This is a genomic window from Microbacterium sp. F01 (genome assembly GCF_056156365.1).
Genome location: NZ_CM149592.1, coordinates 2,796,767 through 2,910,254, shown reverse-complemented (window position 1 = coordinate 2,910,254; position 113,488 = coordinate 2,796,767). Strand labels below are relative to the sequence as shown.

Sequence of the window (113,488 nt, the reverse complement as noted above, 5' to 3'; positions counted from 1 at the left end):
CTACAATCGACCTAAAGAGGGAATACTCGACCCTGTTGGTGTACTTATCTGCACCGGTACGATGGCCCTAACGGGACCCCCAGAGAGGTACTCCATGTCATCGCGCATCAGTACTTCGGCCGAGTCTACCTCCGTACCGCGCCAGCGCGAAACGTAGGAGCAAAATGATGGCGAGCTCGCTTGCAGAGACCGTGACGAGGGATGCATGTCCGCTCAGGCGGTCGTTTGTGGAACGGGATGAAGGCGTCGCGGTACCCACCCCGCTGGCCGCGCTGCTGCGTACCCGCGATTCCGTAGGAGGAAAGGGCGGCGGGCTCAGGATCTCCCTTCTGATGACGTTGATTTGGGTGAATGCTCGACCCCCCTACTCGACCAGCCGAGTAGCTGCCTATTGGGCAGAGCTACTGGGTCGGGACGATCCGCGAGGTGAAGGTGCAAGGGCGATCAGGGACGCCTTACACGAACTGGCTGATCGTGGACTCGTGCAGCTGCACAGCAGTGGATCACGGACGGAGATAATTCTCCGAAACGAATCCACGCCGGTTGCGCCCAATGGCCGACCCGCTCCTTACGTTCCGCCATATGGACTTGAGCCATACCTGCCGGTACCACGGTCGTTCTGGACGGGGGGGCTCGCTGGCAAGTTGTCGGGAGCGGGCGTCGCCATGTACCTCTGCGCATTGGCGATGACCCGCAGCGATGATCCAGAATTCTTCATCTCAACGAGCTTCTTCGATGACCGCTACGGAATCTCCCGATCGAGCCGTAAGAGAGGCCTCGCCGAACTAACTGAACACGGTGTGCTGACGACGCGCGTGGAAGAGGCGCTTGACGAAAACACATTCCGAAAAGTTCGACGGAACGTTTACCGACTATCAAAGGCCTACCGCCAGCCCACTGCTTGGACTGCGCCCGCGGAAGAGAACAAAGCATCGGCGATCGTGTTGCTCGACGCGATCATGAAGAAGTCAGCAGCGAAAAAGTAGGCGCTAGCGGCACCTCCGATTGGTGCACCGCAAGGTGCACGGGAAAGCGGGAGCCGTGCCGTCTTTGCAGCATCAGACTACGACCCGGCCAGACGAGCGGGCGGCCCGCTGCGCCGCCCAACTTCCGACCCGCCTCGAGTTGTCGTGGCCAAGCATGCGACACCAACGGCGGAGGAGACGTTGACGAGAACTGCCATGGACGTCGCGGACAGCTCGAGCTGTACGCCGGCTCTCGTCATCTCGTTTCCAGACGCTGGCGCGAGGGTAGGCCACGGGGCGAGTGAAATCGGGCTGGCGACCGTCGACTCCGGTCCAACCACTGAATCGGTGTGGCGCCGGAACGACGCGGGAAGATTACGAATGTCCACCAGGAACAAGGAAAGGGCCAGGCGCCCGAGGCTTGGAATCCCCGAGCGCCTGACCGCCGTTCCCACTCGGTGAGCCCGAGGATGCGCATCAAATGAGTTGCAACGGGCTTGGTCACCAGGCCTTTCGTCCACCCGGGGGTGGAGGCCGAGCTGAAAGACCCGGGAACGACACGGACATGCCGCCTGCTGAGAGCGTAGCAGATGGGCTACAATCGACCTAAAGAGGGAATACTCGACCCTGTTGGTGTACTTATCTGCACCGGTACGATGGCCCTAACGGGACCCCCAGAGAGGTACTCCATGTCATCGCGCATCAGTACTTCGGCCGAGTCTACCTCCGTACCGCGCCAGCGCGAAACGTAGGAGCAAAATGATGGCGAGCTCGCTTGCAGAGACCGTGACGAGGGTGATTAGCGGTTAGGGGTCGCCGCCGGCCGCGCCGTCGATTCGGTCCCTGACGTAGTGGAGCGAGAGCCAGAGAAGCAGCCTGCCGCCCAGCGACGGGGGACCCTTCGTCGCGGTAGGTGGCTTTACATACCGATCCCGCGTCCCGCACTCGGCGAGTCAACCACCGGCCCCGTAGCCATCGCCGTCTCCCGACTCCTCGCCGCACGTCGCACCTCAGCCTGGGCCGCGCGCACAGCATCCTGCATCGTCAACTCCGGAGTGCCGCGCTGCATAGACTCGGCGAGGCACTCGCGAGCCGCGGCATCCGTCCGCGCGACGACGATCGCGAGGTTGTGCAACCGCCCGCGCGTGAGACCCACGTAGAGCCCCGCGGCATCGACATCGGGCCCGACGACCGACGCATCGGCGGTGTCGCCCTGCACGCCGTGCACGGTGGACGCGTAGGCGAGCTGCAGGTGGTCGCGCGCGTACTCGGTGGACACACGCGCCACCTCGCCGCTGTCGCTCACGGAGACGAGAGACAGGTACTCGTCGCGGATGCCGCGCACGATCCACTGCGCGCGATTCTCGACGCCGGTGAGCCGGTCGTTGCGACGGGTCTGGACGGTGTCGCCGACGAGGAGGCGCTGCTGCCCCATTCCCCACGCGGCGACGCGGACGTCGAGCTCGCCCTGATCGACTCGCCGCTGCTGGATGGCGTCGTTGATCGCATCCGCCTCGGCATTCGTGCCGGATACCAGCGCCACCCGCTTGCCGCGTGCGTGCCAGTCGAAGTAGGCGTCGATCATTCGCTCACGCGCCGCGTCGTGATGTTCGACCCGGTCGACGTGACCGCGTTCGGCAAGCTCGCCCGCGACCACCAGCGCACCCTCGCGATCACCCGCATCCCGGAGCCGCAGTGTGAGCGCCGCGTAGTCGGGATCGCGAAACCGGTGCACTGTGTCGAGCTCGATCGCGGCGTTCGCGTGACGTATCGCGGAGCCCATCGCACCCGCATGTCCGACCGGCAACGCCTGATGCGTGTCGCCCACGAACGCCAGTGCGACACGCTGCTCGATCGCGAGCTCGACGAGGACGTTCGCCGTCTGCAGGTCGACCATGCCAGCTTCGTCGACGACGATCCGATCGCGAGAACGCAATACGTACTGTGTTGGTCCGCCGTATGCGGCGCCCGTGCTGGGCTCGACTTCTCCTACTCGAAGCCTGGTCCACACCTTCGCGCCGGCCTCGTCGGTGCACCATCGGTAGCCGTGATCCGAAAGCAGGGCATGAATACTGGATGCCGCGGCCCCGACCTCGCGAGACGCCACCGACGCCGCCTTCCGCGTGGGGGCAACGACGAGCATCCGCCGCCGTTGTGACGTGAGCGCCGCGAACGCTGCGCGCAGCATCGTCGTCTTGCCCGCCCCGGCGGGGCCGGTCACCGTCACGAGCCCGTCCGTGCCGGCGATGGCGCACGCAGCAACGCCTTGCGACGCATCCAGCGCCGCCAGATCCTCGTTCGGTGCGAAGCGGTGCAACTCGCCCGGCAGCAGGGAGCGCCCGGGTCGGGCGAGCACGTCCAAGCGGCCGGCGAGACGCACCTTGGCACGTACGGTCTCGGTGGCCATGAACGCCTTCGCGTGTGCTGGCGGCTCTGCAACGAGCCGATAGACGGACCGCGTGGCGCGCTCGGTGATCTCGGCGATCACGCCATCGAGCCGGTCGCGCTCCGCAACGACGCCCGTGCGCGAGAGCGCGCGTATTGCTCCTGCGCGGATGTCGAAGCTGCTGAACCTCCCGCCGCATGAGGTGGACCGTTCGTCCGCGTCGACGACCGCCTGTGCCGCGAGCAAATCCAGGTCGACGGCATTGAGGTCTGTTGCAGCGACGGGCACGGGTGTGCGCAGGGTGGTCAGACTCGGATCGATCGCTGCGATCTCGTCGCGGACGCGCGCCTCCCAAGAAGCCTCATCGAGATCGGCCGGCTTGTTCGGACGCGACACCGCCCACGCGCGGCGATCTATCTGCTGCAGCACCTCAACGCTCGGCGCAGATCCTCCATGCGCCGCCGACCACTCCGCGATCAGACGCGCGCGGTTGCCTTCGATTTGCGCCGACCGACGCGAGACGGGTCGGACGGCGCCGGCGAGTTCGGCGATCTCGCCAGTGTTATCGAGCGTGTATCCGTGCCGGGCGAGCGCGGCGATCCAGGCGGGATCGGTGCGGGCGGCGAGCTCGCCCTCGGCGTTGACGACGGTGTGGAGTTTCATTGCAACGCGCGAGTCGAGGTTCGACCACTTGCCGTCCGCGCCGAGCACCTTGATGTTCAGCCAGAGGTGACGGTGGATGTGCGGGTCGAGCGCGCGCGAGCGCCGATGCTGCAGCTCGACGACCTCGATGCGGGTGATCTCTTCGCGAATGAGCCCTCCGTGCCCGCGCCGCGCGTTGAGCTCCGTCTGCCACGTGAGCAAGATGCGTTCGCGTAGCCGGTCCTGGAGTGCTTCGAACTCGGTGGCGAGTTCGGGATGCAGCAGCGCGGCGATGCTGTACGACTTGGGGTGGTTGAGGGTCCCGTCGAGCAGCAGGTCGGCGTCAGGGCTCAGCCGCTGATGGCCGCGCTCTTCCCCGGTGACTGGGTCGTGTCCGGTGAGCCAGACGCGAAGGCCGCCGGCGGTGAGTTCGTCGGAGGTGATGGCGCCGTTCTTGACGATGAATCGCGAGACGGTCGAGTCGGAGGCGGCACTGTACGCTTCGAGCGCATCAACGCCGGGGGAGTGGCGGACGTGCGCGTCGCAGGTGCCCTCGAGCGCGTAGGCGATCGCCTGTCGAACCCCTCGGGATTCGACACCTCGCTTCCATCGCTCGAGGCCTCCACGCATGCCGTCAGAATAGGGTGCATTTTGCTGACTATCCAGGGATTTTTCTGGCTTGCAGGTGCGTGTAGGTGCGTGCTTCTAAACGGTCTCGCTCACCGACGGTGCCTGCGTGCATTGCTGTAGGTCAACTGTCTTCCGGGTTGAGCGCTGTACTCGTGGCAGGCATCACTTAGCGTCGCGTTCGGTCGCTTTGACCGGGCGAGAGTGCGGCCGGCCGAGTTGCTGGCGCGTTGATGTGGTGTGCGCCGCGATCGCCGCATGGCCAACTGACCCGGAGCTAGATCGACGGGTGTTCGACATCCGCTCGGCGGCCGACACCGAGGAACAATGTCAGTCATCGGGTCGCGCGCCGAAGGCGGAGGACACCGATCGACCGCTGGTAGACCTGACCGCCCTGCCCTACGAGCCGAGAGATGGGCCCCCCACTAGGCTTGTGCGGTGCAGTTCGTTGGCGGTGAGCGGGTCCGGATCTCTTCGATGGGAATCGACGAGTGGGTCGATGTCGTCGGGGCGATTGCCACAAGTGGTGGATGGCGACTGTTCCTCGCGGATGCGTCTGGGGCGCTGTTGCCTCGCGCAGTTTTCGTCGACGAAGGTGGGGAAGACGTAGAGGTCATCGAACGGGATGGCGGCGGCACCTCGGCCAGGGTCATTGCCGGTCTTTGGGCTTTGTGGATGTCCGCCGCAGGTAGCGCCGACTCATCTTCCACGTTGCTCGCTTCTACTCCCCTCACTCCCTATGCTCATCAATCCAACGCCGTTTACGGCGCGATGCTGCCGCAGCCGCAGCTTCGCTTTCTCTTGGCCGACGAACCGGGCACCGGAAAGACGATCATGGCGGGCCTATATCTCCGCGAGGCACAGAAGCTCGGCCTGGTCCGCCGTGCACTGGTTGTCGCTCCTGCCGGGCTGGTTTCTAAATGGCAGTACGACTTCGAGCGCTTCTTCGGGGGCGAGCTACGGAGAGTCACTTCTGAATCCGTCCAGCAGCACGCGCTCGACGTGAATCACGACGCGTGGGTTGTGTCGCTTGAACTCGCGGCGTCCAACGCGAATGTCCAGCACGCTATCCGGCCGGATCGCGCCGGCTGGGACCTGGTGATCTTTGACGAGGCACACAGGCTTTCGCCGCTTGCGACTACGTTCTACTCGCTCGGCCGTCTTCTTGCGTTGAATACACCCCGGGCATTGCTCATGACTGCGACGCCACACCGAGGGTCGGAGTGGTTGTTTCGGCATCTACTTCATCTGGTTGACCCTGAGATATACCCCGACCCGGGCGACGACGAACGTGCCGATTTTGCGCCGCTCAAACCTGGTTCGATCCACTTCTTGCGTCGCATGAAGGAGGACCTGTTCGACCGCGATGGCGTCACCCCCCTCTTTCGCGGGCGCACGGCAACTAACGTTCGGGCTGAGTTGTCCAGCGTCGAGGACGCGGTCTATCGCCGATCGATTGACATCGTCGATGAGTTTCTCCCACTTAGCGCGCGGCCGCTGGCCCGCATGGTCTACGGGAAACGGGCCGCCTCGTCGCTCTATGCACTTGTCGAGACGTTGAAGCGCAGAAAAGCGCACATGGGCGACTTGTCGGTCGCTGAGGCGGAGTTCAATGCCGATCCGCAGGGCGAGGACGAATCAGTTCGACAAGAAGCGCAGGTCGTGTACGTGGAGTCGCTCTCCGCTCGGAAGGAACGTTCGGCGCTCGCGAACCTTATCGGCGAAATCGAATCGGTGCTCAGTAGCGGATACTCCGCCTCGAAATGGACTGCACTGGTCGATCGCTGCCTCCTGCCAAACGAAATCCAACCCGGTACTAGCCAGCAGGCTGTCATCTTCACCGAGTATGCCGACTCCGCAGACTGGGTGGTGCGGGAGCTGCGCCGATCCGGCTTCTCCGCCGAGATGTACTCCGGGCGCCAGGCACATGCCGAGCGAGACGCGGTGCGGGCGGCGTTCATGCGGGGAGCCTTCCAAATTATTGTGTCGACTGACGCCGGCAACGAGGGGATCGATCTGCAGTCGGCACACGTCCTGATCAATTACGACATCCCATGGTCGCTGGTCCGTCTTGAGCAACGCATGGGCCGCATCCATCGGATCGGCCAGCAGCGGTCAGTCTTCCTCTATAACCTCGTGGCAATCGGGACGCGCGAGGGTGAAACTCTTCACAAGCTCCTAGAGCGGTTCGTGGCTGCTGCTAATGATCTTGATGGCCAGATGTTCGACAGCTTGAGCCTCGTTGCCGACATGGTGGGTGTCACATACAACGAATGGCTCGCAGCGTTCTTTGCCGACGATCCAGCTCGCCGTGCCGAAGCGATTGCGGCCGTGGATAAGGTGAGGGCGGAGGACCTCAAGCGTGCTGCCGAGAGTGCCAGAGCCGAGGAAGTTGCCCTCGCGACGAAGGTCGACTCGTTGGCGGCGCTCCAGCAATTGCAGCGAGATCTGTTGGAGCGCATTAACCCGGCCATCGTAGAAGCGTTCCTCTACCGAGCGGCCGACGCCGGTCTACTCGCTGTCGAAAAGACTGCCACCGGGGAAGGCATCTTCCGGCTTTCAGGCGCCCATGATCTGCCACATGAGCTCCAAGCTAACGGCGGTCTAGTTGCCACATCGGGGGAGGCTCTCTGGCGAGCATCACTTGAGGCAGACGCATCGCGGGTCCTAGCGCTCGGCCCCGGCGAGCCAGTCTTCCAAGAACTGATCGATCAGACCGTTCGAGATCTCGCCGTCGACATGTACCGCGGGGGCCGGGCGCTCGACCCCACCAGCGCGGGTGACTATTCGCTTTACGTGTTCGAAGGCAAACTAACCGAGGGGGTTAGTGAGTCGAGCAAACGATGGCTAACCCTCATTCGGGTCGACGCATCCGGCAGTGCGCGGCCGGTGCGATGGGAAACTCTCGCGAACTTGACGGAAGCAAACACTATTGCGCAGGCCATTCATCCGGCGAGGGAACACGAAGCGCGAGGTGCAGCAGAGCACGAGGCGTTGTCGCTTCAGAGCCATCTGGCGAAGGCCCGGAAAGAATGGTTCGCAGCAGCTCGGAGGGATCTGCAATCGATGCCGGTCAGCTTGACAAAGCGGATACCTAATCGCGACGAACGGCTCCGACTACGCAATCAACTTTCAGACCGAGTGCAACGACGTATCAGCACAATTGAGGCGATGACTGACGTTCAGATGAGCGATCTTGTGTTGAGGACTCATGTCAGCGTACAAGCAACCGGGGTTCCTCCGACCCCTCAAGAGAAGGACTCGGAGCTCATCGCGATGATTCGTGTTCGCGAGATATTGCGGAGCGAGGGATGGGCCGTCAGCGACGTGTCGGCCGAAGGCCGAGGATTTGACCTGCTCGCAACCCGCGGACGTCAACAACGCTGCGTCGAAGTCAAGGGCATCTGGGACAACGCCAGTAGTCGGGGGGTTCGATTGACGGCGAACGAGGTACTGATTGCGCTTCAACAGCGCGACCAGTACTGGATGTATGTCGTCGACTCATGCGCTGACGGCAGCGGCCGCCTGTTTGGTGCCTTTCCTGATCCCGTGCAGCTATTCGGTCCCTCGATTGGCGCGGACTCAATATTTCGAGTTCCCGGGAGTGCGTTGAGCGCTGCAAGGCAGGAGGACCTCACGTGACCCGAATGATCGAGCGATGGTTTCCAACTGCGGAGGTCAGCGATGCAACGGGCGCTGGGTGGGGGAGCGGTAACGCGGAGCGGGGCCTATTCACGTGGTTCGCTGCCCGCCCGACTGCTCAAGCGAAAGCCGCCGTCATAACGAGTCTGCTTCCTTGGCCCGATGACGAGAAGGAGCAGAGGAGGCTCCAGGACCTCGTGAGATCCGCCATGCAGGGGCGCTACGAGGCATGGGACGCCATCCGGAGGGAGATCGGCGCGGCTTGGCCCGACGGAGCCTCCGTGCTCGACCCGTTCTCAGGCCGAGGGATGATCCCGCTTGAAGCAGCTCGACTCGCAGTCGAGTCTGAGGCGGTGGAGTACGCCCCAGTTGCGGTCCTAGCCTCGCGGCTCTTGACCGAGTTTCCGTTCGTCAACTGGGACCAGGAGCCTGCCATCCCGTTTGCATCGGACGGCCTGGTCGTTAGACCGCGGCTGGTTCAGGACACGGAAGCCGTGCTTCGCGAGATCACTCGCCGACACGAGCAAGAGATGGCGTCCTTCTACCCCGCTGTTGGCGGCCGTCGGCCTTGGGGATACCTGTGGGCGGTGTCGTTGCCGTGCCAGGAGTGTGGACGTCGCTTCCCACTGTTTGGAAACGCAATGCTGCGTGCGCCGTCTATCAAGAAGGCGACGCGAACGCGAGCTGCGGCGAAAGACGATGGCCAGTCGTTCTATGTTGAACCCAATGCGGCAGGTACCGGTTTCGATACGGTCATTCATTCCGGCCCCCCGATAAAGGGCGCCACGCTGGCGAGCGCTGTGGGTCCAGATGGAAGGAAGATCGCCGGCAAGTCCGCGGTGTGCATCTTTTGTAGTCACGTCCACCCGGTGGAGGTTCACCGGCGGTTGACGAACGACGGCTTGGGTGAAGACTACTTTCTTGCTGTCGCGGACTTCGATCCGGAAGTTGGCAAGTCCTTCCGGCTGCCGACCGACCTAGAGCGAGCGGCAGTAGAGCGCGCTCGCGAGCAACTGAGGGTTGAGCCGCGCTTCAGCCCTCTGATGCCGGCAGTGCCGGACGAGGGAATTGCGCCGGGCAATAACAACATCGTGGGGTCCTCAATCTACGGCGCACGCACGTATGGTGACATGTGCGTCGAAAGACAAACGCTCGCGTTCGTTAAGTTGAGCCGAATCGTGAACGATGTCAGCCGCGAACTCTTGAGCGCCGGTTGCACCGCTCGGTACGTATACGCGCTAGCAGGGTACGCAACATCCACGCTGGTTCGGCAACTCCGCTACAGCACGCGCGGAGCCTGGCTCCGGGCTCAGTCGAGTGGCACGGTGGGTGTCGCCGGAATTTTCGTAAACGAGGGATCTCTCACGTACTCGTACGACAGTTTCGAGGCGGGGATTAACGGCGGGGCGGCCTCGTGGCGATCGTCGGCGCAGCAAACCGTCCGGAGCCTGGAGTCGTTGATGCCGGAGCGCACGGGTTATCCAACCCTTGTGGAGCGAGGCAGCGCCGTGCGTCTTTCGCAGCGCAGCGGATCAATTGCGGCAGTGGTGACCGATCCTCCGTATGACGAAATGATCGCGTATGGAGATTCCAGCGATCTTTTCTACGCCTGGATAAAAAGATGCATGTTCGTCGCCGACCCGTCAATTGCCGTAACCGCAGATCCGTTCGGCGCTCAGGACAAAGCAGAGGAAATCATCGTAAAGCGGTCTCGCGGGATTGCCAAGCGATCCGACTATGTCGAGCACCGCACGCGCGAGCACTACGACCGATTGATAGCGAGCGCCTTCGCAGAGATGCGTCGAGTGGTGGACGACCGCGGTGTTGTCACCATCGTCTTCGGTCATGGCGAACCGGAAGTATGGCGCAGGCTTCTGGGTGCAATCACACGCGCGGAGCTCGTCCTCACCGGATCATGGCCCGCCAGAACTGAGTCGGGCGGGCAACAGGGAAAGGCCAACATCGTCTCCACCCTGACTATGGCCTGCCGACCGGCTCCTGCGGGGCGCCCGCCAGGCCGCGCCGCCGCGGTCGAGGCGGAGGTTCGCCGAGAGGTCAAGCAGCGCATCGACTACTGGAGCCGAGCAGGACTAGCACCCACGGACATGCTCATGGCCTCAGCCGGCCCTGCAATGGAGATAGTGGGTCGCTACTCCGATGTCACCAACAACAAAGGAACGATCGTTCCACACGAGCACTTCTTGGTTGTCGCCCGCAAGGCAGTCCAGGAAGCTGAAGCCGTTGAAGTGGATCACCACCCCCTTGACACCTTCGATGCGCGGACGCGATTCGCTCTGTGGTGGGTCCGCTTGTTTGGCCGAAGTGTGGCGCCGAAGCCTGAGCTCCGATGGCAAGCACTCGCTTCAGACATGGAGCTGAGTGAAGTTCGAGACCTGGTTCCAGACGTTGATAAGGGTTGCCAGTTCGTAGCCTCCCGAAACTATCGAGTCCGGGTCACAGCTGGATCCGGCGTGGTAGATGTTGCACTCGGGATGGCGGGGGCGTGGCGACATGGTCTAGACGCGGTTGCCGAGGTGCTTGCCGCTTCAGAGCGGGACGAAGATGACGGGTTCCTCTGGGCGGCTATCGCCTTCCTAGCCGACCGTCTGCCCGACGGAGATGTTGATGCGCTGGCATGGAGCGGCATGCTGCGGGCCCGAAAGGGCCTCTCGTCGGCGGCACGCGGCGTGTCCGCGGCGTACGCCAGCCGCGACCGGCAGGATCAGAACGCCGACGGAATGGTTCCACTATTCGATATGGAGACCCTCAAGTGAACGACAGTGCTGACGCGTGGTGGGCCGCGCTACCACTTCGGCCCGAGATTGTTGACGCATCAGGCGCTATCGACGATGTGCAGATGTCACTGTTTCAAGCCGTTCACACGAAGGGTCCCGCCGCGCCCTCTTACGCCGATGCTGGCTACTTTGGAGACATCACTTACCCGACAGGGCAGCTCGTAGACCTGCTCGCAAAGGTGGCGGTGCGTCTTGGAAGCGAGGTTTACACAACGGCGCCAGCTTTGCGCCGGCTCGACCAAGGCATGGGCGGAGGAAAGTCTCACGCGTGCATCGGGTGCTGGCACCTCGCTGCTCACCCGGAGGCATTCGCTAGAACGGAGATCGGCCGCGCAGTCTTTGAGGCGGCAGAGCAGATCGCTGGGCGACCAATCAAGCGAGACTTGGGCAAGCCTCACGTCGTGGTGCTTGCCTGCGACAATCTCACTCCGGGGGCGCCCGATAAGTTACTCGATGGCCCGGCGGAAACGCTCTATGAGCGATTCCTTTGGCGCCTTTTCGACCGCGACTACCAAAAGTACGAGGCATATCGCCCATTCTTCAGCGACAAGTCCAAGATCGCTGAGGCTCTGCAGGCGACCGGTCACCCGGTCCTGATAATTGTGGATGAGGTCCTGGACTACATCGGGAATGGACTCGATGGAGCAGGCAACCCAGAGCTAACCGCGCAGGACATGGCCTTTCTGCGTGCTCTGCTCGATTCCGTGAATGACGTCCCACGCGTCGCGATGCTGGTTGTGATGATCGCATCGGAAAAGGACTCGATTGCGCTCTCGCGCGACGGGGAACGTCGCCGCGAGGACCTCAGTGGCTTGTTGGAACGGAACGGTCAACCAGCGACCGTCAATGAGAATGCAGATTTTGCAGCGATACTTCGTCGCCGACTCTTCTCGGGCACCCCCGCACCGCTAACTGTCAACCGCGTAGCAGAGAGGTACGCGGAGACAATGCGGGATGCGGCATGGAAGTCGAAGGTTTTCGACACTCTCGCGGCCAATTGGGTGGTCTCTTTCCCAACCGAGGTTGCCAGGACGTATCCGTTTCACCCTCAGCTTATGCATCTGGCCGAGAACGAGTGGGCAAACATGGCTGGATTTCAGAAGGTGCGTTCAACGATTCGCGTCTTCGCTTCGACAGTTTTTGCGCTCGTCGAACGAGCTCGTTCCGGCGAATGGGTCCCGGAGCTAATCGGGCCGGGGGACTTGCCTCTTTCCGTCGCAAACGTACGCGAGAGTATTCTCGGAAGCGGGCTCATTAGCGATACCAGGACTCAAGCCAACTATCGATCTATCGCACAGAATGACATCGTTGGGTTGGACGACACCAGCGGAGCGGCGCGCCTTATAGACCGTGCTCGAGCCGAGGACGGCGTCGCGGAAGCGAACCCCCGCGCCGCCGAACGAGCCGCTACATTTCTCTTCCTTGCTTCAGTGGTCGGCAGCAGATCGTCTGGACGCCGTGGCGCCGCCGAACCCGAGGTCAAGGCCGCGATCTTGGCTCCGCAGGTGGGATTCGGCTTAGCGGAGGCTGATGTCGTAATCCGGGAGTTGGTGGACGGGGACGCTGGACTCGGAACGGTCGAGGTTCTGGCAGGCCGAGGCGGCCAGCCGCCGAGGTACTTCCTGTCGACGACTCAGACACTGGCGATCCTGGTTCGCGCTGCGAGAAACGTAGTATCGGACAGCGATCGCGACGCAGCCATCGCCCGGCTCGCCGAGGAGCTGTCGAACACGGGGCCGTTCCGCAAGATGAAGTTCGTTGGAGCCCGCCCCGATCTTGGTCCCATCGATGTCCTCGCCGCAGCGGGGATCGATGATGCGAGGACGACGCGCCTCGTAATCCTCGATCCGGCACAATTCTCCCTTCGCAATGGAATGGAGCGCGACACCCTCTCCGCGATCGAAGCGGTCCTTGGCCTGGGTGATAACAGACTCCCAGTTGAGTGGGCTGCGTCAGCGGTCTTCGCTGTGGTCAACACGCAGCGCCGGCAGCAAGCGCGTGCGCTGGCCACCAACTTCCTCGCTCATGACTCAGCGCTGGGGGCACCCGAAATGGAGCACAACCCTGAGATGCGCATGGCCGCGATGCGAGCGCGCGACGATGCTCTGTCGGCGCTGAAGGACAAACTGCGCAGCGCCTACCAGCATGTGGTGTATCTCAGCCAGCCGGACCCATCGCTGCCGCGCAGTGTTGCTGTGGAGACCTTTGAGAGCGACCTCCAATCCGCACTCGACGGCACGGCCGTTTGGAAGTTGCTGGTCGCTCGGGACCGCGCCTTTGCCGTAGGCGAACTCAGTGGGACAACATTCGAACACAATTTGCGTGAGGACGATCTCGGGCGCCCCCTCAACGAAATCCGCGACTCCTTCTGGAGCGCGCCTAGGCTGCCGTTGCTTCCCGATGGGGAGGAAGACATCCGGCGGGCGATCTTCGAATCCGTAACATCAGGCTCGCTGAGACTCACTGATGCGTCCGAGCTCGACGTTGCGGTACTGAGTCCGTCCGAGATCAACCTCAGCCAGTCCGGCTTACGACTTCACAAGAAGGTTCCAGCGGCGCTTGCTGACAGCAGTGGGGAGCGCGCCGTACTCACACCTGGCGGATCGGCGGACCGCGAGGACAAGAGGGGCACGGGTAGTGACCGTGAACCTGATACCGCGCTCGAAAAGTCGATCACATTCTCGGTTGCTGCCAGCGGAAGTTCAGCGGGGACGTCTGATGTGATCAGCGATGTCTTCCTTGCGCTGTATGAGGCGATTGATGAAGGCTCAGTCTCTTGGGTCCAGGGATCGCTCACTCTAGTCGCGGGCCAGGACGTTGCCGAGTCCCTGGAAAGGACGCTGAAATCCGCGGGCATCAACGCTACCGTCCGACCGCAATAGGCGTGTTACAGCAGCGGAGGGCCTTGCGGCGATAACGGGGCACTCCGCTTGATCGCCGTCACACGAACGAATCGCGTCGCCGCCACCCAGGTAAGCCTGAAAGGCGCCTCGCCGGAAACGCACCGGTCCGAAGTTCGGCGCCCAAGTACCAGTGCCTTGTCCGACCGCGCGCTCGAGCCGGCGGCAGCCAAAAGGGGCGTGCGACCATGATGAGCCTTCTTCGACAATCAGCAACCCCAGCGATCGGGCGCGGCGCAGTGCGCGTCGTCGAACGGCTGCTAAGCGACGCGCGCCAGCGCGGAGTCTGCAAGGAGTGAGCGGCGAGAACGGAGACGCGAACGATCGCTACACTCTCGGCGTCGAGGGAGTCGCTCCTCCAACCCAACGCCAGTTGAGGGGGTCTTTCGACATCTATCCACATCTGTGATCGGCCGCGTTGACGAGGCGCGACCGGTGTCCGACACTGGCCCGATACTGACCCTGAATCAGGCGGGAGCGGAGGTCGAGATGGGCAGCATCACCCCGTACGAATCGGCGAAGGGCCGCCGCTACCGGGTGCGGTATCGCAAGCCGGATCGCACTGAGGCGGAGAAGCGCGGCTTCACGACGATGCGCGAGGCGAAGCTGTACCTCTCCATGGTCACGGTGTCGAAGTCGAAGGGGGAGTACATCGACCCGTCTTCGTCGCGGGTTCCTGTCCGGATGTTCGCGGACAGCTGGCTGCGATCCAAGCAGCCGCCGATGTCGAAGCCCTCGTACTACATGACGCTCGAGCGGGCGTGGAAGAACCACGTCGCGCCGGTCTGGGCCGACAGAGAGATCTCGTCGATCCGGCGCTCGGAAGTCCAGGACTGGGTGTCCGACCTCGCGACGCAGAAGTCGCGCACAGTCGTTCTTCGAGCACTGGGAGTCCTTGCCGGCATCCTCGACGTCGCCATCGATGATCGGCGACTCGCGAGCAACCCGGCCCGCAACGTACGCAACCTTCCTCGGCACGGGCCGGGCAAGCGTCGCGTCTACCTCTCGCATGACCAGGTCGCGACGCTGGCGGCGTGCGCGGCGTATCCGACGCTCGTCCTGACGCTGGCGTACACCGGCCTGCGCTGGGGCGAGGCGACGGGACTGCGCGTGCGCAGCGTGAACCGGCTGCGCCGCCGCTTCGTCATAGAGGAGAACGCGGTGATGATCGCGTACGAGATCCACGTCGGCACGCCCAAGACGCACGAGAAGCGCTCGGTCCCGTATCCCGAGCGTCTCGCTCCGATGATCGAGCAGGCGTGCGCCGGCAAGGGCCCCGAGGGACTGCTGTTCGGCGATGGGGTCAATCACATGCGCAACTCGGGGAACAAGGGATGGTTCGCGAACGCGGTCCGACGTGCGCAGGAGATCGATCCATCGATCCCGCGGCTCACTCCGCACGACCTGCGTCACACCGCCGCGTCGCTCGCGATCAGCTCGGGCGCGAACGTGAAGGCCGTGCAGCGGATGCTCGGGCACGCGTCGGCGGCGATGACGCTGGACACGTACGCGGACCTCTTCGACGATGATCTGGATGCCGTCGCGACGCGACTCAACGACGCGATGCCGCTCGTCGCCCTGCCGTCGGGTCCGCAGACGCGGTATGCCCGGCCCCAGTAGTCCAGCGAGCGGATTGATGAATGCTCTGACGAGGCACCGGACGCCCGAGGGCTGGGCCTCCTTCCGACTCAGCTCCGGCTTTCGACGTGGATGGAGTCGAGCTCGGCTGCGAATCCGCGGTACGTCCGCGGAGTGGGAAACGACGCCCGCGCTTCATTCTCGGCAGGCCCCTTCGGCGAGAGGATGACGGATCGATGGCTGCGGCACCTGCGCTCGGTGCGTCGACTCATCCACGCTCTCGGCGAGCCGATCGCTCATCGCCCGCTGTGCACGAGCTTCGCGCCGAGCGCGGCCACACCGTGCTCGAGTGCCCGGGCATTCCCCTCGAGCGGCAGGGCATGGACGTGGACATCGATGCCCGCCGACGGGATCTGGAGAACGCGGGCGACAACATCGCCCGACACGTAGATGAGATGCGCGGTGGGCACGTGGAGCGCGAGCGCGTATGCGACGGCCTGATAGACATCCCCATTGGGCGTCGCGCCGTTCCCACTGCCAAGCACCTTGTACTTGGTGTCTGCAACCGTCACTGGAGCGCCGTCACGCGAGATAACGATGTCTGGCCGAAGTGCCACCGATCTGTCGACATCGAACCACCGGCCTCGATCTTGCGCCGTCACGTCGAGCCCGATCTCCGCAAGATTCGCGCGAAGGCGATTGGCTATGTATCCCTCGAACACCAGCGCCATGTCGACGAGGAACGTGCCTCCAACCGTGGCTCCATCCCGATGGGTCCATGACACGGCCTCCAGAATCACGCGTGCCAGGCGAAGGGGCACGGTGTAGTGCTGGTTCAGCCGGTTGGGGCGGACATCGGGCAGTGGCATTCCGCGGGGCAACGACTCCACATCTGCGAAGAGGATCTGCACCGCGGCGAAGACAGAGCCGAGCACGTCTGCCATTCCCTCCAGCCGGGCGAGCACGCGCAGCGCCGTCAGCAGGATCCGGTTTTCATCGATGTCCTCGGTGAAATCGTCGAACTCGATCTCGACGGGGAGCGGGATGCCGGGTCGCTTCGCGAGCTGGCGCGGGATGTCCCACCGACCGCGCACGACCGAGGCGGACTCCTGCACGCCGCGGTAGCCCTTCAGCAACCCCCGTCGCGTCGCCTGTTCGACCGCGATAAGCAGCGCACGGGCAATGGCCGTCGGGATCGAGTTGTCGCTGCCGTGTCCGACGTTATCGGCACCAAGGCGCAGCTGGACTCCTCCCAGCGACGCCATGAGGACGATGTTCTCCAGCGGAGTCTTCGGCACCACGTGGAGCTCACAGCCACTCACGATTGCCACTCCGACCTTCAGGACGTCAGTTATCCGCCAGCGTCCCGCGGTCGAAGTCGGGGTGACGCGGCAGAATCTAAGGTCCTGCAGCTCCATCGCCTGCGCAAGCGTCAGGTCAACGAAGCTCTCACCCTTCTCCCTGATGTAGACCCGTTCGGGCATGGCGAGATCAGGACGTCTCGGAGGTAGTCGATCCGCCCGATTCGACGGTGTCCGCCGTCGACGCTGTCGGCTGAAGTGCCGAGAGCAGCGAGGAGAGTGAGAAGCGCGATGCGACGTCGACGTCCGTGCCCAGATGACGCTCTTCGAGAAGCGGCAGAAGGTTCTCGGTCCAGATCGCGTGGAGATCCTGCACGGAGAGATCGTCCGAGCGAAGCAGGTAGCTCGGGCCGATCCGGTCCTCCCGATCCCGGATGCGCGAGTTCAGTTCGGCGAACAGCGCGGGCAGCGGGTAAGTCTGCGGATGCTCTCGCACCCAGCGATCAAGGATCCCCTCCACCGGTGGCACCTCGGGGTGAAGCTCGAAGAACGAGAAGCGCCTCCGCATCGCCGAGTCGAGCAGGGCGATGGAGCGGTCGGCCGTATTCATCGTCCCGATGATCAGCACGTTAGGGGGCAACTCGAACGTGTCGCCGCCGTCGGTCCCGGACCCGGCGTAGAGGAGATCGATAGCGTCACCGCGGTATTCGAGGAGGTAGTAGAGCTCGCCGAAGACTTTGGACAGGTTCGCCCGATTGATCTCGTCGATGAGGAGTACGTGTGCGACATCCGGATCCCTGCGTGCATCCTCGGCGATGCGGCTCAGCGGGCCCCTGGCGAGTTCGAAAACGAGTTGTCCGTTCTTCTCGCGCGGACGGTAGCCCGCGAAGAAGTCCTCGTAGGTGTAGGAAGGGTGGAACTGGATGCGACGCTGCGCCTCCTGGCGACCGTCGGTGATCGCCTGCGTCAGCGCCTTCGCGACGAACGTCTTACCGGTTCCCGGGGGGCCGTAGAGGATCACCTGGCCGCGCCGATGCAAAGCATCGAGCACGCGTGTGATCCAACCGGCGTCCAGGTTGAGCTCGTCGCTCAGCAGGGCGACATCGATGTCCGCTGGCCGGAACCCTCGCGAATCGGCGACGGCGTCATCCTCATCCGCCTCCACGAGGTCGACAGGGAGATCGATCGGCGGCTCGGGATGAGCATCCGGGTGCCATCGATCGCGCAGCGGGCTTTTGTAGAAGCTGACAGGCTTGCCAGTCTTCGCTTGCAGGGCAAGCACGATCCGCCGCAGGTCGTCGTCCGCGTCGTCGCCAAATTGTCCACCGATCTCGCCAATGAACGCCTCGCGGATGCGATGCCGGTGGTCCTCGGACACGATGGGCCCAAAGAATCCGGGATGCACTAGATACATGAGCGAGTATCGCTGAGTCGGGAAGGAATCGCCGTCGACGGACAGTACGAACGAGCGCCATGCTCGTGGGTCGTGGAGCACCCGCTCTTGCTCGTCAGCGTCGAGATCCACCCACGCTTTGGCGAGATTGACGATGATCGTGACCGCGTGATTGATGCGCGACATCATCCCGGTTCCGGGATTGAAGGCGCCACCTCCGAACGCTTCGTCGAACAGGGTCGGGATTGAGACTCCATGCTTCATCAGCTGAAGAACCGCCTCGACCTTCTCCGTCTTCTTGGCGTGACCCATGACGGTAGAGATGGGCAGAATCTGCAGCGCAACGATCTCGGCCATGAGGAGTTTGACCGCATCGGTCTCGTCTTCGAGCTGAACGGCGAGGTTCTGGACGAAGTTGGCGCCCTCCACCCGCGGCGCGCCGATCCACTTCGAGTGGAGCGCCGATACCGTGGCGGTGTCCCACACGGAAAGACCCGGGCTGAACACCGACCCGCCGCTCTGAAGACCTTCCTCGACCCACGCCCGCGAAGCAGCAAGAATCTTCCGCTGCGCGCTATCTTCAGAGACCCACGCGGTCGCCAGAGCGTCGCCGATGCTGGCGCGCAACTCAAGTCTTGAGGCAGCCGTTCGCTGTTGCGCCTCTGCGAACAGCTCGTCACCGCCAAACTCCTCGAGTGCTCGCATTCCCGACTCAGTGATGGCCCATCGCCCCGAACCATCGGGGTGCTTACGCAGCCAGCCCGCGTTGACGAGATCAGAACTCGCGAAACGCCAGTCGGTCTCGCCTCGACGCAGACCGCGGGTGTTGATCTCGGACTCGTATTCGGAAAGGGGTACAGAGTGTTCCGCGTCCAACCAAATGTCGCTGATGGGGACGTACTCGCCCGGCGCCGCATTTGACGCGAGATACTCGAGCGCTGCACGCGCCCGGGCGGCTCGACGCAACTGTGCTTCTGCCACGTGCCCTCCTGAAGCTCTACTGGCTCCGAGTCTACGAAGGGGGCCGTCACCCACACGACCGCCTCTCATGCCGCGAGTGCATAGCTCGGAGAGGGTTTCGACGAGCATCTCTAGTCTGAGCGTAGGGACACCTGCGCTGATCTCTTCGACGATGATCTGGATGCCATCGCGACGCGCCTGAACGACGCGATGCCGCTCGTCGCTCTGCCGCAAGGATCGCAGACCCGCTGCGCCCGACCGCAGTAACCGCGGAGAGCAGATTGCTGAGTTTTCCGGCGAGGCAGATTTCGCCCGAAACGCTCGATTTTGGCGCTCTCAGACGCCGCGCGCAGGCCGTTGAAGACGGCTATTTTCGGCTCACCGAATTTTCAGAATGCGGGCAAAAAGCGGGCAAAAACGCATTCTGAGTGGTCTGACCATAGAAGAAATACCTGGTCAGAGGCGAAAAGAGACTGTGCCCCTGGAGGGACTCGAACCCCCAACCGTTTCCTTAGGACGGAACTGCTCTTCCATTGAGCTACAGAGGCTGGCCTGACGAGTCTACCCAGCGGCGACGACTATGCCGTGTACCTGTCGCGAGAGGGATGCGGCGCGGGATACGGGGGCTCTCGAGCCCTGTCAACCCCTTGAGGCCCCGTTCCGCCCCGGAAAACAATGGGCTGATGGTCACGACAGAGCGCCCAGCGTTCGAATTCCTCGGCGACTGGAGCGGGCAGTTCATCGCCACCGCGATCCACAACGGGCACGACGTCCGCGCGGACGTGGCGGACGAGCTGATCCTGCCCGACGAGGACCGGCTCCGGGAGGAAGACCCGCACACCGATGAGATCGGCGCGCTCGTCCCCGCTCGCGTCGTGGTGCACCGCTCCCGCTTCGAGGTCGACCTGAACCGATCGCGCGAGAAGGCGGTCTACCGCTCGGCGGAGGAGGCATGGGGGCTGGAAGTCGTCCGCGATCCACCCCTCGATCCGGCCGTCGTCGCAGGATCGCTCGAGGTGTACGACGCGTTCTACGCGGAGCTCGGCCGGCGGCTCGACGAGGTCGCCGAGCGCGGACCGTTCGTGATGTTCGACATCCACTCGTACAATCACCGACGCGACGGCGCCGACCGCGCTCCGGCTCCCTGGGAGGAGAATCCCGAAGTGAACGTCGGCACGGGTTCGCTCGACCGAGACCGGTTCGGATCCGTGGCGGACGTCTTCATCGATTCGCTCGCGCAGGCCGGGACCTCCGCGGGGTCGCTCGATGTGCGCGAGAACGTCCGCTTCCGCGGGCAGCAGCTCGCCGCATGGACGCACCGCCGCTACCCGGAGCGGGCGATCGTGCTCGCGCTGGAGTTCAAGAAGACCTTCATGGACGAGTGGACCGGGGACGCGGATCAGGCTCGGATCGACGAGCTCGCCCGGGCCGTAGCATCCACCATCCCGTTTCTCGAAGCGGCGCTTGTGGAGGTGGCGACACCGTGACCGCAGACCCGACGCATGCCCCCGACGCCGGGGGACCCGAGACCGACGTCATCGAAAAGGGTGCGTTCTCGGCTGCCGACCTGGCGGCGGACCATGCCATGGCATCGCTCGCGGGTTCGGTGCGGTTCCTCCTCGAGATGACCCCGGTGAACGCGGACGACATCCGCGCGCGGTTCCTCGCCGACCCCGAGACCGAGCCGGTCTTCGAGTACCGGACTCTGGACGTCGACCCCGATGTGCTCGACGCCCAGGTGGCCGCCTTGCCGCTCGACGCCGTCACCGACACCACGCTTGCGGCGCTGCTGCGCAACCGGCAGCGCGAGATGACACTGCGGGTGGAGATGCTGCGCGCCCGGAACACGTCGGAGTTCCTGCAGCTGTCGGTCGCACAGTACGGGCCGGTGCTGCCGGCGCTCGTGGAGACCGCCGACGATCTGCTGCGCCGGCTTCCGCATGGGCGACTGGAGCGCGACTCGGTCGGCGCGGAGGAGATCCTCGCCGCGGCGAAGGCGGAGATCGCCCACTATCGGTCGGTCGATCCGGATGCACAGCTGCACGCCGAGATCCGCGACGACGTCTCGGGCGTGCTCGTCGAGGGCGACACGCTCCTCATCTCGCACAATGCGGCGGTGGCCGGTGCCCGCGTCAATGCCCTGCTCCAGCATGAGGTGGGCACGCACCTCGTGACGCATGTGAACGGGCTCGCGCAGCCCATCCGCATGCTCGGCGCCGGGCTCGCTCACTACGACGAGACCCAGGAGGGTCTCGCGGTGCTCGCCGAGATCGCGTGCGGTGGTCTCACCGCGTCCCGGCTGCGTCAGCTCGCGGCCCGGGTCGTCGCCGTTCACGCCCTCGTGGGCGGGGCGAGCTTCGTCGACACCCACCGTCTGCTCACCGGTCACGGTCTGCCCGCCGGGAGCGCCTACAGCGTCGCCATGCGGGTGTACCGCGCCGGCGGCTTCACCAAGGACGCCATCTATCTGCGCGGCCTGCTGGCCCTCTTGGAGCACGTGGCGCACGGCGGTGCGCTCGACCTTCTGTTCCTCGGGAAGTTCTCCCTGGAGGATCTGCCCCTCGTCCAGGAGCTCGCAGACCGCGACCTCCTCGCGCCGGCACGCATCATGCCGCGGTACCTGTCTGACGCGGAGTCCGCTGACAGGCTCCGTGACGCCGCCCATGCCGACGATCTGGTCTCGCTGGCCAATGCGTAGGAGCATGAAGCGCACCAGCGCGAAACGAGCACAGAATCTTGCCGGCCCGCGTCCCCCCACCCTCGAGGAGCTCAGATGAGAATCGGTTTCGTCGTCAACGACATCGCCACGGAACAGCCCATCTACTCGACGACGCGCCTTGCGATGAGCGCCGCCGCGCGCGGGCACGACGTGTGCCTGATGGGGCTCCGGGACTTCGGCTACGAACCCGACGGATCGCTCTCGGCGATCACCGCGACCGCGACCGCCGGCAAGCGCTACCGGTCGCTCGACCGATACCTCGAAGACGTGCAGGCCGCGACCCGGGAGCGGACGGAGCTCGACGACTTCGACGTGCTCATGCTCCGCGCCGACCCCGCGGGCGAGGCCGGCGACAGTGCGTGGGCGAGCACGGCCGGGCTGGCGTTCGGGCGGATGGCCGCGGAGGCCGGCGTCCTCGTCGTCAACGATCCTCGCTCCCTGGCAGACGCCATGTCGAAGGCGTACTTCCAGCAGTTTCCCGAGGTGGTGCGCCCGCGCACGCTGATCACGCGCGACGAGGAGCGGGTGCGTGAGTTCATCGATGAGCTCGGTGGGCGTGCCGTGCTCAAGCCGCTGCAAGGGTCGGGCGGATCCGGCGTGTTCCTCGTCGACCTGAAGCGGGAGCGCAACATCGCGCAGATCGTCGAGGCGATCGCCCGCGACGGCTACGTGGTGGCCCAGGAGTACCTCCCCGCGGCCAAGGAGGGCGACGTGCGGATGTTCGTCATGAACGGCCGCGCCCTCGAGATCGACGGGGCCTACGCGGCGTTCCGCCGGCGGCCGGAGGCGGCCGAGGTGCGGTCCAACATGTCGGCGGGTGGGAAGGCCGAGGCGGCGAAGGTCACCGACGAGATGCTGCACCTCGTCGACGCCGTACGCCCCAAGCTCCTCACCGACGGCATGTTCCTCGTCGGGCTCGACATCGCGGGCGACAAGCTGATGGAGGTCAACGTGTTCTCGCCCGGCGGCCTCGGCTCGTGCGCCGCGCTGTACGGGGTGGACTTCGCCTCGGCGGTCATCGACGATCTCGAGCGCAAGACGGGTATGCGCGAGCACTACGGCAGCGAACTGCCCAATGTCCAGCTGGCGACCGCATGACGGTCGCCCAGCAATGCGAAGGCCCCGACATCCGATAACGGATGCCGGGGCCCGAGGCACTGCGGTCAGCCCTGGTTTGCGAGGGCGAAGCGGACAGAGCCGTCGTCTGCGAGCTCGGCGTCGAGGACACGGTCCTCGAGTGCGATCGCCGCGGTCTCGTCGAGGAAGACACGGGCGCCGCTTTCGATCACGACGGTGTCGTGCGGCCCGGGATCGGGCGCGACGCTCAACTCGAATCCGGACGAGCCTTCCGCGTCTCGGATGCGTACACCCCCGTCTTCGGCGAGAGGCACTCGGGCGACGATCTCTTTGACGGCCTCGGCGGCGGTCTGGGTCAGCGTGAGCATGCTTTTCCTTTCCGTTTGCGGTTCCGGACCGGCCACGATTCCGAGATCAGCCTGCGGATGCAACCCCTACGCGCCGGATCGCACGCATTCGGAGGGAGTTCCCACGTTCGGCCGCCGCCCGCGAAGGCGCACGAGCGGCGACAGGAACACCGGGATCACGGCCGACGGCCGCCGCCACCGCCCATACCGCCGCCCATCCCGCCGCCGGAGACATTCACGCCCTCCGACACCGTGGCCGCCGTGACGCCGTTCACGGTGATCGTGTACGATCCGCCGTCGGCGACCGCCGGGCCGCTGTAGAACACGGCGCTGAAGCTCTGGTCGGCCGCGAAGCTCGCGATCACCGCGCCCGAAGCATCTGTCACCTCCACGGTGTCACCCGCCGCACCGCTCGCGGTCGCGGCGACCCACGGCTGCGAGCCGGTGGGGGTGACCAGCACCGAGCCGGCGACGAACAGCTCGCCGCCGTCGATCGCGATCTCGCCGTTGGCGTCGAGCGCTCCCTGCCCGCCCGCCGAGCTCGGCCCGCTGACGACGGTCGTGCCGCCGGTGATCGAGATCGTGCCGTTCGAGTCGAGGCCGTCGCCGACCGCCGCGACCCGCACGCTGCCGCCCGAGATCGTGAGCGTCTCACCGGTGTCCTGCTCGCCACCGCCACCGCCCATGCCGCCGCCCTGGGCGTCGGACGCGGTTCCGCTCGCGGCGTTGACGCCGTCGTCGCTCGACGTGATGTCGACGATGCCGCCCGAGACCGCGACATCCGTCGCCTCCAGGCCCTCGTACGACTCGGCGACGGTCACGGTGCCGTCGCGGATCTCGAGGCGCTGCTCGGCGTGGATGCCGTCGTCGCCGGCCGAGACGGTCACCGTGCCGCCTCCGATGCCGATCGACCCATCGGAGTGCACGGCGTCGTCGGTGGCCTCGACCGTGAGGTCGCCCCCGTCGATCGCGACGACGACGCCCGCGGTGACGCCCTTGGGCGAGTCGTCCGAGGTCGCGGCATCCGTCCCCGCCGTCAGCGACACCGTTCCGCCCGTGATGACCGCATCGGTCGCCGCCGCGATCGCGTCGTCGTCGCTTTCGGCTGCCACGGTGCCCCCGGCGATGACGACGAAGCCCTGCGTGGCGTCGTCGGTCTGGTCGCTCTTGAGCGCATCGCCGCCGGCGGTGAGGTCGAGCGTTCCGCCCTCGACCGTGAGCGAGTCCTTGCCGCGCAGCGCATCGTCGACCGCGTCGACCGTGATCTCACCCGACAGGATGACGAGGTCGTCGGTGCTCGCGATGCCGTCATTTCCGTTGCCCGACACCGAGAGGGTGCCGGTGCCCGAGATCGTGAGGTCGGCGTCGGCGTAGACGGCGGCGTTCGCGTCGGCGTCGTCGGCGTACGACGACGCGTCCGAGACGCTGTTTTCGCTGCCGGCCGCGAGCGAGATGGCGACGTCGTCCGCGCTCGTCACGGTGATGCCAGGGGAGTCGGATGCTGCGATCTCGGCGTCGTCGAGGATCAGCACGACCTGCGCGTCCTCGGGCGCAGCGACCACCACCTGACCGTCGAGCGAGCCGGAGAGCCGGAACACGCCGCCGTCTGTGATCGTCACAGTGGAGCCGTCGATTGTCACTGCGTCGGAGTCGCTCGACGCCGTGCTGCCCGACAGCGTGATGTCCGCAGCATCCGTCTCGCTCCACTCGTCGTCGTTCACGGTGGTGACGTCGGCGTTGGCGGCGAGCACGGCAGCCGCGCTGAGGTCGGAGTCGACGACGGCCGCGGTCTCGGTGGTCGAGGTGTCGGTGGTCGACGTGGTCGTCGAGGCGGCGGTCTGCGTCGCGCAGCCGGCGAGCACGACCGCGGCGAGCGCCAGCGGCGTGGCAGCGAGGATCAGGCGGCGGCGCTCGAAAGGGCGGTGGTGGGGCGTGCGGGGCATGATGCGTCCTCCTTGTGGGTGGCGATGGTCGGGTGGGTCGCGGGCGCGGCGCGGTGCGACGGGTCGAACGGGCCGCGCAGCAGCCGCGCCCAGCGGTTGCGGGGCAGTGCCGGGTGGAGCGCCGCGAGGCCGGTGGCGTACTTGCTGACCGTCGCGGGCCGGTGCCCTGCGCGCCACAGCGCGCGGTCCACGTTCGACGGGCTGGCGCCCGACTTCGTCTCGACGATCGCGAGGTCGGGAAGGGCGAAGCCGCGGCCGTCGGGCTCGATCCATTCGAGCGCGGTGTCGACGGTGGCGCGTCCGGCGCCGTCAGCGGCGAGCAGGGTCGCACGGCGGTATCGCGTCAGCAGCGTGGCGTCGAGCTCTTCGGCGCGCGTCGAGGCGACCCCGATCGTCGCGAACGCGTCGGCGACGTCGTCGCGGGCGTCGTCGGTGAGCCGGTCGCGGTCGCGCGGGTCGTACACGTCGCGGTCTTTGACGGTCGTGCCTCGTGCGCCGCGCGTCTTGATCTCGAGGTACGACGTGCCGGTGTCGAGGTAGCTGCGGGTACGCAGCTTGAAACGCCGACGACGGGGCTGGGCCGCCATCCGGAAGCTCAGCAGGTCGGGCGTGTCGAAGTACACCGACTCATAGGCGAAGTCGCGGGCGCCGTCCATCTCGAGCACGCGGGTGCCGGGGTCGAGCGCGGCGAGCACGGGCTCGAGGCCTTCGCGAGGCACGACGTACTTCCTGTCGACGCGGGTGAGGAGGGATGCCTCGGCCACGAGCGCGTCGAGGGTCACCGGATCGAAGCGGTCGAAGGTCGTCATCGCGCCGCTCCTTGCATCGCGGGCGCGCTCGCGGCGGTGCCCGGGGTCGCGGCGGAACGCGCTGCTCCCCGCGCCACTCGGTAGCGGACGTCGACCAGCGTCGTGTCGTTTACGAGGTCGAGCTCCTGCACGGTGGTCGAGGCGACTGTGCCCCCGAGTCGCTGCTCGAGCTCGGCCCGCAGCTCGTGCTCATCGGCCACCGCACGGTCGAGACGCACGACCTGGTGGCGCGCCCGCGAGAGCAGCGCCGGGTGATCGGCGGCCCACAGCACCGCGAGGATGAGCGCGACATGCGCGGCGACGGGCCACGGGTCGGCCTGGGGGAGGCCGGTCACGAGCCCGATCGCGAGCGCCGCGAAGTAGTACGCGACCTCGCGCTGCGAGATCTCGGACGAGCGCAGCCGGATGATCGACAGCACGCCGAACAGGCCGAGGCCGAGTCCCAGCGCGACCTCTGCGGTGCCCAGAACGGCGGCGACCGACATCACCCCCACGTTGACTCCCAGGAACGCGACGACGAGGTCGCGGCGGTGGTGCCGGCGATAGTAGAGGCCGAGGCTCAGCACGAGGGCGGCAGCCAGGTCGATGCCGATCAGGATCAGCGCGCTGGTGGTCATGGGTTCCTCCCGATGGGGTGTTCGGTCTGATCCATTCGAGCCGCGGCCGCTATGGGGTTCCTATGACGGGCGTCAGGGCGGCTTACGAGTTCGGCACGGGCCTGCTGAGTGCCGAAGACGAAGGACCGCTGCACGCCGTAGCTCGTCACGAACAGCACCGCCTCGGTCGCGATCTTGGCCACGACGAGCGGCACGCCGTAGCGCGTGAGCGCGTCGAGCCACACGATGTTCGACGCCAGGAGCGCGACGGCCAGCAGGGCATAGCGGGCGGCTTGGCGCAGCATCCGTCCCCGCTGTTCCGCACGGAAGACGACACGACGATTGACGGCGAAGTTCACCGAGGCGCTCACGACGCGCGCCGCCACGATCGACGGCACGAGCAGCCCCGTGAGCGCGTTGAGCGCGAGGAGCATGACGGTGTCGACGGCGAACGCCAGCAGCGACGAACCCGCGAACAGCACCAGCGGCAGCATCACGCGCAGCGAGTCGACGACGGGACGGAAGTGGCTGGACGCGTTGTCGTCGAGGTAGACGGTCTCGATCGGCACCTCGCGGGTCGCGACGCCGTCGCGGCGGCACCGCAGCAGCACGTTCTGCTCGTAGGCGAATCGCTCGCCCGGCTGGTCGCGCACCCATTCGACGAGCCGTGAGGGGATGCCGCGCAGGCCGGTCTGCGTATCGCTCAGCGCCAATCCGGCCGCGAGTCGGAAAACCCCGCGTGCCACGGCGTTGCCGGCGCGCGAGCGCAGCGGAACCCTCCCGGTGAACGCCCGGCAGCCCAGGATGAGCGTCGGGACACCGTCGGCCGCGTCCTCGCGGAGCGCGTCGGCGACGCGGAGGATGTCGTGCACGGTGTGCTGCCCGTCGGCATCGGCGGTGACGACGTCGTCGCCGGGGTGGGCGGTCATCGCGTGGGCGAACCCGGTGCGAAGAGCGGCCGCCTTGCCGAGATTCGTGTTGTGGTGCAGCACAGTGGCGCCGAGCGCCTCGACCTGATCGAACGTGGCGGCGAAGGCTGCGCCGCTCCCGTCGTCGACGACGATCACCTCGACGTCGGGGTCCGCGGCGAACAGGCCGGCGACGACCGATTCGAGGCGCGACCCCGGTTCGTAGGCGGGGATGAGGACGAGCACGGCGTCACTCCGAGGCGGAGGCGTCGGCGATGTAGAGGATGTCGCTCGTGCCGCGCTCGCCGCCGTTGGAGGGCGAGTTGACCACCTCGCCGTCGAAGTACATCGTCGACGAGCCGCCGCCGTCGAGGTTGTACGCGGTGGTCGCGCCGAGGTCGAGCATGATGTCGGCGAGCTCGGTGAGGGTGACGCCCTCGCTGTAGCCGGACTGGCGGCCGTCGACGACGACGAACACGAGGTGGTTCTCGTCGATGACGCCCACGGCGGTGCGCGGCTGGTCGCCCTGGATGGAGTGGTTGCCGAAGTTCGTGTCGATCTCGACCTCTTCGATGCCGTCGACCACGACGCCGTCCTCGACGATCGCCGGGCCGAAGCTCAGGGTGTTCCACGCGCCGTCGGCGAGCAGCTCGTCGGCGGACGTGGTCGTCTCGTCGTACACCTCGACCCGCCCGTCGGTGTAGAACACGAGGCCCTGGCGGGCCGGTTCGTCGCGGAACACCACGCCGTTGCGGATCACGATGCCGGTGTCGCGGAACCCGTAGTAATCGCCGTTGATCGCGAAGATCGCACCGTTGTCGGCGGCGATCTGGCTCGTCAGCTCGGTGATGTTCTCTCCGAACTGGTCCTTCGCGAAGGCGCTCGCGAGCGTTGTCGCGTCCGACAGCGTCACATCCGCGACGTAATAGGTCACGGTGTCGGAGCCCGAGCCCTCGGTGACCGTGGAGATGGTGATCGACGTGGCGCCGTCCGAGTAGGACGTTTCCGTCACCGTGGCGTCGGTGGCGGCATCCGACGTCGACTCGGTCGTGGAGTCGACCGTGGAATTCTGCGCCTCGTACTCCGACACGTCGGCGATCTCGACGTGCTCGACGAGGAAGCGATCGGTCGCCCACACCGCGCCGGCGCCGCCCGAGAGCGCGACGACGAGACCGGAGGCGATGACGGCGTTGCGTGCCCGGCGCTTGCGGGTGCCCTTGTTCGCGCTGCTCTTCTTGTTCATGCCTCCATGGATATGCGTCGCACTTACGACGACCTTCGCTGCGCGCTATGAACCGCCTGGCGCGAGCATGTGCGTTTCACCAGACCGCAGCGCGAGCACGGAAGAACGGGGATTGTGGTGCGCGGGGAGCAAATTCTGTGATTCTTGTCATCGTGTCGGGCGCAATGCGCGGCGAATCTGCGTGGGCGTCTGACATGGTGGAGGCGTCGTCGCGAGCGCCGAGCAGGGGCTCGCGGACGCGTCGCAGCGCGATGCTGCGACACCGACCCAGAGGAACGCATGACCCGCATTGGCATCGTCGCCGAGGCGCCCGGAGAGACCCGGGTGGCCGCGACTCCGACCACCGTCCCGAAACTCATCGCCCTCGGCTACGACGTCGTCGTCGAAGCCGGAGCAGGTGCCGGCTCGTCGTTCTCCGACGCCGCCTTCGCACAGGCGGGCGCGGCCGTCGTCGACGGCGCGACGGCGTGGGCCGCGCCGGTGGTGCTGAAGGTGAACGCGCCGACGCCGGCGGAGATCGACCGGCTCGCCGACGGCGCGACGATCGTGGCGACGCTGAGTCCCGGGCTGCGACCGGATCTGGTCGAGTCGCTCGCGACGCGGGGGATCACGGCGATCGCGCTGGACGCGGTGCCGCGCATCTCGCGGGCGCAGTCGATGGATGTGCTGAGCTCGATGGCGAACATCGCCGGCTACCGGGCGGTGGTGGAGACGGCGCACGAGTTCGGGCGCTTCTTCACCGGCCAGGTCACGGCGGCGGGCAAGGTGCCGCCGGCGAAGGTGCTGGTCGCGGGCGCCGGTGTTGCGGGGCTGGCGGCGGTCGGCGCGGCGTCGAGCCTCGGTGCGATCGTGCGGGCCACCGACCCGCGGCCCGAGGTCGCCGACCAGGTGGCGTCCATCGGCGGGGAGTATCTCGAGGTCGTCGTCCCCGAGGAGGCGAGGCAGGTCTCGTCCGACGGATACGCGAAGGCGACGAGCGAGGCGTACGACCGGCGTGCGGCGGAGATCTACTCGGAGCAGGCCGCCGACGTCGACATCATCATCACGACCGCGCTCATCCCGGGGCGTCCGGCGCCGCGGCTGATCACGGCGGCGGATGTGGCCTCGATGCGCGCGGGCAGCGTTATCGTCGACATGGCGGCGGGGCAGGGCGGCAACGTCGAGGGCTCGGTCGCGGGCGAGAAGGTCGTGACCGGCAACGGCGTCGTGATCCTGGGCTACACCGACCTTCCGGGTCGCTTGCCGCAGCAGGCGTCGCAGCTGTTCGCCACGAACCTCGTCAATCTGCTGAAGCTGCTCACCCCCGGCAAGGACGGCGAGCTCACCCTGGACTTCGACGACGTCGTGCAGCGCACGGTGACCGTGGTGCAGGACGGTGCGGTCACCTGGCCCCCGCCGCCGGTGCAGGTCTCTGCGGCTCCCGCGCCGGTGAAGGGGACGGATGCTGCGCCCCCGGTGCCGCCGAAGAAACCGATGTCGACCGCGGCACGGACCGGGCTCATCGTCGCCGGTATCGCGGCGCTGTTCGCGATCTGCGCGTTCGCGCCACCGCCGCTGCCGCAGCACTTCCTGGTGCTGACGCTCGCGATCGTCGTCGGGTTCTACGTCATCGGGCACGTCGCGCACGCGCTGCACACACCGCTCATGAGCGTCACCAACGCGATCTCGGGCATCATCGTGGTCGGCGCGATGGTGCAGATCACAGTTCCCGACCTGACGGTGCAGATCCTCGCCGCGGTCGCGGTGCTGCTCGCGTCCATCAACATCTTCGGCGGCTTCGCCGTGACGCGGCGCATGCTCGCGATGTTCCAGAAGGGTGAGACCCGATGATCGCGGTCGCCGGTCAGGTCGCGGGTGCCGCATACATCGTCGCGGCGCTGCTGTTCATCCTCAGCCTCGCGGGGCTGAGCAAGCACGAGACCAGCCGTCGCGGCGTGGTGTTCGGCATCGTCGGCATGGCGATCGCGCTGGTCGCGACGGTCGTCCTGGTGGCGGCCGGCGCGTGGGGGCAGCCGTCGGGTGCGCTCGGGCTGACGCTGCTCGTTGTCGCTGTGCTGGTCGGCGCGGCGATCGGGCTGTGGCGGGCGCGCATCGTGCAGATGACCGGGATGCCGGAGCTCATCGCTCTGCTGCACTCCTTCGTGGGTCTCGCCGCGGTGCTGGTCGGCTGGAACGGCGCCCTCTACGACACCGGACTGGAAGGCGCGCTGGCCGACATCCATCACGCCGAGGTGTTCATCGGCGTCTTCATCGGCGGCGTGACCTTCACCGGATCGATCGTCGCGTTCCTCAAGCTCTCGGCGCGGATCTCGTCCAAGCCGCTGATGCTCCCCGGCAAGAACGCCCTCAACATCGGTGCGCTCGTCGCGTTCGTCGCGCTGACGGTCTGGTACGTGATCACCCCCGAGCTCTGGCTCCTCGTCGCCGTGACCCTGCTGGCGCTCGCGCTCGGCTGGCACCTGGTCGCCTCGATCGGCGGCGGCGACATGCCCGTCGTGGTGTCGATGCTCAACAGCTACTCGGGGTGGGCGGCCGCGGCGGCCGGCTTCCTGCTGAACAACGACCTGCTCATCGTCACCGGCGCGCTCGTCGGCTCTTCCGGTGCGTACCTGAGCTACATCATGTGCAAGGCGATGAACCGCTCGTTCCTGTCGGTGATCGCCGGCGGCTTCGGCATCGAGGCACCGCGCAAGGACGGCGACGAGGAGCACGGCGAGCACCGCGAGATCGACGCCGAGGCCGCCGCGGATCTGCTCGCCGGCGCCTCGACCGTCGTCATCACGCCCGGGTACGGGATGGCCGTCGCACAGGCGCAACACGGTGTCGCCGACCTCGTGCAGAAGCTGCGCGAGCGTGGCGTGGACGTGAGATTCGGCATCCACCCCGTCGCGGGACGCCTTCCCGGTCACATGAACGTGCTCCTCGCCGAGGCGAAGGTGCCCTACGACATCGTGCTCGAGATGGACGAGATCAACGACGACCTCTCGAGCGTCGACGTCGTGCTCGTCATCGGCGCGAACGACACCGTCAACCCGGCCGCCGCGGAGGACCCCTCCAGCCCGATCGCCGGTATGCCGGTCCTGCGCGTCTGGGAGGCCGATAACGTGATCGTCTTCAAGCGCTCCATGGCATCCGGATATGCGGGCGTGCAGAATCCGCTGTTCTACCGCGACAACGCGCAGATGCTCTTCGGCGACGCGAAAGAGAAAGTCGACGAGATTCTCTTCCAGCTCTCACGCTCGTGACCTCGACGATGAATCGTCGATGAAAGGGCGCGAAGCGGCGTGCGTCAGTGCGCCGCCTCGTAGGCTTCCATGACGGATGCCGGGACCCGGCCCCGCTCGGACACCTGATAGCCGTTCTGCTTGGCCCATTCGCGGACGCCGCTGTAATCCTGCTGTCCGCTGCGGCGGCGCTTGCGTCCGGCAGAGGTGGCGCTGGACGCCGCCCGGGCGGACGACACGGCGCGCGCCGCGTTGGTGTAACGCTCGAGAGCGCCGCGCAGCGCGGCGGCATTCTCATCGGTGAGGTCGATCTCGTACGCGACGCCGTCGAGCGAGAACAGGACTGTCTCGCCTTCGCCGGATTCCAAGAGGGTGCCGTCGATGTCGTCGACGAGCTGGTGAACGATTCTGCGGGCCATGAGGGAACAATACGCCGAATTGTCGCCGCAGCCTATTGGTGAATTCCGGATCGGTGGATAACCGCAGGGAAAGAATTCGGGCAGCGCCGGGAATTCGGACGCTACTGTCCGGACTTCGCCGCGAAGAGCCAGGAAATCCGGCTGCGTGTGCGACCCCGCGGATCAGGGGAGGATGCCGGCGCGACGCGCGGTGACGACCGCGGCGTGGCGGGTCGAGGCATCCAGTTTCGCCATCGCCGCCTGCAGGTACGACTTGACCGTGCCCTCCTTGAGGTCGAGGGTCGCTGCGATCTCGGCGTTGGTCGAGCCCAGTGCTGCGCACGCGAGCACGTCGATCTCGCGCGGCGACAGCCGCACGTCGAGTTCGACCGGTGGCTCGGACGCGTCGTGCGAGAGCGCAGCCAGCCGCTGTTCGAGCCGATCGAGCCGAGCGCGCAGTGCGGGATCGTCGATGATCGCCGCGATGCTGCGCAACTCGGCGTACGTCTCGCGCAGTTCTTCGCGTGTCGTCGCCGGCATCGCGGCCGGGGCGGTGCGCGGAGGGGAGAGGGTCAGCCGCCGCTGCACCTCGTCGCGGATGCGCAGTTCGCTGGAGAGCTCCTCCGCGACGGCGAATGCGGGGCGGGCGACGACGTCGCCGACCGGCGATTCCGCCCATGACCCGCAGTAGATGACGCCGCGAGCGCGCCCGCCGACCATCACGGGGACGGCGAACAGGGTCGCGATGCCCTCGCCGAGGACGGCTCGGTCGTAGTCGTGCGTGATGCTGCGTGAAGAGCCGTAGTCGAGCGCGAGCCGCGGGCGCTTCTCGACGAGAGCGCGCCCGCCGAGGCCGCGGGATGCCTCCACCACGAGACCCTCGAGATTGCGGGTGCGGGCGCCGTGGATGGACGTGACGTGGATCGCCTCGCCGAGCGCGAGGCCGCCGAAGGCGACCGGGAAGCGGGTGCGGCGCACGAGCTCGGCCACGGCATGGTCGAGCGCCTGTGCGTCACCGGGATCTCCGCCGAGGCCGTCCACGACGACGCGGACCCCCGCGCCCATGCGATCGGGGGCCGGTGCGCGATGTGGGAGGGACGCGCCCACGGCTACCTGCTTCCGGCTGACGGCGTCCTCGCCGCCTCTTTCGTAGCGTCGACCTTACCACTCGGGGGTATCGCCCCGGCGGTCGGCCCCGCTCCCCGCGGGAAGGATTGCGAGGCCCGCCGGCGAGCCGCGCGGGCCTCGCGGACTGCGGGCGGCCTACACGCACGCAGCCTCGATCGACCGCGCCTCAGCCCGCCGTCGCCGCGCCACCCGAGGCCGCCGGCGGCGCCGCCGGGATGCTCGGACCCTGTTCGAGCTCGACGAGGAATCGCTTCACCTCGGGCCGCCCGCCGTATTCGCCGAGCGAGCCGTCGGCGCGGACGACGCGGTGCACCGGAACCACCACGGAGAAGGGCGTCGTCGCGCACGCGGTGCCCACGGCGCGCGCCGCGCGCGGGATGCCCGCGGCGATCGCCACCTCCCCATAACTGGCCGTCTCGCCGTAGGGGATCTCGCACACGGCCTCGAGCGCTGCGCGTGTGAAGCCGCGAACAAGCCGCCAGTCCAGCGGCAGGTCGAACTCCTCCCGGTCGCCGTCGAAGTACTCCTCGAGCTGCGTCATCGCGCTCGTGAAGGCGTCGGCCGTGCCGGAGTCGCGGGTGGCAGCATCCGTGTCGTCGTCAGGGACCGGGAGTGCGCGCAGCTGCAAGGCCACGCGCTCGATCTCGGCGTGCAGTGGTCCGTCGAAAGGATGCAGGGTCACGATGCCGTCGGCGGTCGTGACGATCAGGATGTCGCCGATGGGCGACGGATGGACGCGGTAGCGGGGCGGATCCTCGGGGGTCATGCGACCATCCTGGCGCGGGCTGCGGACGCGGCGGCGGTCACCGACGCGATCTGTGAAGAGCGCACTCAGGATGCCGGCGGGGGAGGAGGGGGCATCCCGAACGCGCTTTCCCGCGCCGTCCAATACCGCGAAACTCAGGTCCATTGCAAGAGCCGGACACACGTCGCCTTTAGGGTGGCACGTGTGTGGCGAGCAGAACGCAGCGCCGTGTTGGGCACAGGAGACGCCGAGCGCGGGTACGACGTGACCCCGGGTGATCTCGGCCTCGCCGAGCCCGATGTCACGGTCGTCCATGTCGCCGAGAGCGAGCGCGACCGGCTCCGGCTGCAGTCCGCCGCCCTGGGCGGCAGGTCGACTCTCCTGCACTTCGTGGACGGGCAGGACGCCGCGATCGAGATCACGAAGGCACACCCCGGGAGCCTGCCGCAGTTCATCACCGGGCGCTCGACGCTGCTGTCGAACCTGTTCCGCGACGAGGTGGCGCTGCGCAACGCCCGCCTCGCCGCGCAGAGCATCACCGCGAAGGATCAGGAGCTGCGCACGACCCGCGGCCTCGACACGGTGCGGCTCGCTGTCGGCCTCGCCAACTGGCGCGTCGCGGGGATCACCTGGAGCGCGCCCGTGCTGCTCCGGCCCCTCGCGATCCGACGCCATCACGGCGACTTCGAGCTCAAGCTGCACGGGACGTTCGTGGTCAACCCCGAGTTGATCCGAGCGATGCGCACGCACTTCGGCATCATGATCGACGCCGGCGGCCTCGCTGCTCTGGCCTACGAGGGCGGCGTCTTCAAGCCGCAGCCCGTGATCGACCACATCCGGGCGCTGACCGCATCGATCGACAGCTACGCCGTGAAGCCGCGCCTGCTGGTGTCGACCTTCGCCGACGTCGGCGGCGACATGGCGCTCGATGCGGCCGATCTCGACCACCGCGTCCTCAACGCGCTCGCCGGTCACGTCGCCGACCGCGAATCGCTCACGATCCGCCGCGACGGGCCGGTGCCGACCAGCCCCGACGACCGTGCCCCTGCGGCCGACATGCTGCTGCTGGACGCCGACTCCGAGCAGGAGCGGGTGCTCGCGCGGATCGCCGACGGTCAGTCCCTCATCATCCACACCCTGCCCGGCACCGGCGGCACGCAGACCGTCATCAACGCGGTGGGCGCGCTCGTGCGCGACGGCAAGCGCGTGCTGGTGGTGAGCGCGCGCCGCTCGACGCTCGACGGCGTGCGGCATCGCCTCGCGGGCATCGGACTCCCTGGCCTCGCGGTCTCGCCCGACCGCCTGCAGCGTGACCTCATCCGTGCGATCGGCCGCAACGAGAAGGCCGAGGCGCCCAAGGTCTCCGACATCGACGACGCACTGGTGCGGCTGCGGGGCGTCCTCAGGGACTACCGCTCCGCCGTGACCACGCAGCATCCCGATTTCGGGGTGTCGGTGCTCGACATCCTCCGCGAGCTCGCCGAACTCGCCGAGCGGGGCGTCGCCCCCACGACCGAGGCGCGTTTCGACGCGGACGCGCTCGCGAGCCTCGCGACGACGCGGGAAGACGCCGCCGCCAAGCTCTCGGCCGCCGCGCGCCTGGGCGAGTTCCGCTTCGGCCCCGACGACTCGCCCTGGTACGGCGTCACGTTCGCGACCGTGGAGGAGGCCCGCGGCGCGCACGCGCTCGCCGGCAAGCTGCACCGCAGCGATGTGCCGACCCTGCTGGAGCGCGGCTACGAGCTCATCGCGCAGACGCGCATGCGGCCGTTCCAGACCGTCGCCGAGCTCGGCGTGTACCTGCGTCTGCTCCGCGGCATCCGCGACTCGCTCGACAAGTTCAGCCTGACGGTCTTCGAGCGACCGCTGGCCGAGCTCATCCAGGCGCACGCGCCGCGTCGCGACGCGCCGGAGATGAACGGCGCGAACCGGCGGCGCCTGCGCCGCCTGTCGCGCGAGTACCTGCGCCCCGGCGTGCATGTACCCGACATGTACGAGGCACTGGTGCGCATCCAGCAGCAGCGCACGGAGTGGCAGCGCTACGTCGACGCGGGGGTCACTCCCGAGGTGCCCCTCGGTCTCGGCGACGTCCAGGTCGCCTGGCAGCGCGTCGACGCCGAACTCGGCGAGGTGGACGCGGTACTCGGCCGCACGGGCGCCGACCGGCTCGCGACGCTCCCGGTGAAGCAGCTCGTGCGCACGCTCGCCGGCCTCGCCGCCGATTCCGACGTGTTCGACAACCTCAAAGAGCGGGCGACGCTGCGCTCCGAGCTCGCCGCCATGGGCCTCGAGCCCCTCCTCCTCGAGCTGTCGGTGCGGCACGTGCCCGAAGACGAGGTGGCCGCCGAGCTCGAGTACGCATGGTGGCAGTCCGCCCTCGAGCTGCTGCTGCGCACCGACCGCGCGGTGCTCGGTGCGAACACCGCCGTCGTCGACCGGCTGGAGCGCGACTTCCGGCTCGTCGACGAAGCCCATGCCGCAGCATCCGGTCCCCTCCTCGCCGCCCATCTCGCCACGCAATGGCGGATCGGGATCGTCGACCACCGCTCCGAGGCCGACGGGCTCAAGCAGGCGCTGAAACGCGGCGCGATCACCCCGGCCGAGCTGGCGTCGGTGGCGCCCACCCTCTCGCGCACCGTGGCACCCGTGTGGCTGGCCTCGCCCTACGAGGTGCCCCGCATCCCCGAGGCGGTCACGTTCGACGTCGTCGTCATGGCGGATGCTGCCGCCCTGTGTCTCGCCGAGGCCTCGCCGGCGCTCCGCCGGGCGGGGCAGGTCGTGGCGTTCGGCGACCCGGTGACGCAGAAGCCGACGCCGTTCCGCGTCTCCGCGGGCTCCGCGATGTCGGCCGCCGTGCCGCCGCCGCAGGCAGGCGGGAACGGCGCGCCCGCCGACACCGAGGACGACGATGAAGCGCCGTTCGACAGCACGAGCGTGTTCGAGCGCCTCGCCGAACTGCTGCCCGTCGAGACGCTCACCCGCAGCTACCGGGCCGGCGGCGAGGATCTCGCCGCGCTCGTGAACGACGCGTTCTACGGCGGCGAGCTCGTGTCCCTGCCCTGGGCGGGCTCGTACCTCGGCCGCGGCAGCCTGGCGGTCGACTACGTCGAAGGCGGGCACGGCACGCCGGACCCCATCACAGGGGCGGTCGAGAGCCCCGACTCCGAGGTCGCCCGCGTCGTGACGCTCGTCGTCGAGCACGCCGTCAACCGGGGCACCGAGTCGCTCATGGTGGTCACGGCGAGCGTGCGGCACGCTGAGCGCATCCGCGCCGCCGTCGAGGCCGCGTTCGCCGGCCGCTCCGACGTCGCCGACTTCGTCTCGCGCGACACCGCCGAGCCGTTCGCGGTGCTCACCCTCGAGGAGTCGGTGGCCGAGAGCCGCGACCGCGTGATCTTCTCGCTCGGCTTCGGCCTCACCAAGCACGGTCGCGTGCTGAGTGACTTCGGCGACCTGTCGTCGCCCGATGGCGAGCGACTGCTCACCGTCGGCATGACGCGCGCGAGGCGGTCGATGGTCATCGTGTCGTCGATCCGGCCCTCGGCATTCGACGACGGGCGCCTCGAGTACGGCGCCGCGACCCTCATGTCGATCCTGGGCGGCATCGCCGCCCGCTCGCGTGAGGCGCGGCTCGAAGACCTCGCCGACCCGCTCACTCGGGCCCTGGCGCGGGAGCTCCGCCGCGCGGGGCTCTCGGTGGACGTGCACTACCGGGGCCTGCTGCCCCTCGTCGCGCAGTACGACGGCAAGGCGGTCGTGGTCGAGAGCGACCCCGAGACGATCGGGGAGTCGCTGCGCGAGTCGCTGCGGTTGCGCCCGCAGATCCTGCGGCGCCTCGGCTGGCACTACGTGCGCGTGCACTCGTTCGACCTGTACCGAGACCCGGCCGACGTCGCGCAGCGCATCGCCGCGATGCTGGGCGTTCCGCCCGATGCTCCCCGGGTCGACAACGAGACCCAGCCCATCGATGTCATCGAGTGACCGGCAGCGGATCGAGCGCGTCAAGGGCTCCCGTCGTGCGAAGCTGACGCCCGCGCCCGGGACCACGGCCGAGCCGATCCCGGCTGATGAGAAGGCGACGGATGCCGCGTCCCCGACCGGCCCCGAAGGCCAGCCGAACGCGGCATCCGATTCAGCCGGTCCGAACGATGAGCGCCTGCGGCGCGACGTTCCGCCGCACTACTGACGCGGCTCAGGAACGAGCGGTCGTCTGAGGCTGGTTCCCCTGCGTGTCGAGCAGGTCGCGGATCTGCACGAGCAGTTCCTGCTCGGTGGGAAGCTTCGGCTCCTCGTCGGCGGGGCTGACTCCGGCGCGCGCCGCCGCGCGCTCCTTGATGTGGTTCATCGGATAGACGAACACGAAATACACGACGACCGCGACGGCGAGGAAGTTGATGATCGCGCCGAGGATCATGCCGAATCCGAAGAACACCTCGTCGCCGTTGATGTTCGTGACGGTCCAACCGACCTGATCCAGGCTGCTGGCGTTGAACACCAGCGCGATGAGGGGATTGATGAGTCCGGCGACGATGGCGTTGACGATCGCCGTGAACGCGGCGCCGATGACGACCGCGACCGCCAGGTCGATGACGTTGCCGCGGAGAATGAATTCCTTGAAGCCCTTGATCACGTGTACCCCCTGGGTGTCGGTCCGCGTCTGGGGCGCCGGAGGATCAGGCTCCGGACGACGCGGGCGAGGCTTTCGCCTCGGTCTTCGATGATGTCGAAGTCGACGAGGACGCGCCACCCGAGGCATCCGATCCACCGCTCGATCCCGAGTCGGAGGACTTCGCGCCCGCGCGGGAATCGGTGCGGTAGAAACCGGAGCCGTTGAAGGTCACTCCGATCGAGCCGTACTCCTTGCGGAGTGGTCCGCCGCACTCCGGGCACTCGGTCAGGGTCGGGTCGGCGAAGGACTGCACGGCGTCGAAGCGGTGGCCGCACTGCTTGCAGGCGTAGGCGTAGGTGGGCATGTTCTCTCGGTTTCCGGCTGTCAGCGCCGCGTGGGCGCGAGGGTGATGGTGCGCGTGGGCGTGACGACGCCGGTGACGCGCTCGTCGAGTTCGTCGCTCGGCAGCTCGTCCACGAACTCCGAGTCGAAGACGACGGCGTAGACGGGAGGGCACCGCTCCATCGACCCGAGGGTCTTGTCGTAGAAGCCGCGTCCCCAGCCGAGCCGCATCCCGGTGCGGTCGACGGAGGCGGCGGGGATCACGAGGAGGTCGACGTCGTTGACCGCGATCGGGCCGAGCACCTCGCCGACCGGTTCGGGCAGTCCGTACATTCCTTCGGCGATGTCGCCCTCGGGGGTGGCGACCGCCCAGTCGAGCAGGCCGTCGGCCCGCGTCACGGGAAGGAGGACACGGATGCCGCGGGCCACGGCATCCGCCACGAAGGAGCGGGTGCCCGGCTCGGACGTGGTCGACAGGAAGCACGAGATCGAGCGGGCGCCGTGCTCGGCCACGAGGGCGTCGAGCTGGGCGTGGACGCCCGCTTCGGCGGTCTCGCGTGCGTGCGGCGAGATGAGCTGGCGTCGCTCGCGGAGCTCGGCGCGCAGGGCGCGCTTCGCATCGGCGATGGCGTCGGACATGGTGTCGATTGTACGGCGCGGAGTATCGCACACCGTCCGCTCGGACGAGAAGGCCTGGTCGCCGCACCTAGACTCTGAGCATGGCGCATACCTCCATCAAGGCAGTCATCCCCGCGGCGGGCCTCGGCACCCGCTTCCTCCCCGCAACGAAGGCGATGCCGAAGGAGATGCTTCCCGTCGTCGACAAGCCGGCGATCCAGTACGTGGTCGAGGAGGCCGCCCAGGCCGGCATCGATGACATCCTCGTCATCATCGGTCGCAACAAGAACGCGATCTCGAACCACTTCGACTCGGTCCCCGAGCTGGAGGAGAAGCTGAAGGACAAGGGCGACACCGACCGGCTGCACCGCGTGCTCGAGTCGAGCGACCTCGCCGACATCCACTTCGTGCGTCAGGGCGAGCCCAAGGGGCTCGGCCACGCGGTGCTGCGGGCGAAGGCCCACGTCGGCGACTCGTCGTTCGCCGTCATGCTCGGTGACGACCTCATCGACGAGCGCGACGAGCTGCTGACCACCATGATCGCGGAGCACGAGCGCACCGGAGCGGCGATCATCGCTCTCATGGAGGTCGACCCCGAGCACATCAACCTCTATGGCGTCGCGTCGGTGGAGTCCACCGACGGCAACGGCATCGTGAAGGTCAACGGGCTCGTCGAGAAGCCCAAGGCCGAGGACGCACCGTCGAACCTGGCCGTGATCGGGCGCTATGTGCTCTCCCCGAACGTGTTCGAGATCCTCGAGCGCACCGAGCCCGGCAAGGGCGGCGAGATCCAGCTCACCGACGCGCTCCAGGAACTCGCGACGGACCCGGAGGGCCCCGGCGTCTACGGCGTCGTTTTCCGTGGCCGTCGCTATGACACCGGCGATAGGGTGGACTACATCAAGGCCATCGTGCAGCTGGCGGCCGATCGCGAAGATCTCGGTCCTGCGCTGCGTCCCTGGTTCAAGGATTTCGCGGCGAACCTCTGACGCCGCCCGATCGAGGGAGTCTCGTGGATCTGTCGGCTCCCCGCAGGCACGGCTCGGTGGCGATCCGGCTCGTCCGTCAGCGCGATGCGCGCGTGCTGCAGAACGAGCTGCTGTCCAATCGCGGCTGGCTGCGCCCGTGGGAGGCGACGAGTCCCGACGGGCCGGTGTCGTTCGACATGCGCGTCGGCGTCCGCCGGCTTCTCCAGCAGTACCGCGACGGTGTCGGCGTGCCCTTCGTCATGGAGTCCGACGGTGAGGTCGCCGGCCAGCTGAACGTGTGGGGGATCGCGCGGGGCTCGCTGGCGTCGGCGACGATCGGGTACTGGGTGAGCGAGCGGTTCGCCGGGCGCGGCATCACGCCGACGGCTGTGGCGCTCGCGACCGACATCTGCTTCTCGGAGCTGCGCCTGCACCGCATGGAGATCTGCATCCGCCCCGAGAACCGCGCGAGCCTGCGCGTGGTCGAGAAGCTCGGCTTCCGCTACGAGGGGCTGCGTCGCCGTTTCATCCACATCGACGGCGATTGGCGCGATCACTACGCGTTCGCGCTCGTGCGCGAAGACGTGCCCGAGGGTGTTCTGCAACGCTGGATCTCGGGCCGGGCGCCGCAGGATGCGGCCACCGTCCCGCCCGCGGACCGGCTGCACGCATAGGTCGTCCGGTTGTTGAGTCCGACCCCCGGCGGCGGGTGTCCGCGCATCGCCGTGCCTGACCACGCCCCAAATCCGTGTTGCGTGACACGCGGACGGATGCGAGGGACACGGCCGTCCGGTCGCCTACCGTGGTGACCATGGGCGGGCAGGTGTGGGGTGGGGGAGTCGTCGTTCTCGTCGCCGTGGCGCTGTGGCTGGTCTACCTGCTCCCGTCATGGCACAGCCGTCGCCAGTTCGATGCGGCCGAACGCAACGCCGTCCGCCTGAACCAGGCGCTCCGTGTGCTCGCCGAGACGAGCGAGACCCCCGAAGAGGTGCGGCTCGAACTCAACGCCCGCACCGCGGCCGCGCAGCAGAAGCTCGCGAAGCGCGCCCTGGCCGAGCGCGAGCACGCGGCGCTCGAGGGCGCTCGCGTCGACCTCGAGATCGCCAAGGGCGAGCGCGAGGCTGCCGAGGCCGCCGCACGCATCGGCGTGGAGCGCGCCCGCATCGACCGTGTCGCCGCCGAGGCCGCCGCGCGCGTGGACCTCGAGCGCGTTCGTGCCGAGCGTGAGGAGGCAGCCGCCGCTGCCCGCTCCGACCTCGCCGCCGTCCGTTCGCTTCCGGCGGCGCGCCGTGCGCGCGCCCGGCGCCGGTTCCGGCTCGCCGCGACGTTCATGGGCATCATCGGGCTCGGCCTCGCGGCGTGGGGAGTGTACGAGACGATCACCGCCGGTGCGCAGACCGTGATGTGGGCGGGTGTCGGCCTGGTGGCAGCATCCGGTCTCATCCTTCACCGTCTGTCCCGCGTCGCCGCGCGTGCCGTGTCGCGGGCGACGGATGCTGTGCCCCGCCGCATCGCGCAGGTGCAGGACGTCGCCCTCGACCGCGAGCAGCGCGAATGGGCGCCGCGCGATCTTCCTCGCCCGCTCACGGCTTCGGCGGGTTCGCGTGCGGCCGCGGTGCTGGATGGCGAAGCCGCTCGTGCGGCTCTCCGGCAGGCCGCCCTGGAGGAGGCCATGGCGGCCCGTGCGGCAGCGCAGCAGCCGCCCTCGATCGACATCGCGCGGACCGCGCGCGCGGCCGCTGCGGAGTCGGAATACGCCCGCATGGGGTACGTCGACGACGCCGAGATCGAGGCGCACGTGCGGCAGCTGCTGACCCGCCGCGCGGCCGGCGAGTAGGCCTCTTGCAGGCCCTCCGTCGATTCGGAGCGGGTGTCGAACCGTGATAGTGTTTTCGAGGTTCAAGGGCCTGTAGCGCAGTTGGTAGCGCGCCTCGTTCGCATCGAGGAGGTCAGGGGTTCGATTCCCCTCAGGTCCACCGAGAGAAGGCCCCCACACTGTGGGGGCCTTCGGCTTTTCCAGGGTCTCACTCGGGCGGGTGGGGGTAGCGCAGGCCGCTGCCCCACCCGATCTCCCAGCCGTCGGTGTCGTCGAAGTAGTCGGCCGACGACACCGGCAGCGCATGCTGCGGCTCGACGGCCGCCACGAGCCCCGCGAACCACGCGGCGTAGGCGGGAGCGTCGTTCGTCGCTCGAAGGCCTGGCAGGGCGCGGAGGATGAGACCGGCGACCTCGGCGGGGGACGACATCGCGTCGACGGTGCCGCCGGCGAAGGTCGTCTCGTCTCCCGACGTGTAGTGGATCGCCGACTCCGGTTCGGCGGGGTCCCACAGCACGACCCGCCAGAACAGGCCGGAGGGCGCGATCGCCGGCTTCACGTGCAGCCGGTGGTAGCCGCGACGGTGCAGCTCGCGGGCGCCCTGGAGGATCCGCACCGAGGTGGCCATCAGCAGCGCCGACGAGATCTCCTGGTGCGCCGTCGCGTCGTAGGCGACGAGCCGGACCTCCTCGACCGAGGTGGGGGTCGCCGCGATCGTGTCGATGGCGGCCGAGATCGCCTCCCGGCGCGGCCAGGCGTAGACGCCGGCGCTGATGAGCGGGAACGCGACGCTGCGCGCGCCGAGCTCGTCGGCGACCTGGAGCGACCGCCGATAGCTCGACTCGAGGAGGGCGCGGTCGCGCTGGCCGGCGCCATGGTTCGGGCCGACGGTATGGACGACCCACTTCGCCGGGAGTCTGCCCCCGGTCGTCCACCCAGCGTCACCGGTGGCGAGGCCGTCCGGGAACCGTTCGATGCACGCGCGCAGGATCTCCGGACCACCGGCCCGGTGGATCGCGCCGTCGACGCCGCCCCCGCCCCGCATGGCGTTGTTCGCGGCGTTGACGATCGCATCGGTGGTCTGGGCGGTGATGTCGCCGTGGACGGCGACGAGCGTGGTCATGCGTCCATCATGCGCCGGGCGCCACGCTCAGCGTCAGTCCGGGACCGCCCCCGCGGCGGCGCGTGCGGCGGCGGGAAGCGCGTCGACGATGCGCGCCACCGCCGCGTCGTCGTGCGCGGCCGAGACGAACCACGCCTCGAACACCGACGGCGGCAGCGAGACGCCCTCGGCGAGCATCGCGCGGAAGAACGGCGGGTAGCGGAACGCCTCCTGCGCCTTCACCGTGTCGTAGTCCGTCGGAGGCTCGGCCGCGAACTGGATCGAGAACAGGTTGCCCGAGCGCTGCACGACGTGCGTCACGCCGGCTTCCGAGAGGGCGGATGCTGCGGCCTCCGCGATCGTCGCCGCGGCGGCGTCGATGCGGGCATAGGCGGCGGCGTCGAGGTGGTCGAGCGTCGCGCGCCCGGCGGCGACCGCGAGCGGGTTCCCGCTCAGCGTGCCGGCCTGGTACACCGGGCCGAGCGGTGCGAGCAGCTCCATGAGCGCGGCAGGCCCGCCGATCGCGGCGAGAGGGAGCCCGCCGCCGACGACCTTTCCGAACGTGATGAGGTCGGGCGAGAACGGCACCGGATCGATGCCGTACCAGCCGGCAGGTCCGACGCGGAAACCGGTGAGCACCTCGTCGAGGATGAGCAGCGCACCGTGCTCGTGGGCGATGTCGGCCAGCGCCGCGTTGAAGCCGTGCGCCGGAGGCACGATGCCCATGTTGGCCGGCGCGGCCTCGACGATGACCGCGGCGATGTCGTCGCCGCGAGCCTCGAACACCTCGCGCACCGCGTCGAGGTCGTTGTAGCCGATGACGAGGGTCTGCGCAGCGATGGGGGCGGGTACGCCAGCCGAGCCCGGCATCGCGAGCGTGGCCACGCCCGAGCCCGCCTCGGCCAGGAGGCCGTCGGAGTGCCCGTGGTAGTGGCCGGCGAACTTCACGATGAGGTCGCGCCCGGTCGCGCCGCGGGCGAGGCGGATCGCGGTCATCGTGGCCTCGGTGCCCGTCGAGACGAGGCGCACGCGCTCGACGGGGTGGTCGACGCCGTCGCGGGCAACACGCGCGGCGATGAGCTCGGCGAGCTCCGTCTCGCCCGGCGTGCTCGCGCCGAAGCCGAGACCGTGGGCGGCAGCATCCTGAACCGCCTTCACGACGGCAGGGTGGGCGTGCCCGAGGATGGCGGGACCCCACGAGCCGACCAGGTCCACATACTCGCGGCCCTCGACGTCGGTGACGTACGGTCCCGAGGCCGCGACGAAGAAGCGCGGCGTCTCGTGCACCGAGCCGAACGCGCGCACCGGCGAGTTGACGCCACCCGGCATGGCCACCCGTGCGCGGGCGAATTCCTGTGCGTTCGTCGTCATCGGATCCACTCCGCAAGCTCGAGAGCCCAATAGGTCAGCACGGCGTCGGCGCCGGCGCGGCGGATGCTCACCACCGACTCCTCGATCGCGCGGCGGCGGTCGATCCAGCCGTGGGCGGCAGCCGCCTCGATCATGGCGTACTCGCCCGACACCTGGTACGCCCAGACGGGGACGGGGCTGGTCGCCGCGGCATCCGCCAGCACGTCGAGGTAGCTCATCGCGGGCTTGACCATCACGATGTCGGCGCCCTCGGCGATGTCGAGGTCGAGCTCGCGGGCTCCCTCGCGACGGTTGGCCGGGTCCTGCTGGTAGGTGCGGCGGTCGCCCTCCAGCGACGACTGCACGGCCTCGCGGAACGGGCCGTAGAACGCCGAGGCGTACTTCGCCGCGTAGGCGAGGATCGGCGTGTTGCCGAACCCCGAGTCGTCGAGCGCATCGCGCACGGCGGCGACCTGGCCGTCCATCATGCCGCTGAGTCCGAGCAGCTGCGAGCCGGCCTCGGCCTGCGCCACACCCATGTCGCGGTAGCGCTCCAGGGTCGCGTCGTTGTCGACGTAGCCGTTCGCGTCGAGCACGCCGCAGTGGCCGTGGTCGGTGAATTCGTCGAGGCAGAGGTCCGTCTGCACGACGAGCGCGTCGCCGGCCTCCGCGACCGCGATGCGGGTCGCGACGTTGAGGATGCCGTCCGGATCGGTCGCGCCGGAGCCGACCGCGTCCTTGTGCTCGGGCACGCCGAACAGCATGATGCCGCCGATGCCGGCGGCCGCCGCATCCGTCACCGCCTTCTTCAGGCTCTCGGTCGAATGCTGCACGACACCCGGCATGGACGAGATGGGCACCGGCTCGCTCGAGCCCTCGCGCACGAACACCGGAAGGATCAGCTCGGCAGGGTGCAGGCGGGTCTCGGCGACGAGGCGTCGCATCGCGGGGGTCTGACGCAGGCGGCGCGGGCGGTCTGTGGGTACCCGGGGGTCGCGGGGGCTGGCCCCCTCGGGATAGTCGCGGGGGTCGCGGGGGCCGGCCCCCGCGGGATAAGCACTGTTCACGGGCGTTCTCCCGTCAGGCCGGCGGCGCCGGCATCGAGCAGTTCACGGGCGACGGATGCTGCGACCTCGCGCGACGGGTCGCCCTCGTCTTCGGGCCACACGGTGGCGTGCGACGACGTGAGGATCGTCGTGCCGTCGAGGCTGTAGACGCTCGCCGAGAGCAGGAGGAGCCCGGCGTCGACGACGGCGCGCGCGCCGACGGGGGCCGAGCAGCCGGCCTCGAGGAGGGCGAGCACCTCGCGCTCCGCTTCGACCGCGGCGCGGGTCTCGGCGTGGTCGAGCCGATCGACAAGGTGCTCCTCACCACGGCGCACCTCGACCGCGAGCGCGCCCTGGCCGGGGGCGGTCGGCCACCGGTCGGGGTCGAGGAACTCGGTCACGACGTCGGTGCGGCCGATGCGGGTGAGTCCGGCGGCGGCGAGGATGACAGCATCCAACTCCCCGCTCGTCACCTTGCCGAGGCGCGTGTCGACGTTGCCGCGGATGTCGACGACCTCGAGATCGGGGCGGCGCGCGCGCAGCTGCGCCATGCGGCGGGGGGAGCCGGTGCCGACGCGGGCGCCGGCAGGGAGGTCGTCGAGCTTCAGTCCGTCGCGGGCGATGAGGGCGTCGCGCGGATCTTCGCGGGCGGGGATGGCCGCGACGACGAGCTGGTCGTGCGGGGCCGTGGGGAGGTCCTTGAGCGAGTGGACGATGACGTCGCACTCGCCCGCGAGCAGCGCGTCGCGGAGCGCTCCGGTGAAGAGTCCGGTGCCGCCGGCGCGTGAGAGCGGCTCGTTCGAGCGGTCGCCATCGGTGGTGATCGTGACGAGCTCGGTCGTGACGCCGTACGCGTCCGCCAGGTCGTCGGCGACCATGCCGGTCTGCGTCAGCGCGAGCGTGCTGCCGCGCGTGCCGATCCGCAGGGTGGTCACGCCAGCACCTCGGCGATCTCGTCGAGGCCGATGCGGCGGCCGGTGTAGAACGGCACCTCTTCGCGCACGTGCCGACGGGCCTCGGTCTGGCGGAGGTCGCGCATGAGGTCGACGAGCTCGACGAGCTCCGGAGCCTCGAGCGCGAGGATCCACTCGTAGTCGCCGAGGGCGAAGCTGGCGACGGTGTTGCTCAGCACGGAGCGGTGCGCGGCTCCCTTGCGGCCGTGGTCGGCGAGCATCTGGCGGCGCTCGTCGTCGGGGAGGATGTACCAGTCGTACGAGCGCACGAACGGGTAGACCGTGAGCCACGCCTCGGGATCCTTGTCGCGCATGAACGCGGGCAGGTGGCTGGCGGTGAACTCGGCGTCGCGGTGCACGCCCATCGCGTTCCAGACCGGTGCGAGCGACGCGAGCGGCTCGGCGCGGCGCAGCGTGCGCAGAGCCGACTGCAGCACCTCGGGGGCGATGCCGACACCGGTGAGCCAGATCATGATGTCGGCGTCGGCGCGCAGGCCCGACACGTCGTAGAACCCGCGGACGGTGACTCCGGATGCCTCGACCTCGGCGACCGCAGCGGCCAGGTCGCCGGCGGGGGCGGGCGCGGAGGCGTCGCGACGGAAGACGGCCCACAGGGTGTAGCCGAGGGTTTCAGTGGGGGAGTTCGCCGCGACGTCGGTCATAGGTCTATCTTTTCACCCCGTCCGTCCAAGGTTTCCCGGAAGGCCGTTTCAATCCGCGGGTCAGCGGGCGAGGAGCTCGGCGGCGATGCGCTCGGCGTGGGCGACGATCCCGGCGAGGCCGGAACCCGCAACGGTCTCGCCGACGACCGTGACGTCGGAAGGGACAGTGGATGCTGCGGCCGGCCGCACCCAGAACACATGAGCCGCGTCGACCACGACCGGCAGCCGCACCCCGAGCAGCGTCTCCGCGTCGGCGACCGCTGCGGTGACCGGGTCGGCGGGGGTCCCGTCGTAGGAGAGGCGGACGACGTGGCGGCCCGCGGCGGCTTCGCGGAGCCACGCCCACTTCGCGGTCGCATGCGTGAGCGCACGGGCCTTCACCGGGGCCCCGGCGGCGACGAGCAATCCGGTGCCGCGGGGCGCAGCATCCAATTCCTCCTGCTCCACGACCAGGGTCACGAGGTCGATGCGACGGCCAGGAGCGGCGGGTGATGCCACGCCCGGGGCAGCGACGATCACGGTGCCGTCGAGCGCGCCGAGGTCGTCGACCCGCGTGCCGAGGCGGATCTCGCCCCCGCACCGCCCGAGGTCGTCGGCGAGGGCGGGGACGATGCGGTTGATGCCGCCGCGGATCCCCGCGACCGCCGCGCCCGGGGGCGCGGCCGCGCGCAGGCGCGCGACGGCGCCGCTGAGCGAGCCGGCGCTCACGACAGCGTCCGCGAGCGCGGGATGGGCGCGCGCAACCGGGAGCTCGTCGGGGTGCTGCGAATGCACGCCGTGCACAACGGGCGCGACGAGCAGGTCGAGCATCTCGGCGCCGTGGCGCTCGCGTACGAGGGCGCCGAGTGTCGCCGGCACCTCGCCGACCGGCCAGGCGTCGAGCTCGGCCGCGCGTGCGGCGGCGGCGAGACCGATGACGCGCACGACGTCGGCGGCGAGCGGATCCGCCGGGATGCCGAGCAGTGCGGTAGCCGGCAGCGGCACGGCGTCGCCGGTCACGGGCTGCAGCCACGCCGGTCCGGGGGCGGGGCCGACGACGTCGCCGGCCAGGCCGAGCTCGGCGAGCAGCGCCTCGACCGCACCGCCGCGCACGGCGAAGCTCTCGGCTCCGGCATCGAGCGCGAGCCCGCCGACCTCGTGCCGCGCGACGGTGCCGCCCAGGCGATCGGAGGCCTCGAACACCGTGACCGACGCGCCCGAAGCGGCCAGCCGGCGAGCGACGACGAGCCCGGCCACCCCGCCGCCGACGACGGAGAAATCAGTCATTCGCGTGCACGAACTCCACGATGCGCGTGAGCACGGTCGGGTCGGTGTCGGGCGGCACGCCGTGCCCGAGGTTCACGACGTGGCCGCGGGCGGCGCGGCCGCGCTCGAGCACGTCGAGGATGTGCGCCTCGAGTACCGGCCACGGCGCGCGCAGGAGCGCCGGGTCGATGTTGCCCTGCACCGAGACGTCTGGGCCGAGCCGGCGCACGGCCTCGTCGAGCGGCAGACGCCAGTCGACGCCCACGGTGTCGACGCCGACGTCGCGCATCGCGGCGAGCAGCTCGCCGGTGCCCACACCGAAGTGCACGAGCGGCACGTCGAGGTGGCGTACGGCGTCGAGGGCCAGGGTGGAGAACGGAGCAACGTGCTGCGTGTAGTCGGCGAGGCTGAGCGAGCCCGCCCACGAGTCGAACAGCTGTCCGGCCGATGCGCCGGCCTCGATCTGCGCCGCGAGGAACGCGCCCGTGATCTCGGCGCACCACGTCAGCAGCGCGGCCCACGTCTCGGGGTCGGAGTGCATGAGCGCGCGCGTCTTGAGCTGCTCCTTCGACGGGCCGCCCTCGACGAGGTACGACGCCAGCGTGTAAGGGGCGCCGGCGAAGCCGATGAGCGGCGTCGTGCCGAGTGCGGCGACCGTGAGCGCGACCGCATCCCGGATGGGAGCGAGCGCCGCAGGGTCGAGCGGAGGCAGGGACGCGACATCCGCCGCCGTCCGCACGGGGCTCTCGATCACCGGGCCGCGGCCCGCGACGATGCGCACGTCGACGCCCGACAGACGCACCGGGATCACGATGTCGCTGAAGAAGATACCGGCGTCGACGCCGTGCCGGCGCACCGGCTGCAGCGTGATCTCGCTCGCGAGCTCCGGGTTCAAGCAGGCATCGAGCATGTCGGTGCCGACCCGCAGTTCGCGGTATTCGGGCAGCGACCGACCCGCCTGACGCATGAACCAGACCGGCGTGCGGGCCGGCCGTTCGCCGCGATACGCACGTATCAGCGCGGGGGGATCGTTTCTCTGAAGGACGGAAGGGTGAGAGTCATGCAACGACACACGTTAAGATTAGGTCTGTGCTCCTCTGTCTGACCGCGAACCACCGGAACGCGAGCCTCGACATCCTGGAGCGTCTCTCTGTGGGGGCGCCCACGGCGACGCGTGCCCTCGTGGATGACGAGATCTTCGTCTCCGGTGCCGTCGTGCTCGCCACCTGCAACCGGTTCGAGGCCTATCTCGACATCGACGAGCCGCTCACGGGCGGCGAGGCGGTCGCCGCCGAGTCGGTCATCGAGGCGATGGCCGAGGCATCCGGCGTCTCCGTCGATCTGCTGCGCGCGTCGGTCGCGGTCCATCAGGGGGCGGATGCTGCCGCCCACCTCTTCGCCGTCACCAGCGGCCTCGAGTCGATGTCGGTCGGCGAAGACGAGATCTCGGGTCAGGTGCGTCGCGCACTCGACGCGGCTCGCGCCGACGGCATGACCTCGAGCGAGCTGGAGCGTCTGTTCCAGAAGGCGACCCACACCAGCCGGGGCGTCCGCAACCGCACCCAGCTGCGCGGAGCGCACCGCTCGCTCGTGCGCCTCGCCCTCGAACTGGCGTCGAGCCGCGTCGCCGAGTGGGCAGCCGCGAAGATCGTTCTCGTGGGCACCGGCAAGTACGCCGTCCGCACGGTGGAGGCGCTGCGCGCCCGCGGAGCCGGCGACATCCACGTCTTCTCGCCGTCCGGTCGGGCCGAGGCGTTCGCCGCGCAGCACGGGCTGATCCCCGTGTCGGACTTCGCCGCCGCCGTCGCCGAGGCCGACGTCGTCATCACGTGCACCGCAGCCGCCGTCGTGCATGCCGACGCGTTCACGCCCGGGCACCGCGTGCTCGTGATCGACCTCGGGCTCCCTCGCAACGTCGATCCCGCCGTCGGCGCGGTCGAGGCGGTCGAGCTGCTCGACCTCGAGACCATCCGGCTGCACGCCCCGCTCGCCGAGTTCAGCGCCCACGCCGACGCGCGCGCGATCGTGGGCGACGCGGCCACCGAGTTCCACGCCGACCGCGAGGCCGGCCCCGCGATCACGGCTCTGCGGGGTGACGTGCTGCGGATCGTCGATGACGAGATCGCCCGAGCCCGTGCGCGCGGCGCCGGCGACGACGTCGAGGCCGCCCTGCGCCACCTCGCGGGCGTGCTGCTGCACCGTCCGTCGGTGCGCATCCGCGAGCTGGCCGTCGAGGGCCGCATCGACGAGGCCCGCGCCGCGCTCGAGCTGCTGCACGGCCTGTCGGTCGAGGCGCCCGGCGCCGCGGACGACGACCTCTGGGCCACCGCGTAAGAAGTCCACTCCACCGGCGTTGCTCGTCGGTTCGGGGCGTTTCGACTCGCAAGCTCGCTCAACGAGCGGGGGAGAGTTCAGGCGAGCTCGTGCAGCAGGAACGCGGCGAGGAAGCCGATCGTCGCCCACAGGCCGGTGAGCGCCTTCTGCTCGTCGAACGCCTCGGGGATCATCGTGTTGCAAACCATCGCGAGCAGGCCACCGGCTGCGATCGTGGTGATGAGGGCGATCAGGCTCGGTGACGCCGACTGGAAGGCGACGTAGCCCAGCACCGATGCGATGACCGTGATCAGTGCGATCCCGATCCACAGCAGAGCGACGTAGCGTCCGCTCGAGCCACCGCGCTTGAGGGCGGCGGTCGAGCCGAGCCCCTCCGGGAAGTTGCTGATCGCGATGGCCGCGACGATGGGGATGCTGATGCCGCCCTGCAGCACCGACAGGCCCATGACGATCGACTCCGGGATGCCGTCGATCAGCGCACCGACCGCGATCACGAGTCCTGCTCCGCTCACCGCCCCCGCCCCGGCGCGGCGGGCGACGATGCTCGCCGAAGCCTCGTCGCCGCCGGAGAACTCGGTGACCGAGGCGGTGTCGACCTGGGAGGAGACAGTCGCGGGCTGCTTGCTGCGTCGCGAGATCAGCTGGTCCGCGACGATGTAGAGGATTGCGCCGCCCAGGAACCCGACGGTCGTCGGCACCAATCCGCCGTCCTCGGCAGCCTCCTCGACGAGTTCGAACGCCAGCGTCGAGATCAGCACCCCCGCACCGACGGCCATGATCCCGGCGACGATGCGCTGCGGGATCTCGACGAACCACGCGACCGCGGCCCCGACGAGCAGCGTGCCGCCGCCGATGAGGCCGCTCAGCGCTGCGAGCCAGAGTCCTTCCATGGCGCCAACCTAATGGCGGAGAGGATGGATGCCTCGGCGAAACGCGTTCGCCGAGGCATCCGTTCTCGCGTGGAGAAGTTCAGACCGTGGCGGCCTCGCGGGCGCGCAGGTCCTTGCGGAGGATCTTGCCGGCGCTGGACTTCGGGATCGCCTCGATGAACTCGACGCGGCGCACCTTCTTGTGCGGCGCGACGTGCCCGGCGACGAAGGCCATGACCTCGTCCTCGGTGAGCCCGGAGTCGGGGGCGGCGACGATGAAGGCCTTGGGGATCTCCTGCTTGTCGTCGTCGAGCACGCCGATGACCGCAGCATCCATCACCTTCGGATGGCCGAGGAGCAGCGCCTCGAGCTCTGCGGGAGCGATCTGGTAGCCCTTGTACTTGATGAGCTCCTTGACCCGGTCGACGATCGAGAAGTAGCCGCCCTCGTGGTACACCGCGATGTCGCCGGTGTGCAGGAAGCCGTCGGAGTCGAGGGTGTCGGCGGTCGCCTGCGGCTGGTTCAGGTAGCCGAGCATGACGTTCGGGCCCTTGACCCACAGCTCGCCCGCCTTCGTGACGCCGTCGGGGCCGAGCTCGGTGATCTCTTCCCCCGTCTCGGTGTCGATGAGCTTGTTGAGCGTGTTGGGCAGCATGACGCCGACGGAGCTCACCGGGATGTCGTATCGGCCTGTCGGCATGGCGTGCGAGACGGGGCTCAGCTCGCTCATGCCGTACCCCTGCATCATGCGGGCGTTGATGCGGCGGCCGGCGGTCTCGGCGGTCTCACCGTCGAGCGGAGCGGCCCCCGAGAACACCGTGCGCACGCTCGAGATGTCGAACTGGTCGACGATCGGGTGCTTCGCCAGTGCCACGGCGATGGGCGGCGCGATGTACAGGTAGGTGCACTGGTACTTCTGGATGTTCGTGAGGAACTCGACCAGGTCGAACTTCGGCATGGTCACGAGGCTCGCGCGCTGACGCAGCGCGAGGTTGAGCAGCACCGTCATGCCGTAGATGTGGAAGAACGGCAGCACGGCCAGCACGCGATCGGTCTCGGCGAGGTCGAGCGCGACGCGGCACTGCGCGACGTTCGCCACGAGGTTGCGGTGCGTGAGCATGACGCCCTTGGGGATGCCGGTCGTGCCCGACGAGTAGGGGAGCACCGCGATGTGCGTCGCGGGATCGAACGAGACCTCGGGTGCGGGCGCGCCCTCGCCGAGCAGCGCCCGGAGGTTGGGGTGGCCCGATGCGCCGTCGAGGACGATGACGCGGTCGTGCGGGATGCCGACGGCCTCGGCCGCCGTCGACGCCTGGGGGAGCAGCGGGCTCACGGTGACGAGCCACGTGGCTCCGGCATCGCGCAGCTGCTTCTCGATCTCGCCGGCGGTGTACAGGGAGTTGACCGTGGTGACCGTGGCCCCGGCGCGCAGGATGCCGTGGAACACCGTCGCGAACGCGGGGACGTTGGGGCACAGCAGCCCGACCACCGTCTCGACCCCGGCGCCGCGGGCAGCCAGCGCACCCGCCAATAGGTCGATCTGCGCGCGCAGCGCGCCGTACGTGGTCTCGGCCCCGGTCGCGGGATCGATGAGCGCGATGCGCCCCAGATCCTCGTCGCTCAGGCTCGCGAACAGATAGTCGTAGACGTCGAGTTCGGGAATCTCGATGTCTGCTTCGGGACTGGTGAACACCGGATCTCCTTCGATCGGGCGGCATGACGGTCGTCGTCGGCGGGCCACCGGCCCGGCCGTGCGACCATCATGCCATTCCGATCGAAGAATGTGGAACGCGATTCCGTGAACTGTGGAACGCAGTGTCAGCAACGCAACGCGCCCGGCCATCCCCCCGGTGGCCGGGCGCGTGCCGGTTCAGTGCGTGAGCGCGGGCTGGCGGCCCCCGGCGGCCAGGCGCTCGGCGGCGAGTCCCTCAGCCGCCTCGAGCGGCGTGACGCCGCGCGATGAGGCCTCGTCGAAGATGCGGCGCACGGTGTCGCCGATCTGGCCGACGCGCTCCATGATCTCGGTGCGCGTGCCGAGGTGCTTCGCCTCGAGGTCGAGGTAGATGACCCCGCCCGCGTTGACGACGAAGTCCGGGGCGTAGAGGATGCCGCGACCGGCGAGGCGTGCGGCGCCGCTGTGGTCGGCGAGCGGGTTGTTCGCCGGACCGCACACGGCCTTCGCGTCGAGGGCGTCGATCACCTCGTCGGTGAGGAGCCCGCCGATGCCGGCCGGCACGAACACGTCCGCGGGGATGAGGTGCTCCTCGCCCGGGGCGATCCACTCGGCGCCGAGCTCGGTGGCCAGGTCGCGCTTGGCGGGGTTGACGTCGGTCACGGTGAGGCGCGCACCCTCGGCCGACAGCCGCACCGCGAGGCGGCTGCCGACCTGGCCCAGGCCCGAGATCGTGATGCGGCGACCCTCGACGTCGGCGGTGCCCGCGACGCGCTCGAGCGTCGCGCGCAGCGACTCGTAGACGCCGAGGCTCGTGGGGCCGGCGGGCTCGCCGGAGCCGCCGACGGCGTCGGGGAGGCCCACGACGTGCTCGGTGCGCTCGCTGACGACGAGCATGTCCTCGGTGGTCGATCCGACGTCTTCGGCGGTGCGGTACAGGCCGTGCAGCGACTCGACGGCGTCGCCGAGGTCGAGGAACGCCGCGCGGCGACGCTCGGGGTCGAGCGTGGTGCCGGGAGGAAGGGCGATGACTGACTTGCCACCGCCGGCGTCGAGGCCGGCCGCGGCGTTCTTGAGGGTCATGGCCGCCGACAGTCGCAGCGCGTCGCCGAGGGCATCGCTCCAGTGCGGGTACGTCCACAGGCGCGCGCCGCCGAGGGCGGAGCCGAGCACGGACGAGTGCAGCGCGACGGCGATGAACAGGCCGCTCCGGCGGCCGGTGATCACCTCCACCCGCTCGTGTGCGAAATCGGGCAGGGGCAGGGTATGCGTCATCGCGGTTCTTCCTTCGGCGGGCCTCGTGGGCAGTGCGCTGCGGACGCCGCGGCGTTGCGGCATCCGTTCTCATTGCACACCGGTTCGGCGAATTGTTCAACCGTGTCGGCGGCGAGTGGGCACATTGCGTGGTCACCGGGGTGAGTTCTTCGCACGCCTCAGCAGTGTGTGCGCCATCGGTAGCATCGACGAATGCCAGACGCCTACACCCACGGCCACCACGAGAGCGTTCTGCGGTCGCACCGCTGGCGCACCGCCGAGAACTCCGCGGCCTACCTGCTGCCGCATCTCGGGCCTGGCGTCTCCATCCTCGATGTGGGCAGCGGCCCCGGCACGATCACCGCAGACCTTGCGGCCCGCGTCGCACCCGCTCGCGTCATCGGGACGGATGCCTCGGCCGACGTCGTCGCGCAGGCCGCGGCCGACCACGCGGCGCCGAACCTCTCGTTCGAGGCGGGCGACGCCTACGCGCTGCCGTATGAGGACGGCGCCTTCGACGTCGTGCATGCGCACCAGGTGCTGCAGCACGTGGATCGGCCGGTCGACATGCTGCGCGAGCTCGGCCGCGTCGCCGGCGCGGACGGGCTCGTCGCGGCGCGCGACGTCGACTACGAGGGCGTGATCTGGTACCCGCTCATCCCGGCGCTCGACGAGTGGCTCGCGCTGTACCTTGCGACGCACCGCAGCGTCGCGGGCGAGCCCGCCGCCGGACGCCGGCTCAAGGCGTGGGCGCAGGAGGCGGGGCTCACCGACATCCACGCCACGGCGTCGCTGTGGCTCTTCGAAGACGAGGCCGACCGCGCGTGGTGGGGCGGCATGTGGGCGGATCGGGTGCTGCAGTCTGCGTTCGCCGATTCGGCGCGCGCCACGGGCGCCGATGACGCGCAGCTGCAGCGCATCTCCGACGGCTGGCGCGAGTGGGCGGCGTCCGATGATGGCTGGCTTCTCATGCCGCACGGTGAGATCCTGGCGCGCGGACCGCGTGGTCAGGCTGAGCCGGTGACCATCCCCGCCTCGCTTCCCGCCCGCAGCCGCCTCGTCCACGACGCGATCCGCGCCGCCGGCATCCCCGGTGACATCGTGGTGCTTCCGGATGCCGCCTCCACCGCGGTGCTGGCCGCCGAGGCGCTGGGGGTCGAGGTCGGCGCGATCGCCAACAGCCTTGTGTTCTACAGCGACGGCGCACCCCTCCTCGTGATGACGAGCGGTGCGCACCGCGTCGACACCGCGGCGCTCGCCGAGCGTCTGGGGCACGGCAAGATCCAGCGCGCGACGCCCGAGCAGGTGCGGGAGGCGACCGGCCAAGCCATCGGCGGGGTCGCCCCCACGGGGCATCCGCAGCCCCTCCGCACCATCGTCGACGAGGATCTCGCCGGCTACCCCGAGATCTGGGCCGCGGGCGGCACGCCTCACACGGTCTTCCCGATGACCTACGACGAGCTGGTGCGGCTCACCGGCGGCACGGTCATGAAGGTCGACTGACCTCGACGGGCGGCGGGTTCAGAGATTCGACGACGTCGGCCGCGCTCCGCCGATACGGCGTCCGAGTTCGGCAGCCACGGGTGCGACGAGCCCGGCGAACTCCGCGGCCTCCCGTGCACCCTCGGCCGGGAAGGTCACCGCGATCGCGGCGATCGGCCAGCCGACGTGGTCGAGCACCGCGACACCCACCGACCCGAGCCCGAGCGTGACTTCGCCGTCCTCGAAGGCCCATCCGCGTTCCCGCACACCGCGGAGCGTCTCGCGCAGCTCGCCCGGGCGTCGGGGGCCCCGGCCGGTGCGGTCGGCGAAGGATGCCGCATCCGGGAACAGTGCCCGCACCTGCTCGCGGGGCAGCGCCGCGAGCATCGCGCGGCCCGTGGCCGTGAGGTGCGACGGCAGGCGCACCCCGACGTCCGTCACGAGCGTCGGCCGACGCTGCGCCCGCTCCTCGACGATGTAGAGCACGTCGCGGCCGTGCATGACGGCCAGGTGCGCGCTCTCGCCGGTGCGGTCGACCAGGTCGGCGAGCACCGGGCGTCCGAGCCGGGCAAGCGGCTCCTGGCGTGAGTACCCGCCCGCCAGTTCGAACGCGGCGATGCCGAGGCCCCAGCGGCGATCCTCGGGCAGGTGCACGACGAACTGGTGCTCCTGCAGCGCGGCGAGCAGGTGGTACACCGTCGAGCGCGGAATGCCCAGGGCGGTCGCGATCGTGCGCGCGGGCACCGGGCCGCGCTGGTGCGCGAGATGCGAAAGGATCCGCAGCGTCTGGTCGGCGGCGGGGACCTGAGGCCTCGAGCTGTCTGGAATCACAGACAGAGGATGCCACGAGCCGCTGTCGCGCGCCACGGCCCGGGTGTGGAATCGGAGCATGACCATCGTCACGCCCACCTCTGCCACCGACGCCGCCGTCGTCACCGTCGGCGCGGCGCCGCTGCGTCCCGACGAGGTCGTCGCGGTCGCTCGGCACGGCGCGCTCGTCGAACTCGCCCCCGAGGCGATCGCCCGTGTCGCGGCGACCCGCGCCCTGGTCGAGGGCCTCGCCGACGATCCCGAGCCGCACTACGGCATCTCGACCGGCTTCGGCGCCCTCGCCACCACCTTCATCGCCCCAGAGCGCCGCCTGCAGCTGCAGGCCAGCCTCATTCGTTCCCACGCCGCCGGCACCGGTCCCGAGGTCGAGCGCGAAGTCGTGCGCGCCCTCATGCTGCTCCGGTTGCAGACGCTGGCGACCGGGCACACCGGCGTGCGCCCCGTCGTGGTCGAGACGTACGCCGCGATGCTCAACGCCGGCATCACGCCGATCGTGCGGGAGTACGGCTCGCTCGGCTGCTCCGGCGACCTCGCGCCGCTGTCGCACGTCGCGCTCGCCGCGATGGGCGAGGGGCGCGTGCACACCGCGAGCGGCGAAGAGGTCGACGCGGCCGAGGCGCTGGCCGCAGCATCCGTGTCCCCGCTCGTGCTGCGCGAGAAGGAGGGCCTCGCGCTCATCAACGGCACCGACGGCATGCTCGGGATGCTGCTGCTCGCGCTGCACGACCTCTCGGTGCTGCTCGACACGGCCGATGTCGCCGCGGGCATGTCGGTCGAGTCGCAGCTCGGCACCGATGCGGTGTTCTCCGCCGACCTGCAGGCGCTGCGGCCCCAGGTGGGCCAGGCGGTATCGGCCGGGAACCTGCGCGCCGTGCTCGCGGGATCGGGGATCATGGCGTCGCACCGCGACCCCGCCGTCTGCACCCGCGTGCAGGACGCGTACTCGCTGCGCTGCTCGCCGCAGGTGCACGGCGCCGCGCGCGACACCGCCGACCACGCGCTGCTCATCGCCTCTCGCGAGCTCGCGGCGGCTGTCGACAACCCCGTCATCACCGATGACGGGCGCGTCGAGTCCAACGGCAACTTCCACGGCGCGCCGGTCGCGTACGTGCTCGACTTCCTCGCGATCGCGGTGGCCGATGTGGCCTCGATCTCGGAGCGCCGCACCGACCGCGCCCTCGACCGCGCGCGCAGCAACGGCCTGCCGCCGTTCCTCGCCGACGAGGTCGGCGTCGACTCGGGCTTCATGATCGCCCAGTACGCCGCCGCGGGGATCGTCTCGGAGCTCAAGCGACTCGCGGTGCCGGCATCCGTCGACTCGATCCCCTCGTCGGCGATGCAAGAGGACCACGTCTCGATGGGCTGGGCCGCGGCCCGCAAGCTCCGCCGGGCGATCGACGGGCTCTCGCGCGTGCTCGCGATCGAGGTGCTCACCGCCTCGCGCGCCATCGACCTGCGGGCGCCGCTCGAACCCGCGGCCGCCACGGGCGCCGTGCGCGACCTCGTGCGCACCGTCGCCGGCGGACCCGGGCCCGACCGCTACCTGTCGCCCGAGATGGAGGCCGTGACCGCGCTCGTGCAGTCGGGTGCCGTCGCGGCGGCCGCCTACCAGACCACCACGAAGGAGTGACGATGTCGATGACCGATACCACCGCCCGCGGGGTCGGCGAAGGCGCCGTGCGCGCCCCGCGCGGCCCGGAGCGCACCGCCAAGAGCTGGGGCGCCGAAGCCGCCAAGCGCATGCTCATGAACAACCTCGACCCCGAGGTCGCCGAGCACCCCGAAGACCTCGTCGTCTACGGCGGCACCGGGCGCGCTGCCCGCAGCTGGGAGGCGTTCGACGCGATCGTCCGCACGCTCGACGAGCTCGAGCCCGACGAGACGCTGCTCGTCCAGTCGGGCAAGCCCGTCGGCGTCTTCCGCACCCACGAATGGGCACCGCGTGTGCTCATCGCCAACTCGAACCTCGTCGGGGACTGGGCGACGTGGCCCGAGTTCCGCCGCCTCGAAGAGCTCGGCCTCACCATGTACGGCCAGATGACCGCGGGCTCGTGGATCTACATCGGCACGCAGGGCATCCTGCAGGGCACGTACGAGACGTTCGCCGCGGTCGCGCGCTCCCTCGCTGAGAAGAGCGGGACGGATGCTGCGACCGCGAGCCTCGCCGGAACCCTCACGCTCACCGGGGGCGCCGGTGGCATGGGGGGCGCGCAGCCGCTCGCCGTGACCCTCAACGGGGGAGCGGTGCTCATCGTCGACGTCGACGAGTCGCGGCTGGCTCGCCGCGTCGAGCACGGCTACCTCGACGAGTACACGACCGATCTCGACGCCGCTCTCGCGCGGGTCGTCGCGGCGAAGGCGGCCGGCGAGGCGCTCTCGGTGGGCGTCGTCGGCAACGCCGCCGAGGTGTTCGGCGACGTGCTCCTGCGTCACCGCGCCGGCGAGGTCACTGTCGACATCGTCACCGACCAGACCAGCGCCCACGACCCGTTGGCGTATCTGCCGCTGGGTATCGCGTTCGAGGACTGGAAGGCCGAGGCGGCCCGCGATCCCGAAGGGTTCACCGCCCGTGCGCGCGGCTCGATGGCGAAGCACGTCGCGGCGATGGTGGGCTTCCAGGACGCCGGGGCCGAGGTCTTCGACTACGGCAACTCGATCCGTGCCGAGGCGCAGCTGGGCGGATTCGACCGGGCGTTCGCCTTCCCCGGCTTCGTGCCCGCGTACATCCGCCCGCAGTTCGCCGAGGGCCGCGGACCGTTCCGCTGGGTCGCGCTCTCGGGAGACCCCGAAGACATCCGCAAGACCGACGAGGCCGTCAAGGCGCTGTTCCCCGACAACGCCGGGCTCGTGCGCTGGCTCGACAAGGCCGGCGACGCCGTGCACTTCGAGGGCCTCCCCGCCCGCATCTGCTGGCTCGGCTACAAGGAGCGCCACCTCGCCGGACTCAAGTTCAACGAGATGGTCGCCTCGGGCGAACTGTCGGGTCCGATCGTGATCGGCCGCGATCACCTCGACGCCGGCTCGGTCGCCTCGCCGTACCGCGAGACCGAGTCCATGGCCGACGGCTCGGACGCGATCGCCGACTGGCCGCTGCTCAACGCCCTGCTCAACACGGCGTCGGGTGCGGCGTGGGTGTCGATCCACCACGGCGGCGGCGTCGGCATCGGCCGCAGCATCCATGCCGGTCAGGTGACCGTCGCCGACGGCACGAAGCTTGCGGCCGAGAAGCTCGAGCGCGTGCTGACGAACGACCCCGGCACCGGCGTCATGCGCCACGTCGACGCCGGCTACGACCGAGCTCGCGAGGTGGCGGTCGAGCGGGGCCTCAACGTGCCGATGCTCGGTGAGTGACGGACGGATGCTGTGACCTCGACGCTCATCACGAACATCGGCGAGCTGACGACCAACGTCGCCGCCGACGGCGACCCCCTCGGCACGCTGCATGACGCGGCCGTCCTGATCGTGGGCGACCGGATCGCCTGGGTCGGGCCCGCCGCCTCGGCCCCCGTCTCCGTCGCGCCGTCCGCCGTCGCGCCCTCCGCGCATCCCAGCGAGAGAACACCTGGCGGCCGAGAGGTAGGGAACGCCACTACCTCTCGGTCCGCCGATGTTCTCTCGCGGGAGGGGGCCGGGGCCGGGGGCGAGGGGGTCCGGATCGTGGATGCCGGGGGGAGGGCGGTTCTGCCGGGGTTCGTCGACAGCCACACGCACCTCGTGTTCGGGGGCGACCGCGCCGACGAGTTCGAGGCGCGCATGACCGGTACGCCGTATGCCGCAGGGGGCATACGGCGTACCGTCGCGGCGACCCGCGCCGCGAGCGACGACGAGCTTCGCGCGCGCCTTCAGGGCTTCGTCGCCGAGCTCTCCGCCCAGGGCACCACGACCTTCGAGATCAAGACGGGCTACGGGCTCACGGTCGCCGACGAGGAGCGGCTCGCCCGCCTGGCTGCCGAGGTGACACCCGAGGTCACGTTCCTCGGCGCCCACGTCGTGCCCGCCGAGTACAGCGAGCGGCGCGAGGAGTACGTCGACCTCGTCTGCGACGCGATGCTCCACGCCTGCGCCCCGCACAGCCGGTGGATCGACGTGTTCTGCGAGCGCGGTGCCTTCACCCCCGAGGAGTCGCGGCGCATCCTCGCCGCCGGCGTCGCGCACGGACTCGCGCCGCGCGTGCACGGCAACCAGCTCGGACCCGGCGAGGGTGTGCGTCTCGCGGTGGAGCTGGGCGCAGCATCCGTCGATCACTGCACGTATCTGAACGACGCGGATGTCGCCGCACTCGTCGGTTCGTCGACCGTCGCGACGCTGCTGCCGGGCGTCGAGTTCTCGACCCGCCAGCCGTACCCCGACGCGCGGCGGCTCATCGACGCGGGCGCGACCGTCGCGCTCGCGAGCGACTGCAACCCGGGGTCGAGCTTCACGAGCTCGATGCCGCTCATGATCGCGCTCGCGGTGCGCGAGATGGGCATGACGCCGGCCGAGGCGGTGTGGGCGGCGACCGCCGGCGGAGCGCAGGCGCTGCGCCGTGACGACGTGGGGGCGCTCGCGCCGGGGATGCGCGCCGACCTCGTGATGCTCGACGCTCCGACCCGCGTGCACCTCGCCTACCGGCCCGGTGTGCCTCTCGTGCACACGGTGTGGGTCGGCGGAGCCGCCGCCGCATGACGGGAGCCGCCGCCGCATGACGGGAGCCGCCCGGCACACGCCGGGCGGCTCCTTGTCGACGGCCGCGTCAGGGTGCGGCGAGCTCCGCGATGTCGTCCGGCGCGAGCGCCGAGCTCCACACGCTCAGCTCGTCGACGTCGCCGCGGAACGGGGTGTCCCACCAGTTGACGCCGAGGGCGAAGACGTTGCCCGGTCCCGAGAGCACGTCGGGGAAGCCGGTGCCCTGGAACCGCAGCTCGCCGTCGATGTACACGGACGCTGCGCCGCCGTCCACGACGAAGGCGACATGCGACCACTCCCCGAGGGGGAGGCTCCGCCCGGTGCCGGCGTCGTACCACTGCGCGCCCGACCAGAGCATCGTCGAGCCGCCGACGCCGTCGTGTCCGCGTGGGACGAGGCTCACCCACGAGGAGGGGCTCGCGGCACCGAAGAACGCCGTCGTGTACGGCGTGAGCGCCGCGGGCCGCAGCCACGTGCTCACCGAATACGACGAGCCCTGCACGAGGCCATCGGGCAGTCGCACACCCGCCGTGCCGTCGAGGCGCAGCGCGCTGCCGTCGACGCCGTCGGCGACGAACGACGCCGGGCCGGCCGCGGGCGCGTCGATGCGCGCGCCGGTCGGCGCGGCGTCGGCGAAGGTCCCCGCCGCGTCGGCGAGCGAGCCGTCGAACGCCCACGCGCCCGCGAGGACGCCGGGCGTGCGGGCGAGGACGACGACCTCGAAGGCGACGGATGCCTCGGCTCCCCCGTTCGCGACGGTCGCGGTGAGCGTCGCCTGCGCGTCGGGCTCGCCGATGCCGGGACGCGTCACGGTCCCGTCTGCGTCGACGATTCCGGGGTCTGAGCTCGCCCACGTGATCGTCGTGCCGCCCGTGCCCGACGTCGGCAGGTCGAGGTCGACCGTCACGGCCGAGGTGTCGCCGAGCGACAGGTCGGCTGCCACGGCGTCGACCGCTGCGGCACCGGTCAGCTCCACGGACTTGCGTCCCCACAGCGTGACGCCGGCCTGCGACACCGCGGTGAAGCCCGTCGACCACGCCTCGAGGTCGGGATCCCAGACGGGCGCGAACACGCCCTGGTAGACCACGTCGTCGATCGTGAGGGTTGCGGTGTGCTGCCCGGTGAGCTTCCACGTGCCGTCGACGGCGCCGGTGACGCTGCCGGTCTTGCCGAAGGTCACGGCGGACGCCTCGGCCGCCGTCGCCGTGATGCCCTTGCCCATGTCGACCAGCTGCCACGTGCCGACCACGTCGGCGCGCTTCACCTTGCCGGCCGTCTCGCCGGCGTACCGCATCGGCGAGACCACGGGCCAGCCCTCGGCGTTCATCCACATCTGGTGCACGCGCACCTCGTGCAGCTCGCCAGTGCCCGGGAAGCGCGCGTGGAAGACCATGAACATGCGTCCCGTGTCGGGGTCCTGGTACCAGGACGTGTGACCGGGTGACACGTAGCCGGTGCCGACGCCGGTGCCCGGGTCGCCGAGCTCGCGGCCGAAGAGGTGGCCGCCCATGAGCTTGACGCCGTAGGGCTGGATCGTGACGTCGTCGAACAGCGGCAGCGACGGGTCGGCCTTCACCTCGCGCATGTCGTTGCCATGCGCATCGAGGTACGGACCGGCCACGGTCTTCGAGCGGGCGACACGCACGTCGTACCCGCCGGTCACGCCCAGGCCGCCGAACGACAGATAGAGGTAGTAGTAGCCGGTCTCGGCGTCGTACTGGATCGTCGGCGCCTCGATGCGGCTGTGGTTGCCGCCGACGAGGTGCGTGCCGTAACCCTGACCGGGCAGCGGCTCGCCGGTCGCAGCATCCATCTCGAGCAGGAAGATGCCGCCCGAGTACGACCCGTAGACCATCCACAGCTTGCCGTCGGCGTCGTAGAACGCGTCCGGGTCGACCGTGTTGGGGTGCCGGCGCGCGTCGTACGTCTCGCCGGGGTTCTCGGACTCGCCCTCCATGCCGCTCTTGAGCAGGATGCCCTGGTTCTCGTACGGACCGTCGACGGCGTCGGAGGTCGCGAGCCCGAGCGCCGACCGCGGCGACGAGCCCTCGCACGCGTTGTAGTACATCGCGTAGCGGCCGTCGGGCAGCTGGATGACGTCTGCCGCCCACAGTGTCGAGGTCTGCGCCCATTCGAAGGTCTCGGCGAGCTCGGTGTAGATGTCGTCGAACAGCGCGTTGCCGGGGCTCTGCGACAGGTCGATCGTGTTCTGCTGCCACGACATGAGGTCGGTCGTGTGCGCCGAGGCGCCGTGCGATCCGAACACCCAGATGTCCTCGCCGGAGGTGACGATCGACGGATCGTGCACCGTGACGTCGTCGAACACGGGGGCGGGCGGGACGGGGTCGGGCTTCGCCCAGGCGGGACTCGCGCTGAGCGCGCCCGCGACGAGCAATCCGGCAGTGGTCAGGGCGAGCGCGGTGCGAGGTCGTGCGCGGCGCGTCATGGAGACTCCAGTTCGACAGTGGACGGGACGGACGGATGCGGCGACTCGGCGCCGAGTCGCAGGACCGCCGCTCGCAATCTACAACGATGTAGACATACAGTACAACGATGTAGAATCAGATTTCACGAAAGACGGCGTCGAGCCGTAGTCAGGAATTCGCGCGACGGGTCAGCGAGGTGCGTCGAACGTCCAGTTGTCGGGGTCGATGGCGCTGGCGACGTCCCAGTCGTCCTGCGCCCAGATGAACGTCGCGACCGAGCACGTCGGCATGTGGCCGATGTCATCGTCCGACAGGCTCGCCGCGAGCGAGCTCATGCCGGGGTCGTGCGCGACGACCAGGACCGTCGCCGCGCGCGTGGCCGCTGCCGCGGCCAGCAGCGTCTTCGCCGGAGCGCCGTACAGCTCGGGGTCGAGCGAGACCGCCACGCCGAGCTCGGACGCGAAAGCCTCGGCGGTCGTCCGCGCCCGCACCGCCGTGCTCGACAGGATCACGTCGGGGCGGAATCCGGTGGCCGCGACGCGCGCCGCCATGCGGGGCGCGTCGCGCATGCCGCGGTCGTTCAGCGGTCGGTCGTGGTCGTCGAGGCTGGGGTCTCCCCAGTCGGACTTGGCGTGCCGCACCAGTGCGAGACGGATCATGAGGTCACCTTTCCAGAGGCCTTGGCGGCGAGGAGTTCGAGCACGCACAGCGCCGCGAGGCGCACGGTGCGCCCGTCGGGGGCATCCGCCGTGGCATCCACCTCGGCGATGTCGGCGCTGTGCACGCGGGTGTCGGCGGCGAGGGCGCGGACGAGCGCCCGCAGCTCCCACGCGGCCAGTCCGCCCGGGACGGATGCCGGGCACCCGGGCGCCACGGAACGGTCGCACACGTCCACATCGACGTCGAGATGCACCGGGCCGCCGCCGGCCCCGCTGATCTCGAGCGCCTCGGCCGCGACGTCGGCGGCGCCGCGGCGCCGCAGGTCGTCCATCGTCACGACGGTGATGCCGTGCTCGGCCGCGCGCTGCGCGTACGCGACCGAGTTGGCGAAGTCGGCGATGCCGAGCTGCACGATCCTCCGCCCGTCGAGGCCGTCCTCGACCAGCCGGCGCACCGGGGATCCGTTCGAGACGCCGTCGCGCAGGTCGAAGTGCGCGTCGATCGTGATGAGCCCGGTCGCACCGGCGCCCTGCGCCACGGAGTACGTGAGCGAGTTGTCGCCGCCGAGCGCGATGACGAGATCGGCGCGCTCGCGCAGCTCCGCGACCGTGGAGCGGACGGATGCCTCGCCCGCCGGCCCGTCGGGCTCGTCGACGTCGCCCGCATCGGCGATGCGCAGCACCTCGTTCAGATCGATCGGCGGGGGTCCGAGGAGCGTCGGGCTGTAGCGTCGCAGGGCTTCGCGGATCGCCGCGGGCGTGGCGTGGGCGCCGGTGGGAGACAGGGATGTGCGGAATGCGGGAACACCGAGGATCGCGGCATCCCATCTCCCGTCTTCGAGCGGGGGCCACGCACCGGCGCGTGGCCACGAGGGATCGTGGGAAAGCGTCACGTGTCGACGCTACCGGGCGCTCAGGCCGCGACGTAGACCCACGCGGAGCGACCGCTCGCGAGCACCACCGCGCAGCGCCGGTAGAGCGCCACTTCGTACTCGTCGGCCGCGTCGAGCTCGTCCTCGGTCACCAGCAGCGCCCTGCCCACGACCTTGTCGAGCGGGTTCCCGGTCTCGCGCACGATCGGGTGCACCGTCAGGCCCGACAGGTCGACGACGCGGGTGTCCTCGATCTCGGCGTAGTCGACCGTGTACCCGGGTAGCGCGTCGGGCTCGCTCTCGAGCAGGCGCCCGAACGTGTCGAGCTGCACGTCGGCGTTCTGCAGCGTGCCGTAGCTGAAGAGGTACTGGGTGGGCTCGTCCGTCGACACGGCATCAGGCTAGCCCTCGCCGCCGTCGATCGGCGGGGACTTCACGCACTCTTAACACTGCTCGCCGCGGCGCATCACCCAAGGAACGCGTGGGCGACGGAGAAGATCGCGAGGCCCGCCAGGGCACCGACGATCGTGCCGTTGAGGCGGATGTACTGCAGGTCGCGGCCGACCATGAGCTCGATCTTCTCGGTCGTCTCGGCGGGGTCCCACCGCTCGACCGTGTCGGTGATGATCGAGGCGATGTCGTGGCGGTAGCGGTCGACGAGGAAGACGGCGGCATCGGTGACCCAGGTGTCCACGCGGCGCTGGAGCGCAGCATCCGTCGTCAACCGCTCGCCGATCTCGACCAGCGCTTCGACACCCCGTCGCCGCAGCCCGCTCTCGGGATCGGCGAGGGAGCGCAGCAGCCCCGTCTTCGCCGTCGTCCAGGCTTCGCCGGCGAGCTCGCGCACGCGGGGGCTGTCGAACACGGCGAGCTTCGCGTCCTCGAAGCGCCCGATCGTTGCGGGGTCGTGCTGCAGGTTGCCGGCGAGGCGGCCGAGGTAGCCGTCGATCGCGACGCGGGCGGGATGCCGCGGGTCGGCCTGCACCGCCGCGACGAACTTGACGGCCTCGTTGTAGACCGTGTCGTCGACGAAGCGATGCGCGACCGACGGCACCCACGCGGGCAGCCGGCGCGACACCACGCCGGTGAACGCGACTTTGTTGGCGGCGAGCCATGCCGCGATGGTGTCGGCGGCGAGGTCGACCGCGCCGTGATGCGCGCCGGCGGCGATGATGCGCTCGAGCCACTCGCCGAGCGGCGGACCCCACTCCGGCGCGATGAGGTGCTCGCGGGCGAGCTCCTCGATGACGTCGCGGACGTCGTCGTCGCTGAGCGCGCGCAGCACGCTTCCTGCCATCACGGATGCCTCGGCCGCGACGCGCTCGGCATGCGCGGGCGCGCTCAGCCACTCGCCGAGGCGCGCGGCGATCGCGGTCTGGTCGAGCTTCGTGCGCACGACGTCGGCGCGGAGGAACTCGGTCTCGACGAACTCGCCGAGGGTGCGGCCGATCTCGTCCTTGCGGCTCGGGATGATCGCGGTGTGCGGGATCGGGATGCCGAGCGGGTGCCGGAAAAGCGCGGTGACCGCGAACCAGTCCGCGAGGGCGCCGACCATGCCGCCCTCAGCGGCGGCGCGGACGTAGGCGAGGGCCGGCACGTCCTGCTGGAACGCGAACGAGAAGGCGAACAGCACCGCCATGAAGACGAGCGCACCGAGCGCGACCCCCTTCATCATGCGCAGACCGCGGCGACGCTCTTGGTCGGCGGGGCTGAGGAGGTGTGTCTGCGTCGCCATGGCTCAGTCCTCGAGCGGCCCGAGCCACGCGGTCGCGACCGTCGAGTGGGCGGACTCCGGATCGGAGGGATGGAAGAGGCCCGCCAGCACATCGCGGTAGAGGCGGCTCAGCTCGTTCGCCGAGAAGTAGGAGGACCCGCCGGCGACGAGCACGGCCTCGTCGACGATCTGTTTCGCGGCCGTCACCGCCCGGTGCTTGTGGCCCGCGAGCAGCGAGAACCACTGCGGTCCGTGGTCGGCGAGGGAATCGACGTCCCGGGCGAGCGCGTCGATCTGCGGCGGAAGGGCGTCGTACGCGAGCGCCATGTCGGCGATCCGCCAGCGGATGTCGGGATCCTGGCTGTACGCCTTGCCGGTGCGCTTCGACGTGCGCCTGCCGGCGGCGCCGACCGCGACCTCGAGCGCGCGCCGTGCGATGCCGGTGTAGACCGACGCCAGGAGGATCTCGAAGACGCTGAAGATGCCGAACACCAGCGGGTCGGGGTTCGGGCCCGGCGCGAGCCGCCGCACGATCCGGTCGGCGGGAGCGACGGCGTCGCGCAACTCCGTCGTGCGGGACTGCGTGCCCCGCATGCCGAGCGTGTCCCAGTCGTCGCGCACGACGACGCGACCGGCCTGCACCTCGGAGCGCGGCACGAACGCGTACACCATCCGCGGCGCATCCTCCGACGAGGTGTCGAGTCCGTGCAGGCCCAGCTGCGTCCACACCGACGCGAGCGAGGTGAAGATCTTGGTGCCGGTGAACGAGTATCCGCCGTCGGGCAGGGGCGCAGCATCCGTCCCGCTCCCGAAGAGAACCAGGTCGTTTCCCGCCTCGCTGATCCCGAACGCGAACACCTCGCCGGCCGCCGCACCCTCCTGGACGAACCGCAGCGCGTCGATGCCGCGGTCGGCGAGCACCTTCGCGACCCCGGTCCACACCAGGTGCATGTTGATCGCGAGAGCCGTCGCCGGGGCGGCTCCCGCCAGTCGCTGCTGGAGGACGGATGCCTCGGCCAGGCCGAGACCCGATCCGCCGAGCTCCTCCGGCACGAGGATCGCGAGGTAGCCGGCATCCTTCAGGTCGGTGAGGTCGTCGTCGGGGAACGTGTTCTCGCGGTCGTGCACCGCTGCCCTCGCGCGGAATCGCTCCAGCAGTTCGTCGGTCAGGATCTCGCTCGGATCGAAGGAAGCCACCCGGCCATTCTTACGCGATGATGTGCGCATGGCGACGCTCTCCGACGTGCTGCACGGCCTCATTCCACCGACGCAGCGGCAGACCGCGGCGGAGGTGACCGAGGCGCTCGACCTCGGCTCCGGAGACCGTGCGGGCAAACGCAGCGGGTTCCTCATCATGCTGACGCTGGCAGGCATCGTCGCGATCGCCGGTGTGCTCACCGACTCCACCGCGACCGTGATCGGCGCGATGATCATCGCGCCGCTCGGCACCCCCATCCTCGCGATCGGGCTCGGCATCGTCACCGGACACCTCAGCCTCGTGGTGCGCTCGATCCTGTGGGTGCTGCTGGGGCTCGCGATCGTGATCGTGCTGGGCCTCGCGTTCTCGGTGTTCGTGGCGACGCCCGAGAGCCTCGAGAGCAACTCGCAGGTGGTGGGGCGCACCTCGCCGAGCTTCATGGACCTCATCGCGGCGCTGGCCACCGGGTTCGCCGGCGGATTCGCGATGTGCCGCCGGGACCTGAGCGCCGTCCTCCCGGGCGTCGCGATCGCGATCTCGCTCGTCCCGCCGCTGGGCGTGGTGGGCGTCTGCGCCGGGCAGGGCCTGTGGGAGGACGCCCTCGGCGCGCTGTGGCTGTTCCTCTCCAACGTCGTCGCGCTCGTGATCGCCGGGAGCATCGTCTTCACGCTCGCCGGATACGCGCGCGATCCCGGGTCGTCACGCGTCGCCAACCGGCGACGGGCTTACACCATCGTGACGCTGCTCCTGGTCGTCATCGCGCTCCCGCTCGCGGCCAACTCCATCGTCTCGGTCGCGCTGGCGCGGTGGTCGGTGGCGATCCAGGATGCTGCGACCGAGTGGCTCGCCGCCGACGACGGGGCCCGCGTGTACGGGGTGCAGTGGTCGGGCGCGACCGCGACGGTCGAGATCACGACCGACGACGGCGACACCCCCGCGGTGGACGATCTGCGCGAGTCGCTGGCCGAGACCGTGCCGACGTTCGTCGGGGTGGTCATCGACGTCGGTCAGGGCGTCGAGATCACGGTGCAGTAGGGCCCCGCACTCCCGGTCAGGCGAGTGCGGCGAACAGCGCCTCGATCGTGGCCTCCGGCCGGTCGCGGTGCGGGGAGTGACCGGCCCCGGCGACCACCGCCACCGAGAAGCGCGGGTTCGGCGCGACGGCGGCCTCGGCGGGCTTGCCGCGGAAGATCGAGTACACCGCCGGGTCGGACGCGACGACGTGGGTCGGCACGGCGATGCGGAGCGCAGCATCCGTCACGTCCCAATCCGGGTTCTGTGCGCTCGTCTGCTCGACCGCCCAGCGGCTGGCCTGCTGCGCCGACAGCGCCTTCAGTTCGATGTCCTGCGGATGCCAGTGCGGGTGCTCGGCCCGCACGGCCGCCTGCGACGGATCGTCGAACGACCGGGTCTGGCTGTCGCGCACGATGTCGCGATCGTGATCGGTGAGCGAGATCGCGGGGTCGATGAGGACGAGACGGCGGGTCCACGACGGGTCGCCTGCGGCCGCGAGGACGGATGCTGCGCCCCCGAGCGAGTGGCCGACCACGAGGTCCCACGGTCGACCGCTCTCGGGCCGGGTCGCGGAGACGTCGGCCGCGTAGGCGGCCAGCGTGTAGTCGAGCGTGCGCGGTGCCGTGCCGTGCCCGCGGAGGTCCACAGCATCCGTCCGCCATCCGGCCTCCGCGAGAGCGGTGCCGTAACGCCACATCAGGGCTCCGTTCGAGCCGAGACCGTGGATGAGCAGAGCGCGACGCTCGGCCGAGGCCGAGCCCCACGACAGGCGGGGAAGCATGACGGGCGCGGGCATGCGATTCAGCCTAGGAGGTCCGCCGCGTTCGGCCGTGCGCGGGGCAGGATAGGAGAGGAGGTTGGCATGATCTCGACGGAACTGGCGCTGGCGCTGCGCGAGGCGGGCCTGGTGTGGCACCCGCGCTCAGGCGACCGCTTCCAGCTCGACGAGCCGGAGTTCGAGGCGGACGTCTTCACGGTGAGCGAGATGACCATCGAGCCGCGGGAGTACCCGACCGGCCGCATCCTCGCCTTCAACGGCACGACGGAGTGGGCGCTGGATTCCGTCGCGCTCGAGGACGCGCTCTGGCTGCCCTACGAGCATCAGCTGCGCGAGCTCCTCCGCGGCGCTTTCCGGACGCTTCGGCGCCTGCCCGACAATCACGAGGTCGAGATCGTCGTGGGCGGCGAGCGACGGCTGTTCGAACACCCCGAGCCCGCCGACGCCTACGCCCTCGCGCTGCTGGAGCTGCTTCGGCGTCTCGCGTGACGGCCCCTACACGCCGATCGTGAGGGCGGCGGTGTAACCCGCCGCCACCGACCCCGACATGGTGGCGAGCTGGTGGACGGCGCCGTCGTCGCGGAACACGTTGTCGCTCTGCAGCGACACCTGCGACACGTTCCGCACGCTCTGCTCGTACCCGCTCGTCGCGTACACCGCGTCGTTGGTCTCGGGTGGCAGGGCGATCTGGCTCGTCTTCACGATCGGGCCGCTCGCGACGGCCGTGGCGATGTCGTCGTACACCTCGAAGTGGATGTGCGGCCAGCGCCCGGAGTAGCAGGCCGGGTAGATCGACGTGAAGGTGACAGTTCCGCTGGCATCGGTCTCCTGCACGCCGCGCAGGTAGTTCTCGTCCTCGATGCCCTGGCTGTACAGCGAGTAGGCGCCCTCGCGATCGCAGTGCCAGAGGTACACGCCGCGGCCCGCGAGCGCAGCCCCGGTCGCCGCATCCCTCACGGTCAGCGCGATCGTCAGCGGCACGCCCTCGGCCACCGTGGTCGACGACCCGAAGCTCGAGCGGATGTCGGCCCGCACGATGCCGGAGTCGTCGAGAACGTCGATGTCGTTCGACCCGTCGGCCGGGTACGGTCCGGCGGTCTCGTCCGGGACCTCGTCGAGGGGACCGGATGCTGCGGCCTCGGTGGTCGCGGAGGCCGACGGCGTCGCGCTCGGTGTCGCGGAGCCCGTCGACGACGGCGTGGCGGCAGCATCCGTGTCGTCCGTCACGCCGCAGGCGGCGAGCAGGCTCGTCAGCGCGACACCGCCGAAGATGCCGAGCGCGCGGCGCCGGTTCACAAGCGTGCGGATGTCGTAGACGAGGCCGCGGTGGTCCTCGTCGATCGGGTTGCCGTCGGCGTCGAGCCACTCGCGATCGCGCCGGGCGGTGTCGTCGGTGTTCATGCCTTCGAGTAGAGCGCGCGCGGCTATGCGACGTCTATGACCCGGCTATGCGTGGCGGATCGGCTCAGCCGATCGTCGTCACCGGCTCGGTGTCGGGGATCGGGCTCGCGCCGCGCACGCGCAGATCGGGCAGGCCCCGCGCGAACACGATGGCGACGAGGAGGCCCAGGGCGCAGAAGGCCGCCGCGGACGCGTAAGCAGCCGTCACTCCGCCCGGGCCGTCGATGAGGATGCCGGCGACAGCGGAGCCGGCTGCGGCGCCGATGAGCTGGCCCGTGCCGACCCACCCGAAAGCCTCCGCGGTGTCGCTGAATTTGACGCTCGCGGTCGTGACCGCCGAGAGCACGGCGAGGGCCGGCGCGATGCCGATGCCGGCCAGGAACAGCGTGGCGCCGATCCACCACACGTTGACCCACAGCGCGGTGAGGGCGAGTCCGATGGCGACGACCGTCAGGCGTCGCGCCATGGCCCAGCGGCCCATCGGCAGGTGCCCGAAAGTGAGGCCGCCGGCGAGGCTGCCGATCGAGAAGACCGCCAGCACGAGTCCGGCCTCGAGTCCGCCATGGTCGAAGGTCGCGACCACGCTCGCCTCGACGGCCGCGAACGAGCCTATGAGGAGGAAGCCGATGACCGTCGCCAGCAGGATCGGCGGGCGGGTGAGCACCTTGCCGAAGGAGCGCTTGCTGCGCGGGATGCGCACCCGGCCGACCTCGGGGGAGAGGATGAACCAGGCGCCGCCTGCCACCAGGATCACCACGACCAGCATCAGGCCGACGACGGTGCCCGCCTGCGTCGCGACGAAGGTGATGAGCACCGGGGCGAGGATCCAGATGAACTCCTGCAGCGAGGCGTCCAGCGAGTAGAGCGCGGTCAGCTGCGTCGAGTTGACCATCTTGGCGTAGATGGTGCGCACCGCGGCGACGATGGGCGGCGTCGCGGCGCCCGCGATGAAGCCGAGGACGATGTAGACCGAGACGGGGGCGACGAGGAACGCGATGGCCGTGAGGGATGCTGCGGCCACGACGGTGGTGAGGGTCAGCACCCTGCGCATGCCCCAGCGGCCCATCCAGCGGCTGGTGACGGGGCCGGCGAGCGCCTGGCCGATCGACACCGCGGCGAGGACGACGCCCGCGGCGCCGTACGAGCCGGTGATCCCCTCGATGTGCAGGAGGATCACGAGGCTGATCATCCCGTTGGGGAAGCGTGCGGTCAGCTGCGCCGCGATGATACGGGCCACCCCGGGAGTGCGCAGAAGTTCCCGGTAGCCGGCCACCAGACAACGTTACGGTACGCCCGGGGATGTCCTGGCACGGCCGCGCCTCGGTCCCCGGCGCACGGCCGGGTGCGACACGCTGCGACACGCCGGGCGGGTTCTCCACAGGCGAATCCGATGTCAGAGGCCCTGACTAGCTTCTCGCCTGTGGACGGATGCGGCCGCGGCGTTCGAAAGCCCCGTGATCCTGGCCTTTTCCAGACCCTTGCGGTTGTGGATGGATCCGTGGACAACCTGTGTTGTACATGGGGAGAACGGTGGAAAATCACACCGATGTAACTACTAGCCCTTGTGGTGCTATCGAATGTCGGTACCCATATGTAGTATTGGACTCCCGGTGGGGGGACTACCGGGAAAGAGCACCGGATGCCACCGGGGGAAGCACTGAGGAGACGGAATCGACATGGCGATCACGGTTTACACGAAGCCCGCTTGCGTGCAGTGCACGGCGACGTATCGAGCACTCGACTCCAAGGGGATCGAGTACGAAATCCACGACCTCTCCGAGGACCCTGCGGCCCTCGAGCAGGTCAAGGCGCTGGGCTACCTCCAGGCGCCGGTCGTCATCACCGATGAGGACCACTGGTCGGGCTTCCGTCCCGACAAGATCGACGAGCTCGCGTCGCGTCTGGCCTGACATGTCGGCGGTCGTGACGCAGCGCGTCGCGACGGACGCGCCACTGCTGGTCTACTTCTCGAGCGTGTCGGGCAACACCGCACGTTTCATCGAGAAGCTCGGAGCACGAGCGGTCCGGATTCCATTGCATTCGACGGATCCGGAGCTCGTGGTCGACGAGCCCTACGTCCTCGTGACACCCACCTATGGCGGAGGCCAGGGGAGGGGTGTCGAGAAGGGCGCCGTTCCGAAGCAGGTCATCCGGTTCCTCAACGACGAGCGCAACCGCAGCCTCATCCGCGGGGTCATCTCCGCGGGGAACACGAACTTCGGCGAGCACTTCTGCATCGCCGGCGACATCATCAGCCGTAAGTGTCACGTGCCGCACTTGTACCGGCTAGAGGTATTCGGCACGCCTGAAGATGTGGAACGCGTGAACGCGGGAATGGAACGATGGTGGGAACTCTGACGCAGACCGACTTCAAGACACAGGCACGCTTCGAGGGCATGGACTACCACGCCCTGAACGCGATGCTCAACCTTTACGACGCCGACGGCAAGATCCAGTTCGACGCCGACAAGCGTGCGGCGCGGGAGTACTTCCTGCAGCACGTGAACCAGAACACGGTGTTCTTCCACTCCCTCAAGGAGCGTCTCGACTACCTGGTCGAGAAGGAGTACTACGAGGGCGCCGTGCTCGAGAAGTACTCGTTCGAGTACATCCAGAAGCTCAACGACCTCGCCTACTCGAAGAAGTTCCGCTTCGAGACGTTCCTCGGGGCGTTCAAGTACTACACGAGCTACACGCTGAAGACCTTCGACGGCAAGCGCTACCTCGAGCGCTTCGAGGACCGCGTCGTCATGACCGCGCTCGCGCTGGCCGACGGCGACGAGAAGCTCGCCACCGCGCTGGTGGAAGAGATCATCTCCGGCCGGTTCCAGCCCGCGACCCCCACGTTCCTCAACGCCGGCAAGGCGCAGCGCGGCGAGCTCGTCTCGTGCTTCCTGCTGCGCATCGAAGACAACATGGAGTCGATCGCACGCGGCATCAACTCCGCCCTGCAGCTGTCCAAGCGCGGCGGCGGCGTTGCCCTGCTGCTGTCGAACATCCGTGAGTCGGGCGCGCCGATCAAGCAGATCGAGAACCAGTCGTCGGGCATCATCCCCGTGATGAAGCTCCTCGAGGACTCCTTCTCGTACGCCAACCAGCTCGGCGCGCGTCAGGGCGCCGGTGCGGTGTACCTCAACGCCCATCACCCCGACATCATGCGGTTCCTCGACACCAAGCGCGAGAACGCCGACGAGAAGATCCGCATCAAGACGCTGTCGCTCGGCGTCGTCGTCCCCGACATCACGTTCGAGCTCGCCAAGAACGGTGAGGATATGTACCTCTTCTCGCCGTACGACGTCGAGCGCGTCTACGGCGTGCCGTTCGGTGACATCTCGGTCACCGAGAAGTACCGCGAGATGGTCGACGACCCGCGCATCAAGAAGACGAAGATCAACGCGCGCGAGTTCTTCCAGACCCTCGCCGAGATCCAGTTCGAGTCGGGCTACCCGTACATCATGTTCGAGGACACGGTGAACAAGGCCAACCCGATCAAGGGTCGGATCAACATGTCCAACCTGTGCTCCGAGATCCTGCAGGTCAACACGCCCACCACGTTCAACGAGGACCTGTCGTATGACCAGATCGGCAAGGACATCTCGTGCAACCTGGGCTCGCTCAACATCGCCCTGGCGATGGACGGCGGCGACCTCGCGAAGACGGTGGACACCAGCATCCGCGCCCTCACCGCGGTGAGCGACCAGAGCCACATCCGCTCGGTCCGCTCGATCGAGGACGGCAATGACCGCTCGCACGCGATCGGCCTCGGTCAGATGAACCTGCACGGCTACCTCGCCCGCGAGCACGTCTACTACGGGTCGGAAGAGGGCGTCGACTTCACGAACATCTACTTCTACTCGGTGCTTTTCCACGCGCTGACCGCGTCGAACAAGATCGCGATCGAGCGCGGTGAGACCTTCGACGGGTTCGCGGACTCGACGTACGCGTCGGGCGAGTTCTTCGACAAGTACATCGACCAGGAGTGGGTGCCGGCGACGGCCAAGGTCGCCGAGATGTTCGAGGGCCACCACATCCCCACGCAGGACGATTGGCGCGCGCTGAAGGCCTCGATCCAGCAGCACGGCATCTACAACCAGAACCTGCAGGCGGTGCCGCCGACCGGCTCGATCTCGTACATCAACAACTCGACGTCGTCGATCCACCCGATCGCGGCGAAGATCGAGATCCGCAAGGAAGGCAAGCTCGGCCGCGTCTACTACCCGGCGGCGTTCATGACGAACGACAACCTGGAGTACTACCAGGACGCGTACGAGATCGGCTACGAGAAGGTCATCGACACGTACGCCGCCGCCACCCAGCACGTCGACCAGGGTCTGTCGCTCACGCTGTTCTTCAAGGACACCGCGACCACGCGCGACATCAACAAGGCCCAGATCTATGCGTGGCGCAAGGGCATCAAGACGATCTACTACATCCGCCTCCGCCAGATGGCGCTCGAGGGCACGGACATGAGCGAGTGCGTTTCCTGCACGCTTTGACAGTCTGATCTGGGATTTTCAAGAAGGAACAATGAGCGAGAAGCTTCAGCTCCTGGACCACGTCCAGGCCATCAACTGGAACCGCATCCAGGATGACAAGGATCTCGAGGTGTGGAACCGCCTCGTGAACAACTTCTGGCTGCCCGAGAAGGTGCCGCTGTCGAACGACATCCAGTCGTGGAACACGCTCACCCCCGAGGAGCAGACCCTCACGATGCGCGTGTTCACGGGGCTCACGCTCCTCGACACGATCCAGGGAACGGTGGGCGCGGTGTCGCTCATCCCCGACGCGATCACTCCGCACGAAGAGGCCGTCTACACGAACATCGCGTTCATGGAGTCGGTGCACGCGAAGTCGTACTCGTCGATCTTCTCGACCCTGTGCTCGACGAAGGAGATCGACGAGGCGTTCCGCTGGTCGGTCGAGAACCCGAACCTTCAGAAGAAGGCTCAGATCGTCATGGAGTACTACCGCGGCGACGAGCCCCTCAAGCGCAAGGTCGCCTCGACGCTCCTGGAGTCGTTCCTGTTCTACTCGGGCTTCTACCTGCCGATGCACTGGTCGTCGCGGGCGAAGCTGACGAACACGGCCGACCTCATCCGCCTCATCATCCGCGACGAGGCCGTGCACGGGTACTACATCGGCTACAAGTTCCAGCGCGGACTCGAGACGGTCGACCAGGCCAAGCGCGACGAGATCAAGGACTACACCTTCTCGCTGCTCTACGAGCTCTACGACAACGAGGTGCAGTACACGCAGGACCTCTACGACGGCGTCGGCCTCACCGAGGACGTCAAGAAGTTCCTCCACTACAACGCCAACAAGGCCCTCATGAACCTGGGCTACGAGGCGATGTTCCCCTCGACCGTCACGGACGTGAACCCGGCGATCCTGTCGGCCCTGTCGCCGAACGCGGATGAGAACCACGACTTCTTCAGCGGGTCGGGCTCGTCGTACGTCATCGGCAAGGCCGAGGCCACGGAAGACGAGGACTGGGACTTCTGATCTCCCGATTCTGACTCCGGCCCGAAACGGCTGGTGAGAGGCCCGGATTCGCAGGATTCTGCCGATTCGGGCCTCTCTTGTGCCTTCTCTCGAGAGACAGAGGAGGACAGTAATGAACAGGAATGGCCGTTCGGTGTGGCACGGGGGTGGCACGCGCCCACCTTCGTGGGGAGAGCGGGGTGGCTCGGCATCCGGAATTCGGCTTCGACGTGCCATCGGGCTCGTGCCATATCGTGCCACTGTTGGCGCCGAAGGTCGGGAGAAATCCCTGATCAGAAGGTGTTCGACGGGTGCCTGCGCGCACAGTGGCACGGAGTGGCGCGGGTGTCCACGTGAGTCCGCTCGTGACCACGGGAGGCCATGATGGGGACCGCACGTAGCGAGACGTTGTCGGGTCGGAGAGAGGCCTGGGGGAGTCTTCGCAAGCTTCCATCCGGTCGCTGGCAAGCGCGCTATCCGGCCCCGGACGGTGAGACATACACTGCCCGTACCGAGGACGACCAGCCGCTCACGTTCCTCACGAAGACGGACGCGCGCGCGTGGCTCGCCAGCGTTCACACGAAGATCTCGCGCCAAGAGTGGGAGCAGCCGGCTGCCCTAGCTGAGAGGCGGCGTGCGGAAGCCGAGGCGGAGCGTGCACGCTCAATCGGCTTCACTGAATACGCCGAACGCTGGATCGCGCTCATTCGTGTCGAGCCCAACCGCAGCGGAAAGCGCCGTGCGGTAGGGACGATCCGCTCGTACAAGAGCAAGGTCGATGGTTACCTGATCCCCGAGTTCGGTGACACGCCCGTCCGTGAGATCGACAAGGCCAGAATCCGGGAGATGACGGATCGGCTCGACAGGATCCCGTCGCCGTTGAACCCTCGGTCAAAGTTCAACGGCATCACTCGGCCCGTGTTGATCGTGCTCATGATGATCCTTCGGCAGGCCGCCCGCGACGGGATCATCGCTGCGGCGCCGGCAGTCACTGTTCCGAAACAGGAATCGGTGCGGCGCGATGAAGACAACGACGAAGGTGAGTACATCGCGACGCCGCAACAGGTCGAGGCGCTGTTCGCACAGACACCGAGACCATGGGCGATGATGGTGCTGCTCGCTGCGTGGTGCCAACTGCGGCGCGGTGAGTGCTTGGGGTTGCAGCGTCGCGATGTCGAATGGCACTCCGACGGCAGCGCCACTCTGCACGTGCGGCGGCAACTGAATGCAAACACTGGTGACTACTCGAATGATCTGAAGAGCGCAGCGGGGCGACGATCCCTCAGCGTTCCGAAGCTCATGCTTGGTCGCCTCGACGCACACCTTCGCGACAATGTCGCGCCCGAGGCGAAGGCGCCATTGATTCCGGGTGGTGTCCGCAGCAGCGTGCCCTTGTCGAACACACGATGGGGCTTCCTTTGGGCTGACGTTCGAGAGGCCGTCGAGGGACTGCCGCACCGATTCCGCTTTCATGACCTGCGTCACACTGGGCTCACCATCTTCGCTCGTGAGGGGGCAACGCTGGCGGAGCTGATGCGCCGAGGTGGGCACGCCGATATTCGGGCGTGCTGCGCTACCAGCACGCCACGCTGGAGCGCGATCGCGAGCTCGCCGACCGGATGAGCGATCGCGTTGCGTCCGCGCTCGCGCCGCCTGGTTCCGAGTCGCGGGACGTTCACGCTCACCTATGAGATGAGCGCGACCTGCGAGAGGGGCAATTCGGATGACTACCTACAACTCGGTTGATCGCAGTGCGCGATCGCTCGTCTCTCTCGCGGTCGCTGCCGAGCGGTTCGGCATCTCTATCAAGACCCTTCGTCGTCGCATCTCCGACGGAACCGTGCATGGGTATCGTGTGGGTCGGCTGATTCGGGTCGACCTCGACGAGCTCAGCGAACACCTCGTCGTCGAGATTCCGACCGCGCGCTGACCTAGCAGGCCCTCAACCCCGCTCGGATCCGTTCGCGGTCCGAGCGCGGTTGGTCGTCTGGGCAGCTGGTGCGCACCTTCCTGGCATGAGCGATCGTGAGCGCGTTGACGCTGTCCTCGAGCACGTGGCTGTGCTCGCATTCCTCTACTACCCCGGCGTCGAGGCGGACGATCCGGGCTACAGCCTCGCCGAGGACATCGAATGGTGTCTCGTGCGGCTCGGTGCCGTGTCGGACGTCGATCGGGAGCGCGTGCGTGCGCTCTTCGCGCGCGCGATCACGGACCCTACGGCGGCGCGCGAGGAGTTGTTCACGGCGCTCGCGGAGCTCGACGACCTACTCACCGTGGAACATCATGGGTGACGCGCAGCCGAGCGACGAGGAGCGTGCTACGCGTCTCGCCGCGCAGCGAAAGGCCTGGAACGACGCGCATCCGGACTACTACGCCGAGTACCGTGACCGGAACCGTGAGGAGATCCGCCGCAAGAACCGTGAGCGCATGCGCGATCAGGCGCAACGCGAGCGCGACGAGAAGGCGCGGCGCCAAAAGGGGATCGATCGCGCGAAGGCGTGGGCGAAGGAGCACCCCGAAGAGCGCCAGCAAGCTCGCGAACGTTACAAGCAGAAGCATCCGGAGGCGTACAAGCAGGCTCAGCGCGATTACTACCACCGGAATCGGGACGCCATTGCCGAGCGTCGGCGCGCACGTGAGGCTGCCGACCCGGAGAGGGCGAACGAGACGCGGCGCCGGGCGGTGGATCGTGCCAGGGAGGCCGGCCGCGATTCGGCGTGGTCGCCCACTCCCGATCAGCGGGCGACCTACCGTGAGCGCGAGAACGAGGCACGGCGTCTGGCGCGTCGTCGCGCGCGTGCCGGGCTGCCGGAATGTCAGCTGCACCGCATCCTCGCGCCCGAGCGACGCCACAACGATGCTGCGGCCGATGCCTTCTTCGCACGGAAACGCACCGGTGACATCGGCAGAATCCGAGCACAGGACGAGGCGACTCCTTCCGACTTGGTGCGCGCGCTGCAGGAGCGTTCGGAGAACCGCCGTGTGGTGCGTGAGATTCTGGCGATCGCCGAGGCGTACTTCGCCGAGCACGAGGTCGAGTTGCGCGCGCGAGTCGCGGAGGTATCCCGCGCACGCTTCCGGGGCGGGATGCTGCCCCTTGACGTGTACACGGAGCCGCGCCGCCACGCGCTGGAGTTCGCGAGCCGAGGTTACTTCCGCGCACACGTCGCGTCTCCGACGTCGTCGTTGACCGTCTTCCGCTGGCTGACGACCGATCGGGCCAAGCGCGGACCTGACGTCACGCTCTGATCGATCCCCGTCCGCTCGGTGGACGTTGCGGTCACCCGGACGCTCGCGACCGAGCCCAGATCACAACGAGGGTGAGCACCCCTCCTGAGGCTCACCTCTAGTCGCTGCTGACTGCGCGGCCCGTGAGAAGTGGAATGACGTTGGACGTTCTGCTCTGGACCTCTACGTCATCGTCACGGCCATCGAAGCGCGGGACCCGTGCAATGGCGATGTCGAAGAGGTCGCGGGGCGCGCGCGCCTGATCCACGAGTGACTCGCGCGGGATGCCCGACGCCTCCAGCAGCTCCGTCGACCGTGGCAACATGGACGGTTGCTCGACCGCTGTCACCAGGCCGGGCTCGTTCCTGCGCCAACCGCGCTGGCTCAGGGTGATGATGGCGTTGCGGTAGGTCACGTCGCTGATGGTGCCCAACCGGCGCGCGCGGAAGAGGAGCGCCTGGATGCTGACGCCCCACTGCTCCTTGAGTGTCCCGAGGGCGTCCCACGCGCGAGCGTTCATGGCGGTCGGCAACACGTCCCGAATCTCCGCCGCCGGCATCAGCAGCTCCGACGCGAATCGGTTGGCCTGCTCCTCGACGACGCGACCGCCGGGCTCGGCGTCACGATGCATCACGAGGTGGCCGAGTTCGTGGGCGACGTCGAACCGCTGTCGGTAATAGTCGCTCTTGACGGGGTTGAGAATGACCACCGGTCGGCTCGCGGACTCGAAGGAGTACGCGTCCACCGAGGATGTTTGCGTCGGGCTGAACACGACGAGCACACCGTGGCTCTCGAGCAGGCGCACCATGTGCTTCATCGGTCCCGTGTCGATGCCCCATGCATCCCGGAGCTCGCGGGCTGCCTCCTCTGGGCCGACTCCCACGTCGTCGGCTGACACCTCGAACGAAGGAACGTCGACCTCGGGGAACTCGACATGCTTCTCGATGGCGTCCGCGATGTCGACGGCAAGCAGTCCATACGCGAACGCCTGGTCACGAGCACGCTGGCTCGTTGACCGCAGCGAGCGGAAGTGAGGGACTGCGTCCTCGCTTGTCGCTTCAGTGCCTCGGGGTGCGAAGAACGCCGGTGTCACTCCCAGACCCAACGCCAACTGGGCCACGTTGGCAGCGGTGGGACGCTTTGTTCCTGCCTCCCACGCAGCGACGGTCGTCGCGCTCTTCTCGATGCGAGCGGCTAGGTCGCTCTTGCGCAGACCCTCGAGCTGACGTGCGAGCGTGAGCCGGTCGCCGGCGAAGAGGGTGGGCACCTGTGGCGTGCTCAACCTGCGTCCTCCGCGGCATCCTTCTTGCGCAGGCGCACAGTGACGTCCGGTTCCTGCTGCGTCGGCGCGGGAGCGTCGGGGACCACACGGCCGGCCTGGTCGGGCTCCGGTCCGCCCAACAGATCCTCATGCCAGTGCCACGGTCCCCCGAGGTCGTCGTTGTAGCGGGCGTGACCGATGGCGAGTTCGCGTTCGGCTGTCTCGCGGTCCAAGGCATGCACCAGGACGAGCGTGGGCATGGGAACCGTCGGAAGGGCATCCTGAGAAGCGAGATCGTTGCGCTGCTCGATGTCGAGCATCACATCGAGCAGCGTCAGAAGTTCCGTCTCGTCGGGCCTCTGGCGGGCAACCGCCTGAAGCGTCGGGCTAGCCTTCGTCCAGTCGATCCGTGCGATCTGACCGCGCGAAAACGAGTGAGTGATGAATCGGAACCCGCCCACCGTCCAGCCGTTGCTCCCGCGAAAGTTCGAACGGGTCACCGTTCTGGCGGGGATCACGGGCATCGAGAGACGCGCCCGCTCGCTCAGTCCCTCGTAGAGGACATCGAGGCCAACCGACTCCATGCCTTCGGCGACTTCATACTCTCCACAGGAGAAGACACGGTCGAGGCGGTCGGCGATGAGTTCATACCTACCGACCCCGGCGGTGAGCGCTCCGTACCCGTTGCCGCGCGTGAGGTCGTCGAGCGCCTGCTCACAGGCGGAGTTGAAGGCCCACGCGATGCCGCGTGCGGCATCGCTAGCCTGGAAGACATCGAGGGCGCGTTGGCGGGTGATCACGGGATCAGAGTACACCCACAGCCAGTATTCGTGTTCGTGGAATCACCCGCGTGTCTACTTTTTCGTCGTAGGCGCGCTGTAGTGTGTGGATTGCATGAAGGAGCCCCGACCGGCAGTTCAGAGACGGGCTCTGGACGCAGCAGGTCGGGGCTGAGGTGTCTGGTCGACTCCTTGACTCTAGAGGCTCCGTGGTCTCTGCACGAGTGGGCTCAAGTCCGGTCGGGTGATCTGCTTCTCGGCAATAGGGAAGGAGTACATCATGGCGAAGTCGTCGTCACGGTCGTCCAAGCCCTCGAGGGCCGCGCTGAGCAAGGCGGGGCGGACGCTCGCGTCCAACTCGTCGAATAAGCCGGCGAAGTCGAAGGCGGGCTCGACGCTCGGCAAGGGCTGAGCATCGAGGGGGTCGACGGCGTTGCCGTCGGCCCCCTCTGCTGTGACCATCCCCGTCAATTGCCCCAACATCGTCGGCTTGCGGGCACGGCCGCGCGGTACTCCATACGATCGCGGTCCGTTATCCGAGAGACTCCGTCGCATGGCCGCATTGAGCGCGCGGTGTCGCAGTCACCGGTGGGCTAACGTGCAGCGGCAGCGAGCCGCTGCGGCCCCGCGATGGCGAAATCGATGCGACCGGAGCTCAGTTGGACTGGCTGCCTGCAGCGGCGATATATGCGTCCTCCACAGCCCTGCGGCGGGCGACGTCCTCGACGACGAAGGTGCGGAAGTCGGCGGCACGGTCGTGTATCGGTGCTTCGGCAATCGCGGGCGCGGCGTCTTCTCCGGGTCACGCGGTCTGTCGGGTGGCTCGGTCGCGGTCGAGGCGGGCTCCGCAGGCGGCGACCCAGTCGTGCAGTCGCTCGCGGGCCTCGGCGAAGTCCTGGTGCCAGCCGAGTGGGGCGGAGCCGTTCTGCTGCTCGTCGTAGGCGCAGAGCCAGTGGAGGTGGAGGGCGGAGAGTTCCCAGACGAGCTCAGGGTGTCGGTGCCAGAGCGGCGGGATGATCGATGGCCCGAGTCCGTAGGTGCGGCGCAGCCAGTTGACCCATCGGTCGAGTTCGACCCACTCGAAAGCGGCCTGGTCCGACGTAAGGATATTCCAGTTCACCGGGCGCGGGACCGACGGCAGGCCTTCAGGCTCGACATCCGGTCCGTCCGCCGGCGGCGGGTCGAACTGGTAGCCAGGGATGTGCAACGGCTCATCGGCGGGCATTAGACGGACCTTCAGAGGGAGACGGGGCGGACGGCGGGCTTCGTACCCGACGGCGTCGCCGGCGCCAGCGGCGGGACGGTGCGCCGGCGTTGCAGGGTGTAGTTCGTCCGCGCAGAGTCGTGCCCGAGGCGCTTGGCGACGAACTCTTCAACCTCGACTGTCTCGCCCTCGCGCTGCCGTGACGAGGTGTGGGTGTAGCCCTCGGCGATGAAGGCGTCGCCCTTGTTGAACATGGCGTAGGCGCGTTCGGCGTTTCGGCGGAACATGACCAGGTCGTGGTACGTCGTCTCCATCTGGGTGAAGGTGCCGTCGTCGTTGCGGTCGAAGTGCTCCTGCCCGATGCGCACCCAGAATCGGGCCTCGCCCTTGGCATTGAAGGCGAGCTGGGGTTCGGATGCGATGAAGCCGGAAAGGGACTGCTGGGTCTGGATCGTCATCGGATGCTCCTAGGGAGTCGGCCGCGGTTCGGGCATCAACAAGTAGGTGCGTGCGCTATCCCCGGCGCAACTGCTCCTCAACCTGCGTGCGGTCTGCGCGCAGCTGAGCGCTGTCGGGCCGAGCCGTCCACTCACGCAGCTGCGTAACGATCGGCGGCGCAGCCCGCAACATGAGGAGCGCGGTGCCGTACGGCAGCGTCCGGATCACGTCGGGTGGCATGACCGGGACTCGCCGTGTCGAGCGCTGGTTGGAGCGCAGTCCGCGCTCGCCGACGGTGATCGAGTCGGTGACCTCGTCGCGATCACCGATCAGTGTCGAGATGTCTTGGAGGTCGCGAGATCCGGATGCTCCGCCGAGCACGATCTTCACGATGCTCGCGTCCCAGATCGCCGTCGCTGCGTTGTCGCCCCATCTCTGGCGGGCCTGCGCGAGCGACTGAAGCACCGGCATGGTAGTGATCCCAGTGCCGCCGCCTTCCGCCATGAGGACAGGGAGTGACGGTAGCGGGGCGAGGTTGCCGATCTCATCGAGCGCGAGGAGGAGGGGTGGGTCGAGGCGTGCGCCGGGGGCGCGCGCGGCGACGCGCCGGGCTGTTTCGACGAGGTCCTCGACGAGCGCAGCGACCAGGGATGACGAGGCGCCGGCGCCGGCGCCGGTGGCCAGGAGGTAGAGGGTGCCGTTATGGCGGAGGAAGGTTTCTGGGTCGAAGTGCTCGTCTTCGCCGGGGCTGACGGCATCCAGGACGCGTGGGTCGGCCAGGGCTGAGAGTGCGAGCGATACGCCTTGCCAGATCGAGTCCCGCGTTCGAGGGTCGGCGTCGATCATCGCCTCGAGTGACTCGGCCCAGCCGATGGCTGCGCCGGGGGTCGTGGTGAGGATCGCCACCGCGTCCTGCGCCGCCGCCGGGTCGAGCGTCCACCGGTACAGCTCGGCCGGCGAGCGGCCGTCCAGTGCAGCCGCATGGAGCAGCGACTGGAGTGCGGTCCGTGTCTTCCCTTCCCAGAAGCCGCCGTTCTCGACACCGACGCTCGACAGTCCGGTGCCGGCCGCGAGTCCCGCGGCGCGAATCATTGCGGTGAGGGGGATCTCGCACCCGCGCACCGGTGACCACCGCAAGCCGGCGGGGACGCCCGGAGCAAGTTGCTGCGGGTCGAACACCGCGACGGGGCCGCGTCGCATTCGTGCGCGAATGGTCGCGGTGAGGTTGTCGGGCCGGGTGGAGGTGGTGACGACCGCGCCGGGGGCGTCGAGGATCGAGTTGATGACGATGTGTGCGCCTTTGCCCGACCGGGGCGGGCCGATCACGAGGATGGAGTCCTCGACCGAGGTCCACACTTTCGTGCCGCGTGCCATCCCCACGAGATATCCGACGTCGCTGGGCTGGGGCTTGGCGACGGATGCCCGCAGATGCGTCGCCCTCGACAGCAGTGCGCGGTCCGATGCCGCGCGGCGGACGTCTGCGGATGTCGCGATTCCGGCGATGCGGTTGGGATCGGAACGAGTGTGGTGCTTGAGGTTGCGGATGAGTCGCCAGACACACCATGCGGCTGTCGCGATCAGAGCGACGAGCACGGTGACGGCGGCCCAATAGGCGATGGGGTTGAGTCCCCCGGAGCCGAGGGCAGCACCAGGGTCGCCGGGTGAGCCGAAGACGCCGATTCCGGCGGCGAGACCACCTATCGGCGGTTCCGCTCCCGTGACGAACGCGGCGACGTTGCCGGCCACGCGGAGGACGCCTGCGATCGCGACGATTCCACCGAGCGCGAGCAGGGCGAGGTTGGTCAGTGCGTCGTGCCCGGAGACATCGAGGCCGTTGTTGGCGGTCATGTCAGTCCCGCGATCACGCAGGTGCCGGAGATCCGCCCGACGAGGGCGACTTCGCCGTCGGCGCTGACCCGGCAGATGCCCGGTTCCAGCAGTGCTCGCGCGGAGCCGTCCGCGGATGCCTTGGTGTGTCGCACGATGATCGCGACGGCGACCTCTTCCCCGGGGATGAACCCGTCCTCGCCGAACACGACACGCGGCGGCGCAACGAAGGGTGCGACATCGATGAGACCTTCGGCGACGGGCGGCTCGACCACCTCATCCCGCCGCGGCGGCTCCGCGGACGGGTCAAGCGTCCTCTGCAGCGGCCTGGTGACGAGGTCGGTGAAGACGGTGCCGTCCGCTTCGTAGACGAGGACCCGCACCGGCGAACCGCGTTCCTCCAGTACCGAGTCGATGACTGTTGCGAAGGATGACCGCACCCAGGGCGGCCCGAATCGAGGTGGCTCGTAAGGAGTCCCGTCGACCGCGACGGTCATCGTGCCGTCGGCGGCGATCGTCATCGCGATCACGGGAAGGACTGGCGGTACGGTGATCGCATCGGTCGCGGGTCTTGCCGCATGGATCGTGGTCATTTCACGCCCTCCGTCATCCGTGTGGTGGTGTCGAACGCTGCGAGCTCGGCTGGGTGCAGCTGGTGCTGAACGACGAAGCTGCGGTCCTTGATCCGCCAGAGACCCTGTCCCGTCCCGAGGCCAGGCAACAGACTCTGCTCCGTGCCGGTGAGGCCCAGCGCACTCGCGGTCGCGCCGAGCTGATCTGCTTCCTGTCGGTAGATGATGCGCGTCTCGGCGTTCGCGAGGAGCGATGAGGCGATCGCGCGCATCGCGGAGCCTTGGTCGCCGACGTTGTCGAGGTCGGAGAGCTTGTGGAACACCAGCAGGTTGGCGATTCCATAGTGGCGCGCGAGGCGCCACTGGGCATCCATTCGTCTCAGCAGAGCCGGGTGGGACATGAGGCGCCAGGCTTCGTCGTAGATGACCCATCGTTGCCCGCCCTGCGGGTCGAGGAGCGCCGACTCCATCCACGCCGACGAGCACGTCATGAGGACGGAGACGAGCGTCGCGTTCTCAGCGACTCTCGACAGGTCGAGGGAGATCATCGGGAGGCTCGGGTCGAACGTGACCGTGCTCGGCCCGTCGAACAGTCCCGCGAGGTCGCCGGCGACGAGTCTGCGGAGCGCGTGGCCGACGACCCTGCCGTCCTCGACGAGGCGATTGTCGGCTCGGTGGGACTCGTCGGGGGAGAGGATCCGGTCGACGACCATCGGCAGGATCGGCGTCTCGCACGAGCGGACCGCGTCAGCGAGCGCCAGGTCGATCGCGGTGTGCTCCAGCGGGCTCAATGGCCGTTCGAGCACGGTCTCGGTGAGTGCTCCGATGAGGTCGCGGCGCCGAGAGGCGACTTGGCCGGCCCAGCTCTCGTCAGTAAGGCCGGACGGCCGGTGCCCCTCGTCCAGAGGGTTGAGGCGATTCGCCATCCCGTGTCCGAGCACGATCGCTTGCCCGCCGACCGCTTCGGCGACGGCGGTGTGCTCGCCTTTCGGGTCGCCCGGGACGTACACGCGGCGGCCGAAGGGGATCGATCTCGTGTAGAGACTTTTGACGAGCGAGGACTTGCCGGAGCCGACGATTCCCGCGAGCACGATGTTCGGGGCGGTGATCATCCCGCGGGAGTACAGCACCCACGGGTCGTACACGAACGAGGCACCCGAGTACAGGTCCTGCCCGACGAACACTCCTTGCGAGCCGAGTCCGCCCTCGGCGAGGAACGGGTAAGCGCCCGCGAGCGTTGCACTGGTGTCCTGATGGTGGGGGAGGCGGAGACGCCCTGGGGTGCGCAGCGCCGCGGACCGTGATTCGCCCGATGCCGGCAGATAGGTGGTTGCTCTCTGATCGGCGCGCAGCGCCTCGAACCCGGCGCGCTGAGCTGCGGTAGCGGCCGCTCGGGAGTCAGCAATGAGCTTCTGGGATTCTGTCCGCCTGGCGCGACGATCCTTTCGCCGTTCGCCGGCGGGATCCACGAGGACAGCCGTGTGAAGTCGCTGATCATCGCGGCCGCTCATAGCGACATCCCGCTGTGTCGGTGACTCGTCGATCTCGAGCCGGGGGAGGAACAGGGCGAGGTGCGCAGGAAGGAGTCGTCCGCATTGATGCGCGGTGCGATCGACTCGGTGAGAGGGAGGAGCGCGTTCGGCATTGTGGGGCCCCAGACGATCCGGCCGGAGTGTTGCGACGCCCGGTCCACGGCGAGCTCCGCTCTGGCAACGAGGGCCGAGGCCCGGCGCAGCGCGGTCGCCGCCGCATATGCTTCCTCGATGCCCGCTCCGTGATTGCCGTCCTCCGCGTTGGGGAACGCGTTCTCGCTCGTGTGCGCGGAGGCGAGCTGATCGAGCACCTGCCCCAGCGATCTGAGGCCGCCCAGCACGTCGCCGACCACGACGTATGTTGCGGCCGGCTGGTCGAAGGATCGGGTTGCATGCGCGAGTGCACGGAGCGCCTGGCACGCTTCCTCGCCATCCACGACGGGATCTTGGAATGTAGGCATTTCGCTTCCCTTGCAACGGAGTCTCTGAGGAGGTGCGCGTGTCGTCCCCGGGTGGATGCGGCGTCAGCGGTCTGTCAGTTGGTTCAGATCGTTCGGCAGAGGGGCAGCGCAGCGGCGGCGAACGCTTGCGCCTGCTGCCCGACCAGTCGGCGTGTCTCGCAGGCAGCCTGCACCGCGGCTTGCTCGATGGCAGCGACCGCAGCGTCGAGTTCATCGGCTGATGGGGAGGACACAGCCAGAAGGCCGGTGTAGCGCAGTACGCCGTGCCCTGCGGTCAGGTCTGACTCTTGTTGGATGACGTCGTTGTATTCGGCTGTGCGCGCGGCATCCTCGATCTGACCGATCTTCGCCCGCTGCGCAGCATCCGACAGTAGCCCCACCTTCTTCCTGCGGATGTCTCGCGCGGCGACATCGGCGCGCACCGGGGTGCAGATGAGCGTGAAGGTGCGCTGGATGCCGGAGGTCAACAGCAACGGAGAGAGAAAGCCCGGGAAGACCTGCGATCGCGGCCATTCCGAGATCCAGAGGACCGCATGATGCGCGGAGTCGGTGTGAAGCCGATCCCAGGACTCGGTGACGGCGACCGGTCCGGCTGTCGCAAGGGACCTGCCGATGTCGCCGTGGCGCTCGAGCGCGGGGGCGGCTGCCGGGTCGTACGCGGAGCGGAGTGCAACGGCGACGTCGCCCGGGGTGAGCCACTCGGTGGGTGTCAGGTCGGCGGCCCGCAGGGCCGTCGCGAAAGTGGTCATCTCCTGCCGGAGGACGCTCGCAGCGCCTTTCATCCCGCCGCCGGCGGCGCGGATCTGTCGGGCGGCGGCGCGCAGGTCGAGTGCGAGGGAGATCGTGGTCGCGTGCCGTTCACCGGCGGGGCCGGCGCGTTCGATGAGTTCCTTGTAGGTCATCGCCGGCCAAGTGTTGTCGTCGATGCCGTGCCTGGCCCACCATTCGGCGAGGCCGCTTCCCGAGCTGGGGACGGTGCGTTCGGAGACCTGTACGCGGGCGATGCGGCCGGATCGGCACACGGTCGCGAGCACGCGACCCCAGCCGGCGACTCGCCGTTCCTGCTCGCCGCTATCGAGGAGGACGAACGCGGGATGGGTGATGCCGACGACGGCGGTCAGCGTCTGGGCATGTGGATCCTGGATCATGGCGGCGCCGGTCTCCGGATCCACCCATTCGCGCAGCGCCGCGGCGTCTCCGGGGAGGGCGAGCGTCCCGGCGGGGCGCGGCCGGACGACGTCCGCTCGGAACCGGAGCTGGCCGCCGATGCTTCGCCACACCCAGCGGAGCGTGATCGGCACCCATTCGATGATCTTGCGTCCGCCGACGGGGACGAACGAGAGCACCAGGCTGGTCGCCCAGATCGGTGAGGTGAGGCCGAACAGGATGCCGCCACCCATGTACACCGCGGTCGTGAACGCGATGAGTCCGATGGCGAGTGTCACGAGCTGAGCGAGCGACAGCCCGAGCAGTACGCCGCGCTTGGGCAGCCGGGAGAACTGAACCGGGCGGAGCTGATTCGTGCGCGTGTTCGTGGCGGTCATGCGGGAGTCCTCTCGCGCGGAGTGGGAATCGGACGCGGCGGAGCAGTTGTGGGCTTCGGCTGCGGGGCCGGAACAGCTCCCTCCGGCGCGCCCGCCGTTGTCGGCAGCTCAGTCGGGACGGCGCCCTCGGCATGTCCGGATGCGGCGTGGCTGGCGGCAGCGCCCAGCTTCGGGCCGGCGGTCGCCGCTTTGCTGATCACCTGACCACCGATGACAACGGCTGCGGCGGGGCCGGCGGCCGCGGCCGCGCCAGCTCCGCCGGCGCCCGCAGCTCCGGCCCCAGAAGCCCCCGCACCGACGGCGCCCGATGTGCCGGCGCTGGCACTGGCAGCGCCGGGTGCGGTGGCCGTGGCGCCCGCTCCCGCGCCCTTCGATGCGCCCGCACCGTCCAGGACCGACCTTGCCGCCCTCCCCGTCGCCGGCGTCACCGGCACCGGAACGGGACGGTTCATCGCGCCCTTCGCCTCCTGTTCCGTGGACATCGCGTGGTACATGTCGACGCCAACGAACGAGATGAACTTGTAGGTCATGTAGGGGGCGAAGGCGGCGACGAGCATGAGGACGACTCCGGCGATCGGGTCGCTGATGGAGGCGAGGTCGAGATCGATCGGTGCTGCAGTCTGGTTGACGGCGACGAGGAACAGGACGACGAGAACGAGTTTCGAGAACACGAGGGCGACGACGAACGCGACCCATTTGCCGAACCAGCCTCGTGCGGCATCCCACGAGAAACCCGCCAGCGCGATCGGGGCGAACACGATCGCGACGAGGAGGAGCGCCTTTCGGATGAGGAGCGAGAACCAGACGATGGCGGCTGCCGCGATCGCGAGTCCGGCGAGGAAGATCGTCGTGATCGCGCCCACGCCGGGGCTGGTGATATTGATCGCGACCAGGCCCGTCGCCATCAGGGCGATCCTGTCGCCCATCCCTTCCATCGTGTTCCCGGTGGCCTGAACGATGCCGATCGCCAGCCGATCGGTGATCTCGAGCAGGGTGGCAGTCAGCGTGATCGCGACGAATGAGCCGAGGACGGATTTTCCCAGACCGATCGCGGCGCGTGAGAGAGCGGTCGGATCGCGGTGCGCCAGGCCGGTGATCAGCTGGAGGCAGAAGAACACGAGCATCACGAACAGTGCGACGCCGAAGAGCAGGTTGTACACCTGGACGTACTGGCCACCCGTGACGTCGACGAGCGTCGTCGTGTCGAAGACCGCCCACACCGCTTGGAAGAACCATGCGGCCGCTGCGCCCAGCGTGTGAGCGAGCCAATCGAACGGTGCGGCGACGAGCGACACGACACCCGAGCCGACGGTCTGGCAGACCTCGGCGATGGCCGGTGTATCACATACGCCGCCCACACGCGCGCCTCTCGATGCACCAGCCAGCTCACACCGACTGGCCGACGCCCCAGAAGAAGTTCACGAGCGTGACCGACGCGCCGCAGATGACGGCCGCACCGCATGCGACGAGCACGCCGAGCTTGCCACGAGAGGCGAGATGGGGATTCGACGAGTTGGCGCCGTACCCCCACGCGACGGCGGCGATGATGAGGGCGAGCACGGCGAGGATGAGTCCGACAGTCATCACGGCGCCGACGATGACGCGGAGCTGCTCGATGCCGGGAAGTCCCGACCCGTTGGGTGCGATGTCAATCACGGTCTTGCTCCTTGTCTGGGCAGAAACGAACCTGCGTACAAGGTGCGTGCGGCGTCCCCGCAAAGTGGGCCCACGAAACGCGGCCCTGCGCGAGCGAGCGGCTACAGCTGTTGACCGACCCCGATGAGGAAGTTCATCCACGCCACACCTGCGCCGGCGAGGATCGCCGCTCCGACAGCGACGAACAGGCCGGCGCGCGAACGGATCGCCGACTGGTAGTTGCCGCTCGATGACGAGATCGCCCACGTCACCGCGCAGATCAGGGTCGTGAGCACCGCGAAGATCAGCACGTACGTGAGCAGCGCGCCGACGATCGCGCGGAGGTCCTCCGCGCCTTCAACGGCGCCGAAGTCGGGAAAGATGTCCATCCGGTCACCCAGCCGCGCCCGAGAGGCACGCGGACGTGCCGGAGGTTGCAGCATCCACCCCCGCGGCGCCGTGCTCGGCGAGCCACGCCTCAGCGTCCACCGACGGCTCGAACGACCTACCCGGTCGGATCTCGAAATGCAGATGAGCGCCCTGCGACTTCCCCGAAGCGCCCACGTCGCCGATGTGCTGGCCCGCGGTCACACGCTCGCCGACGGACACGTGCACGCCGGACTCCCACATGTGCGCGTAAGCGGACGCCACGCGGGCGCCGTCCACCGTGTGCTCGATGACGATCAGCTGCCCGTACCCACCGAACGGGCCCACCCATGTGACGACACCGTCCGCGATCGCGAGGATGGGCGTCCCGTCGGCACCCGCGTAATCGGTGCCCGCGTGAAGCCCCTGGCGCTTGAGCATGGTGTCGTAGCGCCAGCCGTAGCCGCTCGAGCGCACCCAAGAACTGGTCGGGAGAGGAAACACAACCCGGGTCGTTTCGGGGACGTCGTCGAGCGGCGCAGCGTTGTGGTTGCCGGGCATCGCAGGCTTGGTCAGCGCCGCGATGATTGCTTCCGCGACCGGCTGATAATCCTGATACCGGTCGGGAAAGGCGGAGCGTTCGACGGCCTGTGCCGAGGACCCGGGATCTGCGGTCTGCCAACCCGCGATATCGAGGAGTCCCGCCGGCGACGGGTAGTTGGGACCCTCCGCGCCACCGAAGAACGCACGCACCTGGTAGGTCGGATCCATGAGCTCCACAACGGTGCCCCACCCCGAACTGGGCCGCATCTGGAACAGTCCCAGCGAGTCATGGTCGCTCCCGACGCCGTCGTTGGGCATCTCGAGAGACGCGGGATGCGCGGCGTTCGCCAGCATCCTCAATGTCGACTCCGTCAGCGCCGCCATCAATCCGATGAGCACGCCCTGCCGCCCGACGCCCTCGATTCCGCTGCCGACGGTGATGATCGTTGCCGCGTGCGTGAGCTGTGCCCGGCGAAGAGTGACGGACACGCCGTCGCTCGTGACGGCGGTGAGCTTGTCCGGCACCTCGGAGACGACCAGTTGGCCCGAGGTCTGGCACGCCGCGAGCGCGGGGGAGAGGAAAACCGGAACGGCAACGATCCCCGCGAACGGGAGCACGAGCAGCGCCAGCGCCACGCAGATGATGAGCTTCTTCATGTTCTGCGCCGGTCATCGCAGCGGGTTGTCAACCTCGGACAGCCGGAGCAGATGACACTCGTCGAAACTCGGCTCGCACGCGATGAACAGGGTGAACGCGATCGGCCGGGACGTCTCCTGCGCCTCGGTGCCGACGGTACCGGCCCGATGACGCGTCCCAGAGACCGTGTACGCGATCGTGCCAGGCAGAAGGTCGCCCTCCGCGGCCTGGTCGAGCGCCTCGTCCCAGGATGCGGGGATGAAGATATCGTCGATCGTCAGCCATTGGCGCGTTCCATAGGTGCGCAGTTGCGCCCAGGCATCCGCCGTCGGGAGGTACGAGCGCACGTCGGATGCGAGCGCGGCCGTCTCGAAGCCGGACGGATCGCCCGCGTCGACGATGACCTGTGCGTGCTCGGTCAGCTCGAACGCGGTGGTCTCCCACGTGATCAGCGACTCAGCGGCGTCCCGAGCAAACGCTTCAGGATCTGTCGTGGAAGCAAGCGCGGGGAGTGTGCTGCCCGAGGCTGCGGGTGTCGGCAGGTCAGGTGCAGCCGCCGAATCTGTCGGCTCGATCGTCGGCGTCGCGGCGTCAGGCGAAGGGGCGAGGACGAGTCCGTAGAGTCCGACTCCGACCAGCGCAGCAACCACGCCGAGGGTCACCGCGAGCAGGACCAAGAGGCGTCGACGATGGGGACACTGTGTGATTGTCATCACGCGATCTCCCGTCCGAACTGAGCGCGTGCGCTGCGCAACTGAGCGAAGAACTCAACCGTGGATGCCAGGGTCTCCTCGAACTGCGCGAGCTGCTCGCCTGTCAGCTCCGTGGCGACAGCAGCGACGTCGAAGTGGGTCCACCACTGGTCGAGGTCCTCCCACACGCGCACAAAGGCGCGGACCGGAAAGACATGCGTGGACGCTGTGCGCGCCCTGCGGGAGTTGCGTCCACGCTTTGCCTCCTTGACTCGCGCGAGCGCCGCGTTCGCCAGCCGCTCGAGTTCGTCCGGCGGATCGAAGTCCTCGGGCGCTTCGAAATCCTCGATTGTTCGCGGCGTCGGACGAATGACTTCCCGGATCCGCGCGTGGGCGGCCGTGACGCTGCCACCCTCGTCGATCATCCGCAGCTCTTCGATCGCCATCTCCCGCACCTCGGGGTCGGTGACCGGGCTGGCAACGAGCCGCTGAAGCTCTGCGATGCGATCGAGCGTCGTGTAGGACGCCCTTCCGGTCACCATCACTGCTGCCTGCAGCCGGCTCTTCCCCGCCTTGAATTGCGGTGGTGCCACCGTGGCACCACCGTGGTTTCCGCCCGGTTCGCCCAGCCGGCTGAACTGTGTCACCGCCTGGCGGCGCTGCGCGTCCTCGCTGATGTACTCCTTCAACTCGGTGTACAGCGTCGTCGCCTCGGTGGGGGTGAGCGGCTTGTGGAGCACGTTCTCCGCCTGCTCGGCGAGCAGCTCCGCCAACCGATCCGAGACTCCGGATCTCACCCAGACCTTAATGGTCTTCTCTCCGAGCTGCTTCAGGGCTTCGAGTCGGCGGGCGCCGCAGACCAGGATGCCCTCGGGCGTCACTGTGACAGGCTGCAGGAGGCCGTCGCGGGTGATGGATGCAGCGAGCTCGTCAATGTCGCCGTACTCCTGGCGGTGCCGATTCCCGACGGTGATCGACGCGATCGATCGCTCGAGCTCGATGTGGCCGACTCTCGCGCTCACGGTCACTGCCTCACCTTCTCGGCAGGCGCGGAGAGACTGACGGCAAGGACAAGGTCGTCATCCGTCAGCAGGGACCGGAGTGGCTCGCCGATGAGCAGCCGCAGCAGGATGCCGCGACCCGCGGTCGTACGGGCGACTTCCGGCTCGGGGTTCCCGAGCACAGCGCGCAGCAAACCATTCCACGACGTCGACGACAGGTCGAGGAGGGTTCTGCCGTGGATGTCGCGCCGGAGAGACTCCCACGCGGTTGCGCGGGAGGACACCTCGCTGAGACGCGCGCAGATGTACTCCATCGCCGTGCGGGCGGGTGTGCGTGGCCAGCCGAGGAGGGTGAGGAACGCGATCGCATTCTCAACGGCCTCGACGATGCCGGTTCCTTCCTGCGGATTCTCCGCTTCGTCATCGTCGCCGAAGGACTCCACGCGCAGCGCCGGGTGGTAGTCGCTCAGCGGGTTCTCCCGATCGCTGAACCGCTCGGGGTCGTGGAACGTGGAGAACTCGGGGCGACGCGCCTGATAGACCCAGCAAAGCAGACCGTTCGCCCGCTCCTCAGCGATCATCGTCACCTGGACGGCACGCGTCACCACCGCCCACGGATCATCCGCATTCCGGACCGCGGCCGACCGCATGGCATCGAAAGCGGCGGCCCCGGCATCCCAGGGGTCGAGTCCATGCTTGCGGGCCAGCTTCGCGTACCGCTTGACGACGTGCGCCATGAGCGCCGCAGCTTCCCGGTCGTGGCGCCACGCGCCGTGATCCCGGGCGGCGAGGCTGTCCAGGAGCGCGCGAAGCCCCTCCGAGCTCTCGAACTCGTGGCGCTCGCGCATCGGCTCATCGTCATCGCCCAGGGGGAAAGACGATGCGCCTGCAGGTGACCATGAACGTTGGCTGGCCATGGCAACCCGCTACCGACCGATCCCGGAACGCCGGACTGAACCATGCACATGGCGACCACTGCCGAACGCAGTCACGGGAGGCAGATGAAGCGCCCGGTCACGAATGGCGCGTCGCGTCGCCGCGACACCTTGGGTGGGCACCGCGCGGGCACGGCGTGCGATGGATGCCTCGAGGTCGATGCCCTGCCCGGCGACTCGACCGGTAACCACCGGCATGAGCTCGGTTGGCCGCATCCAGACAACCTCGCTCCGGACGCGCTCCGAACCCGACAGGTTCAACGGCTGCCGCTCGAGCGAAGGATCTCCATGCCGCGCGAACTCGGACACCTCGTCGCCGGCCGAGCCGGCCGACCGGGCGGAGCGGGCAGGATCGTCGCCCGACGTGCGGAATGGCACGTCGGGCCGATTGTCCCGGTCGTACTCGATCATGGCGTGGCCCCTTTCTGAAGGTCAGGTGTACCGAGGGTCCCCGCCAACCATCGGCCGACTGTCGACGGGTGGACTCCCGTGGCGCTCGCAATCTCCTTGTTCGACATCCCGCGCTGACGCATCAGCGCCGCGATGTGTCTACGGGCACCCTTCTCCGGAACGTCCGGATGCGGGTGGAGTTGCACGACTTCTGTGGATGGCGCTTGTACGGCGGATGCTGTGGAGGAGTGAGGAACTCGGAACCGCTGGGTGAGCACGACGGTGAGGTGCGTGATGGAGAGCAAGACCAGCGGCGGTACCGCCGCGACCGATGCTGCGAGCACCGGTGGAACATCTGCGTCGGCGGCGACAACGGCGTGGATCGCGTTAGCGGCGACGGAGACCGCCGCGCCCGCGATCAGGAGCATCCACGGGTACCACGCCTCCCGCCCACCTGCGAGCGCGACGACCGAGACCGTGCCCACGACGATGATCCCGTCGACGATCAGCGGCCACGCCCAGGCTTGGTTGGCGGCGATGCCTGACCGATGTGCCAGATCGGCGAGGGCGGTGAACGACAGCCAGAAGGCGCCGATCGCGATGAAGACCGTGCCCGCCACCGCCGTCCACACGGCGAGGCGACCCGATCGCAGCTGCGCAGACTCGGAGATCATGAGATCACGCGTCCCTTCATCGACGGGCTGGTTGCGCGGGTTCGAAAGGGCGGTGTCGCCCCCACCACCGTTCGGTACGCGGAGCGGATGGTGGTGAGGATCTCCGCCTCGTGCAGGCCGACCCGTTCTGCGGCCGGGCCGAGAACGGCTCGGGCGTTGTCATCAGGCACGCCGTTCTCCGCCAGGCGGCAGGCGGCCCAGTAAAGAGCGCGGTTGCGTTCGCCCTCCATCCGTGTGGCAAGCCACCCTGCGATCCGATCCGCGTCCACATCTCGGTGGGTCGTGGTGGTGGCGATCGTCGAACGAACTGGCCTCGGGTCGAGGAACTGCCGAAGAGCCGCCGCGTCGAGCGGCACGGCGCCCGGGCGGCCGACGCCGATGATCTCGTAGCTCGCCCTGTTGCCTTCGAACATCACCCGCGACGGTGGAACGATCACGTAGCCGCCCTCGCCCCGGAAATCGATGCCACACCTCGCCGCCTGCCACGACGGCTGGGGTCTTTGCGGGTCTGCGGGGTAGTAGGCGTGCATGCCGCCGGATGCTGTCTTCACCAGAACCTGCCAGCGGTCCGCGAGACCTTCCCGGCGGGCGAGCTCGAAGGGACCGAATCCTCGCACACGGCCGTGCACATCTACGTCGACGACCTCGAGTCCCGAGGGGGAGCCGGTCGGCATCCCGATGTTCGCGTCGGGCCATCGCGCCCACCACCGACTGATCTGCTCGATGTCGGAGGTCGCGTCGCGGAAGCCGTGTTGCGTCAGCGGGCGCTTCTCGGCCGCCTTGCACGGAAAGATCGGCACGCCGGCGGCAGCGAAACGTGCCGCTCCCACCCTCGGCGGCAGCCCCAGCACGGATGTGAGCAGCGCTGCGGTGTCCATCAGAGCACCCGCCCAGTAGTCGCAGCGCGGGAGACGTGTCGCCGGTCGGAGCCCGTGGGGGTGGCGTCGTGGGGTCGATCCCACGGACGCGCTGTCGCCGCCTCTCTCGACAGTCCCGGCGGATCGCCCGCTCCCACCTGAGCCGTGTGCAACTCCGCAAGAATCGCGACCGCGGTCGAACGCACGCGTTCACCCGTTGCCTGGACGACCTCGACCGGCGTCTTCCCGTCGACGGAGGTCGCCCACGTCGAAACGTAGGGGATGGTGTAGCTCGACGTGTCGAGCCCGTGCGCTGCGCCGATCATCAGCGCGACAGATTCGGCCTCCACCTCGCCGATTCCCCGATGGAGGGATGCCTCGGGATGATCCGGGCCGTGGAGCTCCACATGAGCGAGTTCGTGCGCGAGCGTCTTCGCGCGCGCTGCAGGATCGACGTCGCCTCGGATGGCGACGCTCCGCGTGAGGTAATCGGTCATGCCGTTCGCTCCTCCCAGGTCCCGATCACTGTCGACAAGGCGCAACGAGTAGCCCTTTGCGCGCACGAGCGTCGCGAGGCCGTCCCACATCCCTGGTGGCGCCTCACCCTCCAGCAACTGCGGCCGGGGTTCCTCCGGGATCGGCGCGCCGCTGGTCTGCGAGGCATCCCAGACGTATGCCGGGCGCACGCCCACCAGGCGCGACTGCACCGCCTCGCCTCGCTGGGGAGCCTCGCGTGGAGCGAGCCTGCGCCACGACTCTGCGATCTGCGGAGTGCGCGAGGCGAATCGGCCGATGACGGGCGCGTAGATCATGTAGCCGGGCTGGCCGTGATCGACGGACCGTCCCAGCGTCAGCCACTGCCGAAAGCCACCGACGTATGTCGGCGTGGGTGCGGAAACCCTGCCCTGTTCGAACGCCGCTGCGTGCTGCATCCAGATGAGCAGCGTGTTGTTGAACGACCGAGAGCGAAACCGGGCTGCAAACGCGAGAGCGCGGTTCCAGTCGTCGCCCGTCACAAGAGCGGCTACCGCATCAGCGAGCTGAGCATGCAGCCGGTCGAGCTTCGCCGCGGTGACATCGTCACCGGGTCTCTGGTGAGCCATGGCACGTCCCCTCCTATGGACGCCGCGTGTGGCGGCTTCAACAGCAGAGGTGCGTCTCGACTCACCGTCGAGGTCGTCAGCACCTCGGCGGCAACCGGGGGAGTGCGCAAGAGGACTGTGCGTACATAGGTGCACGATACGCCGATTGTGCTGAAATAGATACCAAACGTGCGACTCTGTGCGTAGCGATAGCCTTTGGGCGTGGGTAGACGTTCACAGGGTGAGGCCGGCGCGTGGTCCATGGACCTGGTGCGCGCCATTTCGACTCTGCGTGACGCGGAGCAGATGACGAATCAGGAACTCATCGAACGCTCCGGCATGTCGGCGAGCTACTTCTATGGGCGGCTGCGAGGCGCCGCACCCTTCGACGCGAACGACATCGAAAAGCTCGCTCAAGCACTCGGGACCCATCCGCACGAGATCTCGCGGGTCGCAGCATCCATCGGCGACGCTCGAGAGATCGAGCCCGTCCTCGACGCGGACGCGACGGAACTGGCGCGTAGGTTGTCCGCGGTATCGCGTGCGCCACGCCTGGACGGATCCGGGTTCGATATCGACGGTCTCGTCAGCGAACTCGCCGAACGTGGGGTCGCACTGGACCGCGACGAGTGGGCAGCTCTGCTCGCGGGGGACTCGAGCGCACCTATTCGTGTGAGGGTGCTTGAAGGTGTCGGGGCTTATGCCGGCGTCCCGCCGGCGTACCTGCTCGACCTGGATGATGCTGCCGCCGTGGAAGCCGCGGAGGCGAACTTCGAGTTCCGTGAGGCGCTGAAGGCGTCCGGTGCGGACTCGGTGTCGGCGCGCGCCGTCGGTGAGATCTCGCCTGCCGCGCTGCGCGCGATCGCACAGACCCTTAGATCGATCTCTGCGCACTAGCGCATTCACCTGACCTCGACTGCGCATCGGCGTACAGTGGGGAGCATTCGAGCGATCGCTGTGCCGAGATCGTGATCGGAGGTCGGGCATCATGAGCTACCGCGCTTCTCGAAATCACGATGAGTTGCGCGCCCGCGCCGAGGTGCAGCTCGAGCGTCTCGACCTCCCCGGTGACGTCGAACTGGAAGACATCGTCCGACAAGTCGCCAGGGCTACCGGTAAGCGGATCGACATCGAGCCGGTCGGCGATCGCGATTGGGAGAACATCACTGGCCTGGTCCTCTTGACCGCCGACTCGGCCAAGATCCTCGTGCGCAAGTCCGACCCTCGCTGGTACCAGTTTCACACGGTGCTGCACGAGCTCTCGCACGTCGTCTTCGAGCACGCTGGATGCGCGACACTGCCCGTCAAACATCCCGGATCTCGGCACGTGCGCGCTGGTCAGACCGTGCTCGCGCGAGGCATCGTCACCCCGGACTTCGAACTCGACCTGGACTTCGCCGACACCGAACTCGTGATCGAAGCAGAGGCGGAGAAGCTGTCGCAGCTGTTGTCGAGGCTGCTCCTTCAACCCCGCCACGGACACGACGAGGCGGTGTTCGGCTGATGACGCTCAGCATCGAAGCGGTCGCGTTCCTCGCGCTGCTGGTGCTCACCCTGATCCGTTTGCCGTCCGCGATCCGCGAGCCGTCGAGCCGACTGACCTGGCTCGCCACGATCACCGGGCTCGCGGCTGTCTTCATGGTCGGAGTCCTCATTCCCCTGCCGATCGTCGACGGCTGGCTCGGCGGAGCGAACGTCGCGAACCTCATTCAGAACATCCTCGCGACGACCGCGTTCTGGTTCGTCATGGAAGCGGCGCTCACGCTCGACGGCAGCAGGTTCAATCCGCGTAGCCTCTGGGAGCTGCCCGCAATGTGCCTCTCCTTCACGGTCCCGTTCCTGCTGATCGCCGATCGCGGATCGACGACCGACGAGTTCATCAAAGAGACGGCGGATCAGTTCGGCTTGTGGGCGTACGCATCGCTGTACATGTGGTGCGTCATCCTGATCATGATCCGGATGCTTCGCGGTATCCGCGGTCGCACGCCGCGGCCGTACATCCTGATCCGGATCGGCGCCTGGGCGATCCTCTTGGCGAGCGCCATCGAGATAATCTACCTCACGCTCCGCGTCGCCGGACTCGGGCGGACGCCGTCCGTCGAAGCCGTCGGAGCGCTGTTCACGATTCCGTTCTACGGCGGTGTCGTATTGGTGTGCGCCGGGATCATCGTGTTCGCCGTCGCGCGCGCCGGCCGCAGATCGATGAACGCGACGCTCGGGCGGCTCCTCGCGAAGGCGAGCCTTGATCGCGGGATGATCGTGAAACCCATTCCTGACGAGGACCCCGTGCATGAGACGTATCGGTTGGCCGTCCGCCTGACTGACATCGCCAACAGCCAGGAGCTGACGAAGCGCGAGCGAGTGCTGCTGCGCGCCGCGACAGAGATGCTCGATCGACAGATGCGTGCGCCGGCGGTGGTGCGGATGTCGAGTGCCGCGGGGGCGGTGAGCGCGCCTTGAAGTTGATCGGCGCTGTTGCCACGGCGATTGGCGTGCTACTCGCGGCTGCCGCCGGATTGATCTGGGCGCTGGCACGCCGCGTTGTCGGTACGGAGCCGCGCCGCAAGACGCTCGTCGTTCGTGGCGTTGGCGACGCAATCGAGCTGCCGCGCAGCGAGCTCACCGTTGTCGATGGGAACTACGGCCTCTGGTTTGGGGAACGATTCGAGCACCACGCGCTGATCGGGCCTGTCGCGTCCACCGCCGGGGATCGCGTTACTCGTCGCGTTCTCAAGACGACAGCGCCGATCAGTGCGGAGCCATTCAAAGCTCAGTGGACCGGGCACACCATGAGCGGGCCCGCCGAGATTGATCCCGACTGGGAGGACGTGACGGTACCTCTGCGTGACGGCGCGTCAGCACCGGCCTGGCTCTTCCGGAGTTCTTCCCTCGAGGCACCTTGGGTCATTCACGTGCAGGGCATTCGCACGTCGAGAGTCGTTACGCTGCGCTCCGTCGAGGTGGCGCAGGGTGCCGGACTGACATCTCTGGTTATCACCTATCGCGGTTCCGGGGATGGACCGCAGGCGTCCGCCTCGACGCTGGGTCAGCGCGAGTGGACAGACCTGGCCGACGCAGTCGCCTACGCACGATCGTTGGGGGCGAGCTCAGTCTTCGTGGTGGCGTGGTCAATGGGTGCAGGGCTCGCGCTGGAGCTTCTCCGCCACGACGCAGCGGCGTTCGATCGGCTCGTACTTATCGCCCCTGCCACGAACTGGCAACGCATCATCCGACACGGAGTTCGCGCCGCCCGGCTACCTGCCTTCGTCGCCACCAGTGTCACTTGGATGCTCGGCTCACGCACAGCCAGTTGCGTGCTCGGGATACCGGAGCCCCTCGACTTTCAGCGGCTCGACTGGTGCCGAGGCCCGGCTCTTGTAGTCCCAACGCTAGCGGTCCATTCGAGAGGGGACGACGAGATTCCTCTCCACCTCACACGCGACTTCGTAGGTGCGCACTCGAACGTCGCACTTGTTGAGACGGCTGAAGCGCCCCACGGGTGGGAGGCCAACGTCGATCCAGACGCATTCAGTTCCGCACTGACGTCGGCGCTTGCGCCGGGAACCTAGATCAACATCAATCTGGAGCGACCGTAGCTAGCTGGCGAGACCATGCATCTGACTACGCATCATTGCCGCGTGAGGAGAGTTCAGCCAAGCATGATTTCGTGCAGGTCGCGCACCGACGCGGTGACCTGGGCCAGCACTCGCTCGCTGACGAACTCAGCCTGGCCGTTGCTGAGGATTCGGCCAATCGTGGTCCGGCTCACGCCTGATCGCCGCGCCAGCGCGCGCAAGGTAAGGCCGTCTTCCATCGCCTCACCGATCGCTCGTGCGAGCTCCCGTACGTCAGCGGTCGCAAACGTGTACCTCGGTGAACTCTGCCGCAGTGCCTTTCGGCGCGCCCGTCGGGCCGCTGCACAGGTCAACCCGCCGGGGCCGGGCGCAGCGCTTCGTCACGGCAACCCGCGAGGGGACGCCGTTCGACCTTTCGAAGATCGCGCCAGCAGACATCGCCAAGGTCGACATCGTCTCGGGCTGTGTCGAGGCAGTGGGGGAGACCATCTCCGGTGTCGTCGCAGGCGGCGCGAAGCGTGTCGTCACGGCGGGACATGGCCCCGGGCGGACTCGACCAGAAGCAGTCGCCGCGCAGCAGGCTGCCATCGACAGCGGCGTTCTGTTCGTGTCAGCAACCCGCACCGGTGGTGAGGGGACGTACGACTCCGGACGAGCCGACGTCACCGGCGCCGGCGACGTGCTCCCGGTAAAGGCGCGACTGCTCCTGGCCCTGGGGCTGACATTCTCGGATGACCCCGAGACGGTGCGCGGACGGTACAACACTGTCGGCAACCAGAGGTTCGACCTCAGCAGCATGATCGAGCGCGGAAACGCCAACGCCAACGGGCGCGGTAGCGGCAACCAGGGGAATGGGCGCGGCTGACCCGGGCCATCGTCAGACGAGGGGTGAGGGCGCATGTCCTCACCCCTCGGTGCTTGTCGTGGGTCGGTGTCAGTCCCGTCGCGCGGATGCCGGAAACAGGCGCTGGACTGCGGCGACGATCGCCTCCCGCCGGTCGTCCAGGTACGCATCCTCGTCATTGTCATCCGGCACCAGCCGGGATTGCGTCGCCCAGGACGTCGCGAGCTGGGTGACGAACACCAGGACATCCTCGGGTGCCCATGTCGGATCCAGGGTGCCCGACTGTTGGGCGTCACGGAGCGTAGCGATCTTCGTCTGCAGGGAGTCGCGCACCGGATCATCCTCGACTACGTCGTCGGTGGTCTCCTCGAGCTGCCCCCAGATCATGAGCCGGTGTCTCTCGGGGTGCTGTCGAGTGTGGTCGAACAGGCGGCCCGCGTAGCCCGGAAGGTCGGCCGGGTCCAACTCCACCGCTTCAGCCATCGCGGCGAGCTCGCGCCCGGCAACGAAACGGTACAGGGCCTCTTTTCCGCGGAAGTGCGCATAGACGCGTTCCTTGCTCGTCTGTGCCGCCTTGGCAATTCGCTCAACTCGGGCGCCTGCGATCCCGTACCGGGCGAACTCCTCGGTCGCCGCCGACACGATCCGATCGATCGTCAGGTCGTTCTTCGCGCGGGTCACGATGACCACAGTAGCATACCAAACCGTTTGGTTTGACATTGCCTCGATCGACGTCTAGCGTCAATACCGAACCGTTTGGTTTGATGTGGACGAGCATGCACACGTCGAAGAGCGAGTGCAGGTCGAAGAGGAGGAACCCCATGACTGAGAACACCAAGATCGCTATCGTCACCGGCGGCAGCCGCGGGATCGGCCGCGCCACCGCGACCGCCCTCGCCGCCGACGGCGTGGACGTCATCATCACCTACCGAGCCGACGCGGATGAAGCCGCGAACACGGTCCAGGCCATCGAAGCGCTCGGCCGCACTGCCGTCGCCCTGCGACAGGACATCGGCGACCTCGGCTCGTTGGATGCCTCGGTCGAGGGGATCCGGACCGCCTTGCGCGACACGTGGGGGCGCGAGAGCTTCGAGTACCTCGTCAACAATGCGGGCAATGGCATCACCAAGCCGCTCGCACTCCTGACCGAGGGTGACTTCGACGCGATGATGAATGTGCACGTCAAGGGCGCGGTCTTCCTCACCATCAAGCTGCTTCCACTTCTCGTCGAGGGCGGTGGCATCGTGAACATCTCCTCCGGCCTTACTCGGGTGACCGCTCCAGCTGCCGGGGGATACGCGATGATGAAGGGCGCGATCGAGGTGTTCAGTCGTCACCTGGCCGCCGAGGTCGGCTCGCGCGGGATCACGGTCAACGTGATCGCCCCCGGCCCGACCGCCACCGACTTCGGCGGCGGTCTCATGAAGGACCCGAATGTGTCCGCAGGCATCGCTCAGCTGAGCGTCTTCGGCGAGATGGGCAACCCCGACTACGTCGGCGGCGCGGTCGCCGCGGTCCTCACCGGTACGAGCCGGGTCACCGCGCAGCGCATCGAAGTAGGCGGCTTCGCGGTCTGACACCGGCGCCCGGGCGTGCGGCGAGCTGCACCGTCCCGTTCCTGGGCGCTGGGGCAGGCATGACGGATGCCCGAGTTCACCCCTGGAGTTCGAGGGTCACCTTTCTAGGTGCGTCCCAGCCGCGGAGGCTTGCGATGTCGCTGTCGATCTCGCCAAGGCGCACGATCCCGTTGAACCGACCGACATCCGTGTAGTAGAGCACGAGGACGTTGTCCGGGGCGTAGTAGCCGATCGTCCCTGCAGGTGCGCTTTCTCCCGCAGGCATGCCCTCCATCGGCAGAGCGGGGGAGAGCGCGGCAAGGACTTCTTGGCCGCCGTAGTCCGAGAACTCGAGGCTGAGGGGGAGTCGGGCGGCGAGCGCGCGGGCCGCAGGACTGTCGTTCAGCGTCGCGTCCAGTGTTGTGCCGTCGATGGTGATGCGGATCGGCGTCGATGCCATGGGTGCTCCTGTGTCCTCGGACGAGGTGGTTGGGTCCGGTGCGGCCGTCCCGGAGGGAGGGGAGGCAGATGACGGTGATGCCGGGGCCCCGCTTTGCGGTGAACAGGCTACGAGCCCGGCGCTCAGCGCGATGGCTGCGGTGGAGGCGATTCCCCGGGTGAGTCGCGGGTTCACGCTTTGATTCCTTGGGTGGCCTTCGCAGCTGCCGGCGCAACGGTGCCGGCTCTCGGCGCGCGTGCGAGCGTGAAGCTCAGCGTGCCGAGGATGACGGCGACGGTGGTGACGATGCCGAGCGGAAGGATGCTGAGGGCTCCGGCGATGCCGACGAGCGGTGCGGCGATGCCCCCGAATCCGAAGCGCACCATGCCGAGCAGGGAGGATGCGGTTCCGGCGATGTCGGGGTATTCGGCGAGGGCGAGGGTGGTCGCGGGCGGGGAGGTGATCGCGACTCCGCTGGCGAGGGCGAGCAGGGAGATGATGATCACCCACAGCGGCACGGGGGTGATTCCCGCTAGCAGCAGTCCCAGTGCGCCGAGTCCTGCGATCACGAGGCCGATGGTGAGGGTTCCGGGGATGCTCCATCTCTCGGCGGTGCGGCCGGCGAGGTAGCCGAAGACCATGAAGCCGGCGGAGTTCAGTCCGAACGCGGCGGCGTACCACTGGGGGGTGAGTCCGTAGATGTCCTGCAGGACGAACGTCGCTCCGGCGAGATACGCGAAGAGTGCCGCGTAGAGGAAACCCTGGTTGAGGACCGCGCCGAGGAACACGCGGTCGGCCAGCAGAGTGCGGAAGTCGCGGAGCGTGTGCGCGAATCCGCCGCTGGTGCGTCGTGAGGCGGGAAGCGTCTCGGTGAACACGAGCAGGGTCGCGATGAGGATGCCCGCTCCCGCTGCGGCGAGGAAGACGAACAGTCCGCGCCAGTCGACGAACGTGTTGAGGAGCCCGCCGAGCAGCGGTCCGACGATCGCCGCGAAGCCGCCGACCACGGTGAGGCGACCGTAGAAGCGGATCAGCTCGCCGCCGGAGTAGACGTCGCGTCCGGCGGCGTTCGCGATGACGATGCCGACGCCTCCGGCGAGGCCTTGCACGGCGCGCGCCGCGATGAGCAGCTCGATGGTCGGGCTCGTCGCGCACAAAGCGGAGGTGGCGATGTACGCGACGATGCCGATCACGAGGATCCCTTGGCGGCCGTAGCGGTCCGAGAGGGGGCCGGCGATGAGCTGGCCGGCCGCGAGGCCGATCAGGCATGCGGTCACGGTGAGCTGTGCGACCGACGTCGCTGCACCGAGCTCCTGGGTCAGAGCAGGCAACGCGGGCAGATAGAGGTCCATCGAGATCGGGCCGAACACCGTGAGCAGGAGCAGCAGGGCCGGCAGCATCCGTCTACGCAGGGCGAGTACGGGCCTGGAATCGGTCATGGCGCCAGTTTTGCTGGAATCGCTCGTCGCGGGGAGTCACTGATAAGGGGTGTACCCGCAGGGCACCCCTGAGACTGCGCGCGGGGACTACCGTGGGACACCATGTCGCGCATTCTGATCACGGGATCGGCCGGAGGACTAGGCCGCAACGCGGCCGATGCCCTAGTGAAGGCCGGGCACGATGTGGTGGTGCACGCTCGGACCGCCGCCCGCCTGCCGTCTCCGCCGTCGGGCGCTGGGTGGGCCGGCGAGGTCATCGGTGATCTGGCCGATCTCGCGCAGGTGCGGCAGGTCGCGAGCCAGGCCAACGAGACCGGCCGCTTCGACGCCGTGATCCATAACGCAGGTGCGCTGCACCCGCCGGAGGCCGTGCGGGTGAATGTCGTCGCCGCGTACACGCTCACCGCATTGATCGACAGACCGCAGCGCTTGATCTACCTCAGCAGCTCGATGCACCGCGGGGGTACTACCGACCTGCGCGGTCTGCGGTCGGGGAAGGCGTCATACTCCGACAGCAAGCTCTGGGTCACTGCGATGGCGATGGCGCTGGCTCGGGAGTGGGACGGCACCGCCGTCCACGCGGTCGACCCGGGCTGGGTTCCGACCCGCATGGGCGGTGCCGGTGCGCCGGACGATCTCGCCGCCGGCCACCAGACGCAGGTATGGCTGGCTACCGGCGACGCGATCGAGCCGTCGACGGGAGGGTACTGGTATCACCGCCGCACCCAGCGGGCGGCGGCGGCCGCGCAGGACCCGCCCTTCCAGGCGGAGCTCCTGGGTGCGCTGGACGCGCACTCCGGCATCCGTCTGGACTGAGCCCTGCGCGGTCACGGGGTCAGCGGACCCTCGTCCAGGTGCCGTGCAGCTGCACGAATTCGCCGCCGATGACGGAGCTGGCCATGCAGGTGCCGTTCGTGTAGTCCTCGATGTGGGTGACGTGATCGAGCGAGTCCGGCTCGGTCCAGCGCACGACGTAGAGGCCGTCGCGCACCTGCGTGGCGGTGTAGTCCATCGTCTCGGCGCGGCCCTTGATGGCGCCGCCCGTGACGAGGAAGGAGACGCGGTTCGCCGTCTCGAAGGTGATCTCGACGGTGAAGTGGCCGAGCGGGGTGTCGGGGCCGAGGTCGGCGAGCCAGGTCTCTCCGACGCTGGGGAGGGTTGCGTTGCTGTCCATGTGGTGTGTTCTTCCGTGATCAGTGGGCGCGGACGACGTTGATGTTGAAGTCGAACGAGCCGATGGCGTTGTAGAGGGTGAAGTAGAGCCGTGCGTACATCTCGGCGCCGCGGGCGCCGGTGATGTCGCCGAGGTCGAAGACGGATGCCAGGGTCCATCCGAACTGCTCGAGGATGCCGGCGACGGTGGCCTTGGCTTCCGCGTCGTTCCCTGCGACGAAGATGGTGTGCTCGCCGGGCACACGTGACGGCTCGACCATGACCTCGCAGTACACCGAGTTCAGCGACTTGACGACGCGGGTGTCGGGGTAGGTGCGCTGGATGATCTCGCCGAGCGAATCGTCGTTCGCGATCGTGAGGGTGGGGGGGATCCCCTGGGACAGATCGAGCGGCAGCGCGAGGTCGAGCAGGATCTTGCCGGCGAGCGCGGGGGCACCCACCGCCTCGAGAGCGGCGAGGGCGTTCTGCCCGTTGATGGCGTTGAGGACGAGTTCTCCGTGCGCGCCGGCATCCGGGAGTGGCACGAGTCGCACCTCCGGGTGTTCCTGCTGCCATTGCGCATACGGGGGAGTGCCCATCGCGTCCGGTTCCGTGCGAGCGAGAGTGTCTGCGACATCCCGGGTGCCGATGACGACGTCGTGGCCGAGACCCGCGAGACGCCCGGCGAGGATGCGGCCCACGTTTCCCGTTCCGAGAACGGCGATCTTCATGTTGGTGCTCACTTTCTGTGATGTTCTCCATCCACCATCGGCGTGGTTGAGGGCGACTTCCAGACCCTGACAGGGGACCCCAGTCGGGGAATAGGGGTCGTACCGTGGATGGCATGACGATCGAGCACGAGATCCGGGACTTCCTGATGAGTCGCCGCGGCCGCCTCACCCCGGCGCAAGCCGGGTTGCCCCATCTCGTCGGCGGCGATCGGCGGGTGCCTGGTCTGCGCCGCGAAGAGGTCGCCATGTTGGCGGGGCTGAGCGTCGAGTACTACACGAAGATCGAGCGCGGAAAACTCGGCGGAGCGTCGGATGCCGTCATCGACTCGATCGCGCGAGCTCTTCAGCTCGACGACGATGAGCGCGCCCACCTCCGCGACCTGGCACGCAACGTCATGCCCCCGCGTCGGCCGGCGGTGGCTGTCAGCGGGGCGGTCACCGATTCGGCGCGTCAGGTGCTGCGGGCGATGGCGGTGCCTGCACTGGTGCAGAACGATCGCTTAGACATCCTCATCGCCAACGATCTCGGCCGAGCCCTGTACGCACCCCTGCTCGAGGACGGCAATGATGCTCCGAACTTCGGCCGGTTCGCCTTCCTCGATCCCCGCGCGGAGTCCTTTTACGTCGACATCGATGACGCACGCAATCTCGTCGTCGCAGTGCTGCGCGGCACGGCAGGGCGCGACCCGCTCGATCGGAGCGTGTCCGATCTCGTGGGAGAGCTGTCCACGCGCAGCTCCGACTTCGGCAGGCGCTGGGCGAAGCACGACGTGCGTCGGCACCTGCGCGGCCGCAAGATCATCGACCACCCCGAGGTCGGCATCCTCGACCTCACGTTCGACGACTTCGCGCTGCCAGGCGATCCGCATCACTCGATCACGACGTACACGGCGGAGCCGGGCAGTACCAGTGCCGACGGGCTCGACCTGCTCGCCAGCCTTGTCGCGACGCGCGCGCAGGCAGCCGATGCAAAGTCGTTCCACGTGCGCCGCTGAGATGGGCTCCCCCGCACGGGTGCCCTGTGGTGGGGTGTACTCGGAGAGACTCCCTCGGCGCTCTTGTGCGGCCTAGCCTCGATGGCATGGACAACAAGGATGAGGTGCGCGAGTTCCTCATGTCGCGTCGTGCCCGCGTCACCCCGGAGGATGCGGGGCTGACCGCGGGGTCGAACCGACGTGTCGACGGACTGCGCCGCAGCGAGGTCGCAGCTCTCGCAGGCGTGAGCGTCGAGTATTACGCCAAGCTGGAGCGCGGCGCCATCGCGGGCGCGTCCGCGGCGGTGCTGGATGCGGTGTCCGACGCCCTGCAGCTCGATGACGCCGAGCGCGGCCACCTGCTCGATCTGGCCCGCGCAGCGGACGGCATCCCGACCAGTGGTCGGTCACGTCGACGTGCCCCGCGGGCGTGGGCGCCCCGACCGAGCCTGTCCTGGGCGCTCGAGGCGATCACGGACGCCGTCGCGTTCGTCCGAGACCCTCGCCAGAATCTTCTCGCGGTGAACGAGCTCGGACGGGCGTTCTACTCGCCCGTGATCGGCGACGGCGGGCGGACGCCGAACCTGGCGAGATTCCAGTTCCTCGACCGCGCGGCGCACGACTTCTATCCCGACTGGGAGGTCTTTGCCGGGATGTGCGTCGCGGTCATGCGCGCAGAGGCTGGCCGAGACCCGCACGACCGTGCGCTGCAGGAGCTGGTGGGGGAGCTGTCGACCCGGAGTGAGACATTCCGGCGGCTGTGGGCGGCGCACGACGTACGCACGCACGGCGCCGGCACCAAGCGCTTCCAGCATCCCGTCGTCGGCGAACTCACCCTGGCGTACGAGGAGCTCGCACTGACCGCTGAGCCCGGCAACGTGCTGCTGATCTACACGGCCGAGCCCGGCTCACCGTCTGCCGAACGCCTGCATCTGCTGGCGTCGTGGGCGGCCGAGCACCCCTCCGAAGCCGTGGAGACGGGTGGCAGCGGATCGGCGGCAGGGCGATGACGGCGTGGAGTGCGGACGATCTCATGGCCATTGAAATCACAGACGATCTGCATGTCGCGCCCTTCCGTGACGACGGGATCACTATCGGAACGCCCACGTGGATCTGGTCTGTCGTCGTCGACGGGCGCCTGTTCGTCAGGGCCTGGAACGGTGCCGACTCGCGCTGGTATCGGGCAGCGATGACGCAGCGAGCCGGGCAGATCACCGCGGCCGGCTCGACCCGCGACGTCGAGTTCCTCCCGGTGGCCGGTGGCCTCGGCGACGACATCGATGCCGCCTACCGTGCGAAGTACTCTGGGTCGCCGTACCTGCCGCCGATGGTGGCAGCTCGGCCGAGGGCCGCCACCGTCGAGATCCGTCCGAAAGCCTGACGCCGCTCGTGCGGTTCGCGCCTGGGCGCGCGAACCCGGCTATTCGAGACCCCGATTTCCGAGAAGAGAGAAGGAATCGGTTATGAATATCGAACCGACTCGCCCCACCGTCAAGAATCCGCCGGAGCAATTCGCCGGTGACGTGTGGGTCGACATGATCGCTGTGCCGAACGAGCCCGATCAGCGGATGAGCGTTGCGGTTGTGAAGTTCGCGCCGGGCGCGCGAACGGCATGGCACTCACATGCCCGCGGCCAGTACCTCCGCGTCACGCAGGGCGTCGCCCGTTTCGGCACCAGGGACGGCGAGATCATCGAGGTCCACCCCGGCGAGACGCTGTACACGCCGCCCGGCCAGGACCACTGGCATGCCTCGGCCGGTGGAACGTTCATGGAGCACATCGCGATGCTCGAGAGCGGCGACGACCCCGCGGTGACGACCGTGTGGAAAGAGCACATCACAGATGCCGAGTACGAGGGGAAGGCCAAATGAGCGGCTGGACGGGCGGGACGGATGCCGTCGGTGACATCGCCCCCGCGCTCGCGCATTACACCGACAAGATCCTCTTCGACGAGGTCTGGGAGCGGAGCGAGCTGTCCAAGCGTGACCGCAGCCTTGTCACGGTGACCGCTCTGGTCACTCTCGGTGCCACCGAGCAGCTGACCTTCCATGCACGCTTCGCGCGCGACAACGGGGTCACCGAGACCGAACTCGTCGAGGCGATCACCCACCTTGCGTTTTACGTCGGCTGGCCCCGCGCGATGGCGGCGATAGGCGCCGTGCGCACCGCCTTCGCCCAGAACTGACCAAGAACACCAACCGAACCAGAGAAGGACCACTATGAAGGCCACCATCATGTACGGCGCGGGAGACGTCCGCGTTGAGACCGTCGCCGATCCCGTCATCCAGCAGCCCACCGACGCCATCGTGCGCACGGTCCGCACATGCGTATGCGGTTCCGACCTGCACCCGTACCACTCGATGGCCGCCGGCGGACACGGCCAGAGCATGGGACACGAGCTGCTCGGCGTCGTGGAGGAGATCGGCTCAGCCGTCAGCACCGTGAAGAAAGGCGATCTCGTCATCGCGCCGTTTGCATGGGCCGACAACACCTGCCCGATCTGCAAGGACGGGTTCCAGACCGCGTGCCCGCACGGCGGCTTCTACGCCACCCCTGATACTGCGGGTCTGCAGGCGGAGCTCTCTCGGATCCCGCTGGCCGACGGCAGCCTCGTCGTCGTGCCCGGCGTGACCGAGAAGGAGGAGGCGGTCCTCCCATCTCTCCTGACATTGTCGGACGTCTACCTGACGGGTTATCACGCCGCGCACATGGCCCGCATCCAGCCCGGCCAGACCGTCACGGTTGTCGGGGACGGCGCCGTCGGTCTGTCCGCCGTGCTCGCTGCGAAGCAGCTGGGCGCGGAGCGGATCATCCTCATGGGCCGCCATAAGGACCGTACCGACCTGGGTGTCGAGTGGGGCGCCACCGATGTCGTCGCCGAGCGTGGCGAGGAGGGCATCCAGAAGGTCCTCGACCTCACGGGTGGGTTCGGCTCGCACGTCGTGCTCGAGGCCGTCGGCCTCATGCCCGCGTACGAGCAGTCGCACCGCGTCGCCCGCACCGGCGGTGTCATCTCGAGGGTCGGCGTGCCGCAGTACGAGGAGGCGGGTGTCGGCTTCATGTCGTTGTTCGGCCGCAACCTCACGCTCACCGGAGGCCCGGCGCCGGTGCGCGCCTACATCGAGCAGACGATCCCGCTCGTGCTCGATGGCACCATCGACCCGGGTAAGGTGTTCGACCGTACCTACACGCTCGACGACGTGGCCACCGCGTACGCAGACATGGACGCGCGGTCGACCCTGAAGGCCCTCGTCACCGTCTGACCCTAGCGAGACCTCGCGCCGGTCTGACCAGCGGCGTGAGGTCTCGTCGGACCCCGCGGCTGTGGCGCCTTCATCCGTCGATGAGTGACTGCAGCCGCCGCCCATAAGTCTCGATGATGACCGCCGGATCGGCCTCTCTGAGTCCTTCGTCCTGTGCGATCCACAGGGAG

The 113,488-nt window shown here is 68.4% G+C and carries 106 protein-coding genes, 2 tRNA genes and 1 pseudogene (1 of these 109 only partly in view); 46 read left to right on the top strand and 63 right to left on the bottom strand.

The window, feature by feature from the left end; all coding sequences use genetic code 11:
* The first annotated feature begins 686 nt into the window (after positions 1-686).
* Positions 687-986, top strand: a complete 300-nt coding sequence (locus ACVN90_RS13355; RefSeq protein ID WP_475098720.1) for a hypothetical protein — start codon at positions 687-689, stop codon at positions 984-986.
* A gap of 898 nt (positions 987-1,884) precedes the next feature.
* Here the strand turns inward: ACVN90_RS13355 and ACVN90_RS13350 are convergent.
* A complete protein-coding gene (locus ACVN90_RS13350) occupies positions 1,885-4,623 on the bottom strand; it encodes an AAA family ATPase (protein WP_475098719.1) in 2,739 nt (912 codons plus the stop codon).
* A gap of 435 nt (positions 4,624-5,058) precedes the next feature.
* Between ACVN90_RS13350 and ACVN90_RS13345 the strand changes: the two genes are divergently transcribed.
* The 4 genes from ACVN90_RS13345 to ACVN90_RS13330 all read left to right on the top strand — a co-directional run bounded on the left by ACVN90_RS13345 (position 5,059) and on the right by ACVN90_RS13330 (position 15,577).
* Positions 5,059-8,262 (top strand): helicase-related protein, encoded by a 3,204-nt coding sequence (locus ACVN90_RS13345; protein ID WP_475098718.1) that lies wholly within the window; start codon positions 5,059-5,061, stop codon positions 8,260-8,262.
* On the top strand, positions 8,259-11,036 hold the full coding sequence (locus tag ACVN90_RS13340) for a hypothetical protein (RefSeq protein ID WP_475098717.1): 2,778 nt from the start codon (positions 8,259-8,261) through the stop codon (positions 11,034-11,036). The genes ACVN90_RS13345 and ACVN90_RS13340 overlap by 4 nt, the downstream gene beginning before the upstream one ends.
* Positions 11,033-13,939 (top strand): DUF499 domain-containing protein, encoded by a 2,907-nt coding sequence (locus ACVN90_RS13335; protein ID WP_475098716.1) that lies wholly within the window; start codon positions 11,033-11,035, stop codon positions 13,937-13,939. The genes ACVN90_RS13340 and ACVN90_RS13335 overlap by 4 nt, the downstream gene beginning before the upstream one ends.
* A 507-nt stretch (positions 13,940-14,446) precedes the next feature.
* Complete coding sequence (locus tag ACVN90_RS13330; RefSeq protein WP_475102127.1) at positions 14,447-15,577, top strand: tyrosine-type recombinase/integrase; 1,131 nt, start codon at positions 14,447-14,449, stop codon at positions 15,575-15,577.
* Between the two features lie 254 nt (positions 15,578-15,831).
* Here the strand turns inward: ACVN90_RS13330 and ACVN90_RS13325 are convergent, their stop codons facing one another.
* From ACVN90_RS13325 to ACVN90_RS13315, 3 genes are all read right to left on the bottom strand, one after another.
* Positions 15,832-17,019 (bottom strand): McrC family protein, encoded by a 1,188-nt coding sequence (locus tag ACVN90_RS13325; RefSeq protein ID WP_475098715.1) that lies wholly within the window; start codon positions 17,017-17,019, stop codon positions 15,832-15,834.
* A 7-nt stretch (positions 17,020-17,026) separates the two neighbouring features.
* Positions 17,027-19,210, bottom strand: a complete 2,184-nt coding sequence (locus ACVN90_RS13320; RefSeq protein WP_475098714.1) for an McrB family protein — start codon at positions 19,208-19,210, stop codon at positions 17,027-17,029.
* A 455-nt stretch (positions 19,211-19,665) separates the two neighbouring features.
* Positions 19,666-19,737: transfer RNA gene (locus ACVN90_RS13315), tRNA-Arg, on the bottom strand.
* 135 nt (positions 19,738-19,872) lie between these two features.
* Between ACVN90_RS13315 and ACVN90_RS13310 the strand changes: the two genes are divergently transcribed.
* The 3 genes from ACVN90_RS13310 (at position 19,873) to ACVN90_RS13300 (ending at position 23,006) form a co-directional block, all read left to right on the top strand.
* A complete protein-coding gene (locus ACVN90_RS13310) occupies positions 19,873-20,676 on the top strand; it encodes an N-formylglutamate amidohydrolase (protein WP_475098713.1) in 804 nt (267 codons plus the stop codon).
* Positions 20,673-21,887, top strand: a complete 1,215-nt coding sequence (locus ACVN90_RS13305) for a flavohemoglobin expression-modulating QEGLA motif protein (RefSeq protein ID WP_475098712.1) — start codon at positions 20,673-20,675, stop codon at positions 21,885-21,887. The genes ACVN90_RS13310 and ACVN90_RS13305 overlap by 4 nt, the downstream gene beginning before the upstream one ends.
* 75 nt (positions 21,888-21,962) lie before the next feature.
* On the top strand, positions 21,963-23,006 hold the full coding sequence (locus tag ACVN90_RS13300) for a glutathione synthetase (RefSeq protein ID WP_475098711.1): 1,044 nt from the start codon (positions 21,963-21,965) through the stop codon (positions 23,004-23,006).
* Between the two features lie 65 nt (positions 23,007-23,071).
* Here the strand turns inward: ACVN90_RS13300 and ACVN90_RS13295 are convergent, their stop codons facing one another.
* From ACVN90_RS13295 to ACVN90_RS13270, 6 genes are all read right to left on the bottom strand, one after another.
* Positions 23,072-23,353 carry a Fe-S cluster assembly protein HesB gene (locus ACVN90_RS13295; protein ID WP_475098710.1) on the bottom strand — a complete coding sequence of 94 codons (282 nt, stop codon included), beginning with the start codon at positions 23,351-23,353 and terminating at the stop codon, positions 23,072-23,074.
* Positions 23,354-23,508: 155 nt separating this feature from the next.
* Positions 23,509-25,275, bottom strand: a complete 1,767-nt coding sequence (locus ACVN90_RS13290) for a carbohydrate-binding domain-containing protein (RefSeq protein ID WP_475098709.1) — start codon at positions 25,273-25,275, stop codon at positions 23,509-23,511.
* Positions 25,230-26,084, bottom strand: a complete 855-nt coding sequence (locus ACVN90_RS13285; protein ID WP_475098708.1) for a polyphosphate polymerase domain-containing protein — start codon at positions 26,082-26,084, stop codon at positions 25,230-25,232. The genes ACVN90_RS13290 and ACVN90_RS13285 overlap by 46 nt, the downstream gene beginning before the upstream one ends.
* The gene (locus ACVN90_RS13280) at positions 26,081-26,701 is read right to left on the bottom strand and encodes a DUF4956 domain-containing protein (protein ID WP_475098707.1); all 621 of its coding nucleotides are present in this window, start codon (positions 26,699-26,701) and stop codon (positions 26,081-26,083) included. The genes ACVN90_RS13285 and ACVN90_RS13280 overlap by 4 nt, the downstream gene beginning before the upstream one ends.
* A complete protein-coding gene (locus tag ACVN90_RS13275) occupies positions 26,698-27,834 on the bottom strand; it encodes a glycosyltransferase (RefSeq protein WP_475098706.1) in 1,137 nt (378 codons plus the stop codon). The genes ACVN90_RS13280 and ACVN90_RS13275 overlap by 4 nt, the downstream gene beginning before the upstream one ends.
* A 4-nt stretch (positions 27,835-27,838) precedes the next feature.
* Positions 27,839-28,831: a phosphodiester glycosidase family protein gene (locus ACVN90_RS13270; protein WP_475098705.1), complete on the bottom strand. Its 993-nt coding sequence runs from the start codon at positions 28,829-28,831 to the stop codon at positions 27,839-27,841.
* Positions 28,832-29,110: 279 nt separating this feature from the next.
* Here ACVN90_RS13270 and ACVN90_RS13265 point away from each other — a divergent pair, with 279 nt between their 5' ends.
* The gene (locus tag ACVN90_RS13265; RefSeq protein ID WP_475098704.1) at positions 29,111-30,661 is read left to right on the top strand and encodes a Re/Si-specific NAD(P)(+) transhydrogenase subunit alpha; all 1,551 of its coding nucleotides are present in this window, start codon (positions 29,111-29,113) and stop codon (positions 30,659-30,661) included.
* Positions 30,658-32,076 carry a Re/Si-specific NAD(P)(+) transhydrogenase subunit beta gene (gene pntB, locus ACVN90_RS13260; protein ID WP_475098703.1) on the top strand — a complete coding sequence of 473 codons (1,419 nt, stop codon included), beginning with the start codon at positions 30,658-30,660 and terminating at the stop codon, positions 32,074-32,076. The genes ACVN90_RS13265 and pntB overlap by 4 nt, the downstream gene beginning before the upstream one ends.
* A 44-nt stretch (positions 32,077-32,120) precedes the next feature.
* Here pntB and ACVN90_RS13255 read toward each other — a convergent pair whose 3' ends face one another.
* The 3 genes from ACVN90_RS13255 to ACVN90_RS13245 all read right to left on the bottom strand — a co-directional run bounded on the left by ACVN90_RS13255 (position 32,121) and on the right by ACVN90_RS13245 (position 34,347).
* Positions 32,121-32,474: a histone-like nucleoid-structuring protein Lsr2 gene (locus tag ACVN90_RS13255; RefSeq protein ID WP_475098702.1), complete on the bottom strand. Its 354-nt coding sequence runs from the start codon at positions 32,472-32,474 to the stop codon at positions 32,121-32,123.
* A gap of 162 nt (positions 32,475-32,636) precedes the next feature.
* Positions 32,637-33,518, bottom strand: coding sequence for a LuxR C-terminal-related transcriptional regulator (locus ACVN90_RS13250; protein WP_475102126.1), 882 nt, complete (start codon positions 33,516-33,518; stop codon positions 32,637-32,639).
* Positions 33,519-33,747: 229 nt separating this feature from the next.
* Positions 33,748-34,347, bottom strand: coding sequence for a methylated-DNA--[protein]-cysteine S-methyltransferase (locus ACVN90_RS13245; protein WP_475098701.1), 600 nt, complete (start codon positions 34,345-34,347; stop codon positions 33,748-33,750).
* A 210-nt stretch (positions 34,348-34,557) separates the two neighbouring features.
* Between ACVN90_RS13245 and ACVN90_RS13240 the strand changes: the two genes are divergently transcribed.
* Positions 34,558-38,307 carry an AAA family ATPase gene (locus ACVN90_RS13240; RefSeq protein WP_475102125.1) on the top strand — a complete coding sequence of 1,250 codons (3,750 nt, stop codon included), beginning with the start codon at positions 34,558-34,560 and terminating at the stop codon, positions 38,305-38,307.
* Positions 38,294-38,512: a hypothetical protein gene (locus ACVN90_RS13235; RefSeq protein ID WP_475098700.1), complete on the top strand. Its 219-nt coding sequence runs from the start codon at positions 38,294-38,296 to the stop codon at positions 38,510-38,512. The genes ACVN90_RS13240 and ACVN90_RS13235 overlap by 14 nt, the downstream gene beginning before the upstream one ends.
* A 6-nt stretch (positions 38,513-38,518) precedes the next feature.
* Here the strand turns inward: ACVN90_RS13235 and mscL are convergent, their stop codons facing one another.
* From mscL to ACVN90_RS13220, 3 genes are read right to left on the bottom strand one after another with little or no spacing between them, the layout of a single operon-like run.
* Positions 38,519-38,956, bottom strand: coding sequence for a large conductance mechanosensitive channel protein MscL (gene mscL, locus ACVN90_RS13230; RefSeq protein ID WP_475098699.1), 438 nt, complete (start codon positions 38,954-38,956; stop codon positions 38,519-38,521).
* A gap of 43 nt (positions 38,957-38,999) precedes the next feature.
* Positions 39,000-39,299, bottom strand: coding sequence for an FmdB family zinc ribbon protein (locus ACVN90_RS13225; RefSeq protein WP_475098698.1), 300 nt, complete (start codon positions 39,297-39,299; stop codon positions 39,000-39,002).
* Between the two features lie 20 nt (positions 39,300-39,319).
* Positions 39,320-39,916 carry a 5-formyltetrahydrofolate cyclo-ligase gene (locus tag ACVN90_RS13220; RefSeq protein WP_475098697.1) on the bottom strand — a complete coding sequence of 199 codons (597 nt, stop codon included), beginning with the start codon at positions 39,914-39,916 and terminating at the stop codon, positions 39,320-39,322.
* Positions 39,917-39,996: 80 nt separating this feature from the next.
* On the opposite strand from ACVN90_RS13220, the gene galU reads away from it, so the two are divergent.
* The 4 genes from galU to ACVN90_RS13200 all read left to right on the top strand — a co-directional run bounded on the left by galU (position 39,997) and on the right by ACVN90_RS13200 (position 42,839).
* Positions 39,997-40,884 (top strand): UTP--glucose-1-phosphate uridylyltransferase GalU, encoded by an 888-nt coding sequence (gene galU / locus ACVN90_RS13215; protein WP_475098696.1) that lies wholly within the window; start codon positions 39,997-39,999, stop codon positions 40,882-40,884.
* A gap of 23 nt (positions 40,885-40,907) precedes the next feature.
* Entirely contained in the window at positions 40,908-41,537 is a 630-nt protein-coding gene (locus ACVN90_RS13210; protein ID WP_475098695.1) for a GNAT family N-acetyltransferase, read from the top strand.
* 137 nt (positions 41,538-41,674) lie between these two features.
* Complete coding sequence (locus tag ACVN90_RS13205; protein WP_475098694.1) at positions 41,675-42,700, top strand: large exoprotein; 1,026 nt, start codon at positions 41,675-41,677, stop codon at positions 42,698-42,700.
* A 66-nt stretch (positions 42,701-42,766) separates the two neighbouring features.
* Positions 42,767-42,839, top strand: a tRNA-Ala gene (locus tag ACVN90_RS13200).
* A 48-nt stretch (positions 42,840-42,887) separates the two neighbouring features.
* On the opposite strand, the gene ACVN90_RS13195 is transcribed toward ACVN90_RS13200, so the two are convergent.
* The 7 genes from ACVN90_RS13195 to hemE form a co-directional block, all read right to left on the bottom strand.
* Positions 42,888-43,802, bottom strand: coding sequence for an O-acetyl-ADP-ribose deacetylase (locus ACVN90_RS13195; protein WP_475098693.1), 915 nt, complete (start codon positions 43,800-43,802; stop codon positions 42,888-42,890).
* Between the two features lie 33 nt (positions 43,803-43,835).
* Positions 43,836-45,152: a glutamate-1-semialdehyde 2,1-aminomutase gene (gene hemL / locus ACVN90_RS13190; protein WP_475098692.1), complete on the bottom strand. Its 1,317-nt coding sequence runs from the start codon at positions 45,150-45,152 to the stop codon at positions 43,836-43,838.
* The gene (gene hemB / locus ACVN90_RS13185) at positions 45,149-46,075 is read right to left on the bottom strand and encodes a porphobilinogen synthase (protein WP_475098691.1); all 927 of its coding nucleotides are present in this window, start codon (positions 46,073-46,075) and stop codon (positions 45,149-45,151) included. The genes hemL and hemB overlap by 4 nt, the downstream gene beginning before the upstream one ends.
* Positions 46,076-46,194: 119 nt before the next feature.
* Positions 46,195-47,112, bottom strand: coding sequence for a hydroxymethylbilane synthase (gene hemC, locus ACVN90_RS13180; protein WP_475098690.1), 918 nt, complete (start codon positions 47,110-47,112; stop codon positions 46,195-46,197).
* A complete protein-coding gene (gene hemQ / locus ACVN90_RS13175; protein ID WP_475098689.1) occupies positions 47,109-47,792 on the bottom strand; it encodes a hydrogen peroxide-dependent heme synthase in 684 nt (227 codons plus the stop codon). The genes hemC and hemQ overlap by 4 nt, the downstream gene beginning before the upstream one ends.
* Positions 47,793-47,852: 60 nt before the next feature.
* Positions 47,853-49,058, bottom strand: a complete 1,206-nt coding sequence (locus tag ACVN90_RS13170; protein WP_475098688.1) for a protoporphyrinogen/coproporphyrinogen oxidase — start codon at positions 49,056-49,058, stop codon at positions 47,853-47,855.
* Positions 49,051-50,109 (bottom strand): uroporphyrinogen decarboxylase, encoded by a 1,059-nt coding sequence (hemE, locus tag ACVN90_RS13165; protein WP_475098687.1) that lies wholly within the window; start codon positions 50,107-50,109, stop codon positions 49,051-49,053. The genes ACVN90_RS13170 and hemE overlap by 8 nt, the downstream gene beginning before the upstream one ends.
* 17 nt (positions 50,110-50,126) lie before the next feature.
* On the opposite strand from hemE, the gene ACVN90_RS13160 reads away from it, so the two are divergent.
* Positions 50,127-51,371, top strand: coding sequence for a glutamyl-tRNA reductase (locus ACVN90_RS13160; RefSeq protein WP_475098686.1), 1,245 nt, complete (start codon positions 50,127-50,129; stop codon positions 51,369-51,371).
* A gap of 77 nt (positions 51,372-51,448) precedes the next feature.
* On the opposite strand, the gene ACVN90_RS13155 is transcribed toward ACVN90_RS13160, so the two are convergent.
* The 3 genes from ACVN90_RS13155 to ACVN90_RS13145 all read right to left on the bottom strand — a co-directional run bounded on the left by ACVN90_RS13155 (position 51,449) and on the right by ACVN90_RS13145 (position 55,187).
* Positions 51,449-52,261: a ZIP family metal transporter gene (locus ACVN90_RS13155; RefSeq protein ID WP_475098685.1), complete on the bottom strand. Its 813-nt coding sequence runs from the start codon at positions 52,259-52,261 to the stop codon at positions 51,449-51,451.
* Positions 52,262-52,340: 79 nt separating this feature from the next.
* Positions 52,341-53,933: an AMP-binding protein gene (locus ACVN90_RS13150; RefSeq protein ID WP_475098684.1), complete on the bottom strand. Its 1,593-nt coding sequence runs from the start codon at positions 53,931-53,933 to the stop codon at positions 52,341-52,343.
* Between the two features lie 177 nt (positions 53,934-54,110).
* A complete protein-coding gene (locus ACVN90_RS13145) occupies positions 54,111-55,187 on the bottom strand; it encodes a Glu/Leu/Phe/Val dehydrogenase family protein (RefSeq protein WP_475098683.1) in 1,077 nt (358 codons plus the stop codon).
* Between the two features lie 192 nt (positions 55,188-55,379).
* Here ACVN90_RS13145 and ACVN90_RS13140 point away from each other — a divergent pair.
* Together ACVN90_RS13140 and ACVN90_RS13135 are read left to right on the top strand one after the other, a co-directional pair.
* A pseudogene (locus tag ACVN90_RS13140) lies at positions 55,380-56,162 on the top strand (methyltransferase domain-containing protein); the annotation flags it as partial.
* On the top strand, positions 56,136-56,669 hold the full coding sequence (locus ACVN90_RS13135) for a YbaK/EbsC family protein (RefSeq protein WP_475102123.1): 534 nt from the start codon (positions 56,136-56,138) through the stop codon (positions 56,667-56,669). The pseudogene ACVN90_RS13140 and the gene ACVN90_RS13135, both read left to right, overlap by 27 nt.
* Before the next feature lie 18 nt (positions 56,670-56,687).
* Here ACVN90_RS13135 and ACVN90_RS13130 read toward each other — a convergent pair whose 3' ends face one another.
* The gene (locus ACVN90_RS13130; RefSeq protein ID WP_475102121.1) at positions 56,688-57,485 is read right to left on the bottom strand and encodes an IclR family transcriptional regulator; all 798 of its coding nucleotides are present in this window, start codon (positions 57,483-57,485) and stop codon (positions 56,688-56,690) included.
* 52 nt (positions 57,486-57,537) lie between these two features.
* On the opposite strand from ACVN90_RS13130, the gene hutH reads away from it, so the two are divergent.
* Genes hutH through hutI form a run of 3 tightly spaced genes read left to right on the top strand, consistent with a single transcriptional unit; the run spans position 57,538 to position 62,144 of the window.
* Positions 57,538-59,109 (top strand): histidine ammonia-lyase, encoded by a 1,572-nt coding sequence (gene hutH, locus ACVN90_RS13125; protein ID WP_475098682.1) that lies wholly within the window; start codon positions 57,538-57,540, stop codon positions 59,107-59,109.
* 8 nt (positions 59,110-59,117) lie between these two features.
* Positions 59,118-60,830: a urocanate hydratase gene (locus ACVN90_RS13120; RefSeq protein WP_475098681.1), complete on the top strand. Its 1,713-nt coding sequence runs from the start codon at positions 59,118-59,120 to the stop codon at positions 60,828-60,830.
* 12 nt (positions 60,831-60,842) lie between these two features.
* Entirely contained in the window at positions 60,843-62,144 is a 1,302-nt protein-coding gene (hutI, locus tag ACVN90_RS13115; RefSeq protein ID WP_475098680.1) for an imidazolonepropionase, read from the top strand.
* 67 nt (positions 62,145-62,211) lie between these two features.
* On the opposite strand, the gene ACVN90_RS13110 is transcribed toward hutI, so the two are convergent.
* The 6 genes from ACVN90_RS13110 to ACVN90_RS13085 form a co-directional block, all read right to left on the bottom strand.
* On the bottom strand, positions 62,212-64,590 hold the full coding sequence (locus ACVN90_RS13110; protein ID WP_475098679.1) for a LamG-like jellyroll fold domain-containing protein: 2,379 nt from the start codon (positions 64,588-64,590) through the stop codon (positions 62,212-62,214).
* A gap of 168 nt (positions 64,591-64,758) precedes the next feature.
* Complete coding sequence (locus ACVN90_RS13105; RefSeq protein ID WP_475098678.1) at positions 64,759-65,229, bottom strand: SixA phosphatase family protein; 471 nt, start codon at positions 65,227-65,229, stop codon at positions 64,759-64,761.
* Positions 65,226-66,122 (bottom strand): agmatinase family protein, encoded by an 897-nt coding sequence (locus ACVN90_RS13100; RefSeq protein WP_475098677.1) that lies wholly within the window; start codon positions 66,120-66,122, stop codon positions 65,226-65,228. Before ACVN90_RS13100 ends, ACVN90_RS13105 begins: the two co-directional genes overlap by 4 nt.
* A gap of 20 nt (positions 66,123-66,142) precedes the next feature.
* A complete protein-coding gene (locus tag ACVN90_RS13095) occupies positions 66,143-66,493 on the bottom strand; it encodes a gamma-glutamylcyclotransferase family protein (RefSeq protein ID WP_475098676.1) in 351 nt (116 codons plus the stop codon).
* A 74-nt stretch (positions 66,494-66,567) separates the two neighbouring features.
* The gene (locus tag ACVN90_RS13090) at positions 66,568-67,836 is read right to left on the bottom strand and encodes a DUF445 domain-containing protein (RefSeq protein ID WP_475098675.1); all 1,269 of its coding nucleotides are present in this window, start codon (positions 67,834-67,836) and stop codon (positions 66,568-66,570) included.
* Positions 67,837-67,839: 3 nt separating this feature from the next.
* Positions 67,840-69,042, bottom strand: coding sequence for an acyl-CoA dehydrogenase family protein (locus tag ACVN90_RS13085; RefSeq protein WP_475098674.1), 1,203 nt, complete (start codon positions 69,040-69,042; stop codon positions 67,840-67,842).
* Here ACVN90_RS13085 and ACVN90_RS13080 point away from each other — a divergent pair.
* Positions 69,041-70,048 carry a TIGR00341 family protein gene (locus ACVN90_RS13080; protein ID WP_475098673.1) on the top strand — a complete coding sequence of 336 codons (1,008 nt, stop codon included), beginning with the start codon at positions 69,041-69,043 and terminating at the stop codon, positions 70,046-70,048. The two genes, ACVN90_RS13085 and ACVN90_RS13080, sit on opposite strands and share 2 nt — an antisense overlap.
* Before the next feature lie 16 nt (positions 70,049-70,064).
* Here ACVN90_RS13080 and ACVN90_RS13075 read toward each other — a convergent pair whose 3' ends face one another.
* Entirely contained in the window at positions 70,065-70,823 is a 759-nt protein-coding gene (locus ACVN90_RS13075) for an alpha/beta fold hydrolase (RefSeq protein WP_475098672.1), read from the bottom strand.
* A gap of 66 nt (positions 70,824-70,889) precedes the next feature.
* Here ACVN90_RS13075 and ACVN90_RS13070 point away from each other — a divergent pair, with 66 nt between their 5' ends.
* Positions 70,890-71,294, top strand: a complete 405-nt coding sequence (locus tag ACVN90_RS13070) for a pilus assembly protein CpaE (RefSeq protein ID WP_475098671.1) — start codon at positions 70,890-70,892, stop codon at positions 71,292-71,294.
* A 6-nt stretch (positions 71,295-71,300) separates the two neighbouring features.
* Here ACVN90_RS13070 and ACVN90_RS13065 read toward each other — a convergent pair whose 3' ends face one another.
* Entirely contained in the window at positions 71,301-72,206 is a 906-nt protein-coding gene (locus ACVN90_RS13065) for an intradiol ring-cleavage dioxygenase (RefSeq protein ID WP_475098670.1), read from the bottom strand.
* Between the two features lie 64 nt (positions 72,207-72,270).
* The gene (locus ACVN90_RS13060; protein WP_475098669.1) at positions 72,271-73,479 is read right to left on the bottom strand and encodes an MFS transporter; all 1,209 of its coding nucleotides are present in this window, start codon (positions 73,477-73,479) and stop codon (positions 72,271-72,273) included.
* A gap of 403 nt (positions 73,480-73,882) precedes the next feature.
* Here ACVN90_RS13060 and nrdH point away from each other — a divergent pair, with 403 nt between their 5' ends.
* The 8 genes from nrdH (at position 73,883) to ACVN90_RS13020 (ending at position 80,936) form a co-directional block, all read left to right on the top strand.
* Positions 73,883-74,116: a glutaredoxin-like protein NrdH gene (gene nrdH / locus ACVN90_RS13055; protein ID WP_116196298.1), complete on the top strand. Its 234-nt coding sequence runs from the start codon at positions 73,883-73,885 to the stop codon at positions 74,114-74,116.
* Between the two features lies 1 nt (position 74,117).
* Positions 74,118-74,564 carry a class Ib ribonucleoside-diphosphate reductase assembly flavoprotein NrdI gene (nrdI, locus tag ACVN90_RS13050; protein WP_475098668.1) on the top strand — a complete coding sequence of 149 codons (447 nt, stop codon included), beginning with the start codon at positions 74,118-74,120 and terminating at the stop codon, positions 74,562-74,564.
* Positions 74,549-76,702, top strand: coding sequence for a class 1b ribonucleoside-diphosphate reductase subunit alpha (nrdE, locus tag ACVN90_RS13045; protein WP_475098667.1), 2,154 nt, complete (start codon positions 74,549-74,551; stop codon positions 76,700-76,702). Before nrdI ends, nrdE begins: the two co-directional genes overlap by 16 nt.
* 31 nt (positions 76,703-76,733) lie before the next feature.
* The gene (gene nrdF / locus ACVN90_RS13040; protein ID WP_109210305.1) at positions 76,734-77,708 is read left to right on the top strand and encodes a class 1b ribonucleoside-diphosphate reductase subunit beta; all 975 of its coding nucleotides are present in this window, start codon (positions 76,734-76,736) and stop codon (positions 77,706-77,708) included.
* Positions 77,709-78,071: 363 nt separating this feature from the next.
* On the top strand, positions 78,072-79,310 hold the full coding sequence (locus tag ACVN90_RS13035; RefSeq protein WP_475098666.1) for a tyrosine-type recombinase/integrase: 1,239 nt from the start codon (positions 78,072-78,074) through the stop codon (positions 79,308-79,310).
* 100 nt (positions 79,311-79,410) lie between these two features.
* Positions 79,411-79,617, top strand: a complete 207-nt coding sequence (locus ACVN90_RS13030) for an excisionase family DNA-binding protein (protein ID WP_475098665.1) — start codon at positions 79,411-79,413, stop codon at positions 79,615-79,617.
* A gap of 85 nt (positions 79,618-79,702) precedes the next feature.
* Positions 79,703-79,978 carry a hypothetical protein gene (locus ACVN90_RS13025; RefSeq protein ID WP_475098664.1) on the top strand — a complete coding sequence of 92 codons (276 nt, stop codon included), beginning with the start codon at positions 79,703-79,705 and terminating at the stop codon, positions 79,976-79,978.
* Positions 79,872-80,936: a hypothetical protein gene (locus ACVN90_RS13020; protein WP_475098663.1), complete on the top strand. Its 1,065-nt coding sequence runs from the start codon at positions 79,872-79,874 to the stop codon at positions 80,934-80,936. The genes ACVN90_RS13025 and ACVN90_RS13020 overlap by 107 nt, the downstream gene beginning before the upstream one ends.
* Before the next feature lie 97 nt (positions 80,937-81,033).
* Here the strand turns inward: ACVN90_RS13020 and ACVN90_RS13015 are convergent, their stop codons facing one another.
* Entirely contained in the window at positions 81,034-82,182 is a 1,149-nt protein-coding gene (locus ACVN90_RS13015) for a helix-turn-helix domain-containing protein (protein WP_475098662.1), read from the bottom strand.
* A gap of 11 nt (positions 82,183-82,193) precedes the next feature.
* The gene (locus ACVN90_RS13010; RefSeq protein ID WP_475098661.1) at positions 82,194-82,976 is read right to left on the bottom strand and encodes a hypothetical protein; all 783 of its coding nucleotides are present in this window, start codon (positions 82,974-82,976) and stop codon (positions 82,194-82,196) included.
* Positions 82,977-83,235: 259 nt separating this feature from the next.
* Between ACVN90_RS13010 and ACVN90_RS13005 the strand changes: the two genes are divergently transcribed.
* Positions 83,236-83,367: a hypothetical protein gene (locus tag ACVN90_RS13005; protein WP_475098660.1), complete on the top strand. Its 132-nt coding sequence runs from the start codon at positions 83,236-83,238 to the stop codon at positions 83,365-83,367.
* A gap of 390 nt (positions 83,368-83,757) precedes the next feature.
* Here the strand turns inward: ACVN90_RS13005 and ACVN90_RS13000 are convergent, their stop codons facing one another.
* The 18 genes from ACVN90_RS13000 to ACVN90_RS12915 form a co-directional block, all read right to left on the bottom strand.
* Positions 83,758-84,180 carry a hypothetical protein gene (locus tag ACVN90_RS13000; protein WP_475098659.1) on the bottom strand — a complete coding sequence of 141 codons (423 nt, stop codon included), beginning with the start codon at positions 84,178-84,180 and terminating at the stop codon, positions 83,758-83,760.
* An 11-nt stretch (positions 84,181-84,191) separates the two neighbouring features.
* The gene (locus tag ACVN90_RS12995; RefSeq protein ID WP_475098658.1) at positions 84,192-84,617 is read right to left on the bottom strand and encodes a single-stranded DNA-binding protein; all 426 of its coding nucleotides are present in this window, start codon (positions 84,615-84,617) and stop codon (positions 84,192-84,194) included.
* Between the two features lie 55 nt (positions 84,618-84,672).
* Positions 84,673-86,445: a type IV secretory system conjugative DNA transfer family protein gene (locus ACVN90_RS12990; protein ID WP_475098657.1), complete on the bottom strand. Its 1,773-nt coding sequence runs from the start codon at positions 86,443-86,445 to the stop codon at positions 84,673-84,675.
* Positions 86,442-87,017: a hypothetical protein gene (locus ACVN90_RS12985; RefSeq protein WP_475098656.1), complete on the bottom strand. Its 576-nt coding sequence runs from the start codon at positions 87,015-87,017 to the stop codon at positions 86,442-86,444. Before ACVN90_RS12985 ends, ACVN90_RS12990 begins: the two co-directional genes overlap by 4 nt.
* Positions 87,014-88,507: an ATP-binding protein gene (locus ACVN90_RS12980; RefSeq protein WP_475098655.1), complete on the bottom strand. Its 1,494-nt coding sequence runs from the start codon at positions 88,505-88,507 to the stop codon at positions 87,014-87,016. The genes ACVN90_RS12985 and ACVN90_RS12980 overlap by 4 nt, the downstream gene beginning before the upstream one ends.
* Entirely contained in the window at positions 88,504-88,965 is a 462-nt protein-coding gene (locus ACVN90_RS12975; RefSeq protein WP_475098654.1) for a hypothetical protein, read from the bottom strand. The genes ACVN90_RS12980 and ACVN90_RS12975 overlap by 4 nt, the downstream gene beginning before the upstream one ends.
* A 107-nt stretch (positions 88,966-89,072) precedes the next feature.
* A complete protein-coding gene (locus tag ACVN90_RS12970; protein WP_475098653.1) occupies positions 89,073-90,533 on the bottom strand; it encodes an SCO6880 family protein in 1,461 nt (486 codons plus the stop codon).
* Positions 90,530-91,891: a conjugal transfer protein TrbL gene (locus ACVN90_RS12965; RefSeq protein ID WP_475098652.1), complete on the bottom strand. Its 1,362-nt coding sequence runs from the start codon at positions 91,889-91,891 to the stop codon at positions 90,530-90,532. Before ACVN90_RS12965 ends, ACVN90_RS12970 begins: the two co-directional genes overlap by 4 nt.
* A 28-nt stretch (positions 91,892-91,919) precedes the next feature.
* Entirely contained in the window at positions 91,920-92,189 is a 270-nt protein-coding gene (locus tag ACVN90_RS12960; protein ID WP_116193375.1) for a DUF6112 family protein, read from the bottom strand.
* 101 nt (positions 92,190-92,290) lie between these two features.
* The gene (locus ACVN90_RS12955; RefSeq protein WP_475098651.1) at positions 92,291-92,557 is read right to left on the bottom strand and encodes a DUF6112 family protein; all 267 of its coding nucleotides are present in this window, start codon (positions 92,555-92,557) and stop codon (positions 92,291-92,293) included.
* A gap of 4 nt (positions 92,558-92,561) precedes the next feature.
* Positions 92,562-93,734, bottom strand: coding sequence for a M23 family metallopeptidase (locus ACVN90_RS12950; RefSeq protein WP_475098650.1), 1,173 nt, complete (start codon positions 93,732-93,734; stop codon positions 92,562-92,564).
* Between the two features lie 12 nt (positions 93,735-93,746).
* Complete coding sequence (locus ACVN90_RS12945) at positions 93,747-94,391, bottom strand: hypothetical protein (protein ID WP_475098649.1); 645 nt, start codon at positions 94,389-94,391, stop codon at positions 93,747-93,749.
* Positions 94,392-94,426: 35 nt separating this feature from the next.
* Positions 94,427-95,434 carry a ParB/RepB/Spo0J family partition protein gene (locus ACVN90_RS12940; protein WP_475098648.1) on the bottom strand — a complete coding sequence of 336 codons (1,008 nt, stop codon included), beginning with the start codon at positions 95,432-95,434 and terminating at the stop codon, positions 94,427-94,429.
* Positions 95,431-96,255: a hypothetical protein gene (locus ACVN90_RS12935; RefSeq protein ID WP_475098647.1), complete on the bottom strand. Its 825-nt coding sequence runs from the start codon at positions 96,253-96,255 to the stop codon at positions 95,431-95,433. The genes ACVN90_RS12940 and ACVN90_RS12935 overlap by 4 nt, the downstream gene beginning before the upstream one ends.
* Before the next feature lie 78 nt (positions 96,256-96,333).
* Positions 96,334-96,753, bottom strand: a complete 420-nt coding sequence (locus tag ACVN90_RS12930) for a hypothetical protein (protein WP_475098646.1) — start codon at positions 96,751-96,753, stop codon at positions 96,334-96,336.
* The gene (locus ACVN90_RS12925; protein ID WP_475098645.1) at positions 96,750-97,406 is read right to left on the bottom strand and encodes a DUF2637 domain-containing protein; all 657 of its coding nucleotides are present in this window, start codon (positions 97,404-97,406) and stop codon (positions 96,750-96,752) included. The genes ACVN90_RS12930 and ACVN90_RS12925 overlap by 4 nt, the downstream gene beginning before the upstream one ends.
* Positions 97,403-98,284: a bifunctional DNA primase/polymerase gene (locus tag ACVN90_RS12920; protein WP_475098644.1), complete on the bottom strand. Its 882-nt coding sequence runs from the start codon at positions 98,282-98,284 to the stop codon at positions 97,403-97,405. Before ACVN90_RS12920 ends, ACVN90_RS12925 begins: the two co-directional genes overlap by 4 nt.
* Positions 98,284-99,366, bottom strand: coding sequence for an ArdC-like ssDNA-binding domain-containing protein (locus ACVN90_RS12915; RefSeq protein ID WP_475098643.1), 1,083 nt, complete (start codon positions 99,364-99,366; stop codon positions 98,284-98,286). The genes ACVN90_RS12920 and ACVN90_RS12915 overlap by 1 nt, the downstream gene beginning before the upstream one ends.
* A 201-nt stretch (positions 99,367-99,567) precedes the next feature.
* Between ACVN90_RS12915 and ACVN90_RS12910 the strand changes: the two genes are divergently transcribed.
* The 4 genes from ACVN90_RS12910 to ACVN90_RS12895 all read left to right on the top strand — a co-directional run bounded on the left by ACVN90_RS12910 (position 99,568) and on the right by ACVN90_RS12895 (position 102,914).
* Complete coding sequence (locus tag ACVN90_RS12910; RefSeq protein WP_475098642.1) at positions 99,568-100,242, top strand: helix-turn-helix domain-containing protein; 675 nt, start codon at positions 99,568-99,570, stop codon at positions 100,240-100,242.
* A gap of 91 nt (positions 100,243-100,333) precedes the next feature.
* Positions 100,334-100,849 carry a hypothetical protein gene (locus tag ACVN90_RS12905; protein ID WP_475098641.1) on the top strand — a complete coding sequence of 172 codons (516 nt, stop codon included), beginning with the start codon at positions 100,334-100,336 and terminating at the stop codon, positions 100,847-100,849.
* Complete coding sequence (locus tag ACVN90_RS12900; protein ID WP_475098640.1) at positions 100,849-101,805, top strand: hypothetical protein; 957 nt, start codon at positions 100,849-100,851, stop codon at positions 101,803-101,805. The genes ACVN90_RS12905 and ACVN90_RS12900 overlap by 1 nt, the downstream gene beginning before the upstream one ends.
* On the top strand, positions 101,802-102,914 hold the full coding sequence (locus tag ACVN90_RS12895) for an alpha/beta hydrolase family protein (RefSeq protein WP_475098639.1): 1,113 nt from the start codon (positions 101,802-101,804) through the stop codon (positions 102,912-102,914). Before ACVN90_RS12900 ends, ACVN90_RS12895 begins: the two co-directional genes overlap by 4 nt.
* A gap of 80 nt (positions 102,915-102,994) precedes the next feature.
* Here the strand turns inward: ACVN90_RS12895 and ACVN90_RS12890 are convergent, their stop codons facing one another.
* Complete coding sequence (locus tag ACVN90_RS12890) at positions 102,995-103,159, bottom strand: helix-turn-helix domain-containing protein (protein WP_475098638.1); 165 nt, start codon at positions 103,157-103,159, stop codon at positions 102,995-102,997.
* 74 nt (positions 103,160-103,233) lie between these two features.
* On the opposite strand from ACVN90_RS12890, the gene ACVN90_RS12885 reads away from it, so the two are divergent.
* Positions 103,234-103,785 carry an L-asparaginase family protein gene (locus ACVN90_RS12885; protein WP_475098637.1) on the top strand — a complete coding sequence of 184 codons (552 nt, stop codon included), beginning with the start codon at positions 103,234-103,236 and terminating at the stop codon, positions 103,783-103,785.
* 69 nt (positions 103,786-103,854) lie between these two features.
* On the opposite strand, the gene ACVN90_RS12880 is transcribed toward ACVN90_RS12885, so the two are convergent.
* Positions 103,855-104,445, bottom strand: coding sequence for a TetR/AcrR family transcriptional regulator (locus ACVN90_RS12880; RefSeq protein WP_475098636.1), 591 nt, complete (start codon positions 104,443-104,445; stop codon positions 103,855-103,857).
* Between the two features lie 140 nt (positions 104,446-104,585).
* On the opposite strand from ACVN90_RS12880, the gene ACVN90_RS12875 reads away from it, so the two are divergent.
* On the top strand, positions 104,586-105,341 hold the full coding sequence (locus ACVN90_RS12875; protein WP_475098635.1) for an SDR family NAD(P)-dependent oxidoreductase: 756 nt from the start codon (positions 104,586-104,588) through the stop codon (positions 105,339-105,341).
* A 76-nt stretch (positions 105,342-105,417) separates the two neighbouring features.
* On the opposite strand, the gene ACVN90_RS12870 is transcribed toward ACVN90_RS12875, so the two are convergent.
* Positions 105,418-105,780 (bottom strand): cyclophilin-like fold protein, encoded by a 363-nt coding sequence (locus tag ACVN90_RS12870; protein ID WP_475098634.1) that lies wholly within the window; start codon positions 105,778-105,780, stop codon positions 105,418-105,420.
* 170 nt (positions 105,781-105,950) lie between these two features.
* The gene (locus tag ACVN90_RS12865) at positions 105,951-107,159 is read right to left on the bottom strand and encodes a multidrug effflux MFS transporter (protein WP_475098633.1); all 1,209 of its coding nucleotides are present in this window, start codon (positions 107,157-107,159) and stop codon (positions 105,951-105,953) included.
* 141 nt (positions 107,160-107,300) lie between these two features.
* Here ACVN90_RS12865 and ACVN90_RS12860 point away from each other — a divergent pair, with 141 nt between their 5' ends.
* On the top strand, positions 107,301-108,014 hold the full coding sequence (locus ACVN90_RS12860) for an SDR family NAD(P)-dependent oxidoreductase (RefSeq protein ID WP_475098632.1): 714 nt from the start codon (positions 107,301-107,303) through the stop codon (positions 108,012-108,014).
* Between the two features lie 19 nt (positions 108,015-108,033).
* On the opposite strand, the gene ACVN90_RS12855 is transcribed toward ACVN90_RS12860, so the two are convergent.
* Positions 108,034-108,372, bottom strand: a complete 339-nt coding sequence (locus ACVN90_RS12855) for a MoaF-related domain-containing protein (protein ID WP_475098631.1) — start codon at positions 108,370-108,372, stop codon at positions 108,034-108,036.
* 19 nt (positions 108,373-108,391) lie between these two features.
* Positions 108,392-109,093, bottom strand: a complete 702-nt coding sequence (locus ACVN90_RS12850; protein ID WP_475098630.1) for an NADPH-dependent F420 reductase — start codon at positions 109,091-109,093, stop codon at positions 108,392-108,394.
* Between the two features lie 101 nt (positions 109,094-109,194).
* On the opposite strand from ACVN90_RS12850, the gene ACVN90_RS12845 reads away from it, so the two are divergent.
* The 6 genes from ACVN90_RS12845 (at position 109,195) to ACVN90_RS12820 (ending at position 113,318) form a co-directional block, all read left to right on the top strand.
* Positions 109,195-110,076 (top strand): helix-turn-helix transcriptional regulator, encoded by an 882-nt coding sequence (locus ACVN90_RS12845; RefSeq protein WP_475098629.1) that lies wholly within the window; start codon positions 109,195-109,197, stop codon positions 110,074-110,076.
* An 86-nt stretch (positions 110,077-110,162) separates the two neighbouring features.
* Entirely contained in the window at positions 110,163-111,065 is a 903-nt protein-coding gene (locus ACVN90_RS12840; RefSeq protein WP_475098628.1) for a helix-turn-helix domain-containing protein, read from the top strand.
* A gap of 23 nt (positions 111,066-111,088) precedes the next feature.
* Positions 111,089-111,436, top strand: coding sequence for a DUF2255 family protein (locus tag ACVN90_RS12835; protein ID WP_475098627.1), 348 nt, complete (start codon positions 111,089-111,091; stop codon positions 111,434-111,436).
* Between the two features lie 82 nt (positions 111,437-111,518).
* Positions 111,519-111,926, top strand: coding sequence for a (R)-mandelonitrile lyase (locus ACVN90_RS12830; protein ID WP_475098626.1), 408 nt, complete (start codon positions 111,519-111,521; stop codon positions 111,924-111,926).
* Positions 111,923-112,240, top strand: a complete 318-nt coding sequence (locus ACVN90_RS12825) for a carboxymuconolactone decarboxylase family protein (protein WP_475098625.1) — start codon at positions 111,923-111,925, stop codon at positions 112,238-112,240. The genes ACVN90_RS12830 and ACVN90_RS12825 overlap by 4 nt, the downstream gene beginning before the upstream one ends.
* Before the next feature lie 34 nt (positions 112,241-112,274).
* Positions 112,275-113,318 (top strand): zinc-binding dehydrogenase, encoded by a 1,044-nt coding sequence (locus tag ACVN90_RS12820; protein WP_475098624.1) that lies wholly within the window; start codon positions 112,275-112,277, stop codon positions 113,316-113,318.
* A gap of 70 nt (positions 113,319-113,388) precedes the next feature.
* On the opposite strand, the gene ACVN90_RS12815 is transcribed toward ACVN90_RS12820, so the two are convergent.
* Positions 113,389-113,488, bottom strand: the 3' portion of a protein-coding gene (locus ACVN90_RS12815) for a TetR/AcrR family transcriptional regulator (protein ID WP_475098623.1). 443 nt of this gene lie beyond the right edge of the window; 100 of the gene's 543 nt are visible here — the last part of the coding sequence; its start codon lies off the right edge, out of view; the stop codon is at positions 113,389-113,391.

Bases quoted from the DNA above. Each gene is read 5' to 3' on its own strand.
- hutH (WP_475098682.1), top strand. From the start codon at position 57,538: ATGACCATCGTCACGCCCACCTCTGCCACCGACGCCGCCGTCGTCACC.
- nrdE (WP_475098667.1), top strand. From the start codon at position 74,549: ATGGTGGGAACTCTGACGCAGACCGACTTCAAGACACAGGCACGCTTC.
- ACVN90_RS13170 (WP_475098688.1), bottom strand. From the start codon at position 49,058: ATGACTGATTTCTCCGTCGTCGGCGGCGGGGTGGCCGGGCTCGTCGTC.
- ACVN90_RS12875 (WP_475098635.1), top strand. From the start codon at position 104,586: ATGACTGAGAACACCAAGATCGCTATCGTCACCGGCGGCAGCCGCGGG.
- ACVN90_RS13035 (WP_475098666.1), top strand. From the start codon at position 78,072: ATGGGGACCGCACGTAGCGAGACGTTGTCGGGTCGGAGAGAGGCCTGG.
- ACVN90_RS12930 (WP_475098646.1), bottom strand. From the start codon at position 96,753: ATGATCGAGTACGACCGGGACAATCGGCCCGACGTGCCATTCCGCACG.
- hemQ (WP_475098689.1), bottom strand. From the start codon at position 47,792: ATGACCGACGTCGCGGCGAACTCCCCCACTGAAACCCTCGGCTACACC.
- ACVN90_RS13265 (WP_475098704.1), top strand. From the start codon at position 29,111: ATGACCCGCATTGGCATCGTCGCCGAGGCGCCCGGAGAGACCCGGGTG.
- ACVN90_RS13205 (WP_475098694.1), top strand. From the start codon at position 41,675: ATGGGCGGGCAGGTGTGGGGTGGGGGAGTCGTCGTTCTCGTCGCCGTG.
- ACVN90_RS13225 (WP_475098698.1), bottom strand. From the start codon at position 39,299: ATGCCCACCTACGCCTACGCCTGCAAGCAGTGCGGCCACCGCTTCGAC.
- ACVN90_RS12915 (WP_475098643.1), bottom strand. From the start codon at position 99,366: ATGGCTCACCAGAGACCCGGTGACGATGTCACCGCGGCGAAGCTCGAC.
- ACVN90_RS12890 (WP_475098638.1), bottom strand. From the start codon at position 103,159: ATGGAAGACGGCCTTACCTTGCGCGCGCTGGCGCGGCGATCAGGCGTG.
- galU (WP_475098696.1), top strand. From the start codon at position 39,997: ATGGCGCATACCTCCATCAAGGCAGTCATCCCCGCGGCGGGCCTCGGC.
- ACVN90_RS13250 (WP_475102126.1), bottom strand. From the start codon at position 33,518: ATGGGCGCGGGGGTCCGCGTCGTCGTGGACGGCCTCGGCGGAGATCCC.
- ACVN90_RS13195 (WP_475098693.1), bottom strand. From the start codon at position 43,802: ATGACCACGCTCGTCGCCGTCCACGGCGACATCACCGCCCAGACCACC.
- ACVN90_RS12995 (WP_475098658.1), bottom strand. From the start codon at position 84,617: ATGACGATCCAGACCCAGCAGTCCCTTTCCGGCTTCATCGCATCCGAA.
- ACVN90_RS12900 (WP_475098640.1), top strand. From the start codon at position 100,849: ATGACGCTCAGCATCGAAGCGGTCGCGTTCCTCGCGCTGCTGGTGCTC.
- ACVN90_RS13135 (WP_475102123.1), top strand. From the start codon at position 56,136: ATGCCGCACGGTGAGATCCTGGCGCGCGGACCGCGTGGTCAGGCTGAG.
- ACVN90_RS12825 (WP_475098625.1), top strand. From the start codon at position 111,923: ATGAGCGGCTGGACGGGCGGGACGGATGCCGTCGGTGACATCGCCCCC.
- ACVN90_RS13065 (WP_475098670.1), bottom strand. From the start codon at position 72,206: ATGAACACCGACGACACCGCCCGGCGCGATCGCGAGTGGCTCGACGCC.
- ACVN90_RS12840 (WP_475098628.1), top strand. From the start codon at position 110,163: ATGGACAACAAGGATGAGGTGCGCGAGTTCCTCATGTCGCGTCGTGCC.
- ACVN90_RS12845 (WP_475098629.1), top strand. From the start codon at position 109,195: ATGACGATCGAGCACGAGATCCGGGACTTCCTGATGAGTCGCCGCGGC.
- ACVN90_RS13030 (WP_475098665.1), top strand. From the start codon at position 79,411: ATGACTACCTACAACTCGGTTGATCGCAGTGCGCGATCGCTCGTCTCT.
- ACVN90_RS12835 (WP_475098627.1), top strand. From the start codon at position 111,089: ATGGCCATTGAAATCACAGACGATCTGCATGTCGCGCCCTTCCGTGAC.
- ACVN90_RS13145 (WP_475098683.1), bottom strand. From the start codon at position 55,187: ATGACGCATACCCTGCCCCTGCCCGATTTCGCACACGAGCGGGTGGAG.
- ACVN90_RS13280 (WP_475098707.1), bottom strand. From the start codon at position 26,701: ATGACCACCAGCGCGCTGATCCTGATCGGCATCGACCTGGCTGCCGCC.
- ACVN90_RS13105 (WP_475098678.1), bottom strand. From the start codon at position 65,229: ATGATCCGTCTCGCACTGGTGCGGCACGCCAAGTCCGACTGGGGAGAC.
- ACVN90_RS12920 (WP_475098644.1), bottom strand. From the start codon at position 98,284: ATGGACACCGCAGCGCTGCTCACATCCGTGCTGGGGCTGCCGCCGAGG.
- hemL (WP_475098692.1), bottom strand. From the start codon at position 45,152: ATGACGACGAACGCACAGGAATTCGCCCGCGCACGGGTGGCCATGCCG.
- ACVN90_RS12865 (WP_475098633.1), bottom strand. From the start codon at position 107,159: ATGCTGCCGGCCCTGCTGCTCCTGCTCACGGTGTTCGGCCCGATCTCG.
- ACVN90_RS13350 (WP_475098719.1), bottom strand. From the start codon at position 4,623: ATGCGTGGAGGCCTCGAGCGATGGAAGCGAGGTGTCGAATCCCGAGGG.
- ACVN90_RS13075 (WP_475098672.1), bottom strand. From the start codon at position 70,823: ATGCCCGCGCCCGTCATGCTTCCCCGCCTGTCGTGGGGCTCGGCCTCG.
- ACVN90_RS12855 (WP_475098631.1), bottom strand. From the start codon at position 108,372: ATGGACAGCAACGCAACCCTCCCCAGCGTCGGAGAGACCTGGCTCGCC.
- ACVN90_RS13290 (WP_475098709.1), bottom strand. From the start codon at position 25,275: ATGCCCCGCACGCCCCACCACCGCCCTTTCGAGCGCCGCCGCCTGATC.
- ACVN90_RS13330 (WP_475102127.1), top strand. From the start codon at position 14,447: ATGGGCAGCATCACCCCGTACGAATCGGCGAAGGGCCGCCGCTACCGG.
- nrdF (WP_109210305.1), top strand. From the start codon at position 76,734: ATGAGCGAGAAGCTTCAGCTCCTGGACCACGTCCAGGCCATCAACTGG.
- ACVN90_RS13245 (WP_475098701.1), bottom strand. From the start codon at position 34,347: ATGACCCCCGAGGATCCGCCCCGCTACCGCGTCCATCCGTCGCCCATC.
- ACVN90_RS12830 (WP_475098626.1), top strand. From the start codon at position 111,519: ATGAATATCGAACCGACTCGCCCCACCGTCAAGAATCCGCCGGAGCAA.
- ACVN90_RS12820 (WP_475098624.1), top strand. From the start codon at position 112,275: ATGAAGGCCACCATCATGTACGGCGCGGGAGACGTCCGCGTTGAGACC.
- ACVN90_RS13270 (WP_475098705.1), bottom strand. From the start codon at position 28,831: ATGAACAAGAAGAGCAGCGCGAACAAGGGCACCCGCAAGCGCCGGGCA.
- ACVN90_RS13085 (WP_475098674.1), bottom strand. From the start codon at position 69,042: ATGCGCACATCATCGCGTAAGAATGGCCGGGTGGCTTCCTTCGATCCG.
- ACVN90_RS12990 (WP_475098657.1), bottom strand. From the start codon at position 86,445: ATGACCGCCAACAACGGCCTCGATGTCTCCGGGCACGACGCACTGACC.
- nrdI (WP_475098668.1), top strand. From the start codon at position 74,118: ATGTCGGCGGTCGTGACGCAGCGCGTCGCGACGGACGCGCCACTGCTG.
- ACVN90_RS12860 (WP_475098632.1), top strand. From the start codon at position 107,301: ATGTCGCGCATTCTGATCACGGGATCGGCCGGAGGACTAGGCCGCAAC.
- ACVN90_RS13310 (WP_475098713.1), top strand. From the start codon at position 19,873: ATGGTCACGACAGAGCGCCCAGCGTTCGAATTCCTCGGCGACTGGAGC.
- ACVN90_RS13110 (WP_475098679.1), bottom strand. From the start codon at position 64,590: ATGACGCGCCGCGCACGACCTCGCACCGCGCTCGCCCTGACCACTGCC.
- ACVN90_RS12970 (WP_475098653.1), bottom strand. From the start codon at position 90,533: ATGACCGCCACGAACACGCGCACGAATCAGCTCCGCCCGGTTCAGTTC.
- ACVN90_RS13155 (WP_475098685.1), bottom strand. From the start codon at position 52,261: ATGGAAGGACTCTGGCTCGCAGCGCTGAGCGGCCTCATCGGCGGCGGC.
- ACVN90_RS12870 (WP_475098634.1), bottom strand. From the start codon at position 105,780: ATGGCATCGACGCCGATCCGCATCACCATCGACGGCACAACACTGGAC.
- ACVN90_RS13325 (WP_475098715.1), bottom strand. From the start codon at position 17,019: ATGCCCGAACGGGTCTACATCAGGGAGAAGGGTGAGAGCTTCGTTGAC.
- ACVN90_RS12905 (WP_475098641.1), top strand. From the start codon at position 100,334: ATGAGCTACCGCGCTTCTCGAAATCACGATGAGTTGCGCGCCCGCGCC.
- ACVN90_RS12950 (WP_475098650.1), bottom strand. From the start codon at position 93,734: ATGAAGAAGCTCATCATCTGCGTGGCGCTGGCGCTGCTCGTGCTCCCG.
- ACVN90_RS13255 (WP_475098702.1), bottom strand. From the start codon at position 32,474: ATGGCCCGCAGAATCGTTCACCAGCTCGTCGACGACATCGACGGCACC.
- ACVN90_RS13000 (WP_475098659.1), bottom strand. From the start codon at position 84,180: ATGCCCGCCGATGAGCCGTTGCACATCCCTGGCTACCAGTTCGACCCG.
- nrdH (WP_116196298.1), top strand. From the start codon at position 73,883: ATGGCGATCACGGTTTACACGAAGCCCGCTTGCGTGCAGTGCACGGCG.
- ACVN90_RS13295 (WP_475098710.1), bottom strand. From the start codon at position 23,353: ATGCTCACGCTGACCCAGACCGCCGCCGAGGCCGTCAAAGAGATCGTC.
- ACVN90_RS13120 (WP_475098681.1), top strand. From the start codon at position 59,118: ATGACCGATACCACCGCCCGCGGGGTCGGCGAAGGCGCCGTGCGCGCC.
- ACVN90_RS13025 (WP_475098664.1), top strand. From the start codon at position 79,703: ATGAGCGATCGTGAGCGCGTTGACGCTGTCCTCGAGCACGTGGCTGTG.
- ACVN90_RS12985 (WP_475098656.1), bottom strand. From the start codon at position 87,017: ATGACCACGATCCATGCGGCAAGACCCGCGACCGATGCGATCACCGTA.
- ACVN90_RS13070 (WP_475098671.1), top strand. From the start codon at position 70,890: ATGATCTCGACGGAACTGGCGCTGGCGCTGCGCGAGGCGGGCCTGGTG.
- ACVN90_RS13090 (WP_475098675.1), bottom strand. From the start codon at position 67,836: ATGGCGACGCAGACACACCTCCTCAGCCCCGCCGACCAAGAGCGTCGC.
- ACVN90_RS13235 (WP_475098700.1), top strand. From the start codon at position 38,294: ATGTCATCGAGTGACCGGCAGCGGATCGAGCGCGTCAAGGGCTCCCGT.
- ACVN90_RS12955 (WP_475098651.1), bottom strand. From the start codon at position 92,557: ATGGACATCTTTCCCGACTTCGGCGCCGTTGAAGGCGCGGAGGACCTC.
- ACVN90_RS12925 (WP_475098645.1), bottom strand. From the start codon at position 97,406: ATGATCTCCGAGTCTGCGCAGCTGCGATCGGGTCGCCTCGCCGTGTGG.
- ACVN90_RS13285 (WP_475098708.1), bottom strand. From the start codon at position 26,084: ATGACGACCTTCGACCGCTTCGATCCGGTGACCCTCGACGCGCTCGTG.
- hemB (WP_475098691.1), bottom strand. From the start codon at position 46,075: ATGCGACGCCTCGTCGCCGAGACCCGCCTGCACCCTGCCGAGCTGATC.
- ACVN90_RS12980 (WP_475098655.1), bottom strand. From the start codon at position 88,507: ATGAGCGGCCGCGATGATCAGCGACTTCACACGGCTGTCCTCGTGGAT.
- ACVN90_RS13080 (WP_475098673.1), top strand. From the start codon at position 69,041: ATGGCGACGCTCTCCGACGTGCTGCACGGCCTCATTCCACCGACGCAG.
- ACVN90_RS12935 (WP_475098647.1), bottom strand. From the start codon at position 96,255: ATGCGCGAGCGCCACGAGTTCGAGAGCTCGGAGGGGCTTCGCGCGCTC.
- ACVN90_RS13300 (WP_475098711.1), top strand. From the start codon at position 21,963: ATGAGAATCGGTTTCGTCGTCAACGACATCGCCACGGAACAGCCCATC.
- pntB (WP_475098703.1), top strand. From the start codon at position 30,658: ATGATCGCGGTCGCCGGTCAGGTCGCGGGTGCCGCATACATCGTCGCG.
- ACVN90_RS13005 (WP_475098660.1), top strand. From the start codon at position 83,236: ATGGCGAAGTCGTCGTCACGGTCGTCCAAGCCCTCGAGGGCCGCGCTG.
- ACVN90_RS13220 (WP_475098697.1), bottom strand. From the start codon at position 39,916: ATGTCCGACGCCATCGCCGATGCGAAGCGCGCCCTGCGCGCCGAGCTC.
- ACVN90_RS13355 (WP_475098720.1), top strand. From the start codon at position 687: ATGACCCGCAGCGATGATCCAGAATTCTTCATCTCAACGAGCTTCTTC.